The sequence below is a fragment of the Pseudotabrizicola alkalilacus genome, assembly GCF_003443995.1.
GTDB lineage: Bacteria > Pseudomonadota > Alphaproteobacteria > Rhodobacterales > Rhodobacteraceae > Pseudotabrizicola > Pseudotabrizicola alkalilacus.
Genome location: NZ_QWEY01000002.1, coordinates 113,852 through 225,214, shown reverse-complemented (window position 1 = coordinate 225,214; position 111,363 = coordinate 113,852). Strand labels below are relative to the sequence as shown.

General features: G+C 63.9%; 113 protein-coding genes, 1 tRNA gene, 1 other RNA gene and 1 pseudogene (1 of these 116 running past the window's edge). 52 read left to right on the top strand and 64 right to left on the bottom strand.

From position 1 onward, the window contains the following. The 3 genes from D1012_RS05045 to D1012_RS05035 form a co-directional block, all read right to left on the bottom strand. Window positions 1-529: the 5' portion of a microcin C ABC transporter permease YejB gene (locus tag D1012_RS05045; RefSeq protein WP_118150256.1), read on the bottom strand. It extends 620 nt beyond the left edge of the window; the window shows 529 of its 1,149 coding nt (coding positions 1-529); it begins with the start codon at window positions 527-529; its stop codon lies off the left edge, out of view. Between the two features lie 25 nt (window positions 530-554). Then, window positions 555-2,417 carry an extracellular solute-binding protein gene (locus D1012_RS05040; RefSeq protein ID WP_118150255.1) on the bottom strand — a complete coding sequence of 621 codons (1,863 nt, stop codon included), beginning with the start codon at window positions 2,415-2,417 and terminating at the stop codon, window positions 555-557. A 173-nt stretch (window positions 2,418-2,590) separates the two neighbouring features. Further along, complete coding sequence (locus D1012_RS05035) at window positions 2,591-3,106, bottom strand: c-type cytochrome (protein WP_118150254.1); 516 nt, start codon at window positions 3,104-3,106, stop codon at window positions 2,591-2,593. 122 nt (window positions 3,107-3,228) lie between these two features. Between D1012_RS05035 and D1012_RS05030 the strand changes: the two genes are divergently transcribed. After that, window positions 3,229-4,059, top strand: coding sequence for a prephenate dehydratase (locus tag D1012_RS05030; protein WP_118150253.1), 831 nt, complete (start codon window positions 3,229-3,231; stop codon window positions 4,057-4,059). Window positions 4,060-4,087: 28 nt separating this feature from the next. Here D1012_RS05030 and D1012_RS05025 read toward each other — a convergent pair whose 3' ends face one another. Together D1012_RS05025 and nudC are read right to left on the bottom strand one after the other, a co-directional pair. After that, a complete protein-coding gene (locus D1012_RS05025; protein WP_118150252.1) occupies window positions 4,088-4,561 on the bottom strand; it encodes an SRPBCC family protein in 474 nt (157 codons plus the stop codon). A 96-nt stretch (window positions 4,562-4,657) separates the two neighbouring features. Then, the gene (nudC, locus tag D1012_RS05020; RefSeq protein WP_118150251.1) at window positions 4,658-5,608 is read right to left on the bottom strand and encodes an NAD(+) diphosphatase; all 951 of its coding nucleotides are present in this window, start codon (window positions 5,606-5,608) and stop codon (window positions 4,658-4,660) included. Between the two features lie 246 nt (window positions 5,609-5,854). Here nudC and D1012_RS05015 point away from each other — a divergent pair, with 246 nt between their 5' ends. From D1012_RS05015 to D1012_RS04990, 6 genes are all read left to right on the top strand, one after another. After that, complete coding sequence (locus D1012_RS05015; protein ID WP_158569216.1) at window positions 5,855-7,741, top strand: bifunctional 2',3'-cyclic-nucleotide 2'-phosphodiesterase/3'-nucleotidase; 1,887 nt, start codon at window positions 5,855-5,857, stop codon at window positions 7,739-7,741. 99 nt (window positions 7,742-7,840) lie between these two features. After that, the gene (locus D1012_RS05010) at window positions 7,841-8,476 is read left to right on the top strand and encodes an HAD family hydrolase (protein WP_118150249.1); all 636 of its coding nucleotides are present in this window, start codon (window positions 7,841-7,843) and stop codon (window positions 8,474-8,476) included. Window positions 8,477-8,550: 74 nt separating this feature from the next. After that, window positions 8,551-8,647, top strand: an RNA gene (gene ffs, locus D1012_RS05005) — signal recognition particle sRNA small type. A 204-nt stretch (window positions 8,648-8,851) separates the two neighbouring features. Continuing rightward, window positions 8,852-9,634, top strand: a complete 783-nt coding sequence (locus D1012_RS05000) for a peptidoglycan-binding domain-containing protein (protein ID WP_118150248.1) — start codon at window positions 8,852-8,854, stop codon at window positions 9,632-9,634. 137 nt (window positions 9,635-9,771) lie between these two features. Next, window positions 9,772-10,134: a DUF983 domain-containing protein gene (locus D1012_RS04995; protein ID WP_118150247.1), complete on the top strand. Its 363-nt coding sequence runs from the start codon at window positions 9,772-9,774 to the stop codon at window positions 10,132-10,134. 239 nt (window positions 10,135-10,373) lie between these two features. Continuing rightward, window positions 10,374-10,790: an acyl-CoA thioesterase gene (locus D1012_RS04990; protein ID WP_118150246.1), complete on the top strand. Its 417-nt coding sequence runs from the start codon at window positions 10,374-10,376 to the stop codon at window positions 10,788-10,790. An 18-nt stretch (window positions 10,791-10,808) separates the two neighbouring features. Here D1012_RS04990 and D1012_RS04985 read toward each other — a convergent pair whose 3' ends face one another. Further along, window positions 10,809-11,510, bottom strand: a complete 702-nt coding sequence (locus tag D1012_RS04985) for a GntR family transcriptional regulator (RefSeq protein WP_158569213.1) — start codon at window positions 11,508-11,510, stop codon at window positions 10,809-10,811. A 257-nt stretch (window positions 11,511-11,767) separates the two neighbouring features. On the opposite strand from D1012_RS04985, the gene D1012_RS04980 reads away from it, so the two are divergent. From D1012_RS04980 to D1012_RS04955, 6 genes are all read left to right on the top strand, one after another. Beyond that, window positions 11,768-13,354: a gamma-glutamyltransferase family protein gene (locus tag D1012_RS04980; RefSeq protein WP_118150244.1), complete on the top strand. Its 1,587-nt coding sequence runs from the start codon at window positions 11,768-11,770 to the stop codon at window positions 13,352-13,354. Window positions 13,355-13,509: 155 nt separating this feature from the next. Further along, the gene (locus D1012_RS04975) at window positions 13,510-14,889 is read left to right on the top strand and encodes a glutamine synthetase family protein (protein ID WP_118150243.1); all 1,380 of its coding nucleotides are present in this window, start codon (window positions 13,510-13,512) and stop codon (window positions 14,887-14,889) included. Between the two features lie 189 nt (window positions 14,890-15,078). After that, window positions 15,079-16,602 (top strand): 2,3-bisphosphoglycerate-independent phosphoglycerate mutase, encoded by a 1,524-nt coding sequence (gene gpmI, locus D1012_RS04970; RefSeq protein WP_118150242.1) that lies wholly within the window; start codon window positions 15,079-15,081, stop codon window positions 16,600-16,602. After that, complete coding sequence (locus D1012_RS04965) at window positions 16,599-17,717, top strand: murein hydrolase activator EnvC family protein (protein WP_118150241.1); 1,119 nt, start codon at window positions 16,599-16,601, stop codon at window positions 17,715-17,717. Before gpmI ends, D1012_RS04965 begins: the two co-directional genes overlap by 4 nt. A 9-nt stretch (window positions 17,718-17,726) precedes the next feature. Beyond that, window positions 17,727-19,067 (top strand): S41 family peptidase, encoded by a 1,341-nt coding sequence (locus D1012_RS04960; protein WP_118150240.1) that lies wholly within the window; start codon window positions 17,727-17,729, stop codon window positions 19,065-19,067. A gap of 114 nt (window positions 19,068-19,181) precedes the next feature. Then, the gene (locus D1012_RS04955; protein ID WP_118150239.1) at window positions 19,182-19,673 is read left to right on the top strand and encodes an RNA pyrophosphohydrolase; all 492 of its coding nucleotides are present in this window, start codon (window positions 19,182-19,184) and stop codon (window positions 19,671-19,673) included. A gap of 382 nt (window positions 19,674-20,055) precedes the next feature. Here the strand turns inward: D1012_RS04955 and D1012_RS04950 are convergent, their stop codons facing one another. Next, entirely contained in the window at window positions 20,056-21,285 is a 1,230-nt protein-coding gene (locus D1012_RS04950) for an FAD-dependent monooxygenase (protein WP_118150238.1), read from the bottom strand. A gap of 82 nt (window positions 21,286-21,367) precedes the next feature. Between D1012_RS04950 and D1012_RS04945 the strand changes: the two genes are divergently transcribed. From D1012_RS04945 to D1012_RS04935, 3 genes are all read left to right on the top strand, one after another. After that, window positions 21,368-22,699 carry an amidase gene (locus tag D1012_RS04945; protein WP_118150237.1) on the top strand — a complete coding sequence of 444 codons (1,332 nt, stop codon included), beginning with the start codon at window positions 21,368-21,370 and terminating at the stop codon, window positions 22,697-22,699. A gap of 142 nt (window positions 22,700-22,841) precedes the next feature. Then, window positions 22,842-24,026: an aminotransferase class I/II-fold pyridoxal phosphate-dependent enzyme gene (locus tag D1012_RS04940; RefSeq protein ID WP_118150236.1), complete on the top strand. Its 1,185-nt coding sequence runs from the start codon at window positions 22,842-22,844 to the stop codon at window positions 24,024-24,026. A gap of 14 nt (window positions 24,027-24,040) precedes the next feature. Further along, window positions 24,041-27,265, top strand: coding sequence for a DNA translocase FtsK (locus tag D1012_RS04935; RefSeq protein ID WP_118150235.1), 3,225 nt, complete (start codon window positions 24,041-24,043; stop codon window positions 27,263-27,265). Between the two features lie 55 nt (window positions 27,266-27,320). On the opposite strand, the gene D1012_RS04930 is transcribed toward D1012_RS04935, so the two are convergent. Continuing rightward, window positions 27,321-27,962 (bottom strand): ribonuclease T2 family protein, encoded by a 642-nt coding sequence (locus D1012_RS04930; RefSeq protein ID WP_118150234.1) that lies wholly within the window; start codon window positions 27,960-27,962, stop codon window positions 27,321-27,323. 123 nt (window positions 27,963-28,085) lie between these two features. Here D1012_RS04930 and D1012_RS04925 point away from each other — a divergent pair, with 123 nt between their 5' ends. Further along, the gene (locus D1012_RS04925; RefSeq protein WP_118150233.1) at window positions 28,086-28,832 is read left to right on the top strand and encodes a DUF1013 domain-containing protein; all 747 of its coding nucleotides are present in this window, start codon (window positions 28,086-28,088) and stop codon (window positions 28,830-28,832) included. A gap of 15 nt (window positions 28,833-28,847) precedes the next feature. Here D1012_RS04925 and D1012_RS04920 read toward each other — a convergent pair whose 3' ends face one another. The 4 genes from D1012_RS04920 to D1012_RS04905 form a co-directional block, all read right to left on the bottom strand. Continuing rightward, complete coding sequence (locus D1012_RS04920) at window positions 28,848-29,792, bottom strand: LytTR family DNA-binding domain-containing protein (RefSeq protein ID WP_158569211.1); 945 nt, start codon at window positions 29,790-29,792, stop codon at window positions 28,848-28,850. Between the two features lie 222 nt (window positions 29,793-30,014). Continuing rightward, complete coding sequence (recR, locus tag D1012_RS04915; RefSeq protein WP_118150231.1) at window positions 30,015-30,614, bottom strand: recombination mediator RecR; 600 nt, start codon at window positions 30,612-30,614, stop codon at window positions 30,015-30,017. Window positions 30,615-30,617: 3 nt separating this feature from the next. After that, window positions 30,618-30,962, bottom strand: a complete 345-nt coding sequence (locus D1012_RS04910; RefSeq protein ID WP_118150230.1) for a YbaB/EbfC family nucleoid-associated protein — start codon at window positions 30,960-30,962, stop codon at window positions 30,618-30,620. A 12-nt stretch (window positions 30,963-30,974) separates the two neighbouring features. Next, entirely contained in the window at window positions 30,975-32,729 is a 1,755-nt protein-coding gene (locus D1012_RS04905; RefSeq protein ID WP_118150229.1) for a DNA polymerase III subunit gamma/tau, read from the bottom strand. Between the two features lie 72 nt (window positions 32,730-32,801). Between D1012_RS04905 and D1012_RS04900 the strand changes: the two genes are divergently transcribed. Continuing rightward, window positions 32,802-33,281 (top strand): protein-tyrosine phosphatase family protein, encoded by a 480-nt coding sequence (locus D1012_RS04900; RefSeq protein ID WP_118150228.1) that lies wholly within the window; start codon window positions 32,802-32,804, stop codon window positions 33,279-33,281. Window positions 33,282-33,337: 56 nt separating this feature from the next. On the opposite strand, the gene rlmH is transcribed toward D1012_RS04900, so the two are convergent. Then, window positions 33,338-33,808: a 23S rRNA (pseudouridine(1915)-N(3))-methyltransferase RlmH gene (rlmH, locus tag D1012_RS04895; protein WP_118150227.1), complete on the bottom strand. Its 471-nt coding sequence runs from the start codon at window positions 33,806-33,808 to the stop codon at window positions 33,338-33,340. Between the two features lie 5 nt (window positions 33,809-33,813). Beyond that, the gene (gene rsfS, locus D1012_RS04890) at window positions 33,814-34,248 is read right to left on the bottom strand and encodes a ribosome silencing factor (protein ID WP_118150226.1); all 435 of its coding nucleotides are present in this window, start codon (window positions 34,246-34,248) and stop codon (window positions 33,814-33,816) included. Between the two features lie 336 nt (window positions 34,249-34,584). Between rsfS and leuC the strand changes: the two genes are divergently transcribed. From leuC to D1012_RS04865, 5 genes are all read left to right on the top strand, one after another. Then, the gene (gene leuC, locus D1012_RS04885) at window positions 34,585-36,006 is read left to right on the top strand and encodes a 3-isopropylmalate dehydratase large subunit (RefSeq protein ID WP_118150225.1); all 1,422 of its coding nucleotides are present in this window, start codon (window positions 34,585-34,587) and stop codon (window positions 36,004-36,006) included. 145 nt (window positions 36,007-36,151) lie between these two features. Further along, on the top strand, window positions 36,152-36,757 hold the full coding sequence (gene leuD / locus D1012_RS04880; protein WP_118150563.1) for a 3-isopropylmalate dehydratase small subunit: 606 nt from the start codon (window positions 36,152-36,154) through the stop codon (window positions 36,755-36,757). A 256-nt stretch (window positions 36,758-37,013) separates the two neighbouring features. Further along, window positions 37,014-37,859, top strand: coding sequence for a hypothetical protein (locus D1012_RS04875; RefSeq protein WP_118150562.1), 846 nt, complete (start codon window positions 37,014-37,016; stop codon window positions 37,857-37,859). Between the two features lie 83 nt (window positions 37,860-37,942). Beyond that, window positions 37,943-38,383, top strand: a complete 441-nt coding sequence (locus tag D1012_RS22605) for an endonuclease/exonuclease/phosphatase family protein (protein ID WP_158569209.1) — start codon at window positions 37,943-37,945, stop codon at window positions 38,381-38,383. After that, window positions 38,380-38,790 (top strand): hypothetical protein, encoded by a 411-nt coding sequence (locus D1012_RS04865; protein ID WP_118150223.1) that lies wholly within the window; start codon window positions 38,380-38,382, stop codon window positions 38,788-38,790. Before D1012_RS22605 ends, D1012_RS04865 begins: the two co-directional genes overlap by 4 nt. A gap of 84 nt (window positions 38,791-38,874) precedes the next feature. On the opposite strand, the gene D1012_RS04860 is transcribed toward D1012_RS04865, so the two are convergent. From D1012_RS04860 to D1012_RS04835, 6 genes are all read right to left on the bottom strand, one after another. Continuing rightward, a tRNA-Pro gene (locus D1012_RS04860) sits at window positions 38,875-38,951 on the bottom strand. Between the two features lie 55 nt (window positions 38,952-39,006). After that, complete coding sequence (locus D1012_RS04855) at window positions 39,007-39,966, bottom strand: DMT family transporter (protein ID WP_118150222.1); 960 nt, start codon at window positions 39,964-39,966, stop codon at window positions 39,007-39,009. 149 nt (window positions 39,967-40,115) lie between these two features. Further along, complete coding sequence (gene leuB, locus D1012_RS04850; RefSeq protein WP_118150221.1) at window positions 40,116-41,222, bottom strand: 3-isopropylmalate dehydrogenase; 1,107 nt, start codon at window positions 41,220-41,222, stop codon at window positions 40,116-40,118. A gap of 110 nt (window positions 41,223-41,332) precedes the next feature. Further along, a complete protein-coding gene (locus D1012_RS04845; protein WP_233517019.1) occupies window positions 41,333-42,337 on the bottom strand; it encodes a zinc-binding alcohol dehydrogenase family protein in 1,005 nt (334 codons plus the stop codon). A gap of 123 nt (window positions 42,338-42,460) precedes the next feature. After that, on the bottom strand, window positions 42,461-43,192 hold the full coding sequence (locus tag D1012_RS04840) for a FadR/GntR family transcriptional regulator (protein WP_118150220.1): 732 nt from the start codon (window positions 43,190-43,192) through the stop codon (window positions 42,461-42,463). Window positions 43,193-43,369: 177 nt separating this feature from the next. Next, entirely contained in the window at window positions 43,370-45,178 is a 1,809-nt protein-coding gene (locus D1012_RS04835) for a PHA/PHB synthase family protein (RefSeq protein ID WP_118150219.1), read from the bottom strand. A 384-nt stretch (window positions 45,179-45,562) separates the two neighbouring features. Between D1012_RS04835 and D1012_RS23205 the strand changes: the two are divergent. The 3 genes and pseudogenes from D1012_RS23205 to D1012_RS04825 form a co-directional block, all read left to right on the top strand. Then, window positions 45,563-45,976, top strand: a pseudogene (locus D1012_RS23205) (class I SAM-dependent methyltransferase); the annotation flags it as partial. 339 nt (window positions 45,977-46,315) lie between these two features. Continuing rightward, a complete protein-coding gene (locus D1012_RS04830; RefSeq protein ID WP_233517031.1) occupies window positions 46,316-49,027 on the top strand; it encodes a rhamnan synthesis F family protein in 2,712 nt (903 codons plus the stop codon). Between the two features lie 42 nt (window positions 49,028-49,069). Then, on the top strand, window positions 49,070-49,987 hold the full coding sequence (locus tag D1012_RS04825) for an NAD-dependent epimerase/dehydratase family protein (protein WP_118150217.1): 918 nt from the start codon (window positions 49,070-49,072) through the stop codon (window positions 49,985-49,987). A gap of 25 nt (window positions 49,988-50,012) precedes the next feature. Here D1012_RS04825 and D1012_RS04820 read toward each other — a convergent pair whose 3' ends face one another. Continuing rightward, window positions 50,013-51,005 carry an NAD(P)H-quinone oxidoreductase gene (locus D1012_RS04820; protein ID WP_118150216.1) on the bottom strand — a complete coding sequence of 331 codons (993 nt, stop codon included), beginning with the start codon at window positions 51,003-51,005 and terminating at the stop codon, window positions 50,013-50,015. A 10-nt stretch (window positions 51,006-51,015) separates the two neighbouring features. After that, entirely contained in the window at window positions 51,016-51,714 is a 699-nt protein-coding gene (locus tag D1012_RS04815; protein WP_118150215.1) for a COQ9 family protein, read from the bottom strand. A 108-nt stretch (window positions 51,715-51,822) separates the two neighbouring features. On the opposite strand from D1012_RS04815, the gene rpsU reads away from it, so the two are divergent. Then, window positions 51,823-52,029: a 30S ribosomal protein S21 gene (gene rpsU, locus D1012_RS04810; RefSeq protein WP_100196301.1), complete on the top strand. Its 207-nt coding sequence runs from the start codon at window positions 51,823-51,825 to the stop codon at window positions 52,027-52,029. A 254-nt stretch (window positions 52,030-52,283) separates the two neighbouring features. After that, window positions 52,284-53,390: an NADH:flavin oxidoreductase gene (locus D1012_RS04805; RefSeq protein ID WP_118150214.1), complete on the top strand. Its 1,107-nt coding sequence runs from the start codon at window positions 52,284-52,286 to the stop codon at window positions 53,388-53,390. A 35-nt stretch (window positions 53,391-53,425) separates the two neighbouring features. Here the strand turns inward: D1012_RS04805 and D1012_RS04800 are convergent, their stop codons facing one another. Then, window positions 53,426-53,884 (bottom strand): Lrp/AsnC family transcriptional regulator, encoded by a 459-nt coding sequence (locus tag D1012_RS04800; protein WP_118150560.1) that lies wholly within the window; start codon window positions 53,882-53,884, stop codon window positions 53,426-53,428. Between the two features lie 147 nt (window positions 53,885-54,031). Between D1012_RS04800 and ald the strand changes: the two genes are divergently transcribed. Next, on the top strand, window positions 54,032-55,150 hold the full coding sequence (gene ald, locus D1012_RS04795; protein WP_118150213.1) for an alanine dehydrogenase: 1,119 nt from the start codon (window positions 54,032-54,034) through the stop codon (window positions 55,148-55,150). A gap of 39 nt (window positions 55,151-55,189) precedes the next feature. On the opposite strand, the gene mscL is transcribed toward ald, so the two are convergent. Both mscL and D1012_RS04785 read right to left on the bottom strand, forming a co-directional pair. Further along, the gene (mscL, locus tag D1012_RS04790; RefSeq protein ID WP_118150212.1) at window positions 55,190-55,627 is read right to left on the bottom strand and encodes a large conductance mechanosensitive channel protein MscL; all 438 of its coding nucleotides are present in this window, start codon (window positions 55,625-55,627) and stop codon (window positions 55,190-55,192) included. A gap of 152 nt (window positions 55,628-55,779) precedes the next feature. Continuing rightward, window positions 55,780-56,361 (bottom strand): GNAT family N-acetyltransferase, encoded by a 582-nt coding sequence (locus tag D1012_RS04785; RefSeq protein ID WP_118150211.1) that lies wholly within the window; start codon window positions 56,359-56,361, stop codon window positions 55,780-55,782. Between the two features lie 70 nt (window positions 56,362-56,431). Between D1012_RS04785 and D1012_RS04780 the strand changes: the two genes are divergently transcribed. Both D1012_RS04780 and D1012_RS04775 read left to right on the top strand, forming a co-directional pair. Further along, complete coding sequence (locus D1012_RS04780; RefSeq protein ID WP_118150210.1) at window positions 56,432-57,139, top strand: AzlC family ABC transporter permease; 708 nt, start codon at window positions 56,432-56,434, stop codon at window positions 57,137-57,139. Next, window positions 57,136-57,459: an AzlD domain-containing protein gene (locus D1012_RS04775; protein WP_118150209.1), complete on the top strand. Its 324-nt coding sequence runs from the start codon at window positions 57,136-57,138 to the stop codon at window positions 57,457-57,459. The genes D1012_RS04780 and D1012_RS04775 overlap by 4 nt, the downstream gene beginning before the upstream one ends. Window positions 57,460-57,500: 41 nt before the next feature. Here the strand turns inward: D1012_RS04775 and D1012_RS04770 are convergent, their stop codons facing one another. The 5 genes from D1012_RS04770 to D1012_RS04750 form a co-directional block, all read right to left on the bottom strand. Next, complete coding sequence (locus tag D1012_RS04770) at window positions 57,501-58,112, bottom strand: hypothetical protein (protein WP_118150208.1); 612 nt, start codon at window positions 58,110-58,112, stop codon at window positions 57,501-57,503. A gap of 11 nt (window positions 58,113-58,123) precedes the next feature. Next, window positions 58,124-58,258, bottom strand: coding sequence for an aa3-type cytochrome c oxidase subunit IV (locus D1012_RS04765; protein ID WP_118150207.1), 135 nt, complete (start codon window positions 58,256-58,258; stop codon window positions 58,124-58,126). A gap of 110 nt (window positions 58,259-58,368) precedes the next feature. Further along, window positions 58,369-58,770 carry a DUF6173 family protein gene (locus D1012_RS04760; protein ID WP_233517017.1) on the bottom strand — a complete coding sequence of 134 codons (402 nt, stop codon included), beginning with the start codon at window positions 58,768-58,770 and terminating at the stop codon, window positions 58,369-58,371. A 3-nt stretch (window positions 58,771-58,773) separates the two neighbouring features. Continuing rightward, complete coding sequence (locus D1012_RS04755; RefSeq protein WP_118150206.1) at window positions 58,774-59,838, bottom strand: MBL fold metallo-hydrolase; 1,065 nt, start codon at window positions 59,836-59,838, stop codon at window positions 58,774-58,776. Further along, complete coding sequence (locus tag D1012_RS04750) at window positions 59,835-61,547, bottom strand: acyl-CoA dehydrogenase (protein WP_118150205.1); 1,713 nt, start codon at window positions 61,545-61,547, stop codon at window positions 59,835-59,837. Before D1012_RS04750 ends, D1012_RS04755 begins: the two co-directional genes overlap by 4 nt. 149 nt (window positions 61,548-61,696) lie before the next feature. Between D1012_RS04750 and D1012_RS04745 the strand changes: the two genes are divergently transcribed. Further along, entirely contained in the window at window positions 61,697-62,653 is a 957-nt protein-coding gene (locus D1012_RS04745; protein WP_118150204.1) for an L-threonylcarbamoyladenylate synthase, read from the top strand. On the opposite strand, the gene D1012_RS04740 is transcribed toward D1012_RS04745, so the two are convergent. Continuing rightward, window positions 62,650-63,657, bottom strand: a complete 1,008-nt coding sequence (locus tag D1012_RS04740) for a hypothetical protein (protein WP_118150203.1) — start codon at window positions 63,655-63,657, stop codon at window positions 62,650-62,652. The two genes, D1012_RS04745 and D1012_RS04740, sit on opposite strands and share 4 nt — an antisense overlap. 25 nt (window positions 63,658-63,682) lie before the next feature. Beyond that, entirely contained in the window at window positions 63,683-64,153 is a 471-nt protein-coding gene (gene greA / locus D1012_RS04735) for a transcription elongation factor GreA (RefSeq protein WP_118150202.1), read from the bottom strand. 300 nt (window positions 64,154-64,453) lie between these two features. Between greA and D1012_RS04730 the strand changes: the two genes are divergently transcribed. The 4 genes from D1012_RS04730 to D1012_RS04715 all read left to right on the top strand — a co-directional run bounded on the left by D1012_RS04730 (window position 64,454) and on the right by D1012_RS04715 (window position 69,211). Beyond that, entirely contained in the window at window positions 64,454-66,103 is a 1,650-nt protein-coding gene (locus tag D1012_RS04730) for an electron transfer flavoprotein-ubiquinone oxidoreductase (RefSeq protein WP_118150201.1), read from the top strand. A gap of 38 nt (window positions 66,104-66,141) precedes the next feature. After that, entirely contained in the window at window positions 66,142-66,540 is a 399-nt protein-coding gene (locus tag D1012_RS04725; RefSeq protein ID WP_158569207.1) for a hypothetical protein, read from the top strand. A 96-nt stretch (window positions 66,541-66,636) separates the two neighbouring features. Beyond that, window positions 66,637-68,382 (top strand): tetratricopeptide repeat protein, encoded by a 1,746-nt coding sequence (locus tag D1012_RS04720; RefSeq protein WP_118150199.1) that lies wholly within the window; start codon window positions 66,637-66,639, stop codon window positions 68,380-68,382. Then, entirely contained in the window at window positions 68,372-69,211 is an 840-nt protein-coding gene (locus D1012_RS04715) for a 4-(cytidine 5'-diphospho)-2-C-methyl-D-erythritol kinase (protein WP_118150198.1), read from the top strand. Before D1012_RS04720 ends, D1012_RS04715 begins: the two co-directional genes overlap by 11 nt. On the opposite strand, the gene D1012_RS04710 is transcribed toward D1012_RS04715, so the two are convergent. Further along, entirely contained in the window at window positions 69,204-70,220 is a 1,017-nt protein-coding gene (locus D1012_RS04710; RefSeq protein ID WP_435530901.1) for a polyprenyl synthetase family protein, read from the bottom strand. The genes D1012_RS04715 and D1012_RS04710 overlap by 8 nt on opposite strands. Before the next feature lie 54 nt (window positions 70,221-70,274). On the opposite strand from D1012_RS04710, the gene D1012_RS04705 reads away from it, so the two are divergent. The 3 genes from D1012_RS04705 (at window position 70,275) to D1012_RS04695 (ending at window position 71,528) form a co-directional block, all read left to right on the top strand. Further along, entirely contained in the window at window positions 70,275-70,490 is a 216-nt protein-coding gene (locus D1012_RS04705; RefSeq protein ID WP_118150197.1) for a putative signal transducing protein, read from the top strand. Window positions 70,491-70,504: 14 nt separating this feature from the next. After that, the gene (locus tag D1012_RS04700) at window positions 70,505-71,260 is read left to right on the top strand and encodes a tRNA1(Val) (adenine(37)-N6)-methyltransferase (RefSeq protein ID WP_118150196.1); all 756 of its coding nucleotides are present in this window, start codon (window positions 70,505-70,507) and stop codon (window positions 71,258-71,260) included. Between the two features lie 100 nt (window positions 71,261-71,360). Then, window positions 71,361-71,528 carry a YdcH family protein gene (locus D1012_RS04695; protein ID WP_118150195.1) on the top strand — a complete coding sequence of 56 codons (168 nt, stop codon included), beginning with the start codon at window positions 71,361-71,363 and terminating at the stop codon, window positions 71,526-71,528. 2 nt (window positions 71,529-71,530) lie between these two features. Here D1012_RS04695 and yddG read toward each other — a convergent pair whose 3' ends face one another. Then, entirely contained in the window at window positions 71,531-72,403 is an 873-nt protein-coding gene (yddG, locus tag D1012_RS04690; protein WP_118150558.1) for an aromatic amino acid exporter YddG, read from the bottom strand. Window positions 72,404-72,589: 186 nt separating this feature from the next. On the opposite strand from yddG, the gene D1012_RS22600 reads away from it, so the two are divergent. Beyond that, window positions 72,590-72,733: an RSP_7527 family protein gene (locus D1012_RS22600; protein WP_158569205.1), complete on the top strand. Its 144-nt coding sequence runs from the start codon at window positions 72,590-72,592 to the stop codon at window positions 72,731-72,733. 66 nt (window positions 72,734-72,799) lie between these two features. On the opposite strand, the gene D1012_RS04685 is transcribed toward D1012_RS22600, so the two are convergent. The 3 genes from D1012_RS04685 to D1012_RS04675 form a co-directional block, all read right to left on the bottom strand. Then, window positions 72,800-73,525: a beta-ketoacyl-ACP reductase gene (locus tag D1012_RS04685; RefSeq protein WP_118150194.1), complete on the bottom strand. Its 726-nt coding sequence runs from the start codon at window positions 73,523-73,525 to the stop codon at window positions 72,800-72,802. Window positions 73,526-73,629: 104 nt separating this feature from the next. Then, window positions 73,630-74,802, bottom strand: coding sequence for an acetyl-CoA C-acetyltransferase (locus D1012_RS04680; RefSeq protein ID WP_118150193.1), 1,173 nt, complete (start codon window positions 74,800-74,802; stop codon window positions 73,630-73,632). A 128-nt stretch (window positions 74,803-74,930) separates the two neighbouring features. Then, a complete protein-coding gene (locus D1012_RS04675) occupies window positions 74,931-75,767 on the bottom strand; it encodes an EAL domain-containing protein (RefSeq protein WP_118150192.1) in 837 nt (278 codons plus the stop codon). 122 nt (window positions 75,768-75,889) lie between these two features. On the opposite strand from D1012_RS04675, the gene D1012_RS04670 reads away from it, so the two are divergent. Together D1012_RS04670 and mnmH are read left to right on the top strand one after the other, a co-directional pair. Further along, window positions 75,890-76,462, top strand: a complete 573-nt coding sequence (locus D1012_RS04670) for a DNA-3-methyladenine glycosylase I (RefSeq protein ID WP_118150557.1) — start codon at window positions 75,890-75,892, stop codon at window positions 76,460-76,462. Window positions 76,463-76,586: 124 nt separating this feature from the next. Next, window positions 76,587-77,633, top strand: a complete 1,047-nt coding sequence (gene mnmH / locus D1012_RS04665; protein WP_118150556.1) for a tRNA 2-selenouridine(34) synthase MnmH — start codon at window positions 76,587-76,589, stop codon at window positions 77,631-77,633. 68 nt (window positions 77,634-77,701) lie between these two features. Here the strand turns inward: mnmH and selD are convergent, their stop codons facing one another. Then, window positions 77,702-79,909, bottom strand: a complete 2,208-nt coding sequence (gene selD / locus D1012_RS04660) for a selenide, water dikinase SelD (protein WP_118150191.1) — start codon at window positions 79,907-79,909, stop codon at window positions 77,702-77,704. 160 nt (window positions 79,910-80,069) lie between these two features. Here selD and rpoN point away from each other — a divergent pair, with 160 nt between their 5' ends. Continuing rightward, complete coding sequence (gene rpoN, locus D1012_RS04655; RefSeq protein WP_118150190.1) at window positions 80,070-81,320, top strand: RNA polymerase factor sigma-54; 1,251 nt, start codon at window positions 80,070-80,072, stop codon at window positions 81,318-81,320. Here the strand turns inward: rpoN and rnr are convergent. The 9 genes from rnr to hspQ all read right to left on the bottom strand — a co-directional run bounded on the left by rnr (window position 81,317) and on the right by hspQ (window position 87,835). After that, a complete protein-coding gene (gene rnr / locus D1012_RS04650; protein WP_118150189.1) occupies window positions 81,317-83,566 on the bottom strand; it encodes a ribonuclease R in 2,250 nt (749 codons plus the stop codon). The two genes, rpoN and rnr, sit on opposite strands and share 4 nt — an antisense overlap. A 101-nt stretch (window positions 83,567-83,667) precedes the next feature. Then, entirely contained in the window at window positions 83,668-84,108 is a 441-nt protein-coding gene (locus tag D1012_RS04645) for a molybdenum cofactor biosynthesis protein MoaE (protein ID WP_118150188.1), read from the bottom strand. A 1-nt stretch (window position 84,109) separates the two neighbouring features. Continuing rightward, window positions 84,110-84,361, bottom strand: a complete 252-nt coding sequence (gene moaD / locus D1012_RS04640) for a molybdopterin converting factor subunit 1 (RefSeq protein WP_118150187.1) — start codon at window positions 84,359-84,361, stop codon at window positions 84,110-84,112. After that, complete coding sequence (pgsA, locus tag D1012_RS04635; RefSeq protein WP_118150186.1) at window positions 84,358-85,026, bottom strand: CDP-diacylglycerol--glycerol-3-phosphate 3-phosphatidyltransferase; 669 nt, start codon at window positions 85,024-85,026, stop codon at window positions 84,358-84,360. The genes moaD and pgsA overlap by 4 nt, the downstream gene beginning before the upstream one ends. A 46-nt stretch (window positions 85,027-85,072) precedes the next feature. Beyond that, the gene (locus tag D1012_RS04630) at window positions 85,073-85,762 is read right to left on the bottom strand and encodes a pseudouridine synthase (protein WP_118150185.1); all 690 of its coding nucleotides are present in this window, start codon (window positions 85,760-85,762) and stop codon (window positions 85,073-85,075) included. Between the two features lie 102 nt (window positions 85,763-85,864). Continuing rightward, a complete protein-coding gene (locus D1012_RS04625; protein ID WP_118150555.1) occupies window positions 85,865-86,323 on the bottom strand; it encodes a GAF domain-containing protein in 459 nt (152 codons plus the stop codon). Between the two features lie 339 nt (window positions 86,324-86,662). After that, window positions 86,663-87,127: an ATP-binding protein gene (locus tag D1012_RS04620; protein WP_158569203.1), complete on the bottom strand. Its 465-nt coding sequence runs from the start codon at window positions 87,125-87,127 to the stop codon at window positions 86,663-86,665. Further along, the gene (locus D1012_RS04615; protein ID WP_118150183.1) at window positions 87,099-87,443 is read right to left on the bottom strand and encodes an STAS domain-containing protein; all 345 of its coding nucleotides are present in this window, start codon (window positions 87,441-87,443) and stop codon (window positions 87,099-87,101) included. The genes D1012_RS04620 and D1012_RS04615 overlap by 29 nt, the downstream gene beginning before the upstream one ends. Before the next feature lie 65 nt (window positions 87,444-87,508). Next, on the bottom strand, window positions 87,509-87,835 hold the full coding sequence (gene hspQ / locus D1012_RS04610) for a heat shock protein HspQ (protein ID WP_118150182.1): 327 nt from the start codon (window positions 87,833-87,835) through the stop codon (window positions 87,509-87,511). Window positions 87,836-87,920: 85 nt separating this feature from the next. Here hspQ and D1012_RS04605 point away from each other — a divergent pair, with 85 nt between their 5' ends. After that, entirely contained in the window at window positions 87,921-88,802 is an 882-nt protein-coding gene (locus D1012_RS04605; protein ID WP_118150554.1) for an AEC family transporter, read from the top strand. Window positions 88,803-88,881: 79 nt separating this feature from the next. Beyond that, entirely contained in the window at window positions 88,882-89,472 is a 591-nt protein-coding gene (locus D1012_RS04600) for a transglycosylase SLT domain-containing protein (RefSeq protein ID WP_118150181.1), read from the top strand. A 20-nt stretch (window positions 89,473-89,492) separates the two neighbouring features. On the opposite strand, the gene D1012_RS04595 is transcribed toward D1012_RS04600, so the two are convergent. From D1012_RS04595 to ilvD, 10 genes are all read right to left on the bottom strand, one after another. After that, window positions 89,493-90,095, bottom strand: coding sequence for a LolA family protein (locus D1012_RS04595; protein WP_118150553.1), 603 nt, complete (start codon window positions 90,093-90,095; stop codon window positions 89,493-89,495). Between the two features lie 160 nt (window positions 90,096-90,255). After that, on the bottom strand, window positions 90,256-91,146 hold the full coding sequence (locus tag D1012_RS04590; protein ID WP_118150180.1) for an ornithine cyclodeaminase family protein: 891 nt from the start codon (window positions 91,144-91,146) through the stop codon (window positions 90,256-90,258). Next, complete coding sequence (locus D1012_RS04585) at window positions 91,143-91,769, bottom strand: HAD family hydrolase (RefSeq protein ID WP_118150179.1); 627 nt, start codon at window positions 91,767-91,769, stop codon at window positions 91,143-91,145. The genes D1012_RS04590 and D1012_RS04585 overlap by 4 nt, the downstream gene beginning before the upstream one ends. A 54-nt stretch (window positions 91,770-91,823) precedes the next feature. Further along, on the bottom strand, window positions 91,824-92,285 hold the full coding sequence (locus tag D1012_RS04580) for a YaiI/YqxD family protein (RefSeq protein WP_118150178.1): 462 nt from the start codon (window positions 92,283-92,285) through the stop codon (window positions 91,824-91,826). 15 nt (window positions 92,286-92,300) lie between these two features. Next, entirely contained in the window at window positions 92,301-93,131 is an 831-nt protein-coding gene (gene fghA / locus D1012_RS04575; RefSeq protein WP_118150177.1) for an S-formylglutathione hydrolase, read from the bottom strand. Continuing rightward, window positions 93,131-94,063 carry an AEC family transporter gene (locus tag D1012_RS04570; RefSeq protein WP_118150176.1) on the bottom strand — a complete coding sequence of 311 codons (933 nt, stop codon included), beginning with the start codon at window positions 94,061-94,063 and terminating at the stop codon, window positions 93,131-93,133. Before D1012_RS04570 ends, fghA begins: the two co-directional genes overlap by 1 nt. A 248-nt stretch (window positions 94,064-94,311) precedes the next feature. Then, entirely contained in the window at window positions 94,312-94,686 is a 375-nt protein-coding gene (locus D1012_RS04565) for a hypothetical protein (protein ID WP_118150175.1), read from the bottom strand. A 21-nt stretch (window positions 94,687-94,707) separates the two neighbouring features. Beyond that, on the bottom strand, window positions 94,708-95,481 hold the full coding sequence (locus D1012_RS04560; RefSeq protein WP_118150174.1) for a DUF6478 family protein: 774 nt from the start codon (window positions 95,479-95,481) through the stop codon (window positions 94,708-94,710). A gap of 132 nt (window positions 95,482-95,613) precedes the next feature. Next, window positions 95,614-96,189 carry a cation transport ATPase gene (locus D1012_RS04555; protein ID WP_118150173.1) on the bottom strand — a complete coding sequence of 192 codons (576 nt, stop codon included), beginning with the start codon at window positions 96,187-96,189 and terminating at the stop codon, window positions 95,614-95,616. Beyond that, the gene (gene ilvD / locus D1012_RS04550) at window positions 96,170-97,906 is read right to left on the bottom strand and encodes a dihydroxy-acid dehydratase (RefSeq protein WP_435530900.1); all 1,737 of its coding nucleotides are present in this window, start codon (window positions 97,904-97,906) and stop codon (window positions 96,170-96,172) included. The genes D1012_RS04555 and ilvD overlap by 20 nt, the downstream gene beginning before the upstream one ends. A 131-nt stretch (window positions 97,907-98,037) precedes the next feature. On the opposite strand from ilvD, the gene D1012_RS04545 reads away from it, so the two are divergent. From D1012_RS04545 to D1012_RS04530, 4 genes are all read left to right on the top strand, one after another. Next, window positions 98,038-98,757: an acetyltransferase domain-containing protein gene (locus D1012_RS04545; protein ID WP_158569201.1), complete on the top strand. Its 720-nt coding sequence runs from the start codon at window positions 98,038-98,040 to the stop codon at window positions 98,755-98,757. A gap of 6 nt (window positions 98,758-98,763) precedes the next feature. Beyond that, window positions 98,764-99,630: a peptidoglycan DD-metalloendopeptidase family protein gene (locus D1012_RS04540; RefSeq protein ID WP_118150170.1), complete on the top strand. Its 867-nt coding sequence runs from the start codon at window positions 98,764-98,766 to the stop codon at window positions 99,628-99,630. A gap of 75 nt (window positions 99,631-99,705) precedes the next feature. Further along, complete coding sequence (gene accD, locus D1012_RS04535; RefSeq protein ID WP_118150169.1) at window positions 99,706-100,635, top strand: acetyl-CoA carboxylase, carboxyltransferase subunit beta; 930 nt, start codon at window positions 99,706-99,708, stop codon at window positions 100,633-100,635. Window positions 100,636-100,670: 35 nt separating this feature from the next. Continuing rightward, window positions 100,671-101,909 (top strand): bifunctional folylpolyglutamate synthase/dihydrofolate synthase, encoded by a 1,239-nt coding sequence (locus D1012_RS04530; protein WP_118150552.1) that lies wholly within the window; start codon window positions 100,671-100,673, stop codon window positions 101,907-101,909. Here D1012_RS04530 and D1012_RS04525 read toward each other — a convergent pair. Next, the gene (locus D1012_RS04525) at window positions 101,906-102,538 is read right to left on the bottom strand and encodes a TetR/AcrR family transcriptional regulator (protein WP_118150168.1); all 633 of its coding nucleotides are present in this window, start codon (window positions 102,536-102,538) and stop codon (window positions 101,906-101,908) included. The two genes, D1012_RS04530 and D1012_RS04525, sit on opposite strands and share 4 nt — an antisense overlap. Before the next feature lie 66 nt (window positions 102,539-102,604). Then, window positions 102,605-102,775 carry a hypothetical protein gene (locus tag D1012_RS22595; protein WP_158569199.1) on the bottom strand — a complete coding sequence of 57 codons (171 nt, stop codon included), beginning with the start codon at window positions 102,773-102,775 and terminating at the stop codon, window positions 102,605-102,607. Between the two features lie 154 nt (window positions 102,776-102,929). On the opposite strand from D1012_RS22595, the gene mbfA reads away from it, so the two are divergent. Further along, complete coding sequence (gene mbfA, locus D1012_RS04515) at window positions 102,930-103,907, top strand: iron exporter MbfA (protein ID WP_118150166.1); 978 nt, start codon at window positions 102,930-102,932, stop codon at window positions 103,905-103,907. An 82-nt stretch (window positions 103,908-103,989) separates the two neighbouring features. On the opposite strand, the gene trhO is transcribed toward mbfA, so the two are convergent. Beyond that, on the bottom strand, window positions 103,990-104,892 hold the full coding sequence (gene trhO / locus D1012_RS04510) for an oxygen-dependent tRNA uridine(34) hydroxylase TrhO (RefSeq protein ID WP_118150551.1): 903 nt from the start codon (window positions 104,890-104,892) through the stop codon (window positions 103,990-103,992). A gap of 121 nt (window positions 104,893-105,013) precedes the next feature. Between trhO and pncA the strand changes: the two genes are divergently transcribed. Further along, a complete protein-coding gene (gene pncA, locus D1012_RS04505; RefSeq protein WP_118150165.1) occupies window positions 105,014-105,622 on the top strand; it encodes a bifunctional nicotinamidase/pyrazinamidase in 609 nt (202 codons plus the stop codon). Between the two features lie 72 nt (window positions 105,623-105,694). Continuing rightward, window positions 105,695-106,987 carry a nicotinate phosphoribosyltransferase gene (pncB, locus tag D1012_RS04500; RefSeq protein WP_118150164.1) on the top strand — a complete coding sequence of 431 codons (1,293 nt, stop codon included), beginning with the start codon at window positions 105,695-105,697 and terminating at the stop codon, window positions 106,985-106,987. A 14-nt stretch (window positions 106,988-107,001) separates the two neighbouring features. On the opposite strand, the gene D1012_RS04495 is transcribed toward pncB, so the two are convergent. The 4 genes from D1012_RS04495 to arfB all read right to left on the bottom strand — a co-directional run bounded on the left by D1012_RS04495 (window position 107,002) and on the right by arfB (window position 111,145). Continuing rightward, window positions 107,002-108,480, bottom strand: coding sequence for an inorganic phosphate transporter (locus D1012_RS04495; protein WP_118150163.1), 1,479 nt, complete (start codon window positions 108,478-108,480; stop codon window positions 107,002-107,004). Between the two features lie 85 nt (window positions 108,481-108,565). Further along, complete coding sequence (locus D1012_RS04490) at window positions 108,566-109,477, bottom strand: phosphotransferase enzyme family protein (protein WP_118150162.1); 912 nt, start codon at window positions 109,475-109,477, stop codon at window positions 108,566-108,568. Next, window positions 109,474-110,727 carry an aspartate aminotransferase family protein gene (locus D1012_RS04485; RefSeq protein WP_118150161.1) on the bottom strand — a complete coding sequence of 418 codons (1,254 nt, stop codon included), beginning with the start codon at window positions 110,725-110,727 and terminating at the stop codon, window positions 109,474-109,476. The genes D1012_RS04490 and D1012_RS04485 overlap by 4 nt, the downstream gene beginning before the upstream one ends. Beyond that, window positions 110,720-111,145 carry an alternative ribosome rescue aminoacyl-tRNA hydrolase ArfB gene (gene arfB / locus D1012_RS04480; RefSeq protein WP_118150160.1) on the bottom strand — a complete coding sequence of 142 codons (426 nt, stop codon included), beginning with the start codon at window positions 111,143-111,145 and terminating at the stop codon, window positions 110,720-110,722. The genes D1012_RS04485 and arfB overlap by 8 nt, the downstream gene beginning before the upstream one ends. Between the last annotated feature and the right edge of the window lie 218 nt (window positions 111,146-111,363).

Sequence of the window (111,363 nt, the reverse complement as noted above, 5' to 3'; positions counted from 1 at the left end):
CCGCCTTGCGGATGCCCAGCGGGATCGAGATGGCATAGGCGATCAGCGTCGACCACAGGCCAAGGGTCAGCGAGACGGGCAGCTTTTCCCAGACCAGATCCAGCACCCCGATAGACCGGAAATGGCTCTCGCCAAAGTCGAAGCGGATGTAGTTGCCCATCATGATAAAGAACCGCTCCCAAGCTGGGATCAGTTCCTTGACGCATTCTGTGGCACGGGCCGATGGCCTGCCACTGAACCCCGGTTCGCAGACGAAACGGGCAAAGCCGAACTGCACCTCCAGCTCTGCCAGAAACCCGGGGTCGAGGCCCTGGGCCCCGACATACCCCGTGTCGTTGCCCTGTTGACCGATGCCCGCGTCCCCTGCGCCGCTGATGGCCTGAATGGAATCTCCGCCGCCGTCGATGCGGGCCAGAACCTGCTCGATCGGGCCACCGGGGACAAATTGCGTCAGCGCGAAGTTAAGGATCATGATCCCGATCAACGTCGGGATGATCAGCAAAATCCGCCGGAGAATATAGGCGCCCATGTGGCCTGCCTGCCTGTTGTTCTTGTTATCGCAAGACGCGCGCGGCCCGCAGCGCCTCTGCCTTTTCGGCGTTGTACCACCAGAAATCCAGTTCGCCCAGAGCATAGGGCGGCAAGGTTTCGGGATGCTCGAACATGTTATAATAGGCGACGGTATGGGAATTTTTGTAGAACTGCGGCACCCAGAACCGTTCGGCCCGCAGCACCCGGTCCAGCGCCTGCGTGGCGACGGTCAGATCCTCCAGCGAGGCCGAGGCCATCGCCACATCCACCAGCTTGTCGACGGCAGGGCTTTTCAGGCCCATGACGTTGAAAGCCGAGATATCGGCGGTTTCCGAGCCATAGAACTGCTTGAGTTCAGCGCCCGAGATGTAGTTCGACCGCGCATTGCCGGTGACCATATCAAAATCATAAGACGGCGGGCGTGTGCGCGATTCCATCTGCGCATTATCGACGCGGGTGAGTTTGGCATCGACGCCAAGCGCTTTGAGGTTTTCGATATAGGGGTTCATGATACGGTCAAAGCTGGGGCTGTCGTTGAGCATTTCGACCGAAAGCACCTGCCCGGCGGCATTGCGGCGCATCCCATCACTGCCCACGGTCCATCCTGCCTCGTCCAGCAGCGCACTGGCGCGGCGCAGATTTGCGCGGTCCAGCTGCCGCTCGCCCGAGGTGGGGGGCATCACCGCCTCATCGGTCAGAATGCTGGCGGGCAGCAGGCCTTCATCGACCAGCGGTTGCAAAATGGCGGTTTCCTCTGACGAGGGCGTGCCGGTGGCTGCGAGCCAGGTGTTTTCCCAGACCGAGGTGATGCGGGCATAGATGCCATAGAACAGCGTGGCGTTGGACCATTCAAAGTTGAACATCAGCCCGATGGCTTCGCGCACGCGCGGATCCTGAAACTTCTCGCGCCGCATGTTGAACAGAAAGGCCTGCCCCGTGGCCTTGTTGCCGTTGGGCAGATCGGCCTTGACGATGTGACCGGCGGCAACTTCGGGGAAGTCATAGCCCGTGGCCCATTTGACCGAGCTGGCCTCGTTGCGGAAGGTGTAGGAGCCGGCCTTGAACCCTTCGAAGGCAGCGTCGTAATCGGCGTAATACTCGATGCGGATGGTGTCAAAATTGCTGCGGCCCTTGTTCATCGGCAGATCCGCGCCCCAATAGTCGGGGTTGCGCACCCATGACACCGATTTGCCCACATCGACCCGGCCCGGCATATAGGGGCCGGTGCCCAGCGCCGGTGTCATGCTCGATTCTTCCAGATCAAGGTTGTTTGCCTCATAATGCGCTTTCGACATCACCGGCAGGCCGCCCATATCGGCGGGCAGGTCACGGTGGGGCACACCGGGTTTGAAGGTGAACTTTATCCGGTGCGGGTCAAGCACCTCGACCCCCTCAACCTGCGTCGCCAGCACGGTGCGGAAATCGGTCAAACCCTTTTCAAGAAAGGTCTGATAGGTGAACAGCACATCTTCGGCGGTCATCGGGGTGCCGTCGGAAAAGGTCACCTCTGGCCGCAGGTTGAAGATCACCCAGGATCGGTCTTCGGGATATTCCATCGTGGTGCATAAAAAGCAGTAGGCCGCGCCGATTTCATCCGCAGTGCCCGCAAGGATCGACTCGTAAGGGGCCGAAGACAGGGCCGCTGCGCGGCCCTTGACCGAATAGGGGTTCATGCTGTCAAAGCCGCCGGGCTGCCAGATCGAGATCTCGCCGCCCTTTGGCGCATCGGGGTTGACGTAGGGCAGATGGGTAAAATCGGCGGGCAGCTGCAGTTCACCAAAGGTCGAAATGCCGTGTGCGGTGATCACCGTTTCCTGCGCCCAAAGCGGGAGTGCCGCAATCAGTGCCGCACCCAGCACCGCCGGTTTGCCATATGCCATTGCCATTTGAGCTTCCCCTATCTGTCTTTGCCACTTTTTGCGCGGCTTTGGTTCATTAGGGGAAGTAAAGCGCGGATTGTCGATGGCTCAAGTGGCGATTGCGTGATCAGGGCAAGAATCAAAAGGACCGCCCCATTGGGACGGCCCTTGCATACTATTTCAACCAGCGTTTCAGGCGATCAGTTGACCGTTGCCAGATAGGCGATCAGGTTGGCACGCTCGTCGCTGCGCGGCAGGCCGGCAAAGGCCATCTTGGTGCCGGGCGCGTAGCCACGCGGATTTTGCAGGAAGGCATACAGGTTTTCCGGGGTCCAAGTCTCGCCTGCCATGCCGAGGAGCGTGTCGGAGTAGGCATATCCTGCAGATGCGGCCTTGGCCTTGTCGACGATGCCGTTCAAATGCGGGCCAACGCCATCGGCACCGTCAAGCTTGTGGCAGGCACGGCATTTGGCAAACACGGATTCGCCCGCTCCTGCGTCGGCAGCGGCAAAGATCGCCTCGAAATCCGGGGCCTCTGCGGTCTCGGCCGGTGCCTCTGACGCGCCGGTGTCGATCACATAGGCCTGCGCATGGTCATCGCCATGGCCGCCGCCCGTGCTGTAAAGCGCCGACGCAGCCCAGCCGCCCAGCAGAAACACCAGAAGCGAGCCGCAGACCGCCCCCAACACCTTGGTCATCGTCATCGTGTCGAACATGTCGCGCTTTCCCTTGGCATTCTCTTTTCAGGGCTTCTACCCGCTTCCCTATACAGGTTTCAAGGTGTAGGTGCGCGACCAATCGCCCCTTTTTGTGCGTGTTTATCAATCGGAGCTGAAACATGACTGGCAGGATCGCATTTCAGGGCGAACTTGGGGCCTATTCGCATCAGGCCTGCCAACAGGCGCGGCCTGAGATGGAGGTCGTGCCCTGCACCACATTCGAGGATGTGGTCGAGATGACGCGGTCCGGCGCGGTTGATCTGGGAATGCTGGCCGTCGAGAACTCGACCTATGGCCGGGTGGCCGATGTGCACAGCCTGTTGCCGAAATCCGGGCTGCATATCGTAGACGAAGCCTTTGTGCGGGTGCATGTCAATCTGCTGGGGGTGCCGGGGGCCACGCTGGCCGATGTGACCGAAGCGCATGGCCATGTGGTGATCCTGCCGCAATGCGCGGGCTTCCTGCGCAGCCACGGCATCACGGGCCGCGTCAGTTCCGACAATGCCCGCGCCGCGCGCGAAGTGGCCGAAGCCGGGGACAAGACCCGCGCCGCACTGGCAAGCGAGCTGGCGGCACAGATTTACGGGCTGGACGTGCTGGCCCGCCATATAGAAGATCAGAAAAACAACACCACCCGTTTTCTCGTCATGAGCCGTGAGGCCGATCACAGCCGTCGTGCCGCGCAGATGATCACCACCTTTACCTTTCAGGTGCGCAACATTCCCGCAGCGCTCTACAAGGCTCTGGGGGGCTTTGCCACAAATGGCGTGAACATGACCAAGCTGGAAAGCTATATGGTCGGCGGCAGCTTCATGGCGACCGAGTTTTATGCCGACATCGAAGGGCACCCCGAGGATGCACATGTTGCGCTCGCACTGGAAGAGCTGCGGTATTTCACCAATAACGTCACAGTGATGGGCGTCTATCCGTCAGACCGCGACCGCGGCTGACGGCCAGACCCTGTCGATCCGGCAGGCGTCAGCGGCGGCGGCTTGCGGCAAAACGGGTTTCAAGATCCGTCGCCAGATCCTGAAGCCGCTTGTTCAGCTTGCCCTGCACCCTGCCCTTGGCCAGTTTCAGGGATTGCAGGAACAGACGGGCCGCGATGGTCAGCGGACGCACCTTGCTGTGCAACACCAGACGGGTGCGTTTGGGCGACAAAGACAACAATTCGACCGACATATCGCCTTCGATCATGCGGCCTGCCCCGGAAAAGCCAAGCTTTGCATCGGGCTCCAGCCCGGTAAGACGCAGATCGACCGTGCGCTCTTTGCCACGAAAGCGGAAAATCACATGCCAGCCCATGCCAACACCGGGCGCGCGCAGCTTGTCAATGCGGCTGACATCAGCACCCCGACGCATGGCGGCGCGTTCCCAAGCCTCAAAATCCGACAAGGCGGCAAAGACAAATTCCACCGGCGCCTCGATATCGGTTCGTGACGAAAGCTGCATCCTGTACCCCTGCCCGGTTTGACGGATTGGCGGCTGTGGACATGATGCCCACAGCCAAGCCGGGCTGTTCTCGCCCGTTCCTGTCCGAAACTGGCGTCAATCCAGCCGGTCTGCAAGCCAGTTCTGAATCAAAAAATGCGCAATTGCGCCTTTTCGGGCAGGCTTGATCTGTGGATGGGTGCCCGCCATGACCGAAACCATGTCTTCGCGTGTGACCCAAAGCGCGTGTTCCAGTTCTGCCGGGTCCAGAGTGATGGCCTCGGTCTCTGCCTCGGCGGCACAGCCCAGCATCAGGCTGGCGGGGAACGGCCAGGGCTGGCTGGACAGATAGCGCACCGCGCCCAACCGGATGCCCGCCTCTTCCCAGACCTCACGCCGGACAGCGGCCTCGACCGTCTCTCCGGGTTCCACGAAACCGGCCAGACAGGAGTACATCCCCTCGGGCCAGACCGGGCTGCGGCCCAGAAGCGCACGGTTGCCATGGGTGACCAGCATGATCACGACCGGATCGGTACGCGGAAAGTGCTGCGCGCCACACGCCGGGCAAGATCGTTGCCACCCGGCCATCACCGGCGCCGATGCTGCCCCACAGACCGCACAAAAGCCGTGGCTGCGGTGCCATTGCAGCACCGCCTTGGCCGTTGCCGCCAGCTCTGCCTCGCGCGCGGTCAGGCGCAGCATCGCGGCGCGCAGTTCGGCAAAGGCAAAGCTGTCGGGCAGGCCGGGGTGACGCTGCACGCTGGTATCCATGAACCCGGCCTGAACCGCCTCGGCCCCGGCCTCGGGCAGCCAGTCGGAAATATCGGCGGCAAAGCAGGGCTGATCCGCGTCAAAGCCCAGAAACACCGGCGCGCCGGCATGGTGCAGCACGACCGAGTCGGAGCCGACCCATCCCAGCCCATCGGCCTGCATCAGCGGCTTGCCGCGCCAGACCGGCAGCACCCTGCCCCGCGCCAGCATGTCGGCCTGTGCTACCGCATCACCGCGCAGCTCTGCCGCCCGGTTCAATCCAGAGCCGCCAAATGTTACCGTTTCCGCCAAACGCATACCCGCCCTCACTTTTGATGCCTCAAAACGGCTGTTGCCGTGATCGCATAGGCGGCAGGCATACGTAAACCGGCGCTGACAGCGTAGTGTCAAAATGCAACTACAAGAAGAACAAGTTGTCACAGTTATATTTTTAGGATTGCCAGAGCCTCACTTCGGATTACTCAGGATCAGCTAACAATCGCTGAGAGAAGCGGCTTTTCTCACGTCTGCCACCGTAACCATTGCGAGCGTATGATCACCGGCTTGCCTGTCGCAGAACACCTTTCCGACCCGGACGGCCCGGCTTTGACAGAGCGGGTTCAGTTGCGGGTTCTGGCGACCAGTGATCTGCACATGAACCTGTCAGGCCACGATTATCACGCCGACACCCCCTGCGTGCGCAAGGGGCTTTGCCTGACCGCCAGCCTGATCGCACAGGCCCGGCGTGAGGTGGCAGGGGCGGTATTGCTCGACAATGGCGATTTTCTGCAAGGCAGTCCGCTGGGCGACTACGTGGCCCGCACCGCCCTGCATCCGCACCCGATGATGCAGGCCATGGGCCAATTGCGCTATGATGCAGTGAACCTTGGCAATCACGAATTCTCGCACGGGATCGGCACACTTGCGGCAGCCTTGGCCGAGGCGGCCTTTCCCATTCTGTCCGCCAATACGATCCCCAGAGAGGACAGCCCGCTTGCGCCGCTGATACGGCCCTGGACCATCGTGGAGCGTCGTCTGAGCGACCAATACGGCACAGCACACCTGATCCGGCTGGGTGTGATCGGCGTCTTGCCCCCCGAGACCGAGATCTGGGACCGTCAGGCGATCGGCGGTCATGTAAAGATGTGCCCGATGGCCGAAACTGTGGCACGCCACATTCCCGAATTGCGTGCCGCCGGAGCAGATGTCGCGGTGGTTCTGGCGCATTGCGGTATCAGTGCCACCCCCCCCGGCGGCCCGCCGCAGGACGGGGCATTGGATATTGCCGCAATTGACGGGGTTGATGCCATTGTCATGGGGCATGTCCATATGGTGTTCCCCGGACCGGGGCTGACCGCCCAGCCGGGAATGGACACACAGTCGGCGACTTTGCACGGCAAACCTGCCGTCATGCCGGGCTTTTTCGGGTCGCACCTAGGGGTGATCGACCTTGAACTGGCGCGCTCGCCCGACGGCTGGCGGGTGACCGGCCACCGGGTCGAGGCGCGCGCCATTGCCTGCCGCGATGAAGCTGGCAGCCCGGTGGCGCTGGTGGTGCCGGATGCGTCTCTGACGGAGCAGGTCCGTCAGGTTCATCAGGCAACACGGGCATGGGCGCGCAAGCCGGTTGGCCGCACCGCGCAGGCCATCCACAGCTTTTTCGCGATGGTAACCGATTGCCCCTCGGTGCAGATCGTCAATCAGGCGCAAAGCGCCTATGTTGCCGCGCGGCTGGCCGGAGGCCCGCTGGCGCATCTGCCGGTGCTGTCGGCAACCGCCCCGTTCAAGGCTGGGGGTCTGGGCGGGCCAGAACATTATACCTATATCCCGCCGGGGGATATCCTGCTGCGCCATGCGGCAGATCTCTATATTCACCCCAACACCATCATGGCGCTGCGCCTGACCGGGGCAGCAGTGCGCAATTGGCTGGAACGCTCGGTGCGCGGCTACCGTCAGATAACGCCGGGACTGGCGGATCAGCCGTTGTTTGACCCGGATTTGCCCTCGTTTGTCTATGACACCATCGGCGGGCTGAGCTATGAGATCGACCTGACCGCTGCGCCGTCTGACCGGGGCGGCCATCGAATCCGCAATCCGTGCTGGCAGAACCGGCCCATTGATCCGGCGCAAGAGTTCATCCTGGCCACCAACAGCTATCGCGGCTCGGGCAATGACGGCTATGCCCCGGTCGAAAGCGCCAGTGTGGTGCTGGACGAACAGACCCCAAACCGCGACATCCTGATTGCCTATATGCAGCGTCTGCTGTCGGAAAGTGGCGCGGCCCTGCGGCCAGAGCCTCCGGCCTGGCGATTCCAGCCAGTGCCGGGAACCTCGGTGGCGTTTGACACCAGCCCGATGGCGGCGTTCTGTCTGGGCGAGCATCCCGCTCTGGCGCTGACACCGCTCAGCGGCACCAACGAAGGGTTTTTGCGGCTGCGGCTGGCACTTTAAGCCATAGCTTCGCGCCACGGCACCTTTCTCATCCGGGGGGGATCTGCTACCCAGACGCCAGACTGGCGGCCAGCGCCGCTTTGCCGAGAGGACTGATCCGTGTTTGATGCCGTATTCTTTGACCTTGACGGAACGCTGGTCGACAGCGAGCGCCTGTCCGTGCAGAGCGGCACTGCGGCCTTTGCGGCGCAGGGGCATGAGGGGGTCGAAGACCTGCTGCACAGCCTTGTCGGGGTGGATCAGATAACCAGTGCCGGAATGATCCTGTCGCGGTTTCCGGGGCTGGATCTGGACCGTCTGAACACGACATGGCAAACCGCCTTTCTGGCGGCGCAGGCGGTTGACCTGCTGCTGAAACCGGGCGCGTCAGACATTGTCCACGGATTGCGCGACCGTCACAGGCTGGCGCTGGTCACCTCGTCGCGTCGTGACCCGGCAGAGGCACGTCTGGTGCAAGCCGGGCTGCGCCCTGCCTTTCACGCGGTCATCACCCGCGATGATGTGGCCGCACCGAAACCGCATCCCGAGCCCTATCTGCTGGCAGCCTCGCGCCTGGGCGTGGACCCGGCCCGGTGCCTGGTGTTCGAGGACAGCGAACCGGGCGCCGAAGCCGCCTTCAGCGCGGGGATGACCGTGGTTCAGGTGCCCGACATCATTCCTGCCTCGGGGCGGTTTGCCCATCACGTCGCGCTCAGCCTGACCGATGGCGCACGCTGGGCGGGGATCTGGGACTGATCGCACACCCCTGACCCGCCAATGTCGGCGATCTGGGGCTTGCAAACCCTGTGCCCTTGTCCTATCTGAGCCTTGAGAGGTTGGCGCGGGCGAGCGCCTCGCCAACCCGGTCAGGTCCGGAAGGAAGCAGCCGTAACGAGCCCCGCTTGGGTCGTTGTCCAGCCTCTCACCCTTCCCCTTTCTGCTGGCGGAACAGTCACCTGCCCATCCACAAGGCGGCAGTCCTGTGATCGGGCCTCGCAGCACAGACTGCGGATCGGCTTCTCCCCACGTGTCCTGATGTCCGGCGCGACCTTGAGGAACCATTGCCCTGCCCGTGCGTTGTGACGTCGGATCGTGCGCTGTTGACGCCCTTGATCCGAAAGGAAGCCGTCGATGAAGAAACTGACATTTCCCCTCCTGCTGGTGACCAGCTTTGGCTTGGTGACGCCCGCTGTCGCACAAACCGACATTGGCGACATCCTTTCAGGCGTTGCCCGGACAATGGTGGAGCAGGAGCTTGAAAAGACTGCTTTTGCTCAGGCCCGGAGTGCAAACACCGCCGAGGCGTACCGCAACTACCTCAGCCGGTTTCCCAACGGCGCGAACCGGGCCAATGCCGAGCGTGCCCTGACCCGGCTTGGTGGTTCAGTGACGCCGGGCCAGCCCTCGCCTCCGCCCGTCACCGGAGACGTCCGCCCCGCATCGGTCGAAGCACAGATCGGCCTGTCACGCACGCAGCGTATGCAATTGCAAACGCAGTTGACGGCGCTGGGTTATCCAACAGGGGTCGCAGACGGGCTTTGGGGGTCGAACACCCGCACCGCAATTGGTCGCTGGCAGACCGCGAACAAACTGCCGTCAACCGGCTATGTCACCGCTCAGCAGGTCCGTTTGATCGCGCAGCAGGCTGGCCCCGTCGCCGGTACGCCACAGCCGGACGGTCCCGACACGGTTGACGATCGCACCGAAGAACAGTTGCTGAGCCTGACCACAGAGGAACGCCGCGACATTCAGCGCCGTCTGACCAGACTGGGCTACCGGCCCGGTGGCATAGATGGCGTCTTCGGGGCGGGCACGCGCCGGGCCGTGGCAGCGTGGCAACGCGATGAGGGGCTTCGCGCCAGTGGCTATATCACCGCAGATCAGGTGCGCGAACTGCGCCGCCAAACCGGCTGAGCGCAAATGGCCAGTACGGCGCGCGCCCCCCTGGCCGATCCGCGATCTGAGTTGAGATCTGAGTTGAATGGTCGCAGCTGTGATCATTGAATGGAAACATTGATCCTGTACATAGCGATCAGTGTCAGGAGACAGCCATGCAGGACGACCAACGCCAGAGAAAACCCGCCATGCTGAATGGCCTGCGCCAGCGCTGCCCGAACTGCGGCGAGGGACGGTTGTTCACCAGCTATCTGAAAGTTGCCCCCGCCTGTAATGTCTGCGGTCAGAGCTTTGCCCAGCAAAAGGCCGATGACGGCCCGGCCTATTTCACGATTCTGGTGATGTGCCATATCGCCGGCTTCATGCTGCATTTCATGATTGTCTACAGCGATATGGGTCCGATGGCGACGGCGCTGATGATCAGTGCGGTGGTTCTGGCGGGCAGTCTGTTGATGCTGCCGCGGATCAAGGGAATCATGATCGGCTGGCAATGGGCTGACCGGCTGCACGGGTTCTGACCCCGCACGCCAAAAAGCGGCCTTTGCATCGCATCGGGCAAGCCTTGGGCGATGGTCAGCGCTTTCGCGCACAGCGGTCCGGCCCGGATTCGCATCTTGCACAAATTTCTGAACCCCATCAGGAAGTGACAGGCAGCCTGCCTTGGCCGTACACCAACCATTGGTCAGGTTCGGACCTGCCGCGCTTTGAGTACTCTGATAGAACCGCATCACCGTTCCCAACCAGACACAGGACCGCCATGAGCCGTGAAGATCAGCCACCGGAAGGCAGCCCGACCATCCGCACAATCGCCATGCCCGCAGATACCAACCCATCAGGCGATATTTTCGGCGGGTGGCTGATGAGCCAGATGGACCTTGCCGCCGGAAGTGTCGCGGCGCTGACTTCGGGCGGGCGGAGTGCGACAATCGCCGTGGATGCCATGATCTTTCACCGGCCTGTCAAAGTAGGGGACGAGGTGTCGCTCTATGCGTCGCTGGTCCGGCTGGGCCGCACCTCGATGACAATTCACGTCGATGCGTGGCGCCGCCCGCGTGAAATCGCCCGCACCGAAAAGGTGACAGAGGCGAATTTCACCTTTGTCGCACTGGATTCCGAAGGCAGACCGATTCCCATCAGACCGAACGTCGAGATGCCGCAGCGTCAAAGCACCTGACGGCGCAGGTTTTCAGGATCAGATCCGGGGCAGCGTCGCGGCCCAGATGTCCTTGCGCCGCATCAAAAGGGCAGCCACATTTCTGGCCGTATCCTCGATGTGCTGCCGCACGATGGTCTGGGCCGTCTCCGCATCGCCCGCGCAGATCCCATCGACCAGAGCGCGATGTTCGGCGCGCGCTTCGTTCCAGTGATCAAACCGGGTCAGATCCATCCAGATATAGATCTGGCACTGATCCAGAAGCCCATTCAAGGTATCAGCCAGCAAAGCATTGCCGGACAGTTCGGCAATGACATGATGCAGGCGCAATCCGATCTGCAGCTCCAGCAGATTGTGGTGCAGGCTCCGTTCAGGCGTAGCCTCCAGTGCGTCACAATCCGCGATCATCTGGTGCAGACGGGCGCGCCCGGTATTATCCATGTTGCGGCACGCCAGCCTGACCGCAAAACACTCCAGCTCGACACGCAGCGCAAAGACATCCTCTGCCTTGGCCAGATCAAAGTCGGCCACCGCAAACCCCTGCTTTGCCCTTTGGATAACCAGACCATCCCGCTCCAGCCGGGTCAGCGCCTCGCGGATGGGGGTGCGGCTGACGCCCAGCCGGTCTGAGAGATCCGTTTCCGTCACCCGGCTGCCGGGGGCAATCTGACCTGTGATGATCAGAGATTTGATCGACTCGTAAGTGGATTGCCGCAAGAGTCCGGGGCTGGATTGGTTCATGCACATATCCTGATCGACTCGAGGCACCGGCAGTTTAGCAAGATTCTGGCTTGACTCGCAAATGCATGCTGTTTCTGTATACAAAAATAAATACAGCGGCAGTGACCAAAGATTTCACGACGGCCATGTCGGCCAATCACCCCATCCAACAGCCACACGACAGAGCGCAAGCACGGGGATCAGAACCGAAAGCTGACGAAAATCAACGGCTCATGAATCCTGCATGCAGAATATAGTTTTAAGAAAGAACAGATCCGATGCGTAACTTTCAGCTTCCCGGCCGCTCGCCCGCGCGTGCCACAGGTGCGATGGCCGCAACCTCTCACCCTTTGGCCACGCTGGCCGCACTGGAAATCATGCGCGCGGGCGGCAATGCAATTGATGCGGCCATCTGCGCCTCTGCCGTGCAGGCGGTGGTGGAACCGCAATCAACCGGCATCGGCGGCGATTGCTTTGTGCTGATGTGCCTCAAAGGCCAGGAGCCGGTGATCGCGCTGAACGGGTCGGGCCGTGCTCCTGCAGCGGCCACGATCAACGCCTATCGCGAGATGGGGCTGGACAAGGTGCCGTCCTATGGTCCGCATGCGGTGACCGTTCCCGGTGCCGTTGACGCATGGTGCCGCCTGTCCGCCGACCACGGGCGGCTGGGGCTGGACAAGGTGCTGGCTCCGGCGATCCATTACGCGGAAACGGTCTATGTCGTGCAGGACCGGGTGGCGTTTGACTGGGCCAATGCAAGCGATCTTCTGGCGCAGGATTCAGGCTCTGCCGCGATCTTTCTGCCCGACGGTCGCGCGCCCCGTGCCGGCGAGTTGCACCGCCAACCGGCTTTGGCGCGGACCCTGCGACGGATTGCCGAGCAGGGCCGCGCCGGTTTTTATGAAGGTCCGGTGGCCGAAGCCATCGTCGGACGGTTGCGCGCACTTGGCGGCCTGCACGATCTGGCCGATTTCGCGGCGACCAAGGCCGATTATGTGACCCCGGTTTCGGCCGAGTATCACGGCTACCGCATCCATCAGATGCCGCCGAACAATCAGGGGCTGACGGCGCTCCTGATGCTGAACATCCTGTCCGGCTTTCCGCTGTCAAACCTCGCCCCGCTGGGGCCAGAACGGCTGCATCTGGAGATCGAGGCAGCCCGGCTGGCGTACCGTGACCGCAACGACTGTCTGGGCGATCTGCCCCCCGGGGATGACACCGTAAACGCCCTGCTGTCCGCTACGCGCGCAGAGCGGATGCGCCTTGCAATCGACCCGGACCGCGCCATGACAAACCTGCCCGACCCCGGCCTTGCCAAGACCGACACGGTCTATATCTCGATCGTCGACGAAGAGCGCAATGCGGTCAGCTTCATCAACTCCACCTACCACGCCTTTGGCAGCGGCATCACCTGTGCGGAAACCGGCGTGGTGCTGCAAAACCGGGGCGCCAGCTTCCGGCTTGACCCCGATCACCCCAACGCACTGGCGCCCGGCAAGCGACCGATGCACACGATCATGCCCGGAATGGTGACAAAGGACGGGCGCGCGATCATGCCGTTTGGCGTGATGGGCGGCGACTATCAGCCCTTTGGCCATGTGCATCTGCTGACCAACCTGCTGGATCATGGGATGGACCTGCAAGAAGCGATGGATTGCCCGCGCGTGTTCTATCAGGGCGGCGAGGTGCAGGCCGAGCATGGCATCCCCACCGATTCCATCGCTGGATTGCAGGCACGGGGGCACCGGGTCTCGCTGGCCGATGAACCGCATGGCGGCGGTCAGGCGATCTGGATCGACTGGGACACCGGCACGCTGACCGGCGGATCTGACCCGCGCAAGGATGGTCTGGCCCTGGGCTATTGATGCGGCCGCTGTAAAGTCGTCTGTCGCAGGTCTGCATGCGCTGGACTTTTTCACCGCTCAGAAAGCAGCTTACAGCTTTGCAGGCTGATCACAGCTTGCAAAAGCCAAAAAGCTGCTGTTCAGCCCTCTGATCAGGCGACACACAGGACATTCCGATGACGACATCTTTCCCCGGTGGGGCCACGCTGACCGAGGCGCGGGCGTTTCTGGACCAGCATCCCGGCGTTCAGGCCATCGACATTCTGCTGACCGACTGCCACGGCATCGGGCGCGGCAAGTCGATCCGGCGGCACGAGCTGGAAAGCCTGTTCTCCTCTGGTCGCGGTCTGCCTGCGTCGATGTTCGCGCAGGATGTGGCGGGGGATGATGTGGATGGCACCGGACTGGTGCTGGATGACGGTGGCGGCGATCATCGCTGCTGGCCGGTCGCCGGAACCTTGGGCTATATGCCCTCCACCGGGCGCGGGCAGGTGCTGATCAGCATGTATAATCCCGACGGCAGCGGCTTTGCCGCCGAGCCGCGCCACGCCCTGGACCGGCAGGTGCTGCGGGCGCGGCAAATGGGTTATGAACCCATGGGGGCGCTGGAGGTCGAATTCTATCTGGTCGACCGCGAGCGCGACTCGCAGGGCCGGATGCAGCCCGCCCGCTACCCGCTGACCGGGCGACGGTCGCTCAACACCAACACGATGTCGGTGGATGAGCTGGACGAGATGTCGCCGTTCTTTGACGCGGTGTATGAGGGGGCCGCGACGCTGGATCTGCCGCTGGAGGCGCTGATCTCGGAATATGCCTGCGGGCAGTATGAGCTGACCATACGCTACCGCGATCTGATGCGCGCCGCAGATGACGTGATCATCGCCAAGCGGCTGATCCGAAGCACCGCCCGCCGCTTTGGGATGGAGGCGTGCTTCATGGCCAAACCGTTTGGTCCGCTGGCCGGGTCCGGCATGCACCTGCATCTGTCGCTGGCGGATGGGGCCGGGGGGAACCTGTTTGCTGACCCGTCCGAAGGCGTGTTGTCGCCGCTGATGCTGCAGGCGATTGGCGGCATCCGCGCGACGATTGGCGAGACCATGGCGGTGCTGGCGCCGTTCCAGAACTCGTGGCGGCGCTTTGCCAGCGTGAACTATTCGCCGGGCAATGACACCTGGGGGTTCGAGAACCGCACCGTTGCCCTGCGGGTGCCGTCGGGCAGCGCCAAGGCGCGGCACTTTGAGCATCGAGTGGCGGGGGTGGACGCCAACCCCTATCTGGTCGCGGCGGTCACGTTGGGTGGGGCGCTCGATGGGATCGAGGCCAAGGCCGATCCGGGGCCAGCGGTCACCGGCAACGCCTATGAAAACGCCCCCGCCAACGATCTGCCCCGCCACTGGCTGGAAGCGATCGAGCGGTTTGAAGGGTCGGAGTTTGCGCGCCGCATACTCGGCGACATGCTGCACCGGGGGTTTGTGGCGGTGAAAAAGGCGGAATACATGAAGATGGCACTGGAGGTCAGTGAGGCGGAGTGGTCGCTTTACGGGTTCTCAGTCTGAGGGCACAGGGGGCGTTCCCACTGTGTTACAAGATAGGATATGCCGTGAAATCAACAGGTTGACCTGCGGATTTAACTGATTTTTAAGACTTTCCCACCGCAGCGGTGGTGGGATGGCCTGTTTGCGGGGGTGTTGCCCGGCAGCCGCGCAAGGGCTATCACCCAAGGGCATAGAAAATGAGGCCGCGCCATGACCCCTGCCCCCAAACCCGTTGTCCTGTGCATTCTTGACGGCTGGGGGCTTGGCCCGGTGCGGGAGTGGGATGCGCCCGCCTTGGCACATACCCCCAACTTTGACGCGCTGATGGCGACCTGCCCGCATTCGACCCTGACCACCTTTGGCCCCGATGTCGGGCTGCCGCGCGGGCAGATGGGCAATTCTGAGGTGGGGCACACCAATATCGGCGCAGGCCGGGTGGTGGCGATGGATCTGGGGGCGATTGATCTGGCGGTGGAAGATGGCAGCTTTGCGCTTAACCCCGCACTGCTGGCCTTTGCCGAGGCGATCAAGGCCAAGGCTGGCACCGCGCATCTGATGGGCGTGATCTCGGACGGCGGGGTGCATGGCCATATCAGCCATGTGCTGGCGGCAGCCCATGCGCTGACCGCGCTGGGCGTGCCGGTGGCGCTGCATGCGATCACCGACGGGCGCGATGTGCCGCCCTCATCCGCTGCCGGATACATTGCGCAGCTGGTGGCGGGTCTGCCTGCGGGTGCGCAAGTGGCCACGGTAACCGGGCGCTATTGGGCGATGGACCGCGACAACCGTTGGGACCGCGTGGCACGGGCCTATGGTGCGATGGTGCATGGCACGGGCGAACATGCGCCGGATGCCGGAACGGCAATCGCGCTGTCCTATGCCAAGGGCGAAACCGATGAATTCCTCGCGCCCACGGTGATCGGCGGCTATGCCGGGGCGCAGGATGGCGACGGGCTGTTCTGCCTGAACTTTCGTGGCGACCGCGCGCGAGAGATATTGGCGGCGCTGGGTCAGCCGGGGTTTGACGCTTTTGACACCGGCACACGCCCCCATTGGTCGGCAATGCTGGGCATGGTGGAATATTCCGAGGCACATAATGCCTATATGGCCACGGCTTACCCCAAGCGGGTGATTGTGAATTGCCTTGGCGAATGGGTGGCCGCGCAGGGCAAGACCCAGTTCCGCCTCGCCGAAACCGAGAAATATCCGCATGTGACGTTCTTTCTGAACGGCGGGCGCGAGGTGCCGTTTGACGGCGAGCAACGCTTTATGCCGCTGTCGCCCAAGGTCGCGACCTATGATCTGCAACCCGAGATGAGCGAGCCGGAGGTGGCCGATCAGCTGGTCGGCGCGATTGAGGCGGGATATGATCTGATCGTGGTGAATTTCGCCAATCCAGACATGGTGGGCCATACCGGCGTGCTGGAGGCGGCGATCAAGGCTTGTGAAGCGGTGGATGACGGTTTGGGCCGTGCGGTGGCGGCGCTGCAGGCGCGGGGCGGCGCGATGATCGTCACCGCCGACCATGGCAATTGCGAACAGATGTGGGACCCGGTGACCAATGGCCCACATACCGCACATACGCTGAACCCGGTTCCCGTGATCGTGATGGGCGCGCCGCAAGGTTCGCGCTTGCGCGCTGGGGGGCGGTTGGCCGATCTTGCGCCAACGGTGTTGCAGCTGATGGGGCTGCCGCAGCCGGATGAGATGACCGGAGTTAGCCTGCTGACATGATCCGCGCTGCCGCCCTTGGCCTGATGCTGCTGACCGGCCCGGCTTTTGCGCAGGGCGCGCGGGGCGTGGCGGAACAGGCAGCGGCAGCCTCGGTCGATCTGCAGGTGGCGGTGGCGGCGCTGGAGACGGCCCAGACCTCACGCGACCGGGTGGCGGCGCTGACCCAGACCATCCGCGCCTATGAAACCGGCCTTGGCGCGCTGCGCGAGGCGTTGCGGCAGGCGCATCTGCGCGAAACCACGCTGCAACTGCAGTTTCAGGCAAAGCGTGACCGGGTGGCGCAGCTGGTTGGAGTGCTGAGCCAGTTGGAAAGCCGCCCCGGCCCGCTGTTGCTGCTGCACCCGTCGGGGCCTTTGGGCACGGTGCGCTCGGGCATGATGCTGGCCGATGTGACGCCCGCGTTGCAAGCCGAAGCCGAGACTTTGAATGCCGAATTGTCCGAATTGCGCGACTTGCGGGCGCTGCAACAGGCGGCGGGGCAGACCCTGCTGGGCGGGCTGGATGTGGCGCAAGCGGCGCGCACGGCGCTGTCTCAGGCGATTTCGGACCGCACCGAACTGCCGCGCCGGTTTACCGAAGACCCCGACACGCTGCGCGGCCTGCTGGAAAGCGCCGATACGCTGGAGGCATTTGCCTCTGGCCTCGCGCTGGATGAACGCGACGCCAGCAGCTTTGCCGATGCCAAGGGGCGGTTGCCGCTGCCGGTGCTGGGCACGGTGCTGCGCCGGTCGATGGAATCGGATGCGGTGGGCGTCCGCCGCCCCGGCCTGACACTGGCCACCCGGCCCCGCGCGCTGGTCACCACACCCTGGCCCGCAACGATCCGTTACCTCGGCCCCTTGCTCGACTACGGAAATGTGATCGTGCTGGAGCCCGGAGGGGGCTATCTGTTGATCCTTGCGGGTCTGGAAACCGTGTATGGACAGGTGGGCGAGGTGCTGGGTCTGGGCGCGGCACTGGGCCTGATGGGCGGCGGCGAGCCGGGGGTTGCCGAATTTCTGGCAACCGCGCAAGAAGGTGGTGGCGTGCAAGGCACACAAACGCTCTATATGGAGCTCAGGCAAGGGGCAGACCCGGTCGATCCGGCCGAATGGTTCGCTGCATTGAGAGAATAGGACGAGGCGATGAAGAAATTCGTGATGGCCGCTATCGGCGGTACCGTGGCCGGGGTCGTCCTGACGACACAGCTGGCTGCGCCGCTGATCGCGCAGGAAAATGCGCGCAACGCCAATGTCTATGAACAGCTGGATCTGTTCGGCGATATTTTTGAGCGGGTGCGCGGGCAATATGTGGAAGAGGTCGACAGCAAAAAGCTGATCGAAGCCGCCATCAATGGGATGCTGACCTCGCTCGACCCGCATTCCGGCTATCTGGCACCGAAGGATTTCGACGACATGCAGGTGCAGACCCGTGGCGAATTCGGCGGGCTTGGCATCGAGGTGACGCAGGAAGAGGGCTTTGTCAAAGTGGTCTCGCCCATCGACGACACCCCCGCAGACGAGGCCGGGATCGAAGCCGGCGATTTCATCACCCATGTCAACGGCGAGTCGGTGCTGGGCCTGCAACTGGATGCGGCGGTCGACATGATGCGCGGCCCGGTCGGGTCGGAAATCATCATCACCGTGGTGCGCAAGGATGTGGCCGAACCGTTTGATGTCTCGATCATCCGCGACACCATCAAGCTGACCGCCGTGCGCAGCCGCGTGGTGGGCGATACCGTGGTGCTGCGGGTGACCACGTTTAACGATCAGACCTTTTCGGGTCTGGAAGAAAACCTGAAAAAGTCGATTGACGAGCTGGGTGGCATGGAGAATGTGAACGGCTTTGTCGTTGACCTGCGCAACAACCCCGGCGGCCTGCTGACCCAGGCGATCCGGGTGTCGGATGCGTTTCTCGACAAGGGGGAAATCGTCTCGACCCGTGGCCGCGAAGCCAACGACAGTGAACGCATCAACGCCACGGCGGGGGATCTGGCCGATGGCAAGCCCATCGTTGTGCTGATCAACGGCGGCTCGGCCTCGGCCTCGGAAATCGTCGCGGGCGCCTTGCAGGATCACCGCCGGGCCATCGTGGTCGGCACCCGGAGCTTTGGCAAAGGCTCGGTCCAGACCGTGATCCCGCTGCGCGGCGAAGGCGCGATGCGCCTGACCACAGCCCGCTACTACACCCCCTCGGGCCGCTCTATTCAGGCGTTGGGTGTGATGCCCGACATCGTGGTCAACCAGCCCCGCCGCGACCCGACCGCCGAAACCACCCCGGAAGAGCCGACCAGCGCCGCCCGCCGCCAGACCTCTGAGGCCGATCTGCGCGGCACGCTGTCGAACGACTCGATGTCCGACGACGAGCGCAAGCTGCTGGAAGAAGAGCGCACCCGCACTGAAGAAGCGGCCAAGCTGAGGGACGAAGATTACCAGCTGGCCTATGCCGTCGACATCCTGCGCGGATTGCAGGCGGTGGCGCAGTAAGGCTTTGCGCAGGCGTCGTTTTGCGCCGTAGCGCGGCAAACAAAGATCCGGGGCAGGCGGCAAAACCCGGCCTGCCCCGGCAACCCGGATGGCTGGACCAGAACGGCAGACAGAATGCAGATTGACCCGGACACCCTGCCCTACCGCCCCTGCGTCGGGGTGATGCTGATCAATGCCGAAGGCAGGATCTGGGCTGGCCAGCGCCTCGACGCGCCTGCGGGAACGGCCGCCTGGCAGATGCCGCAAGGCGGCATCGACGCAGGCGAAGCGCCCCGCGACGCGGCCCTGCGCGAGCTGTGGGAAGAAACCGGCGTCAACGCAGATCTGGTGGAGCCACTCGACCAGACCAACGACTGGGTGATGTATGACCTGCCGCCGGACCTGCTGGGCAAGGTGTGGAAGGGCAAATACCGCGGACAAAAACAAAAGTGGTTCCTGTTCCGCTTTCTGGGCCGCGATGACCAGATCGACATCGCCCGCGAGCACCCGGAATTTGCGGCGTGGAAATGGATCGGCGCGCAAGACATGTGTGACGCCATCGTGCCGTTCAAACGCGCGGTCTATGATCAGGTGGTAAAGACCTTCCGCCCACATCTGGCAGACTGACCCCGACAGATGCCAATACCCCACCGTCGCCCCGGCGGAGCTGTTGCAATTTGAGTATTTGGAAAGCAGCAATTGCAAGATCAGCGCGCCCCGGCCAACGGCACCGGTCCAGTGCGCAGGAAGAGCTTTCCACGCGACCGGGGCGACTTGCTGCTTGCGGTCATCGGGACTCCTCCCTGTACCGCTCTGCCATCCTGGCACATTAACCTTAACGCTGGGTTAAGCGCATTCTGGCCATTGCTGCTTGCAAAATACTCCCGCCGGAGGCGTCCTCCGTGTCAGAAAGCACAAGGATATCAGACCCGCAACCGCCGTCCGGGCCGACCGTGGCAACGCCGTCGCGGGTGGCTCGATGCCACCCGCGACGGCCGCTGTGCTGCGGTCACAAGGGTTGGCCAGACAAAAGGCGCGGCAGATCGCCGGTCAGACCGGCGGCTTGCCGGATGAAGCCGCGGCGCAGGCCCGGCAGGGCGCTGACCGCCGCCATGCCGAGGTCGCGCGCCAGCCGCAGGGCCGGGTTATCGTTGGAAAACAGCCGGTTGACACTGTCCATCCCCAGCGCCAGCGTGGTGGAGTCGAACCGCCGCCAGCGTTGATAACGTTCCAACACATCCGCAGCGCCGGGGTCTTCGCCGCGCCGGGTGGCGTCGACCAGCACTTCGGCCAGCGCCGCCACATCGCGCAAGCCAAGGTTCAGGCCCTGCCCGGCAATCGGATGCACACCATGGGCGGCGTCACCGACCAGCGCCACACGCGGCGCAATGAAGCTTTGCGCGAGGCTGAGCGACAGCGGGTAGGTGAAGCGGGCTCCGGCAAGGCTGATCGGGCCGAGGAAATCGCCAAAGCGCGGGCGCAGCACCTCCAGATAGTCGGCATCCGCCAGCGCCTGAATCGCGGCGGCGGCGCTGTCGGTCTCGCTCCAGACGATTGAAGAATGGTGCCCGCCGGGCAGCGGCAGGATGGCGAGGGGGCCGGCGGGCATGAAGAATTGCTGGGCGATGCCGTGATGATCCTTGTCGTGCCGGATCGCGGTGACCAGCGCAGTCTGGCCATAGCCCCAGCCGACGCGGGGGATTCCGGCGCGGGTGGCGGTGCCCGAGCCGCGCCCGTCGCAGCCGACCAGCAGGCGGGCGGTCAGGATCTTGCCCGAGGCGAGGGTGACGCTGACGCCTTGCGGGCTGATCTCTTGCGCCACGACGCTTTCGCCCGACATGAGGGTGAGGCCGGGGGTTGCCGCCATTGCGTCAAGGAACGCGCGGTAGAGGTGGCGGTCTTCGAGCATGAAGCCCATCGGGCCTTCTTCGATCTCGGCCGAGTCGAAGTGCAGGAAGAACGGCGCAGCCCCCTGCCCGGCGATGCCGTCCGAGGCTTTGATCTGCAGGATGGGCTGGACCTGATCCGCGACAGCGGGCCAGATGCCGATGGCCGACAGCAGGCGTTTCGAGGCAATCGCGAGGGCGTAGCTGCGGCCGTCAAAGCCCGCTTCGGCCCGCGCAGGGGCGGGGCGGGCATCGACCACGGTGACGCTCAGCCCCGCTTGCGCCAGCGCAAGGGCCAGTGCCGGGCCGTTCAATCCCCCCCCGGCAATCAGGATGTCGCTGTCATATCTCATGTCCGCGACTATGGGGCAAAGATCGGAATTGTCCATGCGTTGCCTTGCCGCTAGCCTTGCCGCAAGCGGGCTGGGGAATGGCATGACAAAGACTTGGGCGAATATGACGGCGGCAGAGCTGGGGACCGGGATTGGCGCGGGCCGTATCAACCCGGTGGAGCTGTGCGAGATGCAGCTGGAGGCGATTGACCGCCATCCCCTGCGCGACCGGATTTATGCGCGGGTCATGCCCAATCGCAGCCGGGCCGAGGCGATGGCGGCAGCGTCGCGGGCCAAGGCCGGGTTACGACGCGGTGTGCTGGACGGGGTGCCGGTCAGTTGGAAGGATCTGTTTGACACCGCAGGCCGCGCGACCGAAGCCGGGTCGGCGCTGCTGCGGGGGCGAACCCCGGTGGCGGATGCCGAGGTGTTGCGGGTGGCGACGCTGCAAGGGCTTGTTTGTCTTGGCAAAACCCACATGTCGGAACTCGCGTTTTCCGGGCTGGGGCTGAACCCGGTGACGGCCACGCCGCCCTGCATCAACGATGAGGCGGCGGTGGCGGGGGGGTCGTCTTCCGGGGCGGCGGCTTCGGTGGCGTTTGGACTGGCCCCGGCGGCGATCGGGTCGGATACCGGCGGGTCGGTGCGTATTCCTGCCGCGTGGAATGATCTGGTGGGGCTGAAGACCACACATGGCCGGGTGTCGACGAAGGGCGTGGTGCCGCTGTGCGAGATGTTCGATACCGTCGGGCCGCTGGCGCATACGGTGGAGGATTGCGCGCTGCTGCTGGCAGCGCTGGAGGGCGGGCGCGCGGCGGATCTGGGCGGCGCCAGCCTGTCGGGCGCGCGGCTGTTGGTGCTGGAGACGGTGGCGCTGGACGATCTGCGCGACCGGCCCGCGCGCGGATTTGACGATGCGCTGACCCGGCTGGCACGGGCGGGCGCGCGGATTGAACGCGGTGTGGTGCCCGAGGTGGCGGAGGCGATGGCGCTGACGGCGGTTCTGTTCACCTCGGAGGCTTACGGCATCTGGGGCAAGGTGATCGAGGCCGCGCCGGAGAAGATGTTTCCGCGCATTCTGGAACGGTTCCGCTCGGGGGCTGGCTTTGGCGCGGCGCAGTATGTGGCGGCATGGCGGCGGCTGCACGCGCTGCGTGCAGTCTGGGCGCAGGCGGTGGCGGGCTATGATGCGGTGCTGGTGCCGACCGCGCCGATCCTGCCGCCGGATGCCGCGCGGCTGATGACGGATGACGCCTATTACGTGTCCGAAAACCTGCTGGCGCTGCGCAACACCCGGATCGGCAATCTGATGGGCGGCTGTGCGCTGACGCTGCCAACCTCGGAACCGTCCTGCGGGATCAGCCTGATGGCGGGGCCGATGCAGGAGGAGCGGCTGCTGCGGCTGGGGGCGGCGGCAGAGCGGGCGCTACGCTAGCGGTTGGGGCCGGGGATCGGGCGAAAAAGACACAATCCCTTGTGGCTAACCCCTCGCAGTCGCGGCTTTTTCTGGACCGCGCTGTTGCGAGTGGCTATCTTGGGACAAAACGGGGCGCTACGACCCCGAACATGAGGCAGATATGGCGTTTCCAGAGCGGTTCTCGAACCTGCCGGATTATGCGTTTCCGCGTTTGCGGAAGCTGTTGGACACACATGCGCCGGGCGGCGCCCCCGTTGCGATGACCATCGGCGAGCCACGCCACCCGATGCCCGCCTTTGTCGGGCCGATTCTGGCGCAGCATCTGGATGGCTTCGGGATCTACCCGCCGAATGACGGCACGCCGGAACTGCTGGCCGCCATCGCCGGTTGGGTGCAGCGGCGTTATGGCGTGACGCTTGCCGCCGATCAGATCATGGCGCTGAACGGCACGCGCGAGGGGTTGTTCAACGCGGCCATCGCGCTGTCGCCGGAAACCAAGGGCGGCAAACGCCCGGTCATTCTGATGCCGAACCCGTTTTATCAGGTCTATGCGGTCGCGGCGCTGACCGTAGGGGCAGAGCCGGTCTATGTGCCCGCCACTGCCGAAACCGGGTTTCTGCCGGATTATGAGGGCCTGCCTGCCGAGGTTCTGGACCGGGTGACGGTGGCCTATCTGTGCTCGCCCGCCAATCCGCAGGGGGTGGTTGCCCCCGCTGACTATCTGGCGCGGCTGATGGCGCTGGCGGAAAAGCATGATTTTCGCATTTTCGCCGATGAATGCTATTCCGAGATCTGGCGCGACGCGCCGCCGCCCGGCGCGCTCGCCGTGGCGCAGGCCAGCGGCACCGACCCGGAGCGGGTGGCGGTGTTTCATTCGCTGTCCAAACGGTCTAACCTGCCGGGGCTGCGCTCGGGCTTTGTGGCGACGGGGGCGGCCAGCATGGCGCGGATCCGCCAGTTGCGCGCCTTTGCGGGCGCGCCCTTGCCGCTGCCGATTCAGCGCGTGTCAGAAGCCGCGTGGGCCGATGAGGCGCATGTGGCCGAAAGCCTGGCGCTGTATCAGACCAAGTTTCGCATGGCGGATGAGGTTTTTGCCGGGCGACACAACCGGGTGGCCCCCGAGGGCGGGTTTTTCCTGTGGCTTCCCGTACCGGACGGTGACGGCGAAGCGGCGGCATTGAAGCTGTGGCGCGAGACGGGGGTGCGGGTGTTGCCCGGCGCTTATCTGTCGCGCGATGTCGGGGGCGCGAACCCCGGCAAGGCCTATATCCGGGTGGCTCTGGTCGCCCCACAAACAGAATTGCAGCACGGGCTGATCCGCCTTCGTGACTGCCTCTACGATTGAGGACAGGTAAGGTCATGGCATCCATCAACATGCGTCAACGCGACCCTCTTCTGGATCAGGACACTGCTGCCATGCTGGAACGCCGGGGGCGCGAGCTGATGGGGCTGGGGCTCTTGGCCGTGGCGGTGCTGTTTGCGCTGATGCTGGGCAGCTATTCACCCGAAGATCCGGGCTGGATGGTGGCAACGGATGAACCCGCCAACAACATGCTGGGCCGGTTTGGCGCGGCGGTAGCCTCGACGCTGATGATCATCGGCGGCAAGGGCGCGTGGATGCTGCCGGTGATTCTGGGCGTTTGGGGTGTGCGGTTTGTGACCCATCGCGGGGCTGAGCGGGCGGTCGGGCGCATCGTGTTTGCGGTGATCGCGGTGGCGCTGGCCTCGGTCTTTGCCGCAACCTTGGTGCCGGGCGCGGGCTGGCCGCATTCCTTTGGTCTGGGCGGGCTGTTTGGCGATACGATTCTGGGCACGCTGCTGGGGGTGGCCCCGGTGAGTGCCGGGGTCGGGCTGACACTGTTTTCGCTGATCCTCGGCGGGCTGTTGCTGGTGATGGGGCTGTGGGTGACCGGGTTCACGCTGCTGGAGCTGTCGGTGATCGGCCGCTTCCTCGCGGTGGGCACGATCTTTGCCTATGGCACGGCGCTGAATTTGGCCGGGCGCGGCACCTCGCGCGCCGCCGAGGCACTGGCCGAGCGGCGGGCGGCCAAGGCCGAAGCGCTGGCCTACCGCGCCGCAACCCGGTCGCAGGATTGGGATGATGTGCCTGAGGCGCCTGTGATGGCCCCTGCTGGCACCCGCAGTGCCGCGATTCACCGCGCGCCGGGGGCAGCCCCGGTGGCCGAGGCTGCGGCCCATGCAAGCGAATGGGGGCGGCCTTCGGCGCTGCGCAGCACCCTGCGCGCCGATCCGCGCTACCCGGAGCCGATGGCAGAGGCCGCGTATTACGCGCCGCCGCGCGAAAAGGCCGGGCTGCTGGCCCGGATGCCGCAACTGATGCGCCGCAGCGAGCCGGAACCGGAACTGGTCGAACCCGTGCTGCCAGAGTTTTCCGACGAAATGGCCCCGAATGATGACCGGATCAAGGCGCGGATTTCGGACGCGATCCGCTCACGCATGCGCCATCCCGGCCCGGTGCTGAACCCGGTCACCACCGCCGTTCAGGCCCGTCGTGAGCCGCCGGTGGCGCGCAGCCTGACCCAGCGGCTGCGCGGGCCGCAGCCCCTGATCGCCGACACCCGCAAGCCGGTGCCGGTGCCGCCGCCGGTGGTGGCCGCCGGTCTGCCGCCAGAGCCACCGCTGACCGCAGCGCATGTGCCCGCGGCTCAGGTGCCCGCCGCTCAGGTAACGGCGGCCCCCCCTGCCCCGCTGCCGCGCGTGGTGCCGCTGCCCCGGACCTATACGCCGGAGCCGGAAATCGCGGTCGAAGACTGGGAAGATGCGGACAATATCTTTACCCCCGAGCTGTCTGCCGAGCTGCCGCCCGAACCCGCCTTTGACGATGAGGACAGCAGCGACTGGCAGCCGGATGAGAATTACGAACCGGATTATGACCCGACGCCGGTGATCCCGCGCGTGAAATCGCCGGTCATGACCGCGATGCCCCCGCGTATCCCGGTGGCCGAGGTGCGCAAGCCGGTGGTGCAGCATATCGTGAAAAAGCCGATGGCCCCGTCCCGGCAGGCCGTCGCCGAAAGCCAGCCGCGCCTGCGCTTTGACGAGGCGGTGAGCCAGCCTTATGAGCTGCCGCCGCTGTCGCTGCTGTCCAGCCCGTCCACGGTGGAGCGGTTCGCGCTGTCGGATGAGGCGCTGGAAGAAAACGCGCGGATGCTGGAATCGGTGCTGGATGATTACGGCGTCAAGGGTGAGATCGTTTCTGTCCGCCCTGGCCCCGTGGTCACGATGTACGAGCTGGAACCGGCGCCGGGCCTGAAGGCCAGCCGCGTGATCGGGCTGGCGGATGACATTGCGCGCAGCATGTCCGCGCTGAGCGCGCGCGTCTCCACCGTGCCGGGACGGTCGGTGATCGGCATCGAACTGCCCAATGCCACCCGCGAAAAGGTGGTGCTGCGCGAGATCATCGCTGCCCGCGACTTTGGCGACAGCAACATGCGGCTGCCGCTGGCTTTGGGCAAGGACATTGGCGGCGATGCGATTGTCGCCAACCTGGCCAAGATGCCCCACCTGCTGATCGCCGGGACCACGGGCTCGGGCAAATCGGTGGCGATCAACACCATGATCCTGTCGCTGCTGTACAAGCTGTCACCCGAGGAATGCCGGTTGATCATGATCGACCCCAAGATGCTGGAACTGTCGGTTTACGATGGCATCCCGCACCTTTTGTCGCCCGTCGTGACCGATCCGAAAAAGGCGGTTGTCGCCCTGAAATGGGTCGTCGGCGAAATGGAAGAGCGCTACCGCAAGATGTCCAAAATGGGCGTGCGCAACATCGAAGGCTTCAACGGCCGGGTGCGCGAAGCGCTGGCCAAGGGCGAGATGTTCAAGCGCACCATCCAGACCGGGTTCGACGAAGACACCGGCGAGCCGGTGTTCGAGACCGAAGAATTCGCGCCGGTGGCCCTGCCCTATATCGTGGTGATCGTCGACGAGATGGCCGATCTGATGATGGTGGCGGGCAAGGAGATCGAGGCCTGCATCCAGCGTCTGGCGCAGATGGCGCGGGCGAGCGGCATTCACCTGATCATGGCAACGCAGCGGCCTTCGGTTGATGTGATCACCGGCACGATCAAGGCGAACTTCCCGACCCGGATTTCGTTTCAGGTCACGTCAAAGATCGACTCGCGCACCATTCTGGGCGAACAGGGCGCAGAGCAGCTCTTGGGCATGGGCGACATGCTCTATATGGGCAATGGCGCCAAGATCACCCGTATTCACGGGCCGTTCGTGTCGGATGAAGAGGTTGAGGAAATCGTCAACCATCTGAAATCGTTTGGCCCACCGGTCTACATGTCGGGCGTCGTCGAAGGCCCGGATGAGGATTCCGCCTCCGACATCGACGTGGTGCTGGGCCTGTCCACCGGCGAGGGCGGCGATGACGCGCTCTATGATCAGGCGGTGGCGATTGTGGCCAAGGACCGCAAATGCTCGACCAGCTATATCCAGCGGAAATTGGGGATCGGCTACAACAAGGCCGCAAAGCTGGTGGAGCAGATGGAAGAGCAGATGGTGGTCACCGCTGCCAACCATGTCGGCAAGCGCGAGATTCTGGTGCCGGAGACCTGAGGGCACTGCCCTTGGGATCGCAAGGAAAACGCGCCCTTCGGGGCGCGTTTTTTTGTCAGCGCACGGCGTTGAGTTCCGCATCCTGCAAGGTGCAGTCGCGGATCACATCCGCGCCGCAGCGGCGGGGGTCAAGATCGCGGGTCAGGCAGATGCGCACCTCCTGAATCATCCCCGCGCGGCAGGTGACGGTGACCTGATCACGCTGCAAGCCGGGATTTGCCTCCAGAAACGCGCCTTCGATCACCGAGGCGGGAACTTTCAGGTCTTTGGTGATCTTTGGAAACACCGGCGAGATCTGGATCGAGCCAAAGGCCTTGCGCGCCAGCGCGTAATAGTCGCGCGCGGGCAAGCCGGAACAGCGCCCGTGTTTCTTCCACTGGTAAAACGCGGCCCCTGCCCCGCCGAACACATCGGCCATCGCCGCTGTGTCGCTGCGCGAAGGGTCGGCGGCCCCGGTGCGGCAATAACTGGGCCAGCCGCGTTCGTTTTGCGGCCACAATCCATGCAGCACGAACGGCGTTCCGCGGCCCCGATCGCATTGCGGATCACGCCGCGCGTCGCCGGTCTGCGCGCACCAGTTGGCCGACCATGACAGCGCCATCACGTAATAGTCGAAGTCGCCCGCGCGCTCACCCTCGGCCCGCGCGCCCGTGCTGCTTGCGCAGATCAGCGCCAGTGCCAGCCATAGCCCCCGCATTTTCGCTTCCCCTATCCGTCAAAACCGCCTATATGAGCCTTGAATTCCCGACATCGTGGAAATCGCAGGCCAAGGCTTGCAGCCGTTTTCCCGGCACGGGAGAGATTTGTAAAGGAGTTGGGCATGAACAAGCCGCTTATGGCAAAGGCCACCGCCGTCTGGCTCGTGGACAATACCACCCTGTCGTTCAAGCAGGTTGCGGATTTCTGCGGCATGCACGAATTGGAAGTGCAGGGCATTGCCGATGGGGATGTGGCCCCCGGCGTCAAAGGCTTTGACCCGGTTGCCAACAACCAGCTGGACGCGGGCGAGATCGAGAAGGGTCAGAAAGACCCGCTCTACAAACTCAAGCTCAAGTTCAACGCGGCAGCCGTCGGCGAAGAAAAGCGCCGTGGCCCGCGTTATACCCCGCTGTCGAAACGTCAGGACCGCCCGGCAGCGATCTTGTGGCTGGTCAAGTTCCACCCGGAATTGTCGGATGGCGCGATCGGCAAGCTGGTCGGCACCACCAAGCCGACGATTCAGGCGATCCGCGAGCGGACGCATTGGAATATCAACAACATCAGCCCGGTTGACCCGGTGGCGCTTGGCCTGTGCAAACAGTCCGAGCTGGACACCGCCGTTCAGGCCGCCGTGCGCCGCCGCGCCTCTGAGGGCGTGGTGATGAGCGATGACGAGCGCCGCAAGCTGGTGTCCACCGAACAGTCGCTTGGCATGTCGGAAGAGCCGAAGATGCCTTCGGGGCTGGAGGTGTTTGCACGTCAGGAAAAAGAAGAAAAGCCCGCCGATTTCTCGGATGCGGAAAGCTTTTTCAACCTGCCGCAGCATGATGACGACGACGATGAGGATGACGACGATCCGCGCCGCTGAGCGCGGAGCGAAGCGTCAGGATGAGACAGGAGGCACCCTTTGGGGTGCCTTTTGCGTTTTGGTTTTCCGCCCCGCCGGTTTTTCGGCCCCTGCCGCCGCTTCGGCCCAGGCGCGGACGGCGGCAAGGCGCGGGCGGGCGACCGGAAGGGTCTGGCCTGTGATCAGCACCAGTTGCGCGCCGGGCTTGTCCGGGCGGAAAGCGGCAACGGCAGCGGTGGCAACCCAATAGCTGCGATGCACCCGTTGCCCCAGATCCGGAGGCAAGGCAGCCACCGCATCGGCGATCCTGCCGCGCAACAGATGGCGTGCGCCATCGTTCAGGATCACGGCGACGTAATGCTCTTCAGCCACGATCAGGCAGATGCTGCGGGTCACAAAGGACAGGCCAAACAAGGTGACCCGTGCGGCTTTCAGCGCGGTGATTTCGGGCGGCAGGCTGGCGAGTGTGGGCGGCGGCACGGACATGGAGGCAACGGGCGCGGGCGGGTGCTGCACGGTGCCGGCTTCGGAAGCGAGGAACTCGGCCAGCACGGCCTTTTGCGGGCGGCCACGCAGATCGGCAAGCACGCGCGGGATGACGAATGTCGATTGGATAACCTCGCCCAGATAGCAGAACACCAGGTTGAACCCGGTCACCAGCGCCATATCCCTGACAGTGGGCATTGGTGCACCCAGCACCAGCGCAGCGATAAGCCCGCAGAGCGTGGCCGCCAGACAGCCAAAGGTGACGGTGAACAGGCTGTACGCGCGCCAGCCGCGGCGATGGCAGATGTAGAGCGCAAGGTACAGTGCGCCCGTCACACTGGAAAAGGCGACGGCATAAAAGATCGCCAGTTGCAGCGCATCAAAGTTGAGCAGGTGGTCATAGGGGCCGATCAGAACGATGCAAAGCTCCAGCATCAGGATCATGCCGACGAACAGCGGATGGCGGAACTGCGCCTGCACTTCACGCCACGTCAATTGCAGACTTCTGCCGTTCAAGTAAACAATCTGCATTTCACACCAATGAGTTGGCCAGATCATCCTGATGGCAGTATTTACACGCTCCGGGTCGGAGGGCGAAAGCCCGCTTCCGAGTGATGCAAGTGTTGGTACCGACCCGGACCCTGTCGCCCCTAGGTTGTCAAATTGTGATGATCTGTCCAGAGGGAAGCGATGCCTGCGTCAAGACGCCCGACAGGTTTACACCCTGCGCCGCGCGCGCAAGGCAGCACCGATGGTGCCATCGTCAAGATAATCCAGCTCGCCACCAACCGGCACGCCCTGCGCGAGGGAGCTGATCTGGACGCCCGAACTTGCCAGCGCATCGGCGATGTAATGCGCGGTGGTCTGGCCGTCGACGGTGGCATTCAGGGCGAGGATCACCTCGGCCACGCCCTCGGTGCGGACCCGTTCGGCCAGATCAGGGATGCGCAGGTCTTCGGGGCCAATGGCATCCAGCGCGCTGAGGGTTCCGCCCAGCACATGATAGCGGCCCTTGAACGCGCCGCCGCGTTCCATCGCCCAAAGATCGGCGACGGTCTCGACCACACAGATCTCGCCGGTGGCGCGGCGCGGATCGTCGCAGATCGGGCACAGGTCGGTGGTGCCGATATTGCCGCAGATCCGGCAATCCTGCGCGGTCAGCGCCACGGTCGCCATCGCCTGCGCCAGCGGGGCCATCACCTGATCGCGGCGTTTCAAGAGATGCAGCACCGCCCGCCGCGCTGACCGTGGCCCAAGCCCCGGCAGCCGCGCCATCAGCGCGATCAGCGACTCAATCTCGCGCGGGGGGCCGGCCATTCCCTAGAACGGCAGCTTCATGCCGGCGGGCAGGCCCAGACCTTCGGTCAGTTTGGCCAGTTCGGACTGGCTGCGTTCGGCCGCTTTGGCCTGCGCATCCTTGACGGCGGCAAGGATCAGATCCTCGACCACCTCTTTCTCTGACGCGACAAAGATCGACGGATCAATCTCCAGCCCGGTCAGCTCACCCTTGGCGGTGGCGCGCGCCCGCACAAGGCCCGCACCCGACTCGCCGATGACGACGATGCGCGACAGCTCGTCCTGCATCTCGGCCATGCGGGTCTGCATTTCCTGCGCCTTCTTCATCATCCCGGCCATATCGCCCAGACCGCCCAAACCCTTCAGCATCGTATCATCCTCTCAGCTATCCTCGAACGGATCCCATTCATCTTCGACTTCCGGCAGCGCCTCGGCGGCGGCGGCCTGCACCAGTTCTTCGGCGGTGCGGATCTCGGCAATCTTTGCGCCCGGAAAGGCCAGCATGACGGCCTGCACCAGCGGGGTCTGCATCACCTCGGCCTCGGTTTGCAGGCGGTCTGCGTCGCGGGTCTCGGCGATGGTCGGCGCACCGCCGCCCGACACCACCGACACCCCCCAGCGCTGGCCGGTAAAAGCTTGCAAGCGCTGGCCCAGACGGGCGGCAAGGTCGGACCCGGCGCGCGGCGATGGCTCAAACTCGATCCGGCCGGGGCTGTAGCGGACCAGCCGCACGCCCTCTTCAACCTCATAGAGCAGCTTCATGTCGCGGCGGTCGCGGATCAGCGCCACCACCTGATCGAAGGTCGCATAAACCACTTGCTCGCTGGCCAGTGCCATCGCCTGCCCTGCGCCGTTCATCATCGGCCCGCGCATCGGGGCCGATGGCGCGCGCATCACCGCGCCATGCACAGAGCCGCCGCCTCCGCCCGCAGGCGCGCCGCCCGCCACCGCCCCCCCCTGCACCGGGCCAGAGCTGTTCTGCAAACGGCGGATCAGAGTTTCGGGATCGGGCAGATCGGCCACATGGGTCAGCCGGATGATCGCCATCTCTGCTGCCATCATCGCATTGGGGGCCAGCCCCACCTCTTCAATGGCTTTCAGCAGCATCTGCCACATCCGGCTCAAGGACCGCATCGGCAGGCGTTGTGCCATGTCCAGCCCCCGCGCCCGCTCATCCGGCGGCGTGGTCGGGTCTTCCGCTGCCTCTGGCGTGATCTTGATCACAGACACCCAATGGGTGATCTCGGCCAGATCGCGCAGAATCGCCATCGGGTCGGCGCCATCGGCATATTGCCCGGCAATCTCGGTCAGCGCCGATGCCGCGTCGCCCTTCATGATCAGGTCGAACAGATCCAGCACCCGGCCCCGGTCGGCCAGCCCCAGCATGGCGCGCACCTGCAAGGCCGTGGTCTCGCCCGCGCCATGGGCAATCGCCTGATCCATCAGGCTCATGGCGTCGCGCACAGACCCCTCCGCCGCGCGGGTGATCAGCGCCAGCGCGTCCGCCGCCAGCGATGCGCCCTCCAGCCCGGCGATGCGGTTGAGGTGCGCCATCATCACCTCAGGCTCGATCCGTTTCAGATCAAAGCGCTGACAGCGCGACAGCACCGTAACCGGCACCTTGCGGATTTCGGTGGTGGCAAAGATGAACTTCACATGCGCGGGGGGTTCCTCCAGCGTTTTCAGCAGCGCGTTGAAGGCGCTGGTTGACAGCATGTGAACTTCGTCGATGATGTAGATCTTGTAGCGTGCCGAGGCCGCCCGGTAATGCACCGAATCAATGATCTCACGAATGTCGCCCACGCCCGTCCGCGACGCAGCGTCCATCTCCATCACGTCAACATGGCGACCCTCGGCAATCGCCCGGCACGGCTCGCACACCCCGCAAGGTTCGGTCGTGGGGCCGCCGCTGCCATCCGGCCCGACGCAGTTCAGCCCCTTGGCAATAATGCGCGCCGTGGTGGTCTTGCCGACCCCGCGCACCCCGGTCATCACAAAGGCATGCGCGATGCGGTCGGCGGCAAAGGCATTCTTCAGCGTCCTGACCATCGCCTCTTGCCCGATCAGATCGGCAAAGGTAGCGGGGCGGTATTTTCGCGCCAGAACCTGATAGGATTTTTCGGGAGTGTCGGACATACTGCCTTCCGCGGACGCTGCTTTGCCCAACCTAGGCGTTGCAACCGACCGCGTCCACCCGAAGGCCCGATCATGACCCTTGAGATTGCAAAAATTCCCGCCTTTGGCGGCACCCTCGCGCTCTGCCCGATGCCGGGACGGACCGGCGACTATGCAGGCGACCTTGCCACGCTGCTGGACTGGCACCCGGCGCTGGTCATGACCATGACCTCAAAGCTGGAACTGGCAACCGGCGGCGCGGCCAGCCTGCCTGCCGATCTGGCGGCGGCGGGCGTTGACTGGCAGCATCTGCCGGTGCCGGATTTCGGCACGCCAAAACCCGCAACCGCAGCACTCTGGCCCGAAACATCGGACCGCGCCCGGAGGATTCTGGCCCATGGCGGCCGGGTGCTGGTGCATTGCATGGGCGGCTGCGGCCGGTCCGGCATGGCGGTGCTGCGGCTGCTCACAGATGCGGGCGAAGACCCCGACACCGCCCTGCAACGCCTGCGCGCCGCCCGGCCCTGCGCGGTGGAAACCAAGGCGCAACACCGATGGGCCACACCGTCCTGAGGCTTGCTGCTTTCGAAATACTCCCGCCGGAGGCATCCGCACCCAACACCCGCGCCTCACGCCCGGTGATAAGGCGCCCCCGCCAGAATCGACGCTGCGCGGTACAGCTGTTCGCAAAGCATCACCCGCACCAGCATATGCGGCCAGACCATCTTGCCAAAGCTGAGCGAGGCATCGGCCCGCGCCCGCAGGCCCGGATCAATCCCATCCGCACCGCCGATGACAAAGGCCAGATCCTGCCGCCCGTCGTCGCGCCAGCGGGTCAGCATGGCGGCAAATTCCGGGCTGGTGACCAGTGCGCCGCGTTCGTCCAGCGTCACCAGCACCGCGCCCGCAGGCACGGCGCGCGCCAGCAGCTCGGCCTCGGCGGCCATGCCGCCGCCGCGCTTGTCCTCGACCTCGTGCTCGGTCAGGGGCCCTAGCGACAGCGCCCGGCCAGAGCGGTCAAAGCGTGTGGTGTAATCGTCGATCAGGGCGCGCTCGGGGCCGGTGCGCAACCGGCCCACAGCGCAAAGATGCACCCGCATGGGCCTTAAACAACCGACCCGCGCAGCGCGTCGCCCGACGGCAGCCACATCTTTTCAAGCTGGTAGAACTCGCGCACTTCGGGGCGGAACACATGGACGATGACATCGCCCGCGTCGATCAGCACCCAGTCGCCGGTTTCCTTGCCTTCCATCTTGCAGACAAGGCCAAAGCCCTGCTTGATCCGGTCAGCCAGTTTTTCGGCAATTGCGGCCACCTGACGCGACGACCGGCCCGAGCAGATCACCATGTAATCGGCCACGTCTGACCGCCCGCGCAGATCAATCTGCACGATGCCTTCGGCCTTATCATCGTCAACCGAGGCCAGAACCGCCTCCAGCAGCTGTTCGGCGGTGTAATCCGGGCCGCTTGCGCGGTTGGCCCGGGGTCCGACCGGCAGCCCGGTCGCAGGATCTGAGTGAGACAGGACATCGTCCTCCATCTGACGCGCCGATCCACCCCCGGCGCCGGGACAGCCCCTAGGGTAGCACCCTTGGGGCGCAACCTCAACAAAACGGGCAAGCCGGGGGCCATAGCGCTGATTTCACCCATACGCAAGCAAAGACGGTCAGGAAACCTTGCCTGACACGGGAATTGCGCGTATCAAGCGCCCCATGACCGGGTTCATCTATTTCAACATCACCGACCGTGCGCGGCTTCCCGCCCGCTTCTTCGGCATGACCCGCAGCGTGCTTGCGCGACTCTGACGCAAAGCCGCGCCCCTTGCGGCGCCGCCCCTGCCCATTTTCAAAAGCCATCCCAGCATAAGGTGAGAGCCATGACCGCTCCGCGTACACTCTACGATAAAATCTGGGACGACCATGTCGTCCATCAGGCCGAAGACGGCACCTGTTTGCTGTATATCGACCGCCATCTGGTGCACGAAGTCACCAGCCCGCAGGCGTTTGAAGGTCTGCGCATGACGGGCCGCACCGTGCGGGCGCCGGAAAAGACCATCGCCGTGCCGGATCACAACGTGCCGACCACGCTGGACCGCGCCAATGCCGCGACCATGACCGAAGACAGCCGGATTCAGGTCGACGCGCTGGACAAGAACGCCAAGGACTTCGGCATCAACTATTACCCGGTGTCCGATGTGCGTCAGGGCATCGTGCATATCGTCGGCCCCGAACAGGGCTGGACCCTGCCGGGCATGACCGTGGTCTGCGGCGATTCGCACACCGCGACTCATGGGGCCTTCGGCAGCCTTGCACATGGCATCGGCACGTCCGAGGTCGAGCATGTTCTGGCGACCCAGACGCTGATCCAGCGCAAGGGCAAGAACATGAAGGTGGAAATCACCGGCAGCCTGCGCCCCGGCGTGACCGCGAAAGACATCACCCTGTCGGTGATCGGGGAAACCGGCACCGCAGGCGGCACCGGCTATGTCATCGAATATTGCGGTCAGGCGATTCGCGAACTGTCGATGGAAGGCCGGATGACAGTCTGCAACATGGCAATCGAAGGCGGCGCGCGCGCCGGTCTGATCGCGCCGGATGAGAAAACCTTTGCCTATTGCATGGGCCGCCCGCACGCACCGAAAGGTGCGAAGTGGGAGGCAGCGGTTGCCTATTGGAAAACCCTGTTCTCGGATGACGATGCGCATTGGGACAAGGTTGTCACGCTGAAAGGCGAAGACATTGCCCCGGTCGTCACCTGGGGCACCAGCCCCGAGGATGTGCTGCCGATCACCGGCACCGTACCTGCCGCCAGCGACTTCACCGGCGGCAAGGTCGAGGCGGCGCAACGCTCACTCGATTACATGGGCCTGACGCCGGGCATGAAGCTGTCGGATATCAAGATCGACACCGTGTTCATCGGGTCTTGCACCAATGGCCGGATCGAGGATCTGCGGGCAGCCGCCGCGATCCTGAAGGGCAAGAAAAAGAAAGACGGCATCCGCGCCATGGTGGTGCCCGGCTCCGGCCTCGTGCGGGCGCAGGCGGAAGAGGAAGGTCTGGCGCAGATTTTCATCGACGCGGGCTTTGAATGGCGTCTGGCCGGGTGCTCGATGTGTCTGGCGATGAACCCGGATCAGCTGACCCCGGGCGAGCGCTGTGCCGCGACCAGCAACCGCAACTTTGAGGGGCGTCAAGGCCGTGGCGGACGCACGCACCTGATGTCGCCCGCGATGGCGGCAGCGGCGGCGCTGACCGGCCACCTGACCGATGTGCGCGAGCTGATGGGCGAAACTGTCTGACCGTTGTTGTGCCGGCCCGCGCAGCAGCGCTGCGCGGGCTGCACCAACGACATGACGTTCGCCATACCTGCGCCAGACGCCCGCCATACGCACACCAGACACTGCCACAGGCCGCGCGCCTTGTGGTCATCAATTGGAAATCAAGATGGACAAATTCACCACCCTGACCGGAATTGCGGCCCCGATGCCGCTGGTCAATATCGACACCGACATGATCATCCCCAAGCAGTTCCTGAAGACCATCCAGCGCTCTGGCCTGGGCAAGAATCTGTTTGACGAGATGCGCTATACGCAAGACGGGGCCGAAATCCCGGATTTCGTGCTGAACCAGCCCGCCTATCGCAGTGCCGAGATCATCGTTGCAGGCGACAATTTCGGCTGCGGCTCGTCGCGCGAACATGCGCCCTGGGCGCTGTTGGATTTCGGCATCCGCTGCGTGATCGCCACCAGTTTTGCCGACATCTTCTACAACAACTGCTTCAAGAACGGCATCCTGCCGATCGTGATGCCGCAGGACGTGGTCGATGTTCTGATGGCCGATGCCCGCCGCGGCGCCAACGCCCGCATGACCGTTGACCTCGTGGCGCAGACCGTCACCACCTCGGACGGGCAGAGCTTTGGCTTTGAGGTGGACAGCCACCGCAAGCATTGCCTGCTGAATGGCCTCGACGATATCGGCCTGACGCTGGAAAAGGCCGCCGCGATTGACAGCTATGAGGCAAGGACCGCAACGACGCGCCCTTGGGCCTGAAATTCCATCAGCCACAACATCTTGGGCCGCCCCGTTGGGCGGCCCATTTGTTTCTGCAATCTTGATGCAATCGGGCGACACATTGGCCGCGAATGTGCCACATTATGTAAGCAAAACAGTTGGCAGCATTGCGTGGCAGGGCGAAAGAAGGCACAAATTGGGCAAGATTGAGGCAACCCGCCACAAATGGCGGGAGATCTTCGGAACAAGGGCCCGGCACAGTATCGGGACCGACCGTGTGGAAGGTGGCAAAGCAGTGGTCTCGCGTTTCTCGGGGGCTTTCATAAGGGCTGTTCTGGTCGTGCTGGTGGTGGTGACGCCTTCTGTGCTGCTGCCGGGCGTGTCCGTTGATGCAAGGCAGATGGCCGCTCTGGTGGCCCTGTTTGCCGGGCTGCTGACCTTTGTGGAATACAACACCGAAGCGCCCAGCCTGATCGAATTCCGCGATGCGCCGCCGTTCAACCGGGTCCGTCTGGCGATGCTGTTTGCCACCGTGTTCTGCCTGTCGATCATGGAAAGTGGCCGCACCGAACCGACCAGCCTGACCGAACTGGTGCAGGCCATCGGCCATCTGGTCGGGCGCTCGATGGATTTCCCCTATTCCCCTGTGCGGCTGGCCAAGCTGATGCTGGCTGAAACCGCCACGCCCGAACAGGTTATGGCGGTGCGCGATGCGGCGGGCATTGCCTATCTGACCTCGCTGATCTCTCTGGCGGTGTTTGTGCTGTTGCTCAAGTCGGGGGCTTGGCCGCTGCGCGACCGGGTGTTCAATGTCTGGGTCAACCTGCCGACCTTTGACCCCACCGCCGGTGATCTGGTGGACCGGCTGGAGCGCGACGGGCGGATCAATATCGCGCTGGGGTTTCTGCTGCCCTTTATCATTCCGTTTATTGTCAGCCTGTCCTCTTCGGGGGTGAACCCCGACAGCATGACGGCCTCGCAAACCCTGATCTGGACAATGACAGCATGGGCCTTTCTTCCTGCCAGCCTGTTTATGCGCGGCATCGCGCTGGGGCGGATCGCAGAGATGATCCGCGACATCCGCCGCGCCCGTGTCAGGGCCGACAGTTCGGCCGTCTCGCGGGCCTCGCGGGTGTTCTGATTGCGCTGGCCGGTCCGGCGGCGGCCGAGGCGCTGCGGCTGGCCTACTGGAACACCGACCTGAACCGCGCCGGACCGGGGCTGTTGTTGCGCGATCTGGCGGCGGGCACGTCTCCGGATCTGGCGGTTGCCAGTGCGGCGATTGCGGCGCTGGAAGCGGATCTGCTGGTGCTGTCGGGGTTTGACTATGATGCCGGTGGGCTGGCACTGGCGGCGCTGAATGCGACCCTGCCCCTGCCCTATCCGCATCTGGTCGCGCTGCGACCCAATACCGGCATTGCCAGCGGCTTTGACCTTGATGGCAATGGGCGCAGCGATGAGGCGCGCGACGCCATCGGCTTTGGCCGGTTTCCGGGCGAAGGCGGCATGGTGCTGCTGTCGCGTCTGCCGGTCGATGCGGCGCAAAGTGTGGATCATTCGGGGCTGCTCTGGCGCGATCTGCCGGGGGCAGATCTGCCGCCCTTGCCCGAGGGTGCGGCAGAGGTGTTGCGGCTGTCGACGACCGGCACCACGATACGGCTGTGATCCTGCCCGATGGCCGCCGCCTGCACCTTTTGACATGGCATGCCACGCCCCCCGCTTTTGACGGGCCAGAGCAGCGCAACACCCGGCGCAATCATGATGAGGCGGCGTTCTGGCTGTATTTGCTTGACAGCCCGCAGGCCCCGCCGGAGCCGTTCGTGCTGCTGGGTCAGGCCAATGCCGACCCGGAAAAGGGCAATGGCGACAAAGGTGCGATCCGGGCGCTGCTGGCGGATGCACGTCTGCAGGATGTGCTGCCGAGCGATACGGTGGATTATGGCGGCACGCTGGGGCCGCTGCGGGTCAGCTACATTCTGCCCTCTGCCGGGATCACGGTGACCGGCTGGGGCCATGCGCCGACCCCCGAGGGCGCGCGACATCACCCGATCTGGATCGAAATCAGTCCCTGAGCAGCGGAGCTGCGTCACCCTTTGCCATGGCACCAGACTAGGGTGGGCTCAGGCAAATTCAAATGAAACAAATGACGGGAAAACTGGTCGGAGCGAGAGGATTCGAACCTCCGACCCCCTGCTCCCGAAGCAGGTGCGCTACCAGACTGCGCTACGCTCCGACCGTGGGAAACGCCCTAAACCCTTCGCTTGCGCTTTGCAAGAGGGGGCGCGGGTTCATTCTGCGCGACGACGCTCTCCGCGTTTCAAAAGCAGGCTGATGCGTGGCATCAACCCGGTTTCGGGCCGCGATTTGTTTGCCAGAACCGGGCTGTTTTTCGACACGCTGCCAGTGCCCTCACGCAGAACGATGTAGATGCCCGAGGCGATGATCACCCCGGTCCCGACCAGCGTGTAGAAATCCGCCTGCTCGTCAAACAGCAGCGCGCCATAGATCACCGCCCAGATGATCTGCGAATACTGCATCGGGGCCACGATGATCGCAGGCGCGGTGCGATAAGCCGCAATCGACAACAGCGCGGCCACAAACGCCAGCCCGGCGATAACCCCGGTCAGCGCCAGATGCTCCAGCGGCATCGGCACATAGACGAAGGGCATGGCCGCACCGGTCAGCAGAAACGTCGCCACCATCGGATACAGCATCAGCACGGCAGACCGTTCTTCGGCCCCGATCTTGCGCACGATTACCGAGGTCAGCGAGCCGGTCAGCGCCGCCGACAACGCCGCCAGATGGCCCCAGGACAGATCTGCCGATCCGGGGCGCAGCACGATCAGCACGCCGATCAACCCGACCACCACGGCAATGCCGCGCCGGAACCCCACCTTTTCACCCAGCATCGGAATCGCCAGCACCGTGATCAACAGCGGCATGGCGAACAGGATTGCATAGGTCTGCGCCAGTGGCAGCACGGTAAAGGCATAAAAGGCCGCAGCGCCCGTGGACACGGCGGTCAGCGACCGCAACAGCGACCACCACGGATGGCGCGGAATCAGGTTGCCGTCTGTCCGGTCGCTCATGAGCATGAACGAAATCAGCGGAAAGCCCATGAGGCCCGAGAAAAAGATGATCTGGAACGAGTTATAGCTTTCGCCCAGAAACTTGATGACAACGTCATGGGTCGCGTAGATTGCAAACGCAAGCAGCGCCAGAAGCGCACCTTTTACATTGTGTCCCATGACTCTCCCCTTGCTGGCAGGGGCAAAGTGCCAACCCTGTTTGCGCTATCAGTATGTGCAGAAACCGTGTCCGGCCTCAACGGTTCCTGTGGCTTAAACAACAAAGGCCCGCCACAGGGCGGGCCTTTGTGCAACATTCCGCTGACAGCTTACAGGCTGGCGTCCAGCGCTGCCACAATGGCATCGCCCATCTGGGTGGTGCTGATCGGGGTGCCGTCCTGTGGCCCCATCAGATCGGCGGTGCGCAGGCCGTCGGCCAGCACCTGCTCGACCGCTTTTTCGATCCGCGTCGCATCCTCGCCCATGTCGAACGAATAGCGCAGCGCCATCGCAAACGACAGGATGCAGGCGATCGGGTTCGCCTTGCCCGTGCCTGCGATGTCGGGAGCAGAGCCATGCACCGGCTCGTACAGCGCCTTGGGCCGGCCATTGGCCATCGGCGCGCCAAGGCTGGCCGAGGGCAGCATGCCCAGGCTGCCGGTCAGCATCGCGGCGCAATCCGACAGCACATCGCCGAACAGGTTGTCAGTGACGATCACGTCAAACTGCTTGGGCCAGCGCACCAGCTGCATCGCGCCGTTGTCGGCATACATGTGCGACAGCTGCACATCGGGGTATTCCTTGTCATGGATTTCCTGCACCACATCGCGCCACAGGATGCCGGATTCCATCACGTTGGCCTTCTCCATCGAGCAGACCTTGTTCGCGCGCTTGCGGGCCAGCTCGAACGCCGAGCGGGCAACGCGGGCGATTTCCGACTCGGTGTAGCGCTGGGTGTTGATGCCCACACGCTCGTTGCCTTCGACGAAAATGCCGCGCGGCTCGCCGAAATAGACGCCAGATGTCAGCTCGCGCACGATCACGATGTCCAGACCGGCCACGACATCTTTCTTCAGTGACGAGAAATCGGCCAGCGCGTCAAAGCACTGCGCGGGGCGCAGGTTGGAGAACAGGTCCATTTCCTTGCGCAGACGCAGCAGGCCCCGCTCTGGTTTTACGCTGAAGTCCAGAGTGTCATATTGCGGGCCGCCCACGGCCCCCAGCAGCACCGCATCAACCTCTTGCGCCTTGGCCATGGTGTCGTCGTGCAGCGGCACGCCATGCTTGTCATAGGCGCAGCCGCCGACCAGATCTTCGGTCACATCGAACGTGACGCCACGCTTGGCGCCCATCCAGCCGATGATTTTCTTCACTTCGGCCATGACTTCAGGGCCGATGCCGTCGCCGGCGAGGATAAGAAGGGAAGGGTTGGCCATCACAAAGGCTCCTGTCTTTGGGTTGGCAGCGGCGTAGCCAATGGGCAGCACAGGGTCAAGTGATCCTTGACGGGTCGCGCCACGGTTCGGGTGCGAAAACGGTTCCGGTATCAGACATGGATCAGCGCTTTCATGACGGTGCCTCGGTCCGCGGCCCATTTCGGCAGGTCCGTGGCGGCACCGTCCAGCGTGGTGCGGTGGGTCGCGATGGCCTCAACCGGGACCAGCCCCCGTGCCATACAGTCCATGACATGGCGGAAATCTTCCTCCAGCGCGTTGCGGCTGGCGATCAGCGTCGCCTCGCGTTTGTGGAATTCGGGGTCGGGGAAGCTGAGGTCGCCCTTGACGACCGACAACAGCACATAAGACCCGCCATGCGCCACAAGGGTCAGGCCCGCATTCATGGCGTTGATGTTGCCGGTTGCGTCAAACACGGTGTCAAAGGCTTCGGGTCCGGCGTTGGCCACGGTCTGACATATCACGTCGGGCAGAATACCTTGCGCAAGCGCCAGCCTATCGGGCGATGTGTCGCGCAGGGTCACGCGGGCCCCTGCCACATGCGCGAACAGCGCCGCCCCCATGCCAATCGGCCCTGCCCCCACAACAAGCGCAGTGGAGCCCGCGACAAGCCGCGAGCGCCTGACGCCATGGGCACCGATGGCCAGAAACTCGACCATCGCAGCGGCTGTCGCGTCCAGCCCGGTGGCGGCATAGACATTGGCTTCCGGCACGACGATTTCTTCGCACATGCCGCCGTCGCGGTGAACGCCCAGAACCCCGATAGCCTCGCAGCAATTGGGTTTTCCGATGCGGCAGGCGTGGCAGATGCCACAGGTGATATAGGGGTTCACCACCACCAGATCGCCGCTCGCGATCCTGCCGTCTGCGCTGTCCTGCAACGCGCGTGCGGCCAGTTCATGGCCCATCACGCGCGGATAGGCCAGAAAGGGCTGGTTGCCATCATAGATGTGATAATCGGTTCCGCAGATCCCGATTGCCTCGACCCTAAGACGGATATGCCCGGCCTTGTCTTCGGGGCGGGGGCGCTGCACCACGTCCAGCCGTCCCGGCTCGGTACAGAGAAGCGCCTGCATCTGGTTCGCATTCACCGCCATTGGTTGTCCTCATGGTTTGTCAGATCTGGGGCCGGGGACAGGTCAGAAACCACCATCCGGCGACAGGCACGCGGCAGATACCTGATAGATGTCATAGGGTCCGTCTCCGGGTGAGAAAGCGGTCTATCCCGCGGTTGCCTGATGTGGCGGCCATCCTGAAATCTGCCCGGCGTTTCCATCGCGTGTTGCCAGCCAGTTGGTCAGCGTTTTGCTGGAGTGCCGGAAATGCTCGGAAAGGGTGCGGGTCAAAGCCTCGGGCTCACGGTTGCGCAGGGCGTTGATGATCCGGGCATGTTGTTCATATGCGGTGGTTGTCGCGGGGGTCTGCGATTTGCCGACCTCCAGATAATAGCGCAGCGGCACGGACATCACGCGATACATCCGGCTGAGCACATCATTCTTTGACGCATCCACCAGCGCCAGATGAAAGCGGTAATCCCATTCGGCGGCTTCATTGGTGGTCATTGCCTGCTGCATCAGCCGGTTCGCCTCCGCCATCTGCGACAGACATTCATCGGTCGCATGATGGGTGATCAGCGGCGCGGCCCCGGTTTCGACAATGCGACGGAAGTTCAGCACATCGGTAAAGGTCTGGGTCGATGTCCCGAAGAACTGGGTAAAGCCCCGGAACATGGTGTCGAAATCCGGCTTCGAGACCTGCGCCCCGCGCTTGGTCTTGCGCACCAGCTGAAAGGCTTCGAGATGGATCATCGTTTCGCGGATCGTATTGCGCGAGACATTGAACCGTTCGGCAAGATCGCGTTCGCAGGGCAGCAAATCGCCCACCTCGTAAAGATCAACGATCTCACGACGCAGAGTTTCGCGCAGGTCTTCGACTGCTGACGTACCGACCATGACGCCCCCTTTTGGTTGGACCATAGGACCAAAGCTGCATGCACGCAAGACAGCCCTTCTGGCGGCGACATGGTCTTTTTGCGACAACCGCGCGCGGTCGGTTCTGAAATCGCCGCTGGACTGGCGCGGGCAAAGCCTCGTGATGGGCTGTCACCCTTTGCGGGTGAAAATATCAGGTCACAGTTGCAACACGTAGGCCCCCGGAGCGGTTGCCAGCGGGGGCAGGCCCTTGTCCGCGGCGCCCATCGACGGCGGCTCTGCAAGGCCACCGCCCATGGCAGTCAGCCAGTCTGCCCAACCGGGCCACCAAGACCCCGGCGTTGTCTTGGTTTGCGCCAGCCACGCATCCGGCCCGGTATACAGCGCGCCAGCGGGACGGTGTGCGATGCGGTAGTGCCGCCCCTTGTGCCCCGGCTCGCTGAGGATACCGCTGTTGTGCCCACCTTTGGTCAGCACAAAGGTCAGGTCACCATCGGTGAACAGCTTGGTCTTGTAGACCGACCGCCATGGCGCGATGTGGTCGCTTTCCGTACCGACGACGAACAACGGCACTGACAGATCCTTCAGCGCGATCACCCGGCCCTCGACCGCAAAGCGCCCGGCGGTCAGCCGGTTTTCCAGAAACAGCCCGCGCAGGTATTGCGAATGCATGGTGGCGGGCATCCGGGTGGTGTCGGACAGCCAGACCCCGATATCGGTCGGCACATCCTCACGCCCGAGAAAATAGCGCTGCACGGCGCGGGTCCAGATCAGGTCTTCGGCCCGGATCGTCGCAAAGGCGCGCGCCATCTGCGGGCGGTCAAGATAGCCCGGTTCCCACATCAGATCTTCCAGAAACGCGATCTGGCTTTCGTCAAGAAACAGCAGCAACTCGCCGGCTTCGGCGAAATCCACCTGCGCCGCCATCAGCGTGACCGAGGCAAACCGGTCATCAGCATCCCGTGCCATCGTCGCGGCCGCAATCGCCAGAATCGTGCCGCCAAGGCAATAGCCGACAGCATGCACGGGCGTCTCCGGCACGATTGCCGTCACGGCATCAAGGGCGGCCATCACGCCACGCTTGCGGTAATCTTCGAGCGACAGGTCGCGCTGATCGCCGGTCGGATTGCACCACGAGATCATGAAAACCGTAAATCCCTGCCCGACAAGATAGCGCACCATCGAGTTTTCCGGCGACAGGTCCAGAATGTAGTATTTCATGATCCATGCCGGGACGATCAGGATCGGTCTGGCCTGCACCTGCGGCGTCTGTGGCGCGTATTGGATCAGCTCGAACAGATCGTTGCGAAACACCACCTGCCCCGGCGTGCAGGCCAGATCGGTGCCGATCTGAAACCCTTCGGGTGCCGGATCGCGCTGCCCGGTCAGGGTTTTTATCGCATCATGCACAAAATGCGACGCGCCCTCTGTCAGATTGCGGCCCCCGGTCTTGCGGGTCTCGGCCAGAATCTCGGGGTTGAGCAGGGGCGCATTCGACGGTGACAACACGTCGAGGGTCTGGCGCGCCAGAAACCGGGTACGCTCGGCATCTTCGGGATGCAGACCGCGCATGGGTTCGGTGGCATGGTCCCACCAGTCCTGTACCGCAAGAAACCCCTGCTGCCACCACAGGAAGGGGGGAGTCTGCCAACCCGGATGATCAAAGCGGTGATCATAGGGTTTCGGTGCAAAGGGCGGCGGACCGTCGGGACGGGTCCACAGTGACATCACCTGCATCATGTTGCGCTGCGCCTGCCCCGCCAACTCCATCTGTCGGCCCGGCGCGCGGGCCAGATGCTGCGCCCAGTCGCTCCACGCTTCGACAAAAGCATGGGTGGCCACCCCGCCACTCAGCCGCGCGACGACTGCGCGGGTGGTCCGGTCAAAGGTCTGAAGTGGTTCCTCGGGAGGAAGTTCCGGGGCAGCTTTAGGCGGGATCACCACAGGTAGATCAGTGACGACAGGCGGGGTGGCAGGGATCTGCGGCTTTTTTCTGCTTCGGGTCATCTGGCCTTGCTCCTCATGCGTGCGGATTGGCGTCAGGACTTGCGTGATCTTATAGCATGCGGCGGCCCTCCACTTTGTTCCATGTCATCTGGCACCCCATCGCCCCGATGCCCCCACAGCACCAACAGGCCGGATTTTGCCGATTGGGCATATGGTGGCTGTCAGGCTGCCACAGCTTTCGCTCAAAGCCGGTTGCCAAGACCTTGCCCCCGCCTTACAGGGGCAGCGATGCCATACCGGGCGGTGCAGGCTGCCGCTTTTGCGCTCCACAGAGCCTGCATTTTAGGCGGCGACAGTCTGCGGGATAGTGTACACCTGACGTGCATTGCGAGCCGGTGGCAAAGTGTTTAGGTTTTCGCGTTTGGGTTGAGATTGCATTGGTGAATGATGACGAAGACGATTTTCCTTGGGCACGAGATTTCCCGTCCGTCCTACATCCCGATGACTGCCTGGCTGCGCCATGGTCCGTTCGCAATGTGGCTGGTCCCTGCGGCGCGGCCGGGCAAGATTGTCGAACTGGGGTCTCACTACGGATATTCCTATTTTGCCTTTTGTCAGGCCGTAAAAGAATCGGGATTGCCCACCCGCTGCATCGCCGTTGACACCTGGCAGGGCGACGAACATGCCGGGCGCTATGGCGAAGAGGTGTTCGACACCGTTCAAAAGCAAAACCGGCCTTATGCCGGGTTCAGCACCCTGCTGCGCAAGACCTTTGCCGAGGCGCTTGATGATGTCGAAGATGGCTCTGTCGACATTCTGCACCTTGATGGCCGACACTTTTATGATGACATCAAGGAAGACTACGAAAGCTGGCTGCCCAAGCTGGCCGACAGTGCCGTGGTGCTGTTTCACGATACCGAAGTACGCGAACGCGGCTTTGGGGTCTGGCAATACTGGGCAGAGCTGGAAAAAACAGACCCGTCGATCAACTTCTGGTATCAGCATGGTCTGGGCGTGCTGTTCAGAGGCGATGATCTGACGCCGGAAATGGCCGCGTTTCGCCGCATGACTCAGGATGAGGCGGGGCGCGATGCACTGGCTGCGCTGTTCTGGGCCGAAGGGCATGCGCTGGCGGGCGATCATACTCAGGCGGTTCTGGCGAGAAAGGCAGCAGAAGGACCAGCGGCTTTGTCCGACATGCTGGACGCTCTGAAAAGCGGCCAGCTGGTCCCAGAGAACCAGATCCGGCCGCTGGAACCGGGCGGGGCGGCGCTTGCCGCCTCTACGCTGGTTGCTACAGAGCGGGCACGTGCTGCAACAGAGCAGGCGCAAGCTGCAACGGAACACTCGGATGAAAAGTCGGCATGGCTGGAAACCCTTTCCAACGCGCTGTCGCATCATCAGGCGCAGCTTCAATCCGTGACAACCGAAAACCAGTTGCTGCGGGGCGAACTGGCCTATGCCCGTTCGCATGTGATGAAGGTCTGGAAAGACCGGCTGGCGTACCGGGTGCTGAATGGTTTGGCGTCAGGCTTTTTGCCGTTCAGCGAGCGAACGCGCATGCGCTTTGCCAAGAGCGCGCGCAAACGCGATCCCCGGCGTACCCTGATTGTGGCAGGGCAAACGACTGCGGCGGCAGAGATCCTGCCGGCCTCTTCCGGTGAGTTTCAGGTGATCCCCGGTCGCCGCACCCCTGATCCCGAGCGCCGGAATGTGCTGCTGGTCTCGCACGAGGCCAGTCGTACGGGCGCGCCGATTCTGGTGCAGAACGTCGCGCGCGTTCTGGCCGACCGCTACAACGTGACCATCCTGAGCACCCGCGGCGGCGACATCCTCGATGCCTTTCTGGATGTGTCGGTCGATGTGGTGATCACCGGACGCAATCCGCAACCCGGCAACAGCACCTGGCGGTTCACCGAACGGTTCCTCTCGGCAAAGCCGTTCGCGTTTGCGGTGGTGAACTCGATCGAATCCCGCCGCGTGCTTCCGATCCTGCACGGGCTGGGCATCACCAGTGTATCCCTGATCCATGAGTTTGCCTCGTTTTTTCCCGAGCCCGAGGTGGCGTACGGCGATTTGATGAAGCATGCCGATCAGGTTGTTTTCTCCAGCTCATTGACACTGAACGACGCGGCAGAGATGGCGTCGCTGGAGCTTGCGCCAAAAGTTCATGTCTTTCCGCAGGGAAAATGCGTCGTGCCCAAAAGCGGCGAGGCCCAGCACGCCGACTTGATCGAGCAAAATCGCCTGAAGACCTATTTGCGCCCTGATGGCAGCGAGGACGATTTCGTCGTTATTGGCGCTGGCCATGTGCAGCCGCGCAAAGGCGTCGATTTGTTTATCGAGGTGGCGCGTCAGGCCATCGCTGCAGCCAAAGGCCGAAAACTGCGTTTTGTCTGGATCGGTGAAGGCTTTTGCATCGAGAATTTTCCGGATTACTTCCTCGCGCTCCAGGATCAGCTGAAACGATCCGGCATGACTGATTTCGTGCACTTTGCGTCCCAGACGCCTGAGATCGAATATGCGTATGGGCTGGCGGATCTTTTGCTCTTGCCAAGCCGTCTTGATCCGCTTCCCAACGTTGCAATCGACGCCATGCTGGAAGGGCTTCCTGTCTTGTGCTTTGATGGCGCAACAGGGATTTCTGATGTGCTGCGCCAGGTGGCGCTGGATGAACGTTGTGTGGCCGATTATATCAACACCGCGGATATGAGCGGCAAACTGCTGGCACTTGCCAATTCACCCGAGCTGTACGCCGAGACTTCGGCCCGGATCAAATCGCACGCCAGTGTTGCGTTCAACCTCGACAGTTATGTTGAGCAGATCGAAGCTCTGGCGCTTTCGGTAAACTCGCGGAAATCGAATCTGGCTGAAGATATCGAGGCGATTGAAGCCGAGCCACAGTTTGATCCGGGTTATATGCTGCCTTTTGGCACAAAGTGGCAGACCTCCAAACTCGCGGCTGAGCGGTACCTTACGTTGTTTTCGGGTGGGATTGTTGCGCGCCGCGCAGAGCCCGGCTTTAACCCGCACATCTTTGCCCGCCATCTGCAAGCGACGCTTGGAAAGGCAATCAATGCTGACCCTTATGCCGAGTTCCTGCGGCAAGGGCGCCCTGACGGGCGATGGAGCCTGCCAGTGATCAGAGAAACAGGCAATGCGACGCTGACAGATGCAGCAAAGGCGCTGCGCTGCGCTTTGCATATTCACGCCTATTACGTCGATGAGCTTGAGAAGCTGCTGCAACATATTTTGGCAAATGCAACCCGGCCCACGCTGTATATCAGTGTTGTAGATCAGGGCGCAGAAGCCGAGGCACAACGGATTCTGGCGGATTATGAAGCCGATGTCATAATCCGGATCGTTCCGAATATTGGCCGCGACATCGGCCCCTTCCTCACTGCATTCGGTGCAGAGATGGTTAACAATTATGATATTGTCGGGCATGTTCACACCAAGAAAAGCCTGGCTCTATCAAATGATGATCTGGTCAAAGTGTGGACCAGATTCTTGTTTGAAAACGTGCTGGGCGGCGAAGCTGGCGGCGCCATGTTGGACCGGGCCTTGAATGCCTTTGCCTCTGATGACAAACTGGGAATCGTTTTTCCAGCCGATCCGAACCTGATCTACTGGTCGCGCAACAGGACTCATCTTTTGCGGCTGGCCGATCAGATGGACCTGGGGACGCTGCCCGACAACTTCGATTTCCCGGTGGGCACAATGTTCTGGATGCGCGCAGAAGCGCTGCGGCCGTTTGTTGATCTGAACCTTGGCTGGACGGATTACCCCAGTGAGCCGATCCCGATTGACGGCACCATGCTGCATGCACTTGAGCGGCTTTTCGGTATCGCCCCTGTCTTGCAAGGCCATCGTGCGGCAGTCACCTCTGTCACCGGCGTAACGCGATAGCTGCACGTTGCGGTTGATATGAAACGGACAGAAAGGCCCCAGATGCGCGCTTTGGTATTCGGAGGATGCGGGTTTATCGGATCGCATGTGGTTGATGCGCTGCTGGCAGCCGGTCACAGTGTGACGGTCTTTGACAAGGCGATGGAGCGCTATCGTGCGCCGCTGCCGGGTGTCGAGTACATGACCGGCGATTTCGCCGACAAGATGGCCTGGGCCGAGGCGCTGAGCGGCAAGGATGTGGTGTTCCATCTGATCAGCACGACCTTTCCCGGCACCGCCAACCTTGACCCAAAAGCAGATGTGACCGGAAATCTGATCGGTACGCTGAACCTGATCGAGGTCATGAACACGCTGGGCATCCGGCGTCTGGTGTATATGTCATCGGGCGGCACGGTGTACGGCCCTGCACCGGGGCACCCGATCCCCGAGGACTATCCGCTGAATCCGATCAATTCTTATGGCATCGTCAAGGTTGCGATCGAGCAGTACCTTGCGATGTACCGCATCAGTCACGGGCTGCAGCCGGTGGTGATCCGCGCGGCCAATCCGTTCGGCCCGCGTCAGGGCCATACCGGGGTACAGGGGGTGGTGGCCACCTTCATGCGGCGGCTGCAGACCGGCCAGCCGATCGAGATCTGGGGCGATGGCAAGGTGGTACGCGATTACCTGCATGTCGCCGATCTGGCCCAGCTTTGCCTTGCCGCAGCGGAAAGTGACCTGTGCGGCGCGGTCAATGCCGGGTCCGGGCAGGGCCGGTCGCTGCTGGATCTGATCGAGGCGCTGGCCCATGTGACCGGGCAAGAGATCGCCCCGGTGTTCAAACCGGGGCGCACCATCGACGTGCCCTATTCGGTGCTGGACATCACAAAGGCGCAGACCGTGCTGGGCTGGCAACCAGCCACGGAGTTCCGCGACGGATTGCGCAGCAGCTGGGACTGGATGCAGACCGCCAAGGCTTGACGGCCTTGGCGCAAGCCAGGGGCCGTCAGCCCCCAACCTTCAGCACGATCTTGCCGGTGTGGCCGGAGCTTTCCATCCGGGCATGGGCCTGCGCCGCCTGATCAAGCGGGAATTCGCTGTCCATCACCGGGGTGAAATGGCCCGCAGCGATCATCGGCCAGACATGGGTTTCCACCTGCCGTGCGATGCGGGCCTTGGCGGCATCGGATTGCGGGCGCAGGGTCGATCCTGTCAGCGTCAGACGGCGCATCATGAGTTCGGCAAAGTTCAGTTCGACCTTTGCGCCTTGCAGAAACGCGATCTGCACCAGACGGCCATCGTCAGCCAGCGTGCGGATATTGCGCGGCAGATACGCGCCGCCCACCATATCGAGGATCAGGTCGGCCCCGCCGATGGCCTTGACCTCGGCCGCCCAATCCTCGGTCTTGTAGTTAAAGGCGCGCTCGGCCCCCAGCGCCTCACAGGCGCGGGCCTTGTCATCGGTGCCTGCGGTGGTAAAGACCCGTGCGCCAAGGCTGCGGGCGATCTGGATGGCGGTTGTGCCGATGCCCGAGGCTCCGCCATGGACGAGGAACCGCTCGCCCCCGCGCAGCCCGCCACGCATCACCACATTTGACCAGACCGTAAAGCAGGTTTCCGGCAGGCACGCGGCTTCCTTCACCCCCATGCCGTCCGGCACCGGCAGCGCATGCTCCTCATGTGTGGTCACATATTCGGCATAGCCTCCGCCGGGCAACAGCGCGCAGACCTTGTCACCGATGCTCCAGCGGGTGACGTTGGGGCCGAGTTCAACGACAGTGCCCGACGCCTCAAGCCCCGGCAGCGGCGAGGCGCTGGCGGGGGGGGCGTAAAGACCCGCACGTTGCAGCGCATCGGGGCGGTTGACCCCGGCATAGGCCACGCGGATGACGATCTGGCCGTGGCCGGGCACCGGCACCGGGTGGGTCGCCGGTTTCAGCACCTCTGGCCCGCCGGGTTCAGAGATTTCAACGGCGCGCATGGTGTGGGACAGGGTCATGGGTGGCCTTTCAGCGGAATCGGTCCATCATCTTGCCCGGCAGATCATCGGGAATGTCAGGCTTGCGGATCTTTTCCATCAGTTTCATCGGCCCGGCAAGCAAAGCCTTTGAGATCGGGTTGTCACGCAGGGCGGCCTTGGCCTTTTCGATCTGCATGACATCTTCGATCCGGCGATCCAGAAACTCCCATGTGGCCTGATGAGCGGGGCTGTCATCCCCCAGCCAGAACAGCACGGTGGCGGAATAGACCGCCGACAGCGTGGCGCGTTTGGTGTACCAGTTGATATCGCGGCTGGTGTCGCCAAGCGCGTTCCAGATCGCATCGGAAGTGCCCCAGATCGCGCGGGCGCCGTCGGCCGTATGGGTCGGGAGGGCAAAGAGCGTGGTCCCACGGCGCACCGCCTCCTTATCCTCGACCAGTTCCAGCCGCAGGCGGATCGCAGTCGTGATGCGGTCACGGTAGCGCAGCGCCGCCAGATCGGTCGCGGCCAGCCGCTCCCGCATCAGCGCATCGCCGCGCCGGTGGTATGTCAGCGCCAGATCCACCCCGCCGCGCGGGAACAGCGACCGGGCCAGTGCCTCATGCACGCCTGATTCGGCAATTGCGGCGCGCAGGGTGGTTTCGGACCAGCCGTCAAACGGCACATGCAGCAATGCCGCGTCCAGCACACGATCTGCAGGTGTCGGGGTCGTGTTCTCGGTCGTCATGTCGTCATCCTTCCGTCATGGCGGTGGACAGGGGCTATCGGCTTTGTTATAGCGCAGCCTGCCTGCACAAACAGTGCAACTCTAACCTAGGAAGGTGGTGACAACCACATGCAGGTCAGCGTCCGTGACAACAACGTTGAGCAAGCCCTCCGGGCCCTCAAGAAAAAGCTCCAGCGCGAAGGCGTGTTCCGCGAAATGAAGCTCAAGCAACATTTCGAGAAACCCTCCGTCAAAAAAGCGCGCGAGCAAGCCGAAGCCGTTCGCCGTGCGCGCAAGCTTGCGCGCAAAAAGGCATTGCGCGAAGGCGGCGTTTAAGTCGTTCTTGGAATGCTGGGTGGAGGGTGTATCCCTCTGCCCCCCGATCAACCCCCGTCCGCAAGGCCGGGGGTTTTTCTTTGGCCAGGGTGCGGGCCCGTTTCTGCCGCCTGACCCGAGGCGCGGTGGCTTTGAACAGTGACGGATGTGAACAGTGAGTGTGCGGCTGGGCGCTTTGCTGCCGTGCTGCGTTTGGTTGAATCTGTGCGGCCCGTGCTTAGCTGCAGTGCAGCACAACTAAAGGATCCGTCCCTATGACGACTGATGCACTTTTCCGCCCGTTCACGCTCAAGGGCATGACCCTTGCCAACCGGATCGTGATGGCCCCGATGACCCGCGCGATGGCAGCGGATGGCATTCCCGGAGCCGCGCAGACCGAGTATTACCGCAAGCGTGCAGAAGGCGGGGTCGGGCTGATCCTGACCGAAGGCACTGTGATTGACCGCCCAGCATCACGCAATCTGCCCGGCATACCGTTCTTTCACGGCACCGAGGCGATGGAAGGCTGGACCGGAGTTGCGACATCCGTGCATGCAGCAGGTGGCAAGATTGCACCGCAGCTGTGGCACACCGGATCAACCCGCGCAGGCACGTGGGAGCCGGAGGCCGAAGTCGAAAGCCCGTCGGGCCTGCTGGACCCCGACACACCGCGCGGTAAGGCGATGACCGAAGAAGACATCGCCGATACGATTGCGGCCTTCGCCTCGGCCGCCAAAGACGCCAAGGCTGCCGGGTTTGACGCGGTAGAGCTGCACGGCGCGCATGGCTATCTGATCGACCAGTTCTTCTGGTCGGGCACCAACACGCGGGCCGACCGCTGGGGTGGGGCCACGATTGCCGAACGGTCACGGTTTGCAGCCGGGATCGTCAAGGCGGTGCGCGCAGCGCTTGGCCCCGATTTCCCGCTGATTTTGCGGGTCAGCCAATGGAAGCAGCAGGATTACACAGCGCGGCTGGCGACGACACCGGCGGAAATGACCGATTGGCTGTTGCCGCTGGTCGAGGCGGGCGTGGATATTCTGCACTGCTCGCAGCGCCGGTTCTGGCTGCCGGAGTTCCCCGAACTGGATGGCGAAGAGGGTCTGAACTTTGCCGGTTGGGCGAAAAAGCTGACCGGGGCGGCGACGATCAGCGTGGGTTCGGTCGGGCTGAATTCTGACTTTGGCGGCGCCTTCGCCGGGGAAGCGTCCGCAAACACCCCGCTGGACGGGCTGATCCGCCGGATGGAGCGCGATGAGTTCGACCTGATCGCCGTGGGCCGCGCGCTGATTTCCGATGCAAACTGGGTCCGCAAGGTGCGCGAAGACCGCACACAAGACATGACCGGGTTTGACGCCGCCGATCTGGCGGTTCTGGCCTGACACCTGTGGCGGCCCCGCTGCACGCGGGGCCGCCGCTACACCGCGATGGCGGTGGTTTTGACCACGGTGCGCAGCGCAAAAGACGACTGCATCTGCCGCACGCCGGGCAGGCGCGACAGGAACTGCCGGTGGATGCGGGCGAAATCCTCGGTATCTTCGGCCATGATCTTCAGCAGATAATCCGCCGTGCCCGCCATCAGATGACATTCCAGCAGGTCGGGCAGCCGCGCCACCTCACGCTCGAAGGCATCCAACAGGTCTTCGGCCTGGCTTTGCAGAGTGATCTCGACAAACACCGTCGTCAGCCGCCCGATCTTGCGGGTGTCGAGCAACGCGACGTAACCGGCGATATACCCCTCTTCCTCCAGCCGCTGGGTGCGGCGGTGACAGGCCGAGGGCGACAGGTTCACCCGCTCGGACAGATCGGCGTTGGTGATGCGGCCATCGCGCTGCAGCACGTTCAGAATACGGCGGTCGGTTGCGTCAAGGTCCATAGGAGTGGTGATTTCTTTCGCCAGACAGGTGTTCTGCATCATATTCTACGCAACCGGGCCCCTGTTGTCGCGGAAAATTCAAAGAAGTGACAGCGGATCGGCGCGACACTGAATGACATAAACCACAAAAACCAACAGGGACTCAGCATGAAAATCGGTTGCCCAAAGGAAATAAAGCCGCAGGAATTCCGCGTTGGCATGACGCCGGATGCGGTGCGTGACGCGGTGGCACATGGCCATTCGGTGCTGGTGGAAACCGGCGCGGGGGTGGGCGCGGGCTTTACGGATGACGACTACACCGCCGCCGGAGCGCAGATTGCGCCCGATGCCGAGACGGTGTTTGGCGAAAGCGGGATGATCGTCAAGGTCAAGGAACCACAGTCGGCAGAGCGCAAGCGGCTGCGTGAGGGGCAGGTGCTGTTCACCTATCTGCATCTGGCCCCCGACCCGGAGCAGACCCGCGATCTGCTGGAGTCGGGCGTGACGGCGATTGCCTATGAGACTGTGACAGACCGCGCGGGCGGCCTGCCGCTGCTGGCCCCGATGTCAGAGGTGGCGGGGCGGCTGGCCCCGCAGGTCGGGGCCTGGACGCTGCAAAAGGCCAATGGCGGGCGCGGTGTGCTGTTGGGCGGCGTGCCGGGCGTGCCACCGGCCAAGGTGGTGGTGATCGGCGGCGGCGTGGTCGGCACCCATGCAGCGCGGGTCGCGGCTGGCATGGGCGCGGATGTGCTGGTGCTCGACCGCTCGCTGACCCGGCTGCGCTATCTGGATGACGTGTTCGCCGGACAGTTCCGCAATGGCTATGCCAGCGGCGCGGCCACGGCGGCAGCAGTGGCCGAGGCAGATCTGGTGATCGGGGCGGTGCTGATCCCCGGAGCGGCAGCGCCAAAGCTGGTCAGCCGCGCACAACTGGCCACAATGAAGCCGGGGGCTGCGATTGTGGATGTGGCGATTGATCAGGGCGGTTGTTTCGAGACCAGCCGCGCCACAACGCACCAAGACCCGATCTATGATGTGGATGGCATCATCCACTATTGCGTCGCCAACATGCCCGGCGCGGTCGCCCGCACCTCGACGCAGGCGCTGGGGAATGCCACCCTGCCGTTTTTGCTGGCGCTGGCCGACAAGGGCTGGAAAGCCGCCTGCGCCGCTGACCCGCATCTGAAAGCCGGATTGAACACCCATGCCGGGCATCTGACCTACCGGGCGGTGGGTGAGGCGCTTGGCCTGACCTCGATCAGCGCGGATGAGGCGATGAAACTCTGATGCAAAAGGCCCCTGCCATCGCAGGGGCCTTTTCTGGCACTACGCGCTGCGTTGTTGCAGCGAGTCGCGGATTTCTTTCAGCACATCCAGCTCGGTCGGGCCGGGGGGGGCAGCAGCGGCCTCTTCGGCTTTTTCCTTGCGGACCACCTGCGCCTTGAGGCGGTTCACCGCCTTGACCAACAGGAAGACCACCCAGGCAATGATCAGGAAATTGATGATGGCCGTGATGAAAGACCCGTAAGCAAAGACCGGCACCCCAGCCTCGCGCGCGGCGGCAAGCGAGACCGGATCGGTGCCCGACAGGTCGATGTAGAGGTTCGAGAAATCGACACCGCCGGTGATCAGGCCGATGATCGGGTTGATCAGATCGGCCACCAGCGAGTTGACGATGGCGGTGAACGCCGCGCCGATGATAATACCCACCGCAAGGTCGACAACATTGCCTTTTGCGATAAAAGCCTTGAATTCATTAACCATTTCTACACATCCCCTGATGCCTTCCCCATTCACGCCATCTGCGCGCGGATTGGTTATGCCATAGCCGACGCGCGTTTCGCAGGGGGAAAAATCCGGCAGGCGTGACTTTACGGTGGCACCGGGGACCGATCTGCAACAGTCTCGCGCCACAGCTATGGCAGAGCGCGCACCATGGTCACAGCGCGGGAAAAGCCAAAGACATGGCGCAGCGGGCCAAGGGTTTCACTGCGCCAGGCGGAAAAACCAAGGCGCTCATACAGGGCACGGGCGCGGATGTTGGTGTCAATCACCTCCAGCCGGATGGCGGGGTAGCCGCGCGCAATGGCTTCGGCCATCAAGGCGGTAACCAGGGCGCTGCCGACGCCGTGGCCGCGCTGGTCGCGCGCCACACAGATCCCGTCGATCAGAAAGCGCTCGTTGTCGATGTCACTTTGCAACAGGCGCAGCAGACCGCCGCGCCACGCCGCGCCGACGCGGCCATAGATCGCCCGCAGATCTTCGGCCTCGCCGCCAACAAAACTGCCAAGGGGCGATTTGAAACCGGCGATGCCCAGCAGATCACCATTGTCCGACAAGGCGCAGATGCAGTGATCGGTGCGCAGAACGCGCAGCAGATAGGCGTGCGCGCGGCAATCTGGCCCCATCACACGGCCCAGCTTGCCGCCAAAGGCCTGCCAATACAGCTGTGCCGCCTGTGGTTTGAGAGTGTCGGGAAGGCCAAGCCTGATCTGCACCCTGTTTGCCCCTTTTCAGTCACACCCAAAATGCCTAAGCCGGGAGAGACGCCCGGTAAAGGCCAAAGCCATGAGACCAGTTCGATCCCCCTTTCTCCGCGGCTGTGTTGCCTCGGCCCCCTTTGTTATTGTGGTGGTTCCTTTCGGGCTGCTCTTTGGGGTGGTGGCGACAGAGGCGGGGCTGGATCTGTTGCAGGTGATGCTGTTTTCCTTCAGCGTTTTTGCCGGTGCCTCGCAATTTGCCGCCGTGCAGCTGATGCAGGATCAGGCCCCGGTGTTGGTGGTGCTGGCCACCTCGCTTGCGGTCAATCTGCGCATGGTGATGTATTCGGTGGCAATGACGCCGCATCTGGGAGCGGCCCCATTCAACATGCGGTTGCTGATGGCCTATTTTCTGGTCGATCAAAGCTTTGCCGCCAGCCAGGTGGAGTTTGAGCGCAGGCCGGATCAGCCATTGGCGGACAAGGTGGCGTTCTTTTTCGGAACGGTCACGCCGATTGCGCCGATGTGGTTTCTGGCAACACTTGCCGGGGCTGTGGTGGGCGAGGCTATCCCGCCCGAGTATGCGCTGGATTTTGCGGTTCCGATCACCTTTCTGGCAATCTGTGCCCCGATGCTGCGCAGCATTCCGCATGTGGTGGCGGCGGCGGTCTCGATTGGTGCGGCGCTGATGCTGACCGGCCTGCCCTATGGAACCGGGCTGTTGCTGGCCGCTGTGCTGGCGATGGCCGCGGGGGCCGGGGCCGAAGTGGCACTGATGCGGAGGCGCGGGGCATGAAGATTGATCCGACAACGTTCTGGATCGTCCTGCCGGTGCTGGGGATCGGCACCTATCTGATCCGGTTGTCCTTTCTCGGCCTGCTGGGCAATCGTCCGCTGCCCCCCGGATTGCGCCGGGCCCTGAGTTATACTGCAGTTGCGATTCTGCCGGGGCTGGTGGCCCCGGCGGTGCTGTGGCCCGCAGCCACAGGTGGCGAGACGGACCCGGCCCGGCTGGCGGCGGCCTGTGTCACGCTGGTTGTGGGACTGGTCACCCGCAGCGTGATCGGGGCCATCCTTGCCGGTGGCATCACCCTGTATGCGGTGTTGTGGCTGTAAAGCTTTCGGGAAAGGTCTGACCCTTTCCCGAAATGCGCCGGTTACTGAACACGCGGATCAGTGGTCTGCACCAGCAACACGCCATGGTTGTCGTCAGCATCCGAGTCGGTGATCTTGCGACTGGTCACGCCGGGCAGCTTGGCAAACGCCTCCATATACTTGGCAGGATACCAGGTGGAGGGCAGCGACTCAAAGCCCGGAACCTCGCTGAGGATGGCCGAGATCGATTTGGCGCATTGTGCCTTTGGCACCGCGCCATAGGCCTTGGCGCGCTGCGCCACCAGTTCCGCCACGCCGGGAGAAACGAGGATGGTCTGCTCAACCACGTCGAATGTCTCGCGTGCGTGGTAGTCGATGTAGAATGTCAGCATTTTCGGTGTCATGCCGTAATGCACATCATTCCGCTCCGGCAGATTCGGATGATACCAGGTGCCGGCGGGATCGAACATGATACGTTCGCTCGCGTTGATCAGCAGCCCCGAATGGGCGCCCGACCCGTCACGCGTGGACAGCACCGTAAACAGCGTGATCGAGGGCGGACCGTTGTGCACATAGCGCGCCTGCGCCACCGCCTCGTCCGTGGCCCATTTGGGCTCTGCCCCGCAGGCAGCAAGGGTCAGCATCGCCAAAAGGGCGAAGAGCAGGCGAACCATATTCAGGCCTTTCAGGCGTTGGCCAGAGCCATGAAAATCAGGATGGCAATGCTGATGCCCGCACCCCATGTCACCATGCGGATAAAGCCGGCAAAGGTTTTTTCCTGAGCAGAGATATCCATGCTGCCATGTTTGTGTTCGGCCATGTCGCAACGTCCTTTGATTGATCTTTTCCTGCTGATAAACGATTCACCGCGCCCTGTCACGGGGTCGGATACGAGGCATACAGGTCTGTGACCTGTATGCCTGCCGCCTGTCAGACCGAGGCATCACTCGACTCGCCGCCCCGCCAGCCGGTCGGCAGGTGAAAGCCGATGCGGCGTGGTGGCTCTGCTACGCGGCGTTTCGGTACTGCCCGCAGGATAACGTTAAGCTGGCTGACATGTTGAATCAGCTGGGTTTTCTGCCCGTCTTCGTCAATGCCGTAAAACGTCACGATATCAGGGTCATAAAATCCCAGCCCCTCGATCTGCAGAATGCCCGCGTCGGAACCGGTAAAGCCAAGGGCCACCTCGTGCGCGTTGTCGAGCTGTGCCTCGAAGTTGCGCAGGTAAAGGATGACACGCTCATAGGCCCATTCGGCCTCAGACTTGGGTTTGGACGCTGTGGCGGGCAGCGTTTCAGCGCGTGCCGGTTTTGCCGGTTTCCGTTTTGCCATTCGTCACACCCTTTGCCACAGCCACGCGCCATCCGGTGAAAGGTCGCGCGAAACCCGGCCCTGATGCAAGAGGTGGTTCAGATGCGCCACCGCCTCGACCAGCGCCATGCCATAAGCCGGGCCGGTGATATCACGCTTGAACAGCGGCACAAAGCAATCGGCGGCGGTCCGGGGCGGCGCCAGATGGGCAAGCAGGCGGTCAAGCGCGCCGAGGTGATTGTCGATCATCTGCGTCAGCCGCAACGGCAGGCCGGTAAAGGGCAATTTGTGGCCGGGCAGCACCAGCTGGCTCTGGCGGGCCAAAGGCTGAAAACGGCGGCAGCTGTCCAGCCAGTCGGTCAGCGGGTCAGCGTCAGGCTCGGTCGGGTAGACGCCGATATTGGCCGAGATGCCGGGCAACAGCTGATCGCCGCCCAGAATCAGATCGCCCGACCAGAAGGTGGCATGATCTGGCGCGTGACCCGAGCCGAACCGGATGGTCCAGTCGCGCCCCGCCATGCGAATGGTGCCGCCATCGGCAAGTGGGGCAAAGCCCAGCGGCATCGGGGCGACCACATCGCAAAAGTTGAACGGGCGCCCGGTCGCCCGCTCGGCCAGCATGGCAGGGGGCATCCCGGCGCGCTGGGAAAAGAGCTGCGCCTCAGGCGTGGGGAGGGGCTGTTCATCCAGCACCAGCATCCGGGCGTAGAGCCAGGCGGTGCGGGGCATCAACAGGGTCGCGCCCTGCTCCTGAAACCACCCGGCAAGGCCGACATGATCGGGGTGGTGATGGGTGACGATGACGCGGCGCACCGGGCGGCCCGCCAGCGGGCCATCAAGCAGCCTTTGCCAGATCGCGCGGCTGCGCTTGCTGGCCATGCCGGTGTCGATCAGGGTCCAGCCGTCGCTGTCCTCCAGCGCGTAGACGTTGACGTGATCCAGCGTCATCGGCAGCGGCAGGCGCATCCACAGGATGCCGGGGGCGACGGTTATGGCTTCGCCTTCGGCGGGGGCGTCGGGGAACGGGTGGCGGATGCCCCATGCGCTGTCGGCTGTCAGACTGTCGGCTGTGAAGGTGTCAGTGGTCATGCGGCGAAGTCTTCGGTGGTCAGCGCATAGAGATCGGCAGCACCCTCGCGGCTTTGTGCCAGCAGACCATGGTGTTCGGGCAGCAGCCGTTTGATCGCCACCCGCGCCAAGGCCGAGCGCGGGCCGCTCCCGCCTTCGGCCACCGCCGCCCGGAGGTGGAAGTGCCCGCCCAGCACCAGCGCAAAGGCGCGCAGATAGGGCACGGCCCCGGCAAAACGGTCGTTCAGCTCTTGCGTCAGCAGCGCCTCAGTCGCTTCACGCAAAGTTTCGCAGGCCTGCCAGACCTCTTCCGCCAGATCAGGCAAATGGGCGCGGGCAGATTGCGCGCCCATCTCGATCTCACGGATCAGGCGGAAAGCAGCTTCACCGTTATCGGCCATCTTGCGGGCCACAAGGTCCATCGCCTGAATGCCGTTGGTGCCCTCATAAATCGGCGTGATGCGGGCGTCGCGCAGGAACTGGGCCGCCCCGGTTTCCTCGATAAAGCCCATGCCGCCGTGAATCTGCACCCCCTCGGACGCGACCGCGACGCCGACATCGGTGCCGTAGGCCTTGGCGATCGGGGTCAGGAATGCGGCGCGGGCCTCCCAGTCGGCCTGCCCGGTGGCATGGCCCATGTCGATGGCCACGGCGCAGGACAGCGAGATGGCGCGGGCCGAAAACACCTGCGCCTTCATCGTCGCCAGCATCCGGCGCACATCGGCATGGGCGATGATCGTGGGGGTCGCGGGGTCAGGGGTGCGGCCCTGCTGGCGGGTCATTGCATAGTCAAACGCCTGCTGAAACGCGGCTTCGGCCACGCCGACACCCTGCAGGCCGACTCCAAGACGGGCGTTGTTCATCATGGTGAACATCGCCGCCATCCCCTTGTGCGCCGCCCCCACCAGCCAGCCCGTTGCGCCATCAAACTGCATCACGCAGGTCGGGCTGCCGTGGATGCCCAGCTTATGCTCCAGACTGACCACATGCAGGCTGTTGCGCGGGCCGGGGTTGCCTGCATCATCGGGCAGGAATTTCGGCACCAGAAACAGGCTGATCCCAGCCGTGCCGGGGGCTGCACCGGGCAGACGGGCCAGCACGAGGTGAATGGTATTGGCCTGAAAATCGCTGTCACCCCAGGTGATATAGATCTTCTGCCCGCTGATCGCATAGCTGCCGTCACCGTTCGGCTCGGCCTTGGTGCGCAGCGCCCCCACATCAGACCCGGCCTGTGGCTCGGTCAGGTTCATTGTGCCGTTCCATTCGCCCGAGATCAGTTTCGGCAGATAGGTGGCTTTCAGATCGTCGCTGGCGTGATGCTCCAGCGCTTCGATCTGGCCCTGGGTCAGCAGGGGGTTCAGTTGCAGCGACAGGCAGGCCCCGGAAAACATGTCATTCACCGCACTCGCCAGTGTCAGCGGCAGGCCCATGCCGCCGTGCTCTGCCCCCGCGGTGATCGCGACCCAGCCGCCCCCGGCAATCGCGCGGTACGCCTCGGCAAAGCCGGGCGAGGTGCGCACAACGCCGTTTTCCAGCCGCGCCGGCACCTTGTCGCCCGCGCGGTTGACCGGGGCCAGCACTTCGGCCGCCAGACGGCCCGCCTCGGTCAGCACGGCATCGACCGTTTCCGGCGTGGCTTCGGCAAAGCGGTCGGTGGCCGTGACCTGAGCAAAGCCGACCACGTGATCCAGCAGAAAACGCAGGTCGGTTAGGGGGGCGCGGTAGGGCATCGGAACCTCGGGTCTGGGCGGGCCGGTCTTAGCAAAGGAGGCTGACTTTGGCAAAGGCAGCGGGCTTGGCAAAGGCGGCGGCCGGGCGTATGGGCGTTGCACACAGGTTAGCCATGGGGGCCAACCTCTCAAGCCCTACGCTGCGTCACATGACATTTGAAACGCAAGACCTGATGCCCACGGATGCGGGGCTGACCCGCGCCGCCGCGATCCTGCGGGCGGGCGGTCTGGTGGCGATGCCGACCGAAACCGTCTATGGGCTGGCGGGGGATGCGCGCAACGGCGTGGCGATGGCGCGGATCTTTGCAGCCAAGGCGCGGCCCACATTCAACCCGCTGATTGCGCATGTGACCGGGGTGGAGATGGCCGAAACGTTGGCCATTTTTGACGACCGGTCGCGGGCCGTGGCGGCGGCGTTCTGGCCCGGCGCGCTGACGCTGGTACTGCCGCTACGGGCGGATGCCGGGCTGTCGCCGCTGGTGACGGCGGGATTGGAAACGGTCGCGATCCGCTGCCCGGCGCATCCGGTGGCGCAAGCGCTGTTGCGGGCGTTTGGCGGGCCGCTGGCTGCGCCCTCGGCCAACCCGTCGGGGCGGGTGTCGCCCACACGGGCCGACCATGTGCGGCAGGGATTGGGCGGGCGGATCGACGCGGTGCTGGATGGCGGGCCCTGCGCGGTGGGGATCGAGTCGACGATTCTGGGGCTGGACGGTGCGCCCACGCTGCTGCGCCCCGGCGGGGTGCCGGTCGAGGCGCTGGAGGCGATGCTGGGGCCGGTCGGGGTGGGTGGCGACGCACACAAACCGAATGCGCCGGGGCAATTGGCCAGCCATTACGCGCCCGAGGCTGGCGTCCGGCTGGGTGTGACCGCGCCAGATGAGGGGGAGGTCTGGGTCGGCTTTGGCACTGACAGCAAGGGTGCGGCGCTGTCGCTGTCACCCGGCGGCGATCTGGTGGAGGCGGCGGCGGCGCTGTTCCAGACCCTGCGCGACGCGGATGCGATGGCCGGCCCGGGCGGGCGCATTGCCTTTGCGCCGGTGCCTGAGACCGGCCTTGGCCGCGCGATCAATGACCGGCTGCGGCGGGCGGCGGCGCCCCGCCCTTAGTCGAATACGCCCATCACCCGGCCAAACAGCATGAAGGCGCGGGCGGTGCGGGTGTCTGCGAGATCGGAAATCTCGGCATCGGTCGCGTTTTTCTCAAACTGCTGGAACATCCGGTCAAAGGTGCGCAGGAAATGGTGGCCCGCGTCGCGGAACACCGGATCTTCGCGCATCCGGCCTGCGGTCAGCGCCAGCGACGAGCGGTCGCGCACCCCCCCGATGGCCGCGATGCCGCGCCCACGCTCACCCGATGCAAAGCGCCGCCACAGCTCTGGCCGGGCGCGGTCGGGGCGCAGGTCATCCATGTAGATGCCCTCTTGCGACATCAGCGTCAGCACGTCCTGTGCCGCGCGGATCAGCTTGGCCACATCGCGGTCTTCGAGCGCCAGACGCAGGGCGCGAAAGCCGTCGCGGTCGTCGGGGTTTTCAGGGAATTGCAGCGCGCGGATGAAATCGGCGACCGACAGCGGCGGGCGCATCGACTCGGCCGGGGTTCCAAGGGCAAGGCCGGGTTGCTCATCGGCAGGCTGCGGCGGTGGTGCCGGGATCAGCGCCGCCTTGCGGTCAGCCGAAGGCTGGGTCAGCACCGCATCGCGGCGCGAGGTAAAGGTGGCCAGCGCGGTTTCGGTCTGGCGCGCGATGTCGTCGAGCTTTTTCTCGACCGAGGGGCGCAGGCCCGCAGCGCCCGTCTGCTGGCTGTTGATATAGGCGTTGCGCATCGCGTCCACGCTGGTCTGCAACCGGGCCGCCTCGGCCCGCAGCACGCGGACCGAACGCAGCGTGGTCACCGCCGCCCAGATCAGCGCCAGCGGCAGGAACACCACCAGAAGCGTCATCACCAGCCCCAGCGTGCCGGTGCCTTCGGGCGCGTTCAGCACGTAAAAGACCACCGCCACCACCCAGACCACGGCCAGCGCTGCCGCGACGATTTCGGTCACAGCAAAGCGCGGCTCTGCGGTGCGGGCATAAATGCCAAGGTCGATGGTCTTGTCGTCACTGTCGGGCATGGTCGCCTCGTTCCGTTCCGGGGGATCAGACGTAACGAATGCTTAACACTTCATAGCTGCGATCACCGCCAGGAGTTTTCACCTCGACGCTGTCGCCTTCGTCCTTGCCGATCAGGGCACGGGCCAAGGGCGAGCGGATGTTCAGCAAACCGCGTTCGATATCAGCCTCGGTCTCACCGACGATCTGATACTTCTTTTCCTCGTCGGTGTCTTCATCGACCAGAACCACCGTGGCCCCGAACTTGATCGAGCCGGACAGTTTGGTCGGGTCAATCACCTCGGCCAGCGACAGGATGCCTTCGAGTTCCTTGATGCGGCCCTCGATGAACGACTGCTTTTCGCGGGCGGAATGATACTCGGCGTTTTCCGACAGATCGCCATGCTCGCGCGCCTCGGCAATGGCGCGGATCACCGCAGGGCGCTCCACCGATTTGAGGATTTTCAGCTCTTCGTCCAGAGCATCATACCCACCGCGGGTCATCGGAATCTTTTCCATCGTCATCTTCCACGAAAAGGGAGGCCACGGCCCCTGTCGGGGGCCATGGCCCGTCACTAACTGACTCTCACCCAAACGGATGGCGGGATGAATTGCAAGAGGCGATGGCGTGACGGAATGGCAGCTTGTCGCTCAGGGAACAGAAAAGCGCCAATGGGACGGTAATAAAATTACAGGAATGCTGCATTGCGGCACTGTGATGTTGCGTTACGGTTGACCCCAAGCCTGCCTTGGGGCAATGACGATGCCAGCAAAATCACCAGATCAGACACGGGCCCCGCCCGTCAGCGGAGACGACAGATGAGCCAGATTGTGCGCGAAAAGATGGAATATGACGTGGTGATCGTCGGCGCTGGCCCGGCGGGCCTGTCTGCCGCAATCCGGCTGAAGCAGCTGGATGCCGATCTGTCGGTCGTCGTTCTGGAAAAAGGCTCTGAGGTTGGCGCGCATATCCTGTCAGGCGCGGTGCTGGACCCGTCGGGCCTTGATGCGCTGCTGCCCGACTGGCGCAGCATGGGGGCACCGATCAAGACACTGGTGACAGAAGACAACTTTTACATGCTCGGGCCTGCGGGTCAGATCCGCATCCCGAACTTTCCGATGCCACCCCTGATGGGCAACCACGGCAATTACATCGTGTCGATGGGCAATGTCTGCCGCTGGATGGCGGGCGTGGCCGAGGGGCTGGGGGTAGAGATTTTCCCCGGCATGTCGTGCTCGGAGCTGGTGTTTGACGGCCCCCGCATCGCCGGTGTGGTCGCGGGCGAATTCGGCCGAGATCCGGCGACCGGGGAACCGGGGCCAAGCTATGAGCCGGGGATGGAGCTGCTGGGCAAATATGTGTTCCTGTCCGAAGGCGTGCGCGGGTCTTTGGCCAAACAGGTGATCGACCGCTATGAACTGGCCAAAGGCCATTGCCCGCAGAAATACGGTCTTGGCATGAAAGAGATCTGGGAGATCGACCCGGCCAAGCACCGTGAGGGTACGGTCACCCATACCATGGGCTGGCCGCTGGGCAGCAACGCAGGCGGCGGGTCATTCATCTATCATCTGGAAAACAATCAGGTCTATGTCGGGTTCGTGGTCCATTTGAACTACGAAAACCCGCATCTGTATCCGTACATGGAATTCCAGCGCTTCAAGCATCACCCGATGGTGGCCGAGCTTTTGGCGGGCGGAAAGCGCGTGGCCTATGGCGCACGGGCGATTTCCGAGGGTGGCTGGCAGTCGATGCCCAAGATGGTGGCGCCCGGCGTGGCGCTGCTGGGCTGCTCGGTCGGCATGGTCAACGTGCCGCGCATCAAGGGCAACCACAACGCCATGCTGTCGGGCAAGGCCGCGGCGGAGGCGGCCCATGCGGCGATCAAGGCCGGGCGTCAGGGGGATGAGCTGACGGCTTATGAGACGGAGGTGCGCGGCGGCGCAATCGGTGCCGACCTGAAAAAGGTGCGCAACGTCAAACCGCTGTGGTCAAAATTCGGGCTGGTCGCCAGCCTGATTGCGGGCGGTCTGGATATGTGGACCAACACCTTGGGCTTTTCGCTGTTCGGCACATTGAAGCACGGCAAGTCTGATGCGGCGGCCACCGGGCTGGCCAAGGATTTCGCGCCGATTGACTACCCCCGCCCCGATGGCAAGCTGTCCTTCGACCGGCTGACCAACGTGGCCTACAGCTTTACCAACCATGACGAAGCGCAACCGGCGCATCTGAAGCTGAAGGATCCGTCGATCCCCATCGCGGTCAACCTGCCGAAATATGCCGAACCGGCGCAACGCTATTGCCCCGCCGGGGTCTATGAGGTGGTTGCCGAAGACGGTAAGGAGCCGCGCTTTGTGATCAACTTTCAGAACTGCGTGCATTGCAAGACCTGCGACATCAAAGACCCCAGCCAGAACATCGTCTGGACCACGCCGCAGGGCGCGGGCGGGCCGAACTATCCGAATATGTAACGCGAGCCATGAACGGGCCGGGGCGCGAAGACATTGTGATGTTTATCGAGCGCCGGACAGGGCGACGGCTGACGGCTTTGCAACAGGCCGATGTGCTGGCGGCGCTGGATCTGGATGGCGACGCGGCGCAGGGCTTCATGGCGGCGTTTGCGGCCGAGTTCGCGGTGGACCTGACCGGCTATGAGCCACGGTTCCATCATCGCGACGAGGGGCGGGCGGTGCGCCCCGGCTGGCCGATTGCCCCGCCGCATCTGTTTGGCGTGCGCCTGCCGGTCTCGGTCAGTACCATGACGCAGGCGGCGCAGACCGGGCGCTGGCCGGTGATTTATCCTGTCCTGACCGCTGCGCGGTCGCGGCAATGGCTGAATGCACCGCTGATCCTGATCGGGCTGCCGGTTCTGGCGGCGGTGGTGATTGCCTTGGTGCGGATGTTCTGACATTTGCGCGATCATCGCCGCAGACTGCCCCCCGCCATTGCCAGTGGCGCAGGCGGGGGCTAGCTTTGCACTGTCTTTCATATGAAAAGTGCCCCAATGACCCACGCCCTGCCGCCCCGCCTGACTGCCCTTTTGCTGGCGGCCCTGATCTCCGCACAACCGGGCATTCTGCCCGCACAGACTGATCCGGTGCCAGAGGCGGCCATAAGTGCGGAACCCGGTGATGCGGGGGCCTATCTGGCAGCGCGGTCGGCAGCATCGCAGAGCGATTTCCGCGAGGGCGCGCGCTGGTTTGCCAGGGCACTGGAAAGCGATCCCGACAATCTGGGGCTGCTGGAGGGCGCAGTTCTGTCGTTCATCGGGGTCGGCGATTTCGGGAGCGCCGCCACGGCTGCAACCCGCATGACCGCGCTGGAGGGCCGCAGCATCGGGGCCAGCATCGCGCTTTTGGTCAGCGATGTGCAGGCCGAAGATTATGATGCGATCCTTTCCCTCCCCGACACCCGCAAGATCGGCAATCTGCTGGATGATCTGGTGCAGGCCTGGGCCGAGTTCGGCAAGGGCCGGATGTCAGAGGCGGTGGCGGCCTTTGACGCGATTGCCGATACCGACGGGCTGAAGGCCTTTGGCCTGTATCACAAGGCGCTGGCTTTGGCTGCGGTCGGGGATTTCGAGGGGGCCGACGAGATTCTGTCGGGTCGGGCCGAGGGGCCACTGGTGGTGAACCGGCGGGGAATCATCGCCCATGTGCAGATCCTGAGCCAGCTGGAGCAGTTCGACGAGGCGCTGGCACTTCTGGAACGCAGCTTCGGCACCGAGCCAGAGCCGGAAATCATGGCGATGCGCAGCGCGCTGGAGGCAGACACTCCGCTGGCCTTTGACGTGGTGCAGACGGCCAAAGAAGGCATTGCCGAGGTGTTCTTTACCGTGGCCGTGGCTCTGAACGGTGAAGCCGAGGATGGCTATACCGTTCTCTATGCCCGTGCCGCACTTGACCTCAACCCCCGCCATGCCGAGGCGCTGCTTTTGTCGGCTGGCCTGCTGGAACAGTTGCGGCAGTTTGAGCTGGCGGGCGATACCTATGCGCTATTGCCAGCGGATCATCCGTCTTTCCATGCCGCCGAAATTGGCCGCAGTGCGACCCTGATCGCACTTGACCGGCAGGATGAGGCGTTGACCGCGCTCAAGGCGCTGACCGAGAGCCACGCGCAACTGCAGATCGTCCATATGGCCTACGGCGATACCTTGCGCCGGGCCGAGCGGTTTGAAGAGGCCGCTGCCGCTTATGATACCGCGCTGGCCTTGGTGGCCGAGCCATCCGAGCGGCATTGGGGCCTGTTCTACTCGCGTGCTGTGGCGCAGGAGCGTTCGGGCCAGTGGGACAAGGCCGAGGCCGATTTCCGCAAGGCGCTGGAACTGAACCCCGATCAGCCGCAGGTGCTGAATTATCTGGGTTACAGCTTTGTCGATCGGGGAGAAAATCTGGAAGAGGCGCTAGGCATGATTGAGCGTGCCGTCGCCGCGCGCCCGGATGCGGGCTATATCATCGACTCGCTGGCCTGGGCCTATTTCCGGCTGGGGCGGTACGCCGATGCCCTGCCGCAGATGGAGCGGGCCAGTGAGCTGGAGCCGGTCGATCCGGTGGTGACCGACCATCTGGGCGATGTCTATTGGGCAGTAGGCCGGCATCTGGAGGCGCGCTTTCAATGGCGGCGCGCCCTGTCGTTTGACCCAAAGGAAGAGGATGCGGTGCGCATCCGCCGCAAGCTGGAGATCGGGCTGGATGCGGTGCTGGCCGAAGAGGGCGCGCCGTCGCTGCAAGCGGTGGCGAATGGCAACTGATACGGTTGAAGACTTTGCACCGGCCAAGATCAACCTGAGCCTGCACGTCACCGGGCAAAGGGCCGATGGCTATCACCTGCTGGATTCTCTGGTGGTCTTTGCCGATGTCGGCGACCGGATCACCGTGCGTGCGGACGACCGGCTGAGCCTGCAAATCGCCGGACCGCAGGCGGCAGAGCTGCCTGTGCAGGATGACAACCTTGTGCTGCGCGCGGCGCGGGTGATGGGGATGACGGCGGCGATCACGCTGGACAAGCAGCTGCCCGTTGCCTCAGGGATCGGCGGCGGCTCGGCGGATGCGGCGGCGACCTTGCGGGCGCTGGCGCGGCTGGGGCAAAAGCCCCTGCCTGCCGACAGGGACGTGCTGGCGCTGGGGGCAGATGTGCCGGTGTGTCTGCACGGTCGCGCGGTGCGGATGCAGGGCGTGGGCGAGGTGCTGACCCCGGTGCCGCCCTTGCCAGAGGCGTGGCTGGTGCTGGTCAATCCGAGGGTGGCAGTCGCGACCCCCGAGGTGTTTCAGGGGATGACCTACAAGGCCAATGCGCCGATGCCAGAGGTGCCGCGCCTGCCCTCTGTCACCGCGCTTGCAGCGTTTCTGCATGCGATGCGCAATGACATGGAAGCGTCCGCGCTGGCGCTGGCCCCGGTGATCGGCGCGGTCAGACTGGCGCTGCGGGCGCAACCGGGCTGCCTGCTGGCGCGGATGTCGGGATCTGGGGCAACCTGTTTCGGGGTGTTCGGCGACGGCCCGACCGCCCGGACCGCCGCGCGTGAGATCACGGCGGCCTATCCCGGCTGGTGGGTCGCCCCGGCGCGGATGCTCAGCTGATCCGCTCGACCACGTAATCCGCCAGATCGGCCAGCATGTCGCGCAACTCATGCGCCGGCAGGTGATCCAGAGCCGTGCGGGCCTTTGCCGCCCACATCAGCGCATCCTGACGCGCGGCCTCCATCGTGCCATGGCCCGCCATAATGGCGCGGGCACGGTCCAGATCGCCGTCGCGCTGGTCGCCTTTTTCGATCACCCGCTCCCAGAACGCGCGCTCTTCGGCTGTGGCCACGGCCACCGCCTTGATCACCGGCAGCGTCAGCTTGCGCTCACGGAAATCGTCGCCGGTGTTCTTGCCGATCACCGCATCGGTGCCGCCATAATCGAGCAGGTCATCGACGATCTGGAACGCGATGCCTAGCGCATCGCCGTACTCATACAGCGCCTTTACCTGTTCCGCAGACGCCCCCGCGATCACGCCGCCCACCTCGGTCGCGGCGGAAAACAGCGCCGCCGTCTTGCCGCGCACCACCTTGAGATAGACTGACTCATCGGTGCGCAGATCCTGCGCGGCGGTCAGTTGCAGCACCTCCCCCTCGGCAATCACCGCCGAGGCGTTGGACAGGATCGCCAGCACGCGCATATTGCCGGTTTCGGTCATCAGCTGAAAGCTGCGGGCGAACAGGTAGTCGCCCACCAGCACGCTGGATTTGTTGTCCCACAACAGGTTGGCCGTCGGCCGCCCGCGCCGCTGGCTGCTTTCATCGACCACATCATCGTGCAACAGGGTCGCGGTGTGGATGAACTCCACCGTTGCCGCCAGATGCACATGGAACGGCCCGTCATAGCCACAAAGCCGCGCAGCGGCGAGCGTCAGCAGCGGGCGCAGACGCTTGCCCCCGGCCTCGATCAGATGCGCCGTCACCTCGGGGATACGCGGCGCGTGTTCGCTGGCCATGCGGTCGCGGATCAGCAGATTGACAGCTGCCATATCGCCTGCCAACCATGCAGACAGCCGTTCCTGCGGCTTTTGCGCGGCTTGCTCTGCTGCCATGTGATCCAAACTCATCCCCTGTAAGCTCCACTCTCGCCTTTTCACGGAAAAGACCATAAATCTGGGCCGATGAAAGAGCTATTGCGCACAACAGACATCACGGTGATCGCCTATGCACAGGCCCTGCTTCAGGGCGAGGGTATAGCGACCTTTGAAATGGACGTCCACATGAGCATCCTTGATGGCAGCCTTGGCATATTGCCGCGCCGGTTGATGGTGCGGGATCAGGATCTGTTCATGGCCCGCATTGTCATGCGCGACAATGAAATCGACCTTGGCCAATAGGATTGTGACCCCCGATGTTTGCCGATGCCGATCTGACCGATGACAAGTTCCTGTGCGGCAAGCTGAACCTGTTGCAGCCGGTCCGGGGGTATCGGGCTGCGACCGATCCGGTCCTGCTCGCCGCCGCCTGCCCGGCGCAGGTGGGGGAGCGGGTGCTGGATATCGGTTGCGGTGCCGGGGCGGCCAGCCTGTGTCTGGGCGCGCGGGTGCCCGGCGCGCAGCTCTGGGGGCTGGAGGTGCAGCCCGGCTATGCCGAGCTGGCCCGGCGCAACGCCGCGCGCAACGGCATCGCGATGCAGGTACATGACGGCGATCTGGCGCAGATGCCCGCAGCCCTGCGCATCGACTTTGACCATGTGATCATGAACCCGCCCTATTACCCGCCCGAGGGCACCCGGTCGCCGGTGCCGGAGCGCGCGCGGGCGATGCAGGTCGATCTGCCGTTGGGTGACTGGGTGCAGGCCGGCGCACGCAGACTGGCCCCCGGCGGCTGGCTGACGCTGATCTGCGGCACCGACGGGCTGCCTGCGGTGCTGGCGGGAATGGCAAAACTGGGGTCGACCGCCGTATTGCCGCTGGCCCCGCGTGAGGGCCGCAGAGCGTTGCGCATCATCGTGCAGGCGCGCAAGGGCGGGCGCGGGGCGTTCCGTTTGCTGGCTCCGTTTGTGATTCATGCCGGGCTGACCCATAACGGCGACCGGGAGAGCTACACGCCAGAGGCGAGCGATGTCCTGCGCAATGGCAGCGACCTTTTGGCGCGCTTTCGCTGAATTTGCTGTAATCCGCGTGATCGGACTGTCGATTTTGGGCGACACGACTCAGCTCTTGTGATGCAATCGTCATGTTAGAACCGACCATAGGAGGGTTAATATGACCGTTGCTTCGCACCTGCAGGAATTGCGCCGCAAGCATGAGCACCTCTCGGAACAGGTGGAGCGTGAGCAGCGCAGCCCGGCAACGGATGCACTGAAGATCGCCGACATGAAGAAACAGAAAATGAAGCTGAAGGAAGAGATCACCCGCCTTATGCAGGCGTGACGTCAGCGTGACTTTGCCCCGGTAGCGCTTGCGCGCGCTGCCAGGGCTGCGCCCCCGGCGATCAGCAGAGCAGCCGCCCCGATAACCGGGGTGGCAGGTGTGATCCCAGCAGCGATCAACGCCAGCGTCGACAGCAAAGGCGCAGCATAAGAGGCGACACCCAGAAGCTGGATGTCGCCTCTTTTCATCCCGATGTCCCAGGTGAAAAACGCAAGCCCCACCGGGCCAAGCCCCAGCGCCAGCACGGCCAGCCAACCCAGCGTGTTTTCTGGCCACACCGTGTCTTCCAGCGCCAGATGCGCCACCAATGACAGCGCGGCGGTGGCCAGACAGAACACGGTGACGCTTTCGGTCGGCACCTTGCCCAGACGGCGCGACAGCACCGAATATGCCGCCCAAGTGACCGCGCAGCCAAAGCCCAGAACGAGACCGGGGGCCGACGCACCGCCAAGGTCGACCCCGCCCCGCAGCACGATGAGCGCCGCCCCGGCAAAGGCCACCAGCGCGCCGATGATATGCAGCGCCCGCAATCTCTCGCCCGGCAACAAGCCAGAGAACAGCACGATGAACAGCGGCCACAAATAAGCGATCAAGCCGGTTTCGGCGGTCGGCGCGATGCGAAAGGCGGTGAAATACAAAAAATGATAGCCAAACAGGCCCAGCGTGCCAAAGGCATAGACCGTCCACGACACGGTGCGCAGCACAGCAAAGCCGCGCCGCGCGGTCCAGATCAGCCCGATTCCGCCGCCGATGCCAAAGCAAAGCGCGTTGAGCAGAAACGGCGGCACCGGGGCCGATCCGATGGTGAACAGCGCCAGCAGCGCCCACATCAGAACGGCGGAAAACCCGATGGTGGTGGCCCTGCCTTGCGTCACGATATTGCCCTCTCCCGGCCCCTGTGCAGCCACGGACCAAACGCGAGCCACGCGCCAAGGTCAAGCCCGCGCTTGCACCTCACGGGCAGCGGGCTTGCGCAAAACGCATGGGTTCTGCACTTGCAAACTGCTGACCTGACTGGCATTTTCAAAGGCAGGGAGGACATATCCATAAAGGAATGTCCGATGTTCGAACCGACAGTCAAACTCGATCACGACGCCATCATGCGCGAGGCGCGTGTGCTGCGGGCAAAAGCCCTTACAGATCTGGCGCGAAGCATTGCCAGCTTTTTCCGCCGCAAGCCGTTCGGCAATGCCGCCAAAGCGTGACTGACCAAAGCCTGACAGAACAGGGCCGCCCCAACCGGGACGGCCCTTTGCTTTTTGTCTGTGGTATCAGACGAAGTACTGACCGCCGTTCGCGCTGATGGTGGCACCGGTGATGAACCCTGCATCCTCGGCCGCGAGAAAGACGACGCAACGCGCGATTTCCTCGGGTTCGCCCAGACGGCCCACCGGAATTTGCGGAATGATGCGTTCATTCAGCACTTTTTCATCAATCGCGCGCACCATTTCCGTACCGATATAGCCGGGGCAGATCGCATTCACGGTGATGCCCGCCCGTGCGCCCTCTTGTGCCAATGCCTTGGTGAACCCCAGATCGCCCGATTTGGCGGCGGAATAGTTCGCCTGCCCCGCCTGCCCCTTTTGCCCATTGATGGAACTGATGTTGATCACCCGGCCAAATTTGCGGTCACGCATGCCAGACCACAGCGGATGGGTCATGTTGAACAGCCCGCTCAGGTTGGTGTCGATCACCTCTTTCCACTGCCCGGGGGTCATTTTGTGGAACATCGAGTCGCGGGTGATTCCCGCGTTGTTGACCAGCACATCGACGGGGCCAAGATCCGCCTCCACCTGCTTGATGCCAGCAGCGCAGGCATCATAATCAGCCACGGACCATTTATAGGTCGGGATTCCGGTTTCCTTGGTAAAGGCGTTTGCCGCCTCTTCATTGCCGGCGTAATTCGCGGCAACCGTATAGCCAGCGGCTTTCAGAGCTACGGAAATCGCCGCGCCAATCCCGCGCGACCCCCCCGTAACCAATGCAACACGAGCCATGGTATCCTCCCTATTCTGGCAATCCTTGAAATATAGCTATCGTTAAGACAATGGGCGCGCAAGATTATTGCGCGCCCATTGCGCAGTTATTGTCCTAATTTCTTTTAACGCTCCAGGCACATGGCGACACCCATGCCGCCTCCGATGCACAGGGTCGCCAGACCCTTTTTGGCATCGCGCCGTGTCATTTCATGCAGCAGCGTGTTCAGGATACGACAACCCGAAGCCCCGATCGGGTGGCCGATCGCAATGGCGCCACCGTTGACGTTCACGATCGACGGATCCCAGCCCATATCCTTGTTCACCGCACAGGCCTGTGCGGCAAAGGCTTCATTCGCCTCCACCAGATCCAGATCGCCAACCGACCAGCCTGCCTTGCCCAGCGCCTTGCGCGAGGCATGGATCGGGCCAACGCCCATGATCGACGGGTCAAGCCCGGCGGTCGCGTAAGAGGCGATGCGGGCGATGACGGTCAGCCCGCGTTTGGCGGCCTCTTCCTCGGTCATCAACAACACCGCAGCGGCACCATCGTTCAGACCAGACGCGTTGCCCGCAGTGACCGAACCATCCTTGGCAAAGGCCGGGCGGAGTTTGGCCATGCTGTCAAGCGTAGCGCCGTGGCGGATGTATTCATCCTGATCCACCACCGTGTCGCCTTTGCGGGTCTTCACGGTAAAGGCGATGATCTCATCCTTGAACTTGCCCGCCTTTTGCGCGGCTTCAGCCTTGTTCTGGCTGGCCAGAGCAAATTCGTCCTGCATGTCGCGCGAAATCTGCCACTGGTTGGCGACGTTTTCGGCGGTCTGGCCCATGTGATAGCCGTTGAACGCATCCCACAGCCCGTCGCGGATCATCGAATCGATAAAATTCAGATCGCCCATCTTCTGGCCGGCGCGCAGATGCGCAACATGGGGGGACAGCGACATGTTTTCCTGACCGCCCGCCACAACGATGCGCGCATCCCCCAACTGGACATGCTGCGCGCCCAACGCCACAGCCCGTAGGCCCGAGCCGCAGACCTGATTGAGCGACCAGGCACTGGCCTCTTTCGCCAGACCGGCCTTGATATGCGCCTGACGCGCGGGGTTCTGGCCCTGACCTGCGGTCAGCACCTGACCAAGAATGGTCTCTTCAACTTCGGCCTTGTCGATCCCGGCACGGTCCACCACTGCCGCGATCACGGCGGCTCCCAGATCATGGGCAGGCGTGTTGGCGAAGGCGCCATTGAAGCTGCCAACTGCGGTCCGTCCCGCGGCAACGATTACGACATTGGTCATATGATCTCTCTCCCTTGGCCAAGGCAGCGGAGGGCCTTTCCTCCACCTTCTCTTTTGACCTAAGCCGCCATGCTGCAAAGCGCAAGATTCTTGCGCTGCAGATGCGACCCTGCGTCAACAAAGCCGGGTCAGGCCGTGCGGTTCAGGAAAATGTCAGCCCAAACCGGCGTCACGGAGGGCGTGCCAAACAGATAGCCTTGCTGGCAATCCACCCCCAGCGCCTGAAGATATTGGGCATCGGCCAGCGTTTCGACAGATTCAGCAACACAGAGCATATCGAACTGCCGGGCAATCGCCAGCAAAGCCGCGGTCACAACCTGATTGTCGGCGTCAGCATGAATGTTCCGGATGAACTCGCCATGAATTTTCAGAATATCGAAGGCAAAATCCTTGAAGTAGCGAATGGCAGTGAAGCCCGCGCCAAAATCATCCAGCGCAAAGGCAATTCCCTCGGACTGAAGCCCACTCATGAACGTTGACACGATTTCCGGCACCATCATGGCCGAACTTTCGGTGATCTCTAGGATCAGCCGCTCCCCCATACCGGGATGTTTGCGCAGAGCGTCGCGCAAGATTGCGGTCCATTTCGGATAACCGATTGAACGGGCAGACATATTGATCGACAGACGGATCTGGGGTTGCTGCGCCAGCGTCGCCAGTCCCATGGCCAGCGCAGCACAATCAATTTCGCGTCCGGTTTCATCCGTCTCTGCTGCAGCCATGAAATCCTGTGCCGGGATAGGCCGACCCGAAGGGTCCATCACCCGGATCAACCCTTCGTAAAAGGCAATTCGTGTAGTGTCGACCGAAAGGACCACGGGCTGATAGGCCAGACGCATCCGCCCCGTGCGCAGGGCATCCCGTACCATGGCGATGGTTTCACGATCATTTTCCGCAACGGCAAAGGCCAGCGGGCTGGCAATCGTGTGCGGTACATCCTGTAACAGGAGTGGCTTTTGGGTCATGTCGCGCCCTTTCGCTCAACACTGTCTCACGATGACACCAGAAGGGTAAAGCTTGCGTAAAGTTTCGTATTTTGTTCCAATTGTCATGATCACGGGCAAACGGGTAACGGACAATGGACAACATGGCATCTTTGCGCTGTGGCTGGTGCGGGACAGAACAGATTTACATGGACTATCATGACCATGAATGGGGCAGGCCCGAGCGGGACGGGCGTGCCTTGTGGGAAAAGCTGATCCTCGATGGCTTTCAGGCCGGGTTAAGCTGGATCACGATCCTGAAAAAGCGTGACAGTTTTCGCGCGGCATTCAAAGGATTCCGCCCCGAAATCATCGCCCATTGGGGCGAGGAAGACATCACCCGCCTGTTGGCAGATCCCGGCATCGTGCGGCACAGGGGCAAGATCGCGGGCACCATCCGCTCTGCGCAAGCCTGGCTGCGGATCGAGCAGCGCGAGGGGTTTTCAAATTTCATCTGGGCTTTTCAGGATGGAAAAGTACAGCAGAACCAATGGCAAAGCCTTTCCCAAGTGCCCGCCCAGACCCCGGTTTCACAGGCGATGTCAAAAGCGCTGAAGGCCGAGGGCTTCACCTTTTGCGGGCCGACCATCGTTTATGCCTTCATGCAGGCGACGGGCATGGTCAATGACCATCTGGTGACCTGCCCCTGCCATCCGCGCGTGGCGGCGCTGGCCTGAGCGCTCGACCGGCACTGGGCTCAGGCCCGGATGAAGCGCCGGGGTCACGCTGCGGCCAACCTTCACCCCGGCCTTGCACCCCGCCGAGATCCCGCCCATGCTGCGGCCGGAAACGGGGCGCATGATGGCCGTAGAACTGACCTCACTGGCCGATGTGCTGGCCCTGCGTTTTGATGACATCATCGACGTGCGGGCCCCGGCAGAGTTTGCCGATGACCACCTGCCGGGCGCGATCTCTTTGCCGGTGCTGGATGATGCCGAACGCGCCCGCGTCGGCACGATCTACAAACAGGTCTCGCCGTTTGACGCGCGCAAGCTTGGCGCGGCGCTGGTGGCGAAAAACGCCGCAGGGCATCTCATGGGGCCATTGGCGAACAAACCCGGCGGGTGGCAGCCGCTGGTCTATTGCTGGCGCGGCGGGCAACGCTCGGGCTCCTTCGCCACCATCCTGTCACAGATCGGCTGGCGGGTGCAGTTGATCAGCGGCGGCTACAAAAGCTGGCGCAGGCTGGTGGTGGCCGCGTTGCAGGATCATCCGTTTCCCTGCCCGGTGACCGTGCTCGACGGCAATACCGGCAGCGCCAAGACCGACCTGCTGGCGCATCTGCCGGCCATGGGGGTGCAGGTGATCGACCTCGAAGGTCTGGCCTGCCATCGCGGCTCGTTGTTCGGGGCCACAGGCCCGCAACCCTCGCAGCGCAGTTTTGAGGGGCAGCTGGCGCTGGCCATCGCCCGGCTGGACCCGGCCCGCCCGGTGGTGATCGAGGCGGAAAGCTCAAAGATTGGCAGCCTGAGCCTGCCCGCCACCCTCTGGCGCGCCATGGCGCAGGCTCCGCGCATCGCGATAACCGCCCCGCTGGAGGCGCGTGCCCGCTACCTGACCGAAGCCTATGCCGACATTGCCGCTGATACCGCGCGGCTGACGGCAGTTCTGAACCAGCTGAAACCCTCGCATCCCGCAAATCTGATCGCCGAGTGGCAGTCGCTGGCTGACAGCGGCCAATTCACCGCGCTAGCCGCCGATCTGATGCAGCACCATTATGACCCGCGCTACGCCAAACACCGCTCCCGCAGCACGCAAAGCGTGACCGAGCTGCAGACAGCAAGCCTTGACCCCGAGAGCCTGCCCGCGCTGGCCCGCCGCATTGCCGACGCGGTCCACCAGCCCTGACTCCTGCCGGATTGCTGCTTGCCAAATACTCCCGCGCGGAGCGCATCCGTCGCCAGCCCAGCGCACTGTCAGTCCAAGACAATGCGCCCCGGCCCGGCCGTCACCGTACCGATCCGCACCGCCAGTTCACCCGCAGCCGCCATCTCTGCCAGCACGGTCTCCACCTCAGCCGCAGGCACGCAGGCCAGCAGGCCGCCACAGGTCTGCGGGTCGAACAGCAGATCAACCCTTGGCCCCGCCCCGCCCTCCACCTGCCAGCCCACCGCTGCGCGGTTGGACGGCGCGAGGGTGGAGGCGACACCCTGCGCCGCCAGCCCCTCGGCCCCCGGCAACAGCGGCAACGCGGCGAGTGACAGCTCCGCCCCAAGGCCAGACGGCTCCAGCATCTCCCACAGATGGCCCGCCAGACCAAAGCCGGTCACATCAGTCATCGCATGGGCCCGCGCCCTCAGGAGGACCGCCGCAGGGGCCAAAGGCCGCTCCATACTGGCGATGCAGGCGGCCCAGATCTCGCCCATCATCAGCCCGCCCGTCCGCTCCAGCCTTGGCTGCACCAGCGCCATTTCCGCCGCCAGTACCACGCCGCTGCCCAAAGGCTTTGTCAGTACAATCGCATCCCCCGGCTGCGCCCCGCGTTTCAGCCGCGCCGGTCCGGTCAGCAGCCCGGTCACGGTAAAACCGATCGTCAGCTCATCGCCGACCGAGGAATGCCCGCCCACCACATCGGCCCCGGCGGCGCGGAACACCGCACTTGCGGCCTGCATCACCTCGGCCAGCATATCGGCCTGCAAGGCATCTGACAGGCGCGGAAGGGTGATCTGCGCCAGCGCCGCCTGCGGGTCCGCGCCCATCGCCCAGATGTCGCCCAGCGCATGCACCGCCGCCAGCCGCGCCATCAGCGCCGGGTCGTGGCAAAAGCTGCGCAGATGGTCGGTGGTGATCACCTGCTGCTGCCCGCCGATGCGCAGCAGCGCCGCATCATCGCCCGGCCCTGACAGCACATCGGCCCGCTGCGGCGCAGCTAAACCGCCCAGCGCGGCGCGCAAAGCGCCCGCCCCCACCTTGGCCCCGCAGCCGCCGCACATCGGCTTGTCACCGATGGCCTCGGCCAGCCCGCTGGCATGCGGCTGCGGCAACGCCGGCCGGGGCATCGCCGGATAGGTGGCGAACTTTGCCATGAACTTCGCATCGATCCGGTCTTTCAGCCCCCACAACCAGCCCCCGCCCGAGCGCAGGCCGAACTTGTCGGCCACCGCCACCTTGCCGCCGACCGAGACCAGTTTCAGGTAATCGCGCTGCGGATGATAGCGCCGCATCGCCCCGCCCGACACAGCCGCGCGCAGATTGTGCAGCAGGAACGGCGCCTCGCGCACCGCAAACACCCCGGCCTTGGGACACGGCGCATGGCTCAGATGTGCGCAATCGCCTACCGCAAAGATCGCAGGATCAGAGCTTTGCAGCGTCGACCCCACATCGACAAAGCCATCGGTCAGCGTCAGCCCGGTCTGCGCCAGCCAGCTTTGCGGGCGCGCCCCCGCCACCGACAGCGTGAAATCCGAGGCCAGACGCTGCCCATCGGTCAGCAGCACCGCATCCGCCAGCACCTGCGCAGCGCTGACTCCCGTCAGCAGCTGCACGCCATGATCGTGCAGCGCCGCCAGCAGGGTGTTGCGCGTGCCCGCCGACACCCCCGGCAAGGCCTGCGCCCCGCGCTCCAGCAGCGTGATGCACGGGGCCTTGCCCGCCGTGCGCAGCCGGTGGGCCGAGGCCAGCGCCAGTTCCACACCGCCGACACCTGCGCCGGTGATGACCAGCTGCGGCGCGGGGCCACAGGTCTGAACAAAATCCTCCCACCGCGCGGCATAGGTGCCCAGCGGCTTGGCCGCGACCCCATGCGCGGCGTAGCCCGGCACGTCAGGCAGGTCCGATGCGATGCCGATGTCGATCGACGCCGCATCATAGCGTAGCCGCCGCCCCGAGATCAGCACCACCTGCCCCGCCGCCCGGTCGATCCCGCAAGCCCGGTCCAGCACCACCCGCGCCCCGGCAAAGCGCGCCAGCCGCACCAGATCAATCATCATCGCGTCGCGCGTGTAGTGCCCGGCAACAGCCCCCGGCAGCATGCCGGTATAGGGGGCGACCGGGCCGGGATTGATCACCGTGATCCGCGCCCCCGGCAGCGGGTCCATCCCCCACATCCGCAGCACCAGCGCATGGGCATGCCCGCCGCCGATCAGCACAATGTCACGGGTCAGGGGCAGCGGAGGCATCAACATCAACGGGATCACTTTTGTCAGGGCTCGCCCGACCCTATGCGTTCGCCCCGGCAACGGCGAGCGGAACCGGACCACTTTTGCGGATAATGCGGCATGGTGCCACCCTTCCCCGCGCAATGCCGCTTGCCTGAGGACAGGTCAACACCCTACCCTGCCCGCCATGAAAGTGCGCGCAAAAATGGGGGTCAGCCAGACCCAGCGGCTGCAGCTGAGCACCGGGCTGCATGCGGCGCTGCGTATGCTACGCGCCGATGCGGCGGGCCTGACCCACTTTCTGGAAGAACAGGCCGCCGAGACGCCTGCCCTGAGCCTGCACCCCGTGCTGCCGGCCGCAGGCGACTGGCTGCCGCGCTGGTCAGGGGTGTTGCCCCACAGCGGCCCGGACGAGGCGGCAAGCCTTGCCGCCCATGGTCCCAGCCTGATCGCGCATGTCATGTCCGCCATTCCCGGCCTTGTGCCCGCCCCGCGCGACCGCACCATCGCGCTGGCGCTGGCCGATGCGCTGGAACCCTCGGGCTGGCTCGGTCGCCCTGTCGCCGATATCGCCGCCGATCTGGGGGTCAGTCCTGATGCGGTGGACCGGGTGCTGATCCGCCTGCACCAGATCGACCCGCCCGGCCTGTTTGCCCGCAATCTGGCCGATTGCCTGCGCCTGCAGGCGATTGATGCCGAGGCGCTGGACCCGGTGCTGAGCGTGATGCTGGACCGGCTCGATCTTGTCGCCTCCGGTGACTGGGCCGCGCTGGCCCGTCTGACCGGCGCGCCCGAGGCCGAAGTCCACAACCGCTTTCGCCTGATCCGCAGCTTTAACCCCAAACCCGGCGCCAGCTTTGCCACCATCGCCAGCCCGCTCCGCGAACCTGATCTGATCGTGCGGCAGGGCGAAGGCGGCTGGCTGGTCACCCTCAACCATTCCTCCCTGCCAGCGCTGAGCGTCGATCCGGCCGCAGCGGGGGCCGCACGCGCGCGTGATATGGTCCGGCTGGTCGAAAGCCGCAACACCACCTTGCTGGCGGTGGCGCAGGCGATCCTGTCGCATCAGCGCACAGCGCTGGACCAGGGCCCGGCTGCCCTGCGCCCACTGACCATGCAGACGCTGGCGCAAAGCCTTGGTCTGCACAAATCGACCGTCAGCCGGGTGGTGGCGGGCGCTGCGGTTGACACCCCGCATGGCACGTGGTGGCTGCGGCGGATGTTCTCGCCGGACATGGGGGCCGATACCGCTGCCGCCGCGTTGCGCGCCCGGCTGGCCCGGCTGATCGCCGACGAAGAGACCACACAGCCGCTGTCAGACGAAGCGCTGGCACAGGCGCTGAGCGAGGACGGCGCGGCACTGGCGCGGCGCACCGTCGCCAAATACCGGGCCGAGCTGCGTATTCCCGCCGCCCACCGCCGCCGCCACAAACCCTAACGCCGTTTGCGCAGCACCTTGCGTTTCAGTTTGCTGTCCTTTGCCGCCGCCTGCCCCGGTTTGCGCGGGGCATAGCGGCCCCGGCGCTGCGCCGTCTTCGGCATCGTGCCGCCCTCGATCGTCAACAGGTCCAGCGTGATCCCCCCCGTGACCGGCGTGGCTTCGGCCAGACGCACCGTCACCCGTTGCCCGATGCCGATGGTCATGCCGGTATCGGCCCCGGTCAGGGTCTGGCTGTCCTGATCGTAGTGATAGAACTCGCGCCCGATGCTGCGGATCGGGATAAGCCCGTCGGCCCCGGTTTCATCCAGCTTGACGAACAGGCCAAAGCGCTGCACGCCGGAAATCCGCCCGGTGAACTCTGCCCCGACCCGGTCGGCGAGATAGGCCGCCAGATAGCGGTCGGTGGTGTCGCGCTCTGCCGCCATGCTGCGCCGCTCGCTGTCGGAAATCAGCTTTGCGGTTTCCTCCAGCACCTCGACATCCTGCGCCGACAGCCCGTCCTTGCCCCAGCCATGCCCGGCAATCAGCGCCCTATGCACGATCAGGTCGGAATACCGCCGGATCGGGCTGGTGAAATGCGCGTAATTCTTCAGCGCCAGACCGAAATGGCCGAAGTTCTGCGGAAAATAATACGCCTGCGTCATGCTGCGCAGCGTGCTGATGTTCAGCAATTCGTCAAACTCGGTCCCCTGCGCCGCCGCCAGCAGCGTGTTCAGATGCCGGGTCTGCAACACTTGCCCCTTGGCCAGCACAAAGCCCGAGGCCTCGGCCACCTCGCGCAGATTGTCCAGTTTCTCCGGCGTCGGCTCTTCATGCACCCGGAACAGCAGCGGCTTTTTCAGCCGCACCAGCTCTTCCGCCGCCGCGACATTGGCAAGGATCATGAACTCTTCGATCAGCCGGTGCGCGTCAAAACGCTCCTTGAACGACACCGCCTTGACCTCGCCGGTCTCCGACAGCTCGATCTTGCGCTCCGGCAGGTCCAGATCCAGCGGCTGGCGCAGGGCCCGCGCCAGTTTGGTCGCGGCATAGGCGGCGTAAAGCGGCTTCAACACCGGCTCCAGCAGCGGTCCGGTCACCTCGTCAGGGCTGCCATCCACCGCCGCCTGCACCTGCTCATAGCTCAGACTGGCAACCGACCGCATGATGCCGCGCACGAAACGGTGGCTGATCTTGGCCCCTTGCGCATCCAGCCGCATCCGCACCGCCAGACAGGCGCGGTCCACATGCTGATGCAGGGAACACAGATCGCCTGACAAAACGTCAGGCAGCATCGGCACAACCCGGTCGGGGAAATAGGTGGAGTTGCCGCGCTTCCTCGCCTCACGGTCCAGAGCCGAGCCGGGGCGCACGTAATAGGCCACATCGGCAATCGCCACCCAGACCACAAAGCCGCCCGGATTGCCCGGTTCCTTGTCATGCTCCGCATAAACAGCGTCATCGCGGTCGCGCGCATCGGCGGGGTCGATGGTCAAGAGCGGCAGATCGCGCAGATCATCGCGGCCCTCCAACGGTGCAGGCTCGGCCCGATCCGCCTCGGCAATCACCGCATCAGGAAACTGATCCGGGATCCCATGCTGATGGATCGCGATCAGCGACACCGCGCGCGGCCCGGACGGGTCGCCCAGCACCGCCGTCACCCGCGCCTGTGGCAGCCCCATATTGCGCCGCCCGACCGCTTCGCCCTCGACCAGCTCGCCATCCTTGGCGCCCAAAGTCATGTCGCGCCCGACGCGCCATTCCTTGTCCTGGCCCTTGTCGACGGGCACAATCCGCCCGCCTTCGGCATTGGCCCGGAACACGCCAAGCACGCGCAGCGGATTGGTGCCGATATGGCGGATCAGCCGCGCCTCGTATTGATATTCGCCCACATCCACCGGCGACAGCCGCGCCAGAATCCGGTCGCCCGCCGCCAGTGCCGGATCGCCCTTTTTCGCCACGAACAGCACGCGCGGGGCCTCACCCTCGCCACCCCATTCCATCGGCCTTGCAAAGACATCGCCCTGCGCATCCGGCCCGATGATCACCAGAATGGATACTGGGGGCAGGCTGTCAGGATCGCGATAGCTGCGGCCCTGCTTGGCCACATTCCCCTCATCCTCCAGCTCTTTCAGGATGCGCTTCAACTCGATCCGCGCCGCCCCCTTGATGCCAAAGGCGCGCGCAATATCACGCTTGGCCTGCAGGCCGGGGTTCTCGGTGATCCATTGCAGGATCTGCTCTTTGCTGGGCAACTGTTCCATGGCACCAGCCCTAACACGCCCCAGCCGCGCAAGAAAGCCACCAGCAATTGCTGCTTGCCAAATACTCCCGCGCGGCGCGCGTCCTCCGCCTGCCCCACGCGCTACCAGCGCCGCAGAGCCGCCTCGTCCTCATCCTTGGCCGCAACCCAGACCGCGCCATCCGGCCCCAGTTCCTTTTTCCAGAACGGCGCACGGGATTTGAGGTAATCCATCAGAAACTCCGCCGCCGCAAAGGCATCGGCCCGGTGCGGCGACGCTGTGGCGACCATCATGATCATCTCACCCCCCGCCAGCCGCCCATAGCGGTGGATCACCAGCGCGTCGGTCAAAGACCAGCGCGCCCGCGCCTGATCCATCATCGCCGCAATCGCGCGGTCTGTCATGCCGGGGTAATGCTCGATCTCCATCGCGGCCAATGTCCCGCCATTGTCGCGCACGATGCCGGTAAACGTGACCACCGCCCCCGCGCCCGCCGCACCCGCGGCAAACGCGACCGACTCGGCCCCCAGATCGAACGGCGCGCTCTGGACCGATACCCGCATCTCAGCCGCCCGTCATCGGCGGGAAAAACGCCACCTCACGCACCCCGGCAAGGGGGGCGTCAAACGACGACAGCTCCTGATCCAGCGCGACCCGCAGGCTGGCAAGATCGGCAAAGGCCAGCGCATAGCGCTCTTCCCGCGCGACCAGTTCGGCAATCAGATCCGCCACGGTTGCGGCCTGCGTCTCGATCCGTTCGCGCGGCAACCCGATCCGCTCGCGCACCCAGGCGAAATACAAAACCTCGACCGTCACGGCGTGTCATCCTTCAGATAGGGCAGCGACTTGCGGAAATAATCCCAGCCGGTTGCCATCGTCAGAATGGCCGCCAGCCAGATCAGGCCAAGCCCGACCAAAGTGGCAACCGAAGAACAGCCCCGCGCCCCGCACGACCGAAGCGGATCGGCAAGACCCTGCGTCACCAGCCCGGCATACTGTTCGGTGGTCATCCCGCGCCGCGCGATGCCCTCCAGATGCTCCAGCCCGGTGCCCAAAAACAGCACCGCAATCGCCACCATTTGTGCCGTGGTCTTCCATTTGGCCAGTTTGGTGACTTTCAGAAGCCCCGCCTTTTCGGCCAGAAACTCGCGCAGACCCGAGACAAACACCTCGCGGAACAGGATCAGGGTGACCGGCAGGATCAACCAGGGATTCATACCGGAATAGCCGGTGATGATCACCAGCGCGATCACCACCATCGCCTTATCGGCAATCGGGTCCAGCATGGCCCCGAACTTCGATTCCTGCTGCCAGCGCCGGGCAATATAGCCGTCAAACCAGTCGGTAATGGCGGCCACCACAAACAGGGTCAGCGCGAACCAGTCGGCCCAGGGCCGGTGGAAATACAGGAACATGATCGCAACGCCGGGCGCAGCAATCAGGCGCATCACCGTCAGAATATTGGGCAACGTCCATCTCATGCCAGATGCTTAAACTATTAACAGCCGCAGAGGAAAGCGGATTTGCTCAGAAAGGCAGCGGGGCGCGAAAGGTCACCAATTCCCCCGTCGCCGGATGGTGCAGGCTCAGCGTCTCGGAATGCAGCATCAGGCGCGGGGCGTCACGTGCAGGCCCGGTTGCATAGATCTGATCGCCGATGATCACATGCCCCAAGGCCAGCATATGCACCCGCAACTGATGGCTGCGCCCGGTCAGAGGGTGCAGGCGCACGCGGGTTTCGCTGTCGTGGCGACCGATCACCTCCCAATCGGTACGCGCGGGGCGGCCGTTTTCATGATCGACCATCTGCCGTGGGCGACGCGGCCAGTCGCTGCCGAGCGGCAGATCGACATGGCCCCGGTCTTCCGCCATTTCCCCCCAGACCCGTGCGATATAAGTCTTGCGCGCCCGGCGCTGTTCAAATTCCTGCCCCAGAAAGCCCTGTGCCTGCTTGGTGCGGGCAAAGATCATCACGCCAGAGGTATCGCAATCCAGCCGGTGCACCAAAAGTGCATCCCAGCGCGCGGCCTGCAGCCGGGTGATCAGGCAATCCTGCCGCCCCTCCAGCTTGCCGGGCACACTCAGCAGCCCGGCGGGCTTGTCCACCACCAGAATATGCGCGTCTTCATGCAGGATCGCCAAGGGCACATCCGGCGGATCATAGCCGAAATCCGGGATCAGGCTGGGGGCGTTATCGGGGGCAATGCGTCGGGTCATCGGATGGGGCGGCCCGCAATGAGTCCGGGCGCGAACGCCATCGGGGAAAGCAGTTCCGACCCCATACCGTCAAAAACGGCAATCGGTGCCACGCGTGGCCTGTCAGTTTGCATCGCGAAACACATCTGCCAGCAGCGCGGTGAAAAACGCCTCATCTGCGGTGGTAAAGGCCGCCGGGGTGTTGCTGTCCAGATCGAACACCCCAAGCAGAGTGCCCGCACCATTCCACACCGGCAAAACCAGTTCAGACCGGGTGGAGGAGGCGCAGGCGATATGGCCGGGAAAAGCATCGACATCAGGCACGTTCTGCACCTCCCCCGTCCGCGCACAGGCGCCGCAGACGCCCCGCGAAAACGGAATCACCAGACAGCCATGCCCGCCCTGATACGGCCCGATCTTCAACAGCTCGGGCGCCACCACGCGGTAAAAGCCGGTCCAGTCGCTGAACGGGTGGGCATGATGCACCTCGCATGCCACGGTGGCCATCAGCGCCACCGCATTGGTTTCGCCATGGGTCAGCGACAGAATCGCACTGCGCATCGTCTGGTAGTCAGGGGTCATTTCGGTATCCCAAAGCCATGCCATCCTGCGCGGCCATCCTGCAGGTCCGCACAGCCCCAGCCCCTAACACACCGGCCTGCATCCCGCCAAGCGGGGGTTGGGCTGAAGGCGCTGCCCATAGGATGCGGGAAAGCGCCCTGTGACGTCACGGCGAGGCACATCTAGGGGAGGTCGCAGCATAGGGAACCTCGGCGCCGCGAACTGGGTGGGGGCAATATCCGCAGCGCCGAGGGAAGCTTTATGCAGCTACCCGTTCAATATCGGCAGTCTGCGCGTCAGTTTTAGGGGGAAACTGCGGCACTTTCGCGTCAGATCCGAAGCCATGGAAACAATGTGCCGCTAATGCGGGTATTGTTGCGCCGATATGCGGAATGACAGGAGATTCCGCTCCCCCTCACGGCGGTAGTTCAGATCTTCGGACAGGGACCGAATCAAATGCCAGCCGAAGCCGCCTTCGGGTAAATCATCACCGGGGCGCAGCGGGGCAAGCTCCCCCACCGGCACGCCCACGCCCGGCAATGGCGCGCCCGCATCCATGATGCGACAGTTCAGACCGCGGGCGGAGATGTCGATTGTCAGCTCGATTTCACCCGGAGATTGGGCATAGGCGTGTTCGACAATGTTGTTCAGCGCTTCGGCCAGAACGATCTGGGCGGCGTCACGGGCATCCGCGCTCATCCGGCCGGCCATCAGTCGGTCGAACAATGCGCACAATGCCTGACGCACGGCCATCGGATCAGCGTCGATGACAATACAGGTATGAGCTCCCCGCTCGTCAGACGACATCACGAAAGCTGCCCGCATCTGCCGGAACATTACGATGGATGATGAACACAGAATCCATCCGCGTCAGGCGAAACACCTTTTCCACTGCAGCGGTCAGCCCTGCCAATTCCAGCGGTCGGTCCGGGCCCAGGAATTTACGCACCGCCACCACGGCACCCAGACCCGAGCTGTCGATGAACCCGACGCGCGACAAATCCAGCACCACCCGGCGCGCATCTGCCGATGTCAGATCGCGCATCCCATCCTTGAAATCAATCGCTCCGGCGGCATCAAGGCGCGTTTCGCGCAGATGAACGATCATCAGATCTGGGGTCTGGGTACAGTCCAGTTGCATTCTTGCCCTCCGGTTTCACCGCAAGGCTAACGTGCAGTGGTTACCGTCCGGTCAACGCCCGCCAGTCAATTCAGCTGAAACTGCAACGGATACCGGCCATCCTCGAAATCGCCGAACAGATCACTCAGGTCCGGATGGCCGACAGGCTCGCCGGTTTCATCGGGGACAAGATTCTGTTCCGAGACATAGGCGACGTAATAGCTTTGGTCATTTTCGGCCAGCAGGTGATAAAACGGCTGATCCTTTGACGGGCGGCTTTCTTCGGGGATGTTCTCATACCATTCATCGGTGTTGGAAAACATCGCATCCACATCGAAAACGACACCCCGAAAGGGGTGTTTGCGATGCCGCAGCACCTGACCAAGGTGGTATTTCGGTGTTAATCTCAGCATCACATTGCATCCCCTGATGATGGTTATTAATCCCGATGGCAGTGTCTTGTCCACCTGACAGGCGTTGATACAGGGAAACAAACTGTTGGTCCTTGTCCTCACAGTGCTGGAAATCGTGGCCCCGGTCGGCCTGCTCGGGTCCATCGGATACCTGTGGGTCAGGACCGGCCATGAATACCGGATGGAGTTCATCACCCGGCTGACCATGACGCTGTCGGTGCCTGCGCTGATCTTTACCGCCTTGATGAAAACCGAGCTGGACCCCGGCGCGCTGACGGCGGTGACACTGGCGGCGATTGCCGCCTATGGGGCGCTGACCGTGATCCTATGGGGCGTGGTCCGGGCGCTGCGGCTGGACCGGCGCACGTATCTGGCGCCCCTGATCTTCGGCAACACCGGCAATGTCGGCCTGCCGCTGGCGCTGTTTGCCTTTGGCGAGGCGGGCCTGGGCTATGCTGTGGTGATCTTTGCGGTGATGCTGATCTGGAGCTTCACCTTTGGCATCTGGCTGGTCGCAGGCGGCGGCTCGCTGCTGCGGGTGGTCAAGGAACCGGCGATGTGGGCCACTCTGCTGGGGGCGCTGTTCCTGTGGCAGGGCTGGCAAACGCCAATGTGGCTGACCAATGCGCTGACGCTGCTGGGGCAGATCGCGATTCCCATGATGCTGATCACGTTGGGGGTCGCGGTGGCGCGGTTGACGCCGGGGCGGATGACCCGCGCGGTCTGGCTGTCGCTGATGCGCGGCGGGCTGACCGTGGCTGTCGCCGTCGCGGCGGGCCGGTTATTCGGGCTCGACCCGGTGGGTTTTGCGGTGTTGGTGCTCCAGATCAGCACGCCGGTTGCAGTCACGTCTTACATGCTGGCCGAAAAATATGGCGCCGATGCCGATGCGGTGGCGGGGCTGGTCATCGCCTCCACCCTGCTTGCCGTGATCACTTTACCGCTCACTCTCGGTTTTCTGATCTGAACGCCCACCTTGCCCCATTTCCCCCGCCCCGGTTTTGCCCTATTGTACGGGGTAATAAAGAAAAACGTGCGAGGGGCAGATGAGCAGACTTCTCCGCGCGTCGATGTTGTTGCTGTTGCTGGCTGCCTGTGGCGGTGGAAGCAGTCAATTCTCGGCGCCCCGTGATTTGGAAAACGCCTGCGCCATCGTGCGTGAGCGTCCCCAATACTTCCGCGCCATGCAGGCGACCGAACGCAGATGGGGCATTCCTGTCCATGTGCAGATGGCGACCATCCATCAGGAATCGAAATTCATCGGCAATGCCCAGACCCCGCACAAGTTTGCGCTGGGGATCATTCCGATGGGGCGGCAGTCTTCGGCCTATGGCTATTCGCAAGCGCTGGACGGTACCTGGGAAGAATACCAGCAAGAGCAGAACCGCCGCAGCGCCCGCCGGGACCGGATCTCTGATGCCACCGATTTCATGGGCTGGTACATGGACCAGAGCGAAAAACGTCTGGGCATCTCAAAGGCAGATGCCCAAAGCCAGTATCTGGCCTATCACGAAGGCCGCACCGGCTTTGCCCGGCAAAGCTATCTGGCAAAGCCATGGCTGGTCGATGTTGCAGGGCGCGTGCAGCGCAGGTCCGAGATGTATGCGCTGCAGCTCACCAGCTGCGGCCGACGCTGAACGCGCCAGAGGCGCGGCCGTTACAGGCCGCGCTTGCGTGTTTCAGCGGTAATGTCGAAATACGAGGCGGGCATCGAACCGCCCTTTGTCATCTCGCCCAGAATGACCGTGGTTTTGTTGCCGACATCATCGGTGATGATCCACTGGCGCAGCTCCACCGGGCTGGCGGTAAACACCAGCTCGATCGTGCCATAGGCCGGGTTCTCCGGATCCTGCGCGATGACGCGGGTGGTGTTCTCCACCTCGGTATGTCCCACGACCATGCGGGCGCGGCCAAGGTTCACATCCGCCGCCAGAATCAGGTTCAGCGGCGTGCGGCGCAGCGGATACTGCTCTGGCGGCTGATTTGACTTCGCGTCAAAGATCGCCACCTGTTGCCCCCCCGCCATCACCAGCGAACGATCCGGTGGCGCATATTCAAACCGGATCCGCCCGGGACGCCGGATAAACAGCTTGCCGGTGGCGATGGTGCCGTCGCCGTTGATCTGGGTGAAATCCGCCTGCACCGTCGTCAGGCTGTTCAGATAGGCGGACAACTCGGCCAGCGGAATCCGGGCGGCAAAAGCCGGGGCGCCAAGCGCGAAAAGGGCGAGCGGGGCCAATATGGCGGTTCTGCGGTTCATGCTTTCCATATAATCGCCCCGATGCACCCTTGCATCATCCATTGCAAAACATTGCGGGCTTTTGCCGATCCTGTGATGGTCCGTGCGTTGCCGCACTCATCCGGGGGATGGCGGGGTTCACCCCGCCCTATGTCGCGGCAAAGGCGGGATGACTCCCGCCCTACGCCATCTTCGCGATGTAATCCGCCGTCATCAGATCCAGATGCGCCCCGCCGCCGTTCTTGGCGATGGTGATCTCGTCCTCCGACCGGCGGCTGTAAAACGCCGGATCATCGTAGAAATCCGCAATCACATCAGCCTCAGACATCGCCCCGCTCTTCATGGGCTCGATCAGCTCGCCGATATGACCGATCGTCGTGGCCCGGCTGTCAACAAACACCCGCGCCCGCGCCATCGCCTCGTCATCGACCTCGCGCATGGCGGCGGTATAGGCCCCGATCAGATCCAGATGCTGCCCCGGTTGCAGCCATGCGCCCAGCACCAGCGAGTCTTGCGACATGGTGCAGGTGCAGATGATATCCGCCGCTTTTACCGCCTGCTCCAGATCTTCGGCCACCGGCAGGTCCATCGCTTCGGCACTGGCCCGGCTCCGGCTCCAGACCGTGAACTCCGCCTGCGGAAAGACGCTGGCATAGGCGCTGACCATCGAACGCGCCACCGTGCCCGCACCCACTAGCAAGATCCGGCGCGAGTCTTTTCGTGCCAACCGCCGGGCCGACAGCAAAGAGTCGCCCGCCGTCTTCCATTTCGTCACCAAATGAAAATCGACCAGCGCCGTCAGCACGCCGGTCTTGTCGTCAAACAGCGTCACCGCCCCGTTGACCGACGGCAGACCCAGCCCGCCATTGCCCGGAAACACCGTCGCCACCTTGACCAGCTGCCCCAAACCGTCAATCCATGCCGCCCGGTTCAGCAACGTATCCCCGTCCCGTTGCAGCACCATATCCCGGATCTCAGCCCGTGGCCGCAGGTGCCCGGCCTCCAGCGCGGCGGTCATCCCGGCCCAGCTCAGGCTCGGCTCGACCTCTTGCCCGATGATCTGCACCGTCATAGCCCGGCCTCGCCACGGGTCAGCAGCCCCTCGTCCACCAGCCGCTCCGCCCAGCCCTGCCAGCCGGTGAACAGATGCACCCGCCAGCCCCGCGCCGCCGCCGCGTCAATGTTCTCGGGTTTGTCATCGGTAAAGATCAGCCGCTCCGGCGCGATCCCGGTCGCCGCCTCCAGCTGGCGGTAAATTTCGGCATCCGGCTTGATAACGCCCATCCGACCGGACACAAAGGCGCGGTCGAACTCGCTCAGAAAATCATGCTGGCTTTGGGCATAGGCAAAGGTGTCATCGCCAAAGTTGGTCAGCGCCAGCACCGGAACGCCCTTGGCCCGCAGCGCACGCAGCAGCGCGATCGAGCCTTCGATCCGCGGTGCCGCCATCTCGATCCAGTTGTGATACCAGCACAGAATATGCTCGGACCAGTCCGGATGCGCGGCGGCATGCGCCTCGACGGTTGCCCGAAACGGCGCACCGGCATCAATGCGCATGTTCATGTCCTCGACATCCGTCTCGGCAAACAGCCGCCGCCGCTCGGCCTCGCCCAGCCGCTTGTCGTAGAACCCTTCCGGGTTCCAGTACATCAGCACATTGCCAATATCAAAAACCACTGCCTCGGGTTGTGTCATGCTGCACCTCTGTCTTGTCCGTTGTGACGATAGAGCCTTGGCCGCCGCCGGAATTCAATCCCCGCCGTCACGCTGCGCTGCCCGCAATGTCCGGTCCAGCACATCCAGAAACCGCGAGCGGTCGGCCTTGGAAAACGGCCGCCCACCGCCCTGACGGAACGGATCGGCGCTGCGCAGATCCTGCATCAGATCGCGCGTGGCCAGCACCATGCCGATGTTGGCGGTGTTCAGCTCTTCGCCGTTGTGCTTGACCACCCGCGCCCCCGCCGCCACGCATTTTGCCGCCAGCGGAATATCCCCGGTGACCACCACATCGCCCACGCCGCAAGCCTCGGCGATCCACTTGTCAGCCTCGTCCGGGCCAGAGGCGACAAAGACGCTCTCGACCAAGGGGTTAGGCGACGGCCGGATGCCGCCGTTCGACACCACCAGCATGTGAATGCCCAGCCGTGTCGCCACCCGCTCGGCCTCGGCCTTGACCGGGCAGGCATCGGCATCAATGAACAACCGCGTCATTCAACAGCCCTGCGCTCAGCCATACAGCGCTTTCGCATGAAAGCCGATGTGCTCTTCCATGAAGGTGGAGACAAAGAAATAGCTGTGATCATAGCCCTTTTGCAGCCGAACCGCACCGCCCTGCCGCCGCGCCGCCATCGCCTCTGCCAAGGCTTCCGGCTTCAGCAGATCGACAAACTGGTCAGAGCTGCCCTGATCCACCAGTATCGGCCCGTCAAACCCACGCTTGCGCATCAGAAGCGTGGCATCATGCCCGGCCCAGGTGCTTTCATCCTTGCCAAGGTAAGCCGCAAACTGCTTGCGGCCCCAGTCGCTGGCAGTCGGGTGACAGATCGGCGCAAAGGCCGACACCGATTTGAACCGCCCCGGAAAGCTCATCGCGATGGTCAGCGCGCCATGCCCGCCCATCGAATGCCTGGTGATCGCCTGCGCTTCTTCGGCCAGCGGAAAGGCGTTGAACAGCAGGCGCGGCAGTTCATCCGTCACATAGTCCCACATCCGGAAATGCGGGGCCCAGGGCTTTTGCGTGGCGTTGACGTAAAAGCCCGCCCCCTGCCCCAGATCAAAGGCGGCATCATTCGCCACCCCCTCGCCACGCGGCGACGTATCGGGAAACACCACCGCGACCCCGGCCTCGGCGGCCCAGCGCTGTGCGTTGGATTTCACCATCGCATTCTCATGCGTGCAGGTCAGACCCGACAGAAACCACACCAGCGGCACCGGCCCATCCTCGGCCCCTTCTGGCAGAAACAGACCAAAGGTCATCTCGCCGCCTGTCGCCGTTGAGGCATGGGAATACACCCCCTGCACGCCGCCAAAAGCCCTGTTTTCTGATACCGTCTTCATCACGCCCCTCCATTCACCAAGGCAATCACCGCCGTCACCGTCAGCACAGAGGCCGCCGTAGACAGCAGGATCGCCGTCGAAACCCGTTGTGGGGCCACGCCGAAATGCGCGGCCAGAATATAGACATTACCCGCTACCGGCAGGGCGGCGGCGGCAATCATCACCCCCGCCGCATAGCGCTCCACCGGGAAAATCACCAGAGCCGCCACAGCCACAGCCGCCGGATGCAGCACCAGCTTGGCGCCCGCCAGCCAGGCCGCCACCTGCACCCGCTCGGCACTCCGCCCCGCCAGCGACGCGCCGATGGCAAACAGCGCCCCCGGCGTGGCCGCAGCGCCCAGCGTGGTCATGAACTCATTGACCGGCCCCGGCACCGCCCAGCCGGTCGCACCCCAGGCCAGCCCCAGCACGATCGACACGATCATCGGGTTTTTCAATAGCCCCAAGCCCAGCACCCGGAAGATCCCCAGACTCATCCGCCCTTCGCGCCGCGCCGTGATCACCAGCGTAATCACCGATGAAAACACGATCAGATCCACCGCCAGCACCAAAAGCACAGGCCCCGCCGCCGCAGCCCCCAACAGCAAGACCAGCATCGGCACGCCAAGGAAGCCGACATTGCCGATCACCGCGCATTGCGCCTCGACCGCCGCTTCCTCCACCGAAACGCCGCGCCACAGCGCCACCCCGGTGGCCAGCAGATAGACCACGACCGAGGCCGACAGATAGGCGAACACAAAGGTCCAGTTAAATATCTCGCCAAGGGACAGATTGGCCGCAAAACCGAACAGCATCGCCGACAGCGCGAAATAGAACACGAACTTCGTCAGCGCCGCCGTCGCCTCAGTCCCGAAAAACCGTGTGCGCCCAGCCAGATAGCCCAGCCCGATCAGGGCAAAGAACGGCAAGGTTTTCAAAAGGATCGGCAGCATGCACCGGCTTTCATGACAACATTGATCAAAGCGTTTCACGCCCGCCCCAAAGACGCAACCACTGCCTCTGCTCAGGCGGCAAATATCCTTAGCCAGAGTCGCGCCCGTTGCGCGACGGGGGCGGAACGCCCCCTCACCGGGAGGGATCGCGGCGCAAGCCGCGGCCCGACACATCGCTTGCGGGCGACAGCCCGCTCCATCAGATCACGCCGGGGCAGAAATCACCCGCAGGGCAGCACTTGCGCCCCCTACCCCACCGTTTCCAGACAATGCCGCCGGAACGCGCGTTTGAGCATGTCCAGCTCCTGCCGCAACAAATCGACCTCGGCGCGCATGTCATCTTCCATCGCGACCCCGGTGATGATGGTGAAATGCGCCAGCGTCTCATCGCTGCCCGCCTCACGGATCAGAAAGGTCTGCACCCCCTCAGACAGCACATCCGCCGGAATCGGCACCCGCACTGCCCATTCGCCGGCCCGGCCTGCGACAGGCTCGGCCACCACCCCGGCAATGGGGCGCTCCAGCAACAGCACCTCCAGCTGCGGCGGGGTGTCGATGCCGCTCAGCACGCCTTCCCAGAGTCCGGCGCGGATGCGGGTTTTGGTCAGCCGTTTCTCGATCATCTCTGCCTCACAATTCAGCGCTTACAGCTCGGCCCGGGGGCGGCGGCTGAACGTCACATCCCGCAGGATGATCTGGTTCATCTCCGGCCCTTCAAAGATCAGATCCACCCACAGCCGTTCGACCCGCTTTTCGTTGATCTTGCTGTAGGCAAGATCGAATTCGACCATCACCTCTTCATCCCCCAGCGGCAGTTCGCGCACGATTTGTTCAACATTCGGCCCATGCTTGATGTTGAGCCGGGCGAAAATCTCCAGCGGTTTTTCCATCTCGACGATCACATCCAGCCGGATCAGATGCCGCAGCTTCAGCCCCGCCGCCGCCTCGGGCGGCAGGTCCATCACCAGACTCAGGAACGAGCCGTCAAAGCGGAACACGTCCATCCGAAAGCCAAACGGCGCAAGGTCAGACTGCCGCGTGTTGCGGATCTGGCGCACGGTCAGCTCACTATGGCGGCAATCGTGAAACACCGTCGCCCCGTCGCAGACCAGCGCCCGCCCCGGTACCGACGAAAACCCCGGCACCGGAATCGGCCCGCGCCACAGCATTGGCCGCCACGACCAGTCGGTGCCCAGCGGGCGGCGCATGGCGTTTGACCCGATCACCGGCAACGCAAGGCGATGGTCCGCCTCATGGATCACCCGGTCCAGCTGCCGGCGGATCGACCGCGCCCGCCCGCGCACCGCGCTCAGGGTTTCCAGATCCAGACTGGTTGCACGCTCGGCCAATGCGCCCCAGCGGCGCTGCACCCGACGTTGCAACACCCGATCAAGAAACGCATCAAACCTGCCTGCCATATGCTTTTCCGCAACTCTACCCGGTACTCAGCGTCGATTGTTCACGACGAGGAAACGATTCCCTTTATTGCCGGAAAAATCTTAAGACTCCACAGCGATTGCAGAAAGATCGCGCAGCCACGGCCTTTCGCCTCAGCGATTGGCCCGGCGCAGCGCTTTTGCGGTGCTTTCCACCAGCTTGCGGCTCTCGGCCTCGTCCAGATCAGGGCCCGAGACCTTGACGCTGACCGTGCGGCCCTTCATCGCTGTCATTCCGCGCCAATAGACCCCTTCGCCCCGGTCCGACACGCGGAACAGGAACAGATCCCCCACACTCAGAGCCGATGTCACCGACACATCCGCCGCACGTCCGCGCTTGCTCAGCGATTTGCGCCCGGCGTCAGAGGCGAAAAACGCCGCCATCTCCTGCCCGCCTGCCGCCATCGCGGCCCCGCTTCCCGGCCGGCCAAAGGTGACAGAAATCACCGCAGGCACCGCTGCCGCCTGATCCGTGCAGCGCCCCAGCAGAACCGCCACCGCGCCGTCAGCCTGTTTCAGCGTTGCAGGGTCCGGGCAATAGCCCGCCGGACCCTGCACCGTCACATCCTGCGCGCGCAGCACCACCGTTTTTGGCAGGGCCGTCTCGGCATATGCTGACAGGGGCTGGCCGATAACCAGCCCCAGCAGCAGTGCCCGCGCCAGAACCAGCTTACTGGTCCATATAGACATGCTTCTCCGCCTTGGCCCCCGGATGGGTCACAGCCCCCCAGCGCGCACCGCCAACCAGTTTGGCGTATTTGTACAGCGCCCCGGTGGCATATTGCGTCTCACGCGGGCCTTTCCACTCGGCCTTGCGCGCCGCCAGCTCGTCATCGGTCAAAGCCACCGACAGTTCGCCAGTCAAAGCGTTCAGCGTGATCACATCGCCGGTCTTGAGCAGCGCAATCGGCCCGCCATGCGCGGCCTCTGGCCCGACATGGCCGACGCAGAACCCGCGCGTGGCCCCCGAGAACCGGCCATCGGTGATCAGCGCCACCTTTTTGCCCATGCCCTGCCCCGACAGGGCGGCGGTGGTCGACAGCATCTCCCGCATCCCCGGCCCGCCTGCCGGGCCCTCGTTGCGGATCACGATCACATCGCCTTCGCTATAGGCGCGGTTTTTCACCGCTTCGAACGCGTCTTCCTCGCATTCAAACACCCGCGCGGGGCCGCTGAACACCTGCTCGGCCTCTGACATGCCCGCAACCTTGACGATCGCGCCATCGGGGGCGAGGTTGCCTTTCAGCCCGACCACACCGCCGGTCTTGGTGATCGGGGTGCCGATGGAATAGATCACCCGGCCATCCGCATCGCCGACAATCTCATCCAGCGACTCGCCGATGGTCTTGCCGCTGGCGGTGATGCAGTCTTCGTGCATCAGGCCCAGCTTCATCAGCTCTTTCATCACCACCGGCACGCCGCCGACCTCATACAGATCCTTGGCCACATATTTGCCGCCCGGACGCAGATCGACGAAATAGGGCGTGTCGCGCATGATGTCGGCCACGTCGAACAGGTCGAAATCAATCCCCGCCTCATGCGCAATCGCGGGCAGGTGCAGCGCGCCGTTGGTCGACCCGCCGGTGCAGGCCACAACCCGCGCCGCATTCTCCAGCGATTTGCGCGTGACAATATCCCGCGCGCGGATGTTCTTTTCGATCAGGTTCATCACGGCGACGCCAGACGCCTCGCCATACTGGTCGCGCGACTCATAAGGCGCAGGCGCGCCTGACGAGTTCAGCAGCGCAAGGCCGATGGCTTCCGACACGCAGGCCATCGTATTGGCCGTATATTGCGCGCCACAGGCACCGCTGGACGGGCAGGCCACCCGCTCCATGATCTCCAACTCGGCCGCCGACAGTGTGCCGGCCTGATTCTTGCCCACCGCCTCGAACATATCCTGCACGGTGATGTCCTGGCCCTTGTAGCGGCCTGGCAGGATCGACCCGCCATAGATGAACACCGACGGCACGTTCAGCCGCACCATCGCCATCATCATCCCCGGCAGCGACTTGTCGCACCCGGCCAACCCCACCAGCGCGTCATAGCAATGCCCGCGCATCGTCAGTTCCACCGTATCGGCAATCGCATCGCGCGACGCGAGCGACGAGCGCATCCCCTCATGCCCCATGGCAATGCCATCGGTCACGGTAATGGTGGTGAACTCGCGCGGGGTACCGCCGCCCTTTTTCACGCCATGCTTCACGATCTGCGCCTGACGGGCCAGCGAGATATTGCAAGGCGCCGCCTCGTTCCAGCAGGTCGCCACACCGACCCAAGGCTGGTGAATCTCTTCCTCGGTGATCCCCATGGCATAGAAATATGACCGGTGCGGCGCGCGCGCCGGGCCTTCGGTCACATGACGGCTGGGAAGTTTCGACTTGTCGAAACGCGTGTTCGTGGACATGGGCATCCTCCCGCTTTAACTGGCTGGCATTGGGATAATGGGCGAAACCAGCGGGGGCAAGCCGCGAAAGCAGCAGACGTGCGAAAGCATGGGGGCTTTCCACCACCGCTGGCATGGCTACTGTGCCGGGTATGACCGCACATCGCATCCATGCCATCGACCTTGCCCGCACCCTCGCCCTTGTGGCGATGGCGGGATATCATTTCACCTTTGATCTGATGTTGTTCGGCCATCTGCCGCCCGGTTTCGTGTTTCAGGGGCCATGGCCGCTGATTGCCCGCGCGATTGCCTCCAGCTTTCTGTTCTTGGCCGGAGTGTCTCTGTGGCTCGCCCATGGCAATGGCATCCGCTGGCACGCGTTCTGGTGGCGTTTTGCTCTGGTGGCGGGCGCTGCGGCCCTCGTGACCACCGCCACTTATTTCAGCATGGGCGCGCAGTTCATCCGCTGGGGCATCCTGCATGCCATTGCCGCAGGCAGCCTGATCGGCCTTTTGTTCCTTCGCGCGCCGGTGATCCTGACTGTCACGGTGGCCGCTGCGGCCTTTGCCGCGCCGCATCTGGGCCGCTTCGATGTGTTCAACGCCCCGCACTGGGTCTGGCTGGGCCTGTCGACCGAGATTCCACCGATGATGGATTACGAGCCGCTGTTGCCCTGGCTCTGCCCGGTGCTGCTTGGCATTGCCACGGCAAAGCTGATGACACGTATCGGGGCGTGGGACAGCTTGCGCCGCTGGCAACCGGGGCGCATCGGTCGCGCGCTGTTGTGGCCGGGCAAACACAGCCTTGCGATCTATCTGATCCACCAGCCCGTGCTGTTTGGCGCGGTCTATCTGTTCACCCGTTTTCTGTAGGCCGCCATGTCCGCGCTTCCCGACCAGCCCGACCTCTACGCCGCGCTGCGCCACAGCGGCGCACAGCCCGAAGACCTGCCCGCCCTGATCGCCGCCAGCTCGGCCCCGGTGGCCGCGCGCCTGCGCGCCGCCGATCAGGGCCTGCTCTGCGCCATCCTGCGCGCAGGGCTCGGCCTGCCCGCAATCCCCTCCGCCCCGCAGATCATCGCCCATCTGCAAAACCTCACCTTTGTCCCCCTGTTCCGCCCCGATGTCGCCAGCAGCCGCACCCTCGCGCTGCTGACCAATGACGAGCACCCGGATATGCCACCGTTTTCCGACCGCGCCTTTGATGCATGGTTTGCCGCGCAAGACGTGCCCTACGGCATCGGCATCTATGGCGAGGATCGTTCGGTCTACCGCACAGCGCAGTTCGCCGATGCCATCAGCCCGGAGCGCCGCACTCGGCATCTCGGCATCGACGTCTTTGCTCCCGCAGGAACCCCGCTTTACGCCCCCCTGCAGGGCCGCGTCCTGCACCTGACCTACAACGCCGACCCGCTGGATTATGGCCACACGCTGATTCTGGAACACCGGGCCGAAGCCATGCCATTCTACACGCTCTACGGCCATCTTGCGAGCACCCTGCCCGCCCTGCTGCACCCCGGCGCAGAGGTGACAGCGGGCCAGCACATCGCCGATCTCGGCGACTGGCACGAAAACGGCGGCTGGGCTCCGCATGTCCATTTCCAGATCATGACCGACATGCTGGACCAGACCGGCGGCAATTTTTATGGCGTTGGCCACAGCAGCCTGTGGGATGTCTGGCAGTCCATCTGCCCCGACCCCAACCTGATCCTGCGCCTGCCTGAAAGCGCCTTTGCGCTCCCGTAGCGCCGCTGCCGATTGCATTTCGCGCACCGCCACTCTATCTGAATGCAAAGACCGGCACCCGAAAGGCCCGCCCGCATGAACTGGATTTCGAACTACGTCCGCCCGAAAATCAACTCGCTCTTCTCCCGCCGGGAAGTGCCCGAAAACCTATGGACGAAGTGCTCTGAGTGCGGCACGATGCTGTTCCATCGCGAATTGGCGGAAAATCTCAACGTCTGTTCCAACTGCGATCACCACATGGCGATCAGCCCGCGTGACCGGTTCAAGGCGTTGTTTGACACTGGTATTTTTACCGAAGTCAAAGTGCCGGAGCCGGTGGTGGACCCGCTCCACTTCAAGGATCAGAAGAAATACCCCGACCGCCTGAAAGCCGCGCAGAAGTCGACCGGCGAGAAAGAGGCGATGCTGGTCGCCGAGGGTGAGATGGGCCGCACCCCGATTGTCGCCGTGGCACAGGATTTCAGCTTCATGGCTGGCTCCATGGGCATGTATGTCGGCAACGCCATTCTGGCCGCCGCCGAACGTGCGGTGAAACTGAAACGTCCGCTGGTGCTGTTCTCTGCCGCCGGGGGCGCGCGCATGCAGGAGGGGATCTTGTCCCTGATGCAGATGCCGCGCACCACTGTTGCGGTGCAGATGCTGAAAGAGGCGCGGCTGCCTTATGTCGTCGTGCTGACACACCCCACAACCGGCGGCGTTACCGCCTCTTATGCCATGCTGGGCGATGTGCATATCTCGGAACCCAACGCGCTGATCTGCTTTGCCGGACCGCGCGTGATTGAACAGACCATCCGCGAAAAGCTGCCTGAGGGCTTTCAGCGCGCCGAATATCTGCTGGATCACGGCATGCTGGACCGCGTGACGCATCGTAAACAAATGCGGGATGAGCTGATCACCATCCTGCGCATGCTCACCGGCCAGTCCCCCGCTGTCAAAGGCGACCTGCCCGCCCCGGCCCCTGTGCCCGAGCCGGTCCCTGCCCCGCCAGCCCCCGCCGCAGGCTGATCTTGACCACCGGCTCCGACGCGATCCTTGAACGGATGATGACCTTGCACCCCAAGGTCATCGACCTGACCCTGGACCGCATGCACCGTTTGCTGGCAGCGCTAGGCAACCCCGAGCGCCAGTTGCCCCCGGTGATCCATATCGCGGGCACCAATGGCAAGGGCAGCACACAGGCGATGATCCGTGCCGGGCTGGAGGCATCGGGTGCCACCGTTCACGCCTACACCTCGCCGCATCTGGCACGGTTTCACGAGCGCATCCGGCTGGCGGGCGATCTGATCAGCGAACCGGCCCTGACCGCGCTGCTGGATGAATGCGTGCAGGCCAACGGCCCGGATTCCATCACCTTTTTCGAAATCACCACCGCTGCAGCCCTGCTGGCCTTTGCCCGCACACCCGCAGACTTTACCTTGCTGGAGGTGGGCCTTGGCGGGCGGCTTGATGCGACGAATGTGATCGACAGCCCGCGCCTGACGATCATCACCCCTGTCAGCATCGACCATCAGCAGTACCTGGGCGAGACCCTGCCGGAAATCGCGGGTGAGAAGGCTGGCATCATCAAGCGTGGGGTGCCGGTGATCGTTGGCCCGCAAGCCCCCGAAGGGCTGGCAGTGATCGAAGCGAAAGCGGCCCGCATGGGCGCGCCGGTGCTTGCTTATGGCCAGCATTGGCACGTGGCTGAGGAACGCAACCGGCTGATCTTTCAGGACGACTCCGGCCTGCTGGATCTGCCGCTGCCCAACCTGCCCGGCCCGCATCAGATCCAGAACGCCGGGGCCGCCATCGCCGCCCTGCGCGCCCTTGGCCGGGATGAGGCCGCCTGTGAGGCCGCCGTCAGCGGTGCCGTCTGGCCCGCCCGGATGCAGCGCCTGCGCCATGGCCCGCTGGTGGAGATCGCCCCGCAGGTCGAGCTGTGGCTCGACGGCGGCCATAACCCGGCAGGGGGAGAGGCGATTGCAGCCACCCTCGCCCGGATGCCAAAGCGCCCGACCTTTCTGATCTGCGGCATGCTGAACACCAAGGACGTGACCGGCTACATGCGCCCGCTGGCCGCCCATGCCACGCGGCTCTATGCCGTCTCTATTCCGGGCGAAAAGAACACGCTGCCGGCAGAAGCCACCCGCGACGCCGCGCTCTCGGCCAGCCTGCCCGCGACAGCTGCCGCCTCGGTCGCTGAGGCGCTGGGGGCCATCACTGCCACAGAACCAGCGGCCCGCGTGCTGATCTGCGGCTCGCTCTATCTGGCCGGGGCCATCCTGCGTGAAAACGGCTAAGCCTTTGGCGGCACAGCATAACGTGCCATGAACATCTCGACCGCGCCGCGCACCGACCGGCGGACACGGTCTTCAGTCACCTGATGATCCATGCGAAACAGCAGCTTTTCCCACAGCGATGCCTTGCACAGCTGAATGAACTGCTCGGCCGCCAGATCCAGATCGTCAACCTGCAACGCCCCGTTCTGCACGAGATGATGCAGGTGATGCACCAGCCGGTCATGGATCAGCCCGGGCCCGTTGCGGTAAAAGTCGCGCGCCAGCTCGGGGAAACGCGCACCTTCGCCGCTGATCAGGCGGAAGGCGTTCTGCCCGAAGTCTGACATCATGAACCCGGCGATCCGCTCTCCGGCCAAGGTCAGCATCGCCTCTACCGTCATCGACGGGTCAATTTTTGCCTCGACATCATCGACCTGCAGCAGGCATTCCTGCGCGCAGATTTCCCTGAAAAGCACCTGCTTATCCGGGAAATACGCGTAAAGCGTGGCCTTGCTGACCCCGGCCTCGCGCGCAATGTCATCGACCGACGCGCCATCAAACCCGTCGCGCAAAAAGATCGTGCGGGCGCCTTCCAGCACCTGATCAAACTTGCGCCCCCGGCGCACGCCCTGTTCCGCAGCTTCCGCCATAGCCCCCCCGTTTTCCCGACCATAGGTCAGGTCGGCGCACAACGGCAAGCCACCGATCCGGTCAGGTTACTGGCAAACGGCGGGTTGGGTCGATGGCGCGATCTCACATCCCTTTGTCGAGCTGGAGGTCTGATCGTCCTGTGGCCAGGTCAGGGTGGGAAGGTCCATAACCACGCCAAAGGCAAAAGCGGGCACGGCTGACAATGACAGGGCGAGGGCAAAAAGAGCGGAACGCATGACAAACTCCTGAAAGTGAACTGTTTGGTTCACTTTATATGAACTCATCAGTATCCAAAATCAAGCCATAAATGAACCCTACGGTTCATATTTGGATATTGCATTTCGTGCCAGCAAGATTACTTTAGAATCATTCCAAAATAGAGATTCCCCAATGCTCTCTGCCCTCACCCATCGCCGCCGATTTTCGGATCTGTCCGAACAAGAGGTACTCGCCCTCGCGATTTCGTCCGAAGAGGATGACGCCCGCATTTACCGCAGCTACGCCGAACGCCTGCGCGGCGCATATGCAGCCACTGCAAAGGTTTTTGACGGCATGGCGGCAGAGGAAGACGACCACCGCCGCCGCCTGATCGACCTGCACCGCCAGCGTTTTGGCGAGGTGATCCCGCTGTTGCGCCGCGAGCATGTCGCAGGATTCTACGCAAGACGCCCGGTCTGGCTGGTGGAAAACCTGTCGCTCGATACGATCCGTACCGAGGCCGAGGCGATGGAGAAACAGGCCGAAGCGTTCTATCTGCGTGCTGCACAGGCCAGTTCTGACGCCGGAACCCGCAAACTGCTGGGCGATCTGGCGGCGGCCGAGGCAGGGCACAAGACCCGCGCCGAAACCCTGACCGCCGAACATGTTGACCCGGATTCTGCAGAGCAGGAAAACCGCGCAGCCAAACGCCAGTTCATCCTGACCTGGGTGCAGCCGGGGCTGGCCGGGCTGATGGATGGCTCGGTCTCAACCCTGGCACCGATCTTCGCCACCGCCTTTGCCACGCAGGACACCTGGACTACCTTTCTGGTCGGCACAGCCGCCAGCGTCGGCGCGGGCATCTCGATGGGCTTTACCGAAGCCGCGCATGACGATGGCGTGCTGTCCGGTCGCGGCAGCCCGTGGAAACGAGGCGTTGCATCAGGCGTGATGACCACAATCGGCGGCATGGGGCACGCCCTGCCTTACCTGATCCCCGATTTCTGGACCGCAACCTCTGTGGCGATGATCGTGGTCTTTGTCGAGCTTTGGGCGATTGCCTGGATTCAGAACAAGTTCATGGAAACACCCTTCCTGCGCGCTGCGATGCAGGTGGTTCTGGGCGGGGCGCTGGTCTTTGCGGCGGGCGTGCTGATCGGCGGGGGGTGACCGGCAGAGCGCAGCGCGTCTGGCGGGCGTCGCAGGGGGGCGCCGCCCCCCTCACCCCCCGGAGTATTTTGAAAGCAGCAATTCAGCCGCCCAGATGCGCCTCGCCCCGGGCGGCGGCGAGGTCCATCTGCCGCTGGCGTTCTCGGAACCGCGCGCGGTCTTCGGGCGTGTATTCATCGGCGCAGGCGGCGCAGCATGCGCCCTTTTCATAGGCCGGATGCGCCCGCCCTTCGGGCGTGACGGGGCGGCGGCACGCGCCGCAGCTTTCGTTCTGGCCGGGGACAAGCCCATGACCAACAGACACACGGGAATCGAACACATAACATTCGCCCTGCCACAGGCTTTGCTCTGCTGGCACCTCTTCGAGGTATTTCAGGATGCCGCCCTTGAGATGGAACACCTCTTCCACCCCCTGCGAGATCAGGTAATTGGTCGATTTCTCGCAGCGGATACCGCCGGTGCAGAACATCGCGACCCGTTTGTTGTGAAAGCGGTCGCGGTTTTCCTCCCACCACTTCGGGAACTCGCGGAAGCTGGCGGTGGCCGGGTCAACGGCGCCTTCAAAGGTGCCGATGGCCACCTCGTAATCATTGCGGGTGTCGATCACCGCCACATCGGGCTGCCGGATCAGATCGTTCCACTCCGCCGCCGTCACGTAATGGCCGACCCGCGCCTTCGGGTCGACATCGGGCACGCCCATCGTCACGATCTCGCGCTTCAGCCGCACCTTCATCCGGCCAAAGGGCATCGCCTCGGCGTGGCTTTCCTTCCACTCCAGATCGGCACACCCCGGCAGCGCGCGGATATGGGCCAGCACCGCATCTATCCCTGCGCGTGATCCGGCAATGGTGCCGTTGATCCCCTCTTGCGCCAGCAGGAGCGAGCCGCGCACGCCTTGCGCAGCGCATAGATCCGCCAGCGGCCCACGCAGGGCGGCCGGATCGGGAAAGCGGGTAAAATGATACAGTGCGGCAATGGTCAGCATCCGCGCGGCATAAGACAAGCCTTGGCCCGGATCAAGCGTCAGGATGCCGCTGCGGCCGACCGGTGATTGACAGCGCGCGGTCAATCCCTACCACTGAGGCAATCGCAAACCGGAGGCCCCCATGCGCCCAGCAACCGACGCCCTGATCGTGATCGACGTGCAGAACGACTTCTGCCCCGGCGGTGCTTTGGCCGTAAGCGATGGTGATGCGATCCTGTCCGGTGTGAACGCGCTGATGGCAGAGTTCGGCGCGGTGGTTCTGACGCAGGACTGGCATCCCGCCGATCACGCCTCGTTTGCCGCCAACCATCCCGGTGCCGCGCCGTTCAGCATGACCGAAATGCCCTATGGCCCGCAGGTGCTGTGGCCCACCCATTGCGTACAGGGCAGCGCCGGGGCCGACTTTCACCCCGCGATTGACACCTCCCGCGCCGATCTGATCCTCCGCAAAGGCTTTCGCCCCGCTATCGACAGCTATTCCGCGTTTTTCGAGAATGACCACAACACGCAGACCGGGCTGGACGGCTATCTGCGCGACCGGGGCATCTCGAAACTGGTGCTGGCGGGGCTGGCAACCGACTATTGCGTCGCCTATTCCGCGCTGGATGCGGCACGGCTGGGCTATGAGGTGACCGTGCGGATGGACCTGAGCCGCGCCATCGACATGGACGGCAGTCTTGCCGCGATGCAGGCCAGAATGGACGCGGCGGGCATCCGGCTGCAGGGCTGATCCCCGCCGACAGAACTGGACAGCGCCCTGCGCAGTTGATTTAACGGCCCAAACGCCGCGCAGGAGCCGCAGATGGTCGATATTGCAACCCGGGTCTACAATCACAAGTGGAAGGTTGACACGATCGTCCACTCGCTTCTGGACACCGACTTTTACAAACTGCTGATGTGTCAGTCGGTCTATCGCAACAAGCCCGACACCACCGTAACTTTCAGCCTGATCAACCGTACCAAAAGCATCCGGCTGGCCGAACTGATCGACGAAGGCGAATTGCGCGAGCAGTTGGATCATATCCGCACCCTGCGCCTGTCGCGCGGCGAAAGCACCTTTTTGCGCGGCAACACGTTCTATGGCAAACGCCAGATGTTCCGCCCCGATTTCATGGAGTGGTTCGAGGGGCTGCAACTGCCACCCTATCATCTGGAAAAGCATGACGGCCAGTATGAGCTGACGTTCGAGGGCAAATGGCCCGAGGTGATGATGTGGGAAATCCCCGCACTGGCCGTGCTGATGGAACTGCGCTCGCGTGCCGTGCTGCGCACCATGGGCCGGTTCGAGTTGCAGGTGCTTTACGCCCGCGCCATGACCAAGCTGTGGGAAAAGATCGAGAAGCTGCGCCAGATCGACGGGCTGAAGCTGGCCGATTTCGGTACCCGCCGCCGCCACTCCTTCCTGTGGCAGGACTGGGCGGTGCAGGCCCTGCTCGAAGGCATGGAGGGCAAGTTCATCGGCACCTCCAACTGCCTGATCGCCATGAGGCGTGAGGTCGAGGCGATCGGCACCAATGCGCACGAGTTGCCGATGGTCTATTCCGCCCTGACCAACTCTGACGCGGAACTGGCGCAGGCGCCCTATCAGGTGCTGGCCGACTGGCACGAAGAGCATGACGGCAATCTGCGCATCATGCTGCCCGACACTTATGGCACCGAGGGTTTCCTCGCCCGCGCGCCGGAATGGCTGGCGAAATGGACCGGCATCCGGATCGACTCGGGCGATCCGGCGACCGGGGCGGAAACCGCGATCCGTTGGTGGCGGGCGCGCGGCGAAGATCCGCGCGAAAAGCTGGTGATCTTTTCCGACGGCCTTGACGTCGACAAGATCGCCGAGCTGCACGGGCAATTCGCGGGCCGGGTCAAGGTGTCGTTCGGCTGGGGCACCATGCTGACCAATGACTTTCGCGGCCTTGCCCCAAATGACGGGCTGGCCCCGTTCAGCGTGGTCTGCAAGGCGATTGCCGCCAATGGCCGGCCTACGGTCAAGCTGTCAGATAACCCGAACAAGGCTATGGGCCCTGTCGATGAAATCGCCCGCTACAAACGGGTGTTTCAGGTCGGCAAACAGGCCGCGATGGACGTGGTGGTCTGACGCACAGCCACCGCTCAGGACAGCGCTCTCAACGCCATAAAGATCAGGGAAGACATCATTGCCGCCATGGGCACCGTGATTACCCAGGCCGCGCCGATGGTCAGGAAATGGGCCCGCCGCACCAGCTTGCGCCGACCACGCTCTTCGGGGGCGACCGGCTTGCCCTTTTCGATCCCCAGCAGCCGCGCTTTGCGTTCGGCATGCCATTCACGGTAGAAGCCGACGCCGAACACCGCCCCAACCGCAATATGGGTCGAACTCACCGGCAGACCCAAAGCACTGGCGACAATCACCGTGATCGCGGCGGACAGGGCCACGCAATAGGCCCGCATCGGGTTCAGCTTGGTGATCTCACCCCCTACCATGCGAATCAGCTTGGGCCCGAACAGCACCAGACCAAAGGAAATGCCGGCCGCGCCGATGATCATCACCCACAGCGGAATCGTCACCTGCCCCCCGGCCCCGCCATCCTGCACCGCATGGGCAATCGCGGCCAAAGGTCCGACCGCATTGGCCACATCATTGGCCCCATGCGCAAAAGACAGCAGCGCCGCAGACACCACCAGCGGGATTCCGAACAGCTTTTTGAGCGATTTCTTGCGGTTCTCCAGCCCGTCAGACTGCCGCCGCACCATCGGTCGCGTGGCAATCATCGTCAAAACCCCGATCCCCAGCCCCAGCAAAAGGCCGGTCATCAGGCTGATATCAATCATCCGTTTCAGCCCCTTCAGCGCCAGATAGGCCGAAAACGCCCCCGCCATCACCCCGATCAGCACCGGCACCCACTTTCGCGCCGCGCCGATCTTGTCCGGCACATCGTTGATGAATGCCTTGATAAAGGCCAGAAACAGGGCGGCGATCATCCCGCCCAACAGCGGCGAGATCACCCAGCTGGCCGCGATCTGCCCCATCGTCGGCCAGTTCACCGCGCCAAAGCCTGCGGCTGTGATCCCCGCCCCCATCACACCGCCCACAATCGAGTGGGTGGTCGACACCGGCGCGCCCACCCAGGTCGCCAGATTCAGCCACAAGGCCGCCGCCAGCAGCGACGACATCATTGCCCAGATGAAAATGTCGGGGTCCGCCACAGCCTCGGGTGATACGATTCCGCCCGAGATGGTAGACACCACATCACCCCCGGCAATCAGAGCGCCCGCCGTCTCGAACACCGCCGCGATGATCAGCGCGCCGCCCATGGTCAGCGCATTGGCCCCGACCGCTGGCCCCATGTTGTTGGCCACATCATTGGCCCCGATGTTAAGCGCCATATAGGCCCCGAACGCCGCAGCCGTCACCAGAATGACGGTCGAAGACGACCCACCCGCCAGAACAATCGCCGCAACAGCGCAGGTCAGAATGAACAGAATGCCCAGACTCAGCGCGATCATCGGACGGCTCACATAGAGCAGGGCCTGCTCCAGCTGCACGATACGGCGCAGATCCTTGTCCAGTGTCTTCCACTGGTTGATCGGCGGGGTCGGCTGATCCGTCATGTCATACGCCTGTCACCTGAGCGTTGCGCTGTCGTTACAATCGCGCTGACTAACCGTTCACAATCAGAGTGACAACCGATTCCCCCTAAGCGAGACAGCGACGGGCAAACATCAGCGCGCGTGCAATATGGCTGGCATGCACCGGATCGCCCGGCGGCAGGCGGGGGGCGGACCACCCCACCGAGGCCAGCGTGCGCGCCAGCGTAAAGGCATCGACCTGCCCGGCATCGGACAGCCCATACCCTTCACACAGCGCCGCACGGATATCGGCATAGCCCGGCTCATACAGGTTCTGTGACAACACCGTGCCCAGATCATAAATCCGGTAGCCAAACCCGGAGTCATCAAAGTCGATCAACGATAGTGAATGATCATTCACAAGGATGTTTTCCCGCAGTACATCGGCATGGATCAATCCCAGATCCCCGCTCTGCCCCGCCAGCTGCGATGCCAACCACGCCCGCGCATCGGCCAGCACACCCGCCTCTGTCGCCGTTAATGCCGGATGCTCCCAGAACCGGCCCCAGAACGGCGCGTCGCCCACCAGCCCATCATGATCCCAGCGGGGGCGGGTGAACCAGCCGGGCAGGCTCAGCCCATCCGTCGCCTTGTGCACGCGCGCCAGAAGCTGCCCCAGCGCATGATGCTGCTGCGCCTGATCCGCGACCGTCCCGCCCAGCGGCACACCGGCCTCACCCAGCGGCACACCCTCGACCCACTCCACGACCGAGGCCATGCGCCCGCCCGACAGCACCGCGAGAGACCCACCCTCCGGCAGCGGCACAGCCGCAGGCACCGGCAGCCCCAGCCGCGCCAGCTCTGCGCACCACCACAGCTCCGACCGGATCGCTTCCGCCGACTGATAGCCGCGCCGATGCAGCCGCAACGCGGCGCGGCGCCCACCCAGCGAAATCTCGTAAACCGCGTTTTCGCGCAGCCGCAGCGGGCGCAGGATGACCCCGCCCCAGCGGCACGCCGCGTCCTCCGCCTCGGTCATGCCGCGTCCAGCGCGGCCTGCAGCGCATCGGCCAGCAGGTCCGCCTCCGCGCGGCCAAACACCATCGGCGGGCGGATCTTCAGTGTCGCCCCGCCGCGCCCGATCCGGTTCAACAGGAACCCGCGCGCCACCATGTCCTCGACCAGATCAGCGGCAAAATCCCCCGCGCCGTCGCCGCCAAACTCCAGCCCGAAGAACATCCCCACACCGCGCACATTCACGATCCGCCCATGGCGCAGCGCCCGCATCCGCTCCAGCAGATAGGCCGAGGTTGCGGCCGCCTGCGCCTGCAACCCTTCGTCCTCGATCACATCCAATGTGGCCAGACAGGCCGCCGCCGACACCGGATTGCCGCCAAAGGTATTGAAATAGCCAAACGCCTCCCGAAACGCCGCCATCACATCGGGCCGCGCCAGACACGCCGCCACCGGATGCCCGTTCGCCATCGGCTTGCCGACCGTCACCACATCCGGCGCAAAACCCAGCCAGTCATGCCCCCAGAAATGGCTGCCCACCCGACCAAACCCCGGCTGCACCTCATCACACAGGATCAAGCCGCCGGCGCGGCGCACCACCGCCACCGTGGGGTCCAGAAACCCCGGCCCGACCGCAGGCAGGCCCTCATTGGCAAACACCGGGCACAGCATCAGCCCGGAAAAGCCAAACCCCGCCGCCTCCAGCTCGTCAATAGCGCGCGCCACATGCGCTGCAAACGCCGCAGGCTGTGCCTCAGCACTGCCACCCAAAGGCGCAAGCGTTTCCGGCGATGGCACCAGCCGCACATGCGGCGCACGCCCCCCGATCGGCGGCCGCCGGGTGGAAAGCTGGCTCACCGCTGCCGTATTCCCGTGATAGGTGTTGTCGGTCGCAATGATCCCGGTCTTGCCGGTCGCCGCCTGTGCCATCCGCAAGGCCAGATCATTCGCCTCCGACCCGGTACACACCATGATCGCCTGCGAAATCCCATGCCCCAGCGTGGCCGTCAGCCGTTCGATGTAATCCAGCACCAGATCATGATGATAGCGGGTGTGGGTGTTCAGCACCGCCGCCTGAGCCGCAATCGCCTCGACCACGCGCGGATGACAATGGCCGACATGGGCCACGTTGTTGTAGCAATCCAGATAGCGCTTGCCCGCCGCATCCCACAGGCACACCCCCTGCCCGCGCACAATATGCACCGGGTTGCGATAAAAGGTTGGCACATTCGGCCCCATCAGCCGGGCCCGCCGGGCTTCAAAGGTCTCAGCCATCCTCACCCTCCACCCGGCCGCGGCCGGCCTTTACGTCGCCGCGCACCGCCTTGGCCTTCAGCCGCCGCAGGGTGCTGCCATAGGTCGGCTTGGTTGCCACCCGCCGCTTGGGTGCCACCAGCGCCGCCTTGATCATCTCCACCAGCCGCTCGCGTGCCAGCTCGCGGTTGCGGGTCTGGCTGCGCGTCTCCTCAGCCCGGATCACAATCGCCCCATCCAGCGTCCAGCGCCGCCCGGCCAGCTTTTTCAGCCGCGCCTTGACCGGGCCCGACAGATGCGGCGAGCGCTCAGCCTCGAACCGCAGCTCCACCGCCGTCTCGACCTTGTTGACATTCTGCCCCCCCGGCCCTTGCGACCGGGTAAAGCTCTCGCTCAGCTCCCAATCGGCCAGCGATACTGTATCTGTGATCCTCAACATGCCCGTACCATAGCAAAGGCCCGCTGCAGCGAAAGCCCGATCATTTTCTGTCTGAAAATATCCCCGCCGGAGGCGCACATCGAGGCGGCGCGCAGGCACCAACGAGATATAAAGCGTGTGCGCTCTGCACGCTCAATTTGACACCGCTGAAACACGTGCAACTGCGTCAAAACGAGAAAGGATCGCCGGTGTGCGGCGACCCTTTCCGAGTTCAAGGA

What these genes read in the sequence shown, in the direction of transcription:
- D1012_RS05040 (WP_118150255.1), bottom strand. Translation starts at nt 2,417, where the DNA reads ATGGCAATGGCATATGGCAAACCGGCGGTGCTGGGTGCGGCACTGATT.
- D1012_RS05035 (WP_118150254.1), bottom strand. Translation starts at nt 3,106, where the DNA reads ATGTTCGACACGATGACGATGACCAAGGTGTTGGGGGCGGTCTGCGGC.
- D1012_RS05030 (WP_118150253.1), top strand. Translation starts at nt 3,229, where the DNA reads ATGACTGGCAGGATCGCATTTCAGGGCGAACTTGGGGCCTATTCGCAT.
- D1012_RS05025 (WP_118150252.1), bottom strand. Translation starts at nt 4,561, where the DNA reads ATGCAGCTTTCGTCACGAACCGATATCGAGGCGCCGGTGGAATTTGTC.
- nudC (WP_118150251.1), bottom strand. Translation starts at nt 5,608, where the DNA reads ATGCGTTTGGCGGAAACGGTAACATTTGGCGGCTCTGGATTGAACCGG.
- D1012_RS05000 (WP_118150248.1), top strand. Translation starts at nt 8,852, where the DNA reads ATGAAGAAACTGACATTTCCCCTCCTGCTGGTGACCAGCTTTGGCTTG.
- D1012_RS04995 (WP_118150247.1), top strand. Translation starts at nt 9,772, where the DNA reads ATGCAGGACGACCAACGCCAGAGAAAACCCGCCATGCTGAATGGCCTG.
- D1012_RS04990 (WP_118150246.1), top strand. Translation starts at nt 10,374, where the DNA reads ATGAGCCGTGAAGATCAGCCACCGGAAGGCAGCCCGACCATCCGCACA.
- D1012_RS04985 (WP_158569213.1), bottom strand. Translation starts at nt 11,510, where the DNA reads ATGAACCAATCCAGCCCCGGACTCTTGCGGCAATCCACTTACGAGTCG.
- D1012_RS04980 (WP_118150244.1), top strand. Translation starts at nt 11,768, where the DNA reads ATGCGTAACTTTCAGCTTCCCGGCCGCTCGCCCGCGCGTGCCACAGGT.
- D1012_RS04975 (WP_118150243.1), top strand. Translation starts at nt 13,510, where the DNA reads ATGACGACATCTTTCCCCGGTGGGGCCACGCTGACCGAGGCGCGGGCG.
- gpmI (WP_118150242.1), top strand. Translation starts at nt 15,079, where the DNA reads ATGACCCCTGCCCCCAAACCCGTTGTCCTGTGCATTCTTGACGGCTGG.
- D1012_RS04965 (WP_118150241.1), top strand. Translation starts at nt 16,599, where the DNA reads ATGATCCGCGCTGCCGCCCTTGGCCTGATGCTGCTGACCGGCCCGGCT.
- D1012_RS04960 (WP_118150240.1), top strand. Translation starts at nt 17,727, where the DNA reads ATGAAGAAATTCGTGATGGCCGCTATCGGCGGTACCGTGGCCGGGGTC.
- D1012_RS04955 (WP_118150239.1), top strand. Translation starts at nt 19,182, where the DNA reads ATGCAGATTGACCCGGACACCCTGCCCTACCGCCCCTGCGTCGGGGTG.
- D1012_RS04950 (WP_118150238.1), bottom strand. Translation starts at nt 21,285, where the DNA reads ATGAGATATGACAGCGACATCCTGATTGCCGGGGGGGGATTGAACGGC.
- D1012_RS04945 (WP_118150237.1), top strand. Translation starts at nt 21,368, where the DNA reads ATGACAAAGACTTGGGCGAATATGACGGCGGCAGAGCTGGGGACCGGG.
- D1012_RS04940 (WP_118150236.1), top strand. Translation starts at nt 22,842, where the DNA reads ATGGCGTTTCCAGAGCGGTTCTCGAACCTGCCGGATTATGCGTTTCCG.
- D1012_RS04935 (WP_118150235.1), top strand. Translation starts at nt 24,041, where the DNA reads ATGGCATCCATCAACATGCGTCAACGCGACCCTCTTCTGGATCAGGAC.
- D1012_RS04930 (WP_118150234.1), bottom strand. Translation starts at nt 27,962, where the DNA reads ATGCGGGGGCTATGGCTGGCACTGGCGCTGATCTGCGCAAGCAGCACG.
- D1012_RS04925 (WP_118150233.1), top strand. Translation starts at nt 28,086, where the DNA reads ATGAACAAGCCGCTTATGGCAAAGGCCACCGCCGTCTGGCTCGTGGAC.
- recR (WP_118150231.1), bottom strand. Translation starts at nt 30,614, where the DNA reads ATGGCCGGCCCCCCGCGCGAGATTGAGTCGCTGATCGCGCTGATGGCG.
- D1012_RS04910 (WP_118150230.1), bottom strand. Translation starts at nt 30,962, where the DNA reads ATGCTGAAGGGTTTGGGCGGTCTGGGCGATATGGCCGGGATGATGAAG.
- D1012_RS04905 (WP_118150229.1), bottom strand. Translation starts at nt 32,729, where the DNA reads ATGTCCGACACTCCCGAAAAATCCTATCAGGTTCTGGCGCGAAAATAC.
- D1012_RS04900 (WP_118150228.1), top strand. Translation starts at nt 32,802, where the DNA reads ATGACCCTTGAGATTGCAAAAATTCCCGCCTTTGGCGGCACCCTCGCG.
- rlmH (WP_118150227.1), bottom strand. Translation starts at nt 33,808, where the DNA reads ATGCGGGTGCATCTTTGCGCTGTGGGCCGGTTGCGCACCGGCCCCGAG.
- rsfS (WP_118150226.1), bottom strand. Translation starts at nt 34,248, where the DNA reads ATGGAGGACGATGTCCTGTCTCACTCAGATCCTGCGACCGGGCTGCCG.
- leuC (WP_118150225.1), top strand. Translation starts at nt 34,585, where the DNA reads ATGACCGCTCCGCGTACACTCTACGATAAAATCTGGGACGACCATGTC.
- leuD (WP_118150563.1), top strand. Translation starts at nt 36,152, where the DNA reads ATGGACAAATTCACCACCCTGACCGGAATTGCGGCCCCGATGCCGCTG.
- D1012_RS04855 (WP_118150222.1), bottom strand. Translation starts at nt 39,966, where the DNA reads ATGGGACACAATGTAAAAGGTGCGCTTCTGGCGCTGCTTGCGTTTGCA.
- leuB (WP_118150221.1), bottom strand. Translation starts at nt 41,222, where the DNA reads ATGGCCAACCCTTCCCTTCTTATCCTCGCCGGCGACGGCATCGGCCCT.
- D1012_RS04845 (WP_233517019.1), bottom strand. Translation starts at nt 42,337, where the DNA reads ATGGCGGTGAATGCGAACCAGATGCAGGCGCTTCTCTGTACCGAGCCG.
- D1012_RS04840 (WP_118150220.1), bottom strand. Translation starts at nt 43,192, where the DNA reads ATGGTCGGTACGTCAGCAGTCGAAGACCTGCGCGAAACTCTGCGTCGT.
- D1012_RS04835 (WP_118150219.1), bottom strand. Translation starts at nt 45,178, where the DNA reads ATGACCCGAAGCAGAAAAAAGCCGCAGATCCCTGCCACCCCGCCTGTC.
- D1012_RS04830 (WP_233517031.1), top strand. Translation starts at nt 46,316, where the DNA reads ATGCTGGACGCTCTGAAAAGCGGCCAGCTGGTCCCAGAGAACCAGATC.
- D1012_RS04825 (WP_118150217.1), top strand. Translation starts at nt 49,070, where the DNA reads ATGCGCGCTTTGGTATTCGGAGGATGCGGGTTTATCGGATCGCATGTG.
- D1012_RS04820 (WP_118150216.1), bottom strand. Translation starts at nt 51,005, where the DNA reads ATGACCCTGTCCCACACCATGCGCGCCGTTGAAATCTCTGAACCCGGC.
- D1012_RS04815 (WP_118150215.1), bottom strand. Translation starts at nt 51,714, where the DNA reads ATGACGACCGAGAACACGACCCCGACACCTGCAGATCGTGTGCTGGAC.
- rpsU (WP_100196301.1), top strand. Translation starts at nt 51,823, where the DNA reads ATGCAGGTCAGCGTCCGTGACAACAACGTTGAGCAAGCCCTCCGGGCC.
- D1012_RS04805 (WP_118150214.1), top strand. Translation starts at nt 52,284, where the DNA reads ATGACGACTGATGCACTTTTCCGCCCGTTCACGCTCAAGGGCATGACC.
- D1012_RS04800 (WP_118150560.1), bottom strand. Translation starts at nt 53,884, where the DNA reads ATGGACCTTGACGCAACCGACCGCCGTATTCTGAACGTGCTGCAGCGC.
- ald (WP_118150213.1), top strand. Translation starts at nt 54,032, where the DNA reads ATGAAAATCGGTTGCCCAAAGGAAATAAAGCCGCAGGAATTCCGCGTT.
- mscL (WP_118150212.1), bottom strand. Translation starts at nt 55,627, where the DNA reads ATGGTTAATGAATTCAAGGCTTTTATCGCAAAAGGCAATGTTGTCGAC.
- D1012_RS04780 (WP_118150210.1), top strand. Translation starts at nt 56,432, where the DNA reads ATGAGACCAGTTCGATCCCCCTTTCTCCGCGGCTGTGTTGCCTCGGCC.
- D1012_RS04775 (WP_118150209.1), top strand. Translation starts at nt 57,136, where the DNA reads ATGAAGATTGATCCGACAACGTTCTGGATCGTCCTGCCGGTGCTGGGG.
- D1012_RS04770 (WP_118150208.1), bottom strand. Translation starts at nt 58,112, where the DNA reads ATGGTTCGCCTGCTCTTCGCCCTTTTGGCGATGCTGACCCTTGCTGCC.
- D1012_RS04765 (WP_118150207.1), bottom strand. Translation starts at nt 58,258, where the DNA reads ATGGCCGAACACAAACATGGCAGCATGGATATCTCTGCTCAGGAAAAA.
- D1012_RS04760 (WP_233517017.1), bottom strand. Translation starts at nt 58,770, where the DNA reads ATGGCAAAACGGAAACCGGCAAAACCGGCACGCGCTGAAACGCTGCCC.
- D1012_RS04755 (WP_118150206.1), bottom strand. Translation starts at nt 59,838, where the DNA reads ATGACCACTGACACCTTCACAGCCGACAGTCTGACAGCCGACAGCGCA.
- D1012_RS04750 (WP_118150205.1), bottom strand. Translation starts at nt 61,547, where the DNA reads ATGCCCTACCGCGCCCCCCTAACCGACCTGCGTTTTCTGCTGGATCAC.
- D1012_RS04745 (WP_118150204.1), top strand. Translation starts at nt 61,697, where the DNA reads ATGACATTTGAAACGCAAGACCTGATGCCCACGGATGCGGGGCTGACC.
- D1012_RS04740 (WP_118150203.1), bottom strand. Translation starts at nt 63,657, where the DNA reads ATGCCCGACAGTGACGACAAGACCATCGACCTTGGCATTTATGCCCGC.
- greA (WP_118150202.1), bottom strand. Translation starts at nt 64,153, where the DNA reads ATGGAAAAGATTCCGATGACCCGCGGTGGGTATGATGCTCTGGACGAA.
- D1012_RS04730 (WP_118150201.1), top strand. Translation starts at nt 64,454, where the DNA reads ATGAGCCAGATTGTGCGCGAAAAGATGGAATATGACGTGGTGATCGTC.
- D1012_RS04725 (WP_158569207.1), top strand. Translation starts at nt 66,142, where the DNA reads ATGTTTATCGAGCGCCGGACAGGGCGACGGCTGACGGCTTTGCAACAG.
- D1012_RS04720 (WP_118150199.1), top strand. Translation starts at nt 66,637, where the DNA reads ATGACCCACGCCCTGCCGCCCCGCCTGACTGCCCTTTTGCTGGCGGCC.
- D1012_RS04715 (WP_118150198.1), top strand. Translation starts at nt 68,372, where the DNA reads ATGGCAACTGATACGGTTGAAGACTTTGCACCGGCCAAGATCAACCTG.
- D1012_RS04710 (WP_435530901.1), bottom strand. Translation starts at nt 70,220, where the DNA reads ATGAGTTTGGATCACATGGCAGCAGAGCAAGCCGCGCAAAAGCCGCAG.
- D1012_RS04705 (WP_118150197.1), top strand. Translation starts at nt 70,275, where the DNA reads ATGAAAGAGCTATTGCGCACAACAGACATCACGGTGATCGCCTATGCA.
- D1012_RS04700 (WP_118150196.1), top strand. Translation starts at nt 70,505, where the DNA reads ATGTTTGCCGATGCCGATCTGACCGATGACAAGTTCCTGTGCGGCAAG.
- D1012_RS04695 (WP_118150195.1), top strand. Translation starts at nt 71,361, where the DNA reads ATGACCGTTGCTTCGCACCTGCAGGAATTGCGCCGCAAGCATGAGCAC.
- D1012_RS22600 (WP_158569205.1), top strand. Translation starts at nt 72,590, where the DNA reads ATGTTCGAACCGACAGTCAAACTCGATCACGACGCCATCATGCGCGAG.
- D1012_RS04685 (WP_118150194.1), bottom strand. Translation starts at nt 73,525, where the DNA reads ATGGCTCGTGTTGCATTGGTTACGGGGGGGTCGCGCGGGATTGGCGCG.
- D1012_RS04680 (WP_118150193.1), bottom strand. Translation starts at nt 74,802, where the DNA reads ATGACCAATGTCGTAATCGTTGCCGCGGGACGGACCGCAGTTGGCAGC.
- D1012_RS04675 (WP_118150192.1), bottom strand. Translation starts at nt 75,767, where the DNA reads ATGACCCAAAAGCCACTCCTGTTACAGGATGTACCGCACACGATTGCC.
- D1012_RS04670 (WP_118150557.1), top strand. Translation starts at nt 75,890, where the DNA reads ATGGCATCTTTGCGCTGTGGCTGGTGCGGGACAGAACAGATTTACATG.
- mnmH (WP_118150556.1), top strand. Translation starts at nt 76,587, where the DNA reads ATGGCCGTAGAACTGACCTCACTGGCCGATGTGCTGGCCCTGCGTTTT.
- selD (WP_118150191.1), bottom strand. Translation starts at nt 79,909, where the DNA reads ATGTTGATGCCTCCGCTGCCCCTGACCCGTGACATTGTGCTGATCGGC.
- rpoN (WP_118150190.1), top strand. Translation starts at nt 80,070, where the DNA reads ATGAAAGTGCGCGCAAAAATGGGGGTCAGCCAGACCCAGCGGCTGCAG.
- rnr (WP_118150189.1), bottom strand. Translation starts at nt 83,566, where the DNA reads ATGGAACAGTTGCCCAGCAAAGAGCAGATCCTGCAATGGATCACCGAG.
- D1012_RS04645 (WP_118150188.1), bottom strand. Translation starts at nt 84,108, where the DNA reads ATGCGGGTATCGGTCCAGAGCGCGCCGTTCGATCTGGGGGCCGAGTCG.
- pgsA (WP_118150186.1), bottom strand. Translation starts at nt 85,026, where the DNA reads ATGAGATGGACGTTGCCCAATATTCTGACGGTGATGCGCCTGATTGCT.
- D1012_RS04630 (WP_118150185.1), bottom strand. Translation starts at nt 85,762, where the DNA reads ATGACCCGACGCATTGCCCCCGATAACGCCCCCAGCCTGATCCCGGAT.
- D1012_RS04625 (WP_118150555.1), bottom strand. Translation starts at nt 86,323, where the DNA reads ATGACCCCTGACTACCAGACGATGCGCAGTGCGATTCTGTCGCTGACC.
- D1012_RS04620 (WP_158569203.1), bottom strand. Translation starts at nt 87,127, where the DNA reads ATGCGGGCAGCTTTCGTGATGTCGTCTGACGAGCGGGGAGCTCATACC.
- D1012_RS04615 (WP_118150183.1), bottom strand. Translation starts at nt 87,443, where the DNA reads ATGCAACTGGACTGTACCCAGACCCCAGATCTGATGATCGTTCATCTG.
- hspQ (WP_118150182.1), bottom strand. Translation starts at nt 87,835, where the DNA reads ATGCTGAGATTAACACCGAAATACCACCTTGGTCAGGTGCTGCGGCAT.
- D1012_RS04600 (WP_118150181.1), top strand. Translation starts at nt 88,882, where the DNA reads ATGAGCAGACTTCTCCGCGCGTCGATGTTGTTGCTGTTGCTGGCTGCC.
- D1012_RS04595 (WP_118150553.1), bottom strand. Translation starts at nt 90,095, where the DNA reads ATGAACCGCAGAACCGCCATATTGGCCCCGCTCGCCCTTTTCGCGCTT.
- D1012_RS04590 (WP_118150180.1), bottom strand. Translation starts at nt 91,146, where the DNA reads ATGACGGTGCAGATCATCGGGCAAGAGGTCGAGCCGAGCCTGAGCTGG.
- D1012_RS04585 (WP_118150179.1), bottom strand. Translation starts at nt 91,769, where the DNA reads ATGACACAACCCGAGGCAGTGGTTTTTGATATTGGCAATGTGCTGATG.
- D1012_RS04580 (WP_118150178.1), bottom strand. Translation starts at nt 92,285, where the DNA reads ATGACGCGGTTGTTCATTGATGCCGATGCCTGCCCGGTCAAGGCCGAG.
- fghA (WP_118150177.1), bottom strand. Translation starts at nt 93,131, where the DNA reads ATGAAGACGGTATCAGAAAACAGGGCTTTTGGCGGCGTGCAGGGGGTG.
- D1012_RS04570 (WP_118150176.1), bottom strand. Translation starts at nt 94,063, where the DNA reads ATGCTGCCGATCCTTTTGAAAACCTTGCCGTTCTTTGCCCTGATCGGG.
- D1012_RS04565 (WP_118150175.1), bottom strand. Translation starts at nt 94,686, where the DNA reads ATGATCGAGAAACGGCTGACCAAAACCCGCATCCGCGCCGGACTCTGG.
- D1012_RS04560 (WP_118150174.1), bottom strand. Translation starts at nt 95,481, where the DNA reads ATGGCAGGCAGGTTTGATGCGTTTCTTGATCGGGTGTTGCAACGTCGG.
- D1012_RS04555 (WP_118150173.1), bottom strand. Translation starts at nt 96,189, where the DNA reads ATGTCTATATGGACCAGTAAGCTGGTTCTGGCGCGGGCACTGCTGCTG.
- ilvD (WP_435530900.1), bottom strand. Translation starts at nt 97,906, where the DNA reads ATGTCCACGAACACGCGTTTCGACAAGTCGAAACTTCCCAGCCGTCAT.
- D1012_RS04545 (WP_158569201.1), top strand. Translation starts at nt 98,038, where the DNA reads ATGACCGCACATCGCATCCATGCCATCGACCTTGCCCGCACCCTCGCC.
- D1012_RS04540 (WP_118150170.1), top strand. Translation starts at nt 98,764, where the DNA reads ATGTCCGCGCTTCCCGACCAGCCCGACCTCTACGCCGCGCTGCGCCAC.
- accD (WP_118150169.1), top strand. Translation starts at nt 99,706, where the DNA reads ATGAACTGGATTTCGAACTACGTCCGCCCGAAAATCAACTCGCTCTTC.
- D1012_RS04530 (WP_118150552.1), top strand. Translation starts at nt 100,671, where the DNA reads ATGATGACCTTGCACCCCAAGGTCATCGACCTGACCCTGGACCGCATG.
- D1012_RS04525 (WP_118150168.1), bottom strand. Translation starts at nt 102,538, where the DNA reads ATGGCGGAAGCTGCGGAACAGGGCGTGCGCCGGGGGCGCAAGTTTGAT.
- D1012_RS22595 (WP_158569199.1), bottom strand. Translation starts at nt 102,775, where the DNA reads ATGCGTTCCGCTCTTTTTGCCCTCGCCCTGTCATTGTCAGCCGTGCCC.
- mbfA (WP_118150166.1), top strand. Translation starts at nt 102,930, where the DNA reads ATGCTCTCTGCCCTCACCCATCGCCGCCGATTTTCGGATCTGTCCGAA.
- trhO (WP_118150551.1), bottom strand. Translation starts at nt 104,892, where the DNA reads ATGCTGACCATTGCCGCACTGTATCATTTTACCCGCTTTCCCGATCCG.
- pncA (WP_118150165.1), top strand. Translation starts at nt 105,014, where the DNA reads ATGCGCCCAGCAACCGACGCCCTGATCGTGATCGACGTGCAGAACGAC.
- pncB (WP_118150164.1), top strand. Translation starts at nt 105,695, where the DNA reads ATGGTCGATATTGCAACCCGGGTCTACAATCACAAGTGGAAGGTTGAC.
- D1012_RS04495 (WP_118150163.1), bottom strand. Translation starts at nt 108,480, where the DNA reads ATGACGGATCAGCCGACCCCGCCGATCAACCAGTGGAAGACACTGGAC.
- D1012_RS04490 (WP_118150162.1), bottom strand. Translation starts at nt 109,477, where the DNA reads ATGACCGAGGCGGAGGACGCGGCGTGCCGCTGGGGCGGGGTCATCCTG.
- D1012_RS04485 (WP_118150161.1), bottom strand. Translation starts at nt 110,727, where the DNA reads ATGGCTGAGACCTTTGAAGCCCGGCGGGCCCGGCTGATGGGGCCGAAT.
- arfB (WP_118150160.1), bottom strand. Translation starts at nt 111,145, where the DNA reads ATGTTGAGGATCACAGATACAGTATCGCTGGCCGATTGGGAGCTGAGC.